The sequence below is a fragment of the Pseudomonas sp. Pseusp18 genome (assembly GCF_059506005.1).
The window spans coordinates 2175610-2286752 of the sequence record NZ_CP169240.1; the positions used below are offsets into that span (position 1 = coordinate 2175610).

Here is a 111143-nt window from a genome sequence, read left to right on the forward strand (position 1 = left end):
GCCGCAAGAGCGTGAAGCTGCGGGGATCCGTGACAGCCTGATTCGCATTGCGGTCGGTCTGGAAGACGTGGCAGACCTGCAAGCCGATCTGGCGCGCGGGTTGGCTGCCTTGTGATCGAGTTGTCGACGCCGACCACGGGCACCCATGGCCGCGTCGCGCTGGTCACCGGTGCCGCGCGCGGCATTGGCCTGGGCATTGCGGCCTGGCTGATCAGCGAAGGCTGGCAGGTGGTGCTGACCGATCTGGATCGCGATCGTGGTTCGAAAGTGGCGAAGGTGCTCGGCGAAAACGCCTGGTTCATCGCCATGGACGTCGCGAATGAAGCACAGGTGGCGCTGGGTGTGGCCGAGGTGCTGGGGCAGTTCGGGCGTCTGGATGCGCTGGTGTGCAATGCGGCAGTGGCCGATCCGCACAACATCACCCTGGAAAGCCTTGACCTGGCCTACTGGAACCGAGTGCTGGCGGTGAACCTCAGTGGGCCGATGCTGTTGGCCAAGCACTGTGCGCCGTACCTGCGCGCTCACAGCGGCGCCATCGTCAACCTGGCCTCGACCCGTGCTGCGCAGTCGGAGCCCGACACAGAGGCTTACGCGGCGAGCAAGGGCGGTCTGTTGGCCCTGACTCACGCCCTGGCTATCAGTCTTGGGCCAGAGATTCGCGTCAACGCGGTCAGCCCCGGCTGGATCGATGCACGAGATCCAGCGGCACGGCGCGCCGAACCGCTGACCGACGCCGATCATGCGCAGCATCCGGCGGGCAGGGTAGGGACCGTCGAAGACGTGGCGGCGATGGTGGCCTGGTTGCTGTCGAAGAACGCTGGTTTCGTCACGGGCCAGGAGTTTGTGGTCGATGGTGGCATGACCAAGAAGATGATTTACAGCGAGTAACAGGGCAGGGGCGCCGTCCCCGGCATTGATGTTGAATGTGTTGCCATCATCGTCGGCTCGCCGCCGAGAGTCGGGTCGCTCCCACATTAGAAAACCTGTTGTCTGAAGAGGCGCGGTCCACTGTGGGGGCGAGCGTGCTCGCGAAAGCGGTCTGACGGTTGTCGGCCTAGTCCGGAATGACACGATTTTGTCTTTTTTAGAAAAACTTCAAGCGGGGTATTGACTTAGCTTCGGTACCTGCGTAAATTTCGCGGCCTCAGAGATGCAAAGGGTGATTAGCTCAGCTGGGAGAGCGTCTGCCTTACAAGCAGAATGTCGGCGGTTCGATCCCGTCATCACCCACCAACTCTTGAGACTCTTGTGTAAACAAGAGGGAAGCTGAAAAGCCTCCACCGACGCGCAGCGGTAGTTCAGTCGGTTAGAATACCGGCCTGTCACGCCGGGGGTCGCGGGTTCGAGTCCCGTCCGCTGCGCCATATTTTCCGAGTCAGGTTTGCCCTGGTTCGAGATTGAAAAGCGAGATTGAAAAGTCTCGAAGCTTCAATCAGACGAGTTACTTGAGCGTCAGCTCAAAGCGATACGCAGCGGTAGTTCAGTCGGTTAGAATACCGGCCTGTCACGCCGGGGGTCGCGGGTTCGAGTCCCGTCCGCTGCGCCATATCTGCCTCAAGGCCCACTGAACGCCTTGGAGCTACGAAGAAGGCCGTTGGCAATCTTCGAGTCGATAGCAAAGACCCTGGTCGAAAGACCGGGGTTTTTTGTGTCTGCGATTTGGCTTTTTCTTCTTTCGCGCCTTTGCGCTCTGATCCTTCTGCATCCAGCCTCGGCGCTACAACGGCCGAGTCACTTTGCGCGCCACTGAAATCTGTTGGGCTTCGACGGCGACTTCGCTACAAGAAGTCGCCGCTCCTGAGTCGGTCGATCAGACCCCGAGCTTGTCCCGCAATCCGTAATACCAGGCGCCCAACGCCGCGAACGGCGTACGCAGCAACTGCCCGCCGGGGAACGGGTAGTGGGGCAGGTCGGCGAAGGCGTCGAAGCGTTCAGCCTGACCACGCAATGCTTCGGCCAGTACCTTGCCCGCCAGGTGCGTATACGTCACGCCGTGGCCACTGCAGCCCTGGGAGTAGTAGATGTTGTCGCCCAGGCGCCCGACCTGGGGAAGACGCGACAGGGTCAGCAGGAAGTTGCCGGTCCAGGCGTAATCGATTTTCACGTCCTTGAGTTGCGGGAAGGCCTTGAGCATCTTCGGTCGAATGATCGCCTCGATGTTCGCCGGGTCCCGCGCGCCATACACCACGCCGCCACCAAATATCAGGCGTTTGTCGGCGCTCAGGCGGTAGTAGTCGAGCAGGTAGTTACAGTCTTCGACGCAGTAGTCCTGAGGCAGCAGGCGCTTGGCCAATTCATCGCCCAAGGGTTCGGTGGTGATCACTTGAGTCCCGCAGGGCATCGACTTGGCCGCCAGCTCCGGCACCAGATTACCGATGTACGCGTTGCCGGCGACGATGATGAACCTGGCCCTTACCTTGCCCTGAGGCGTATGCACCACCGGGTTGGCACCGCGCTCGATGCGCACTGCCGGCGATTGCTCGTAAATAGTGCCGCCCAACGACTCCACGGCTGCTGCTTCGCCCAAGGCAAGATTGAGTGGATGAATATGCCCGCCACTCATATCGAGCATGCCGCCGACATATTGATCGCAAGCCACTACCTCGCGGATGCGACGCTGATCCAACAGCTCAAGCTGCGTGTGACCGAAACGCTCCCACAGGCGCTTCTGAGACTCCAGATGGCCCATCTGCTTGTCGGTAATGGCGGCGAACACACCGCCATCCTTCAGGTCGCACTGGATATTATATTTGGCCACTCGCTCACGAATGATCCGCCCACCTTCGAACGCCATCTGCCCTAGCAACTGAGCTTGCTTGGGGCCGACGCTGCGCTCAATCACATCGATATCACGGCTGTAGCTGTTAACGATCTGGCCACCGTTGCGTCCCGACGCACCGAAGCCGACCTTGGCGGCTTCCAGCACCGTAACCTTGAAACCGTTTTCCAGCAGGAACAGGGCAGAGGACAGGCCGGTGTAACCGGCGCCGATTACACAGACATCAGTCTCTACATCATCCTGCAAGGCCGGGCGCGCTGGCGCCGCATTGGCCGACGCGGCGTAATAGGACTCTGGGTAGGGAGTGTTCGCCATCCTGCAGCCTCTGTTTAATATATTTTACGAGTGCATTGATCCTACCCGAGTTAAAAATCGACCGCCAGCCACCGGAAAATCTTCTTTGCCACAGCGAAATTAAATATTTTGCATATTCATAGGGTTAGGTGAAAAAAAGGTGTTGACACCCCTCCGGAATTCCGTAGAATGCCGCCTCACAGCAGGCACGTAGCTCAGTTGGTTAGAGCACCACCTTGACATGGTGGGGGTCGTTGGTTCGAGTCCAATCGCGCCTACCAAACAAAATCCGCTCTGCTGGGCGGTCTGGAAGGGCCCACCGAAAGGTGGGCCCTTTTTTGTTGTCTGCGATTTACCTGGCTTTTGCAAAATCCTCAAAAACGCCAACTCGGCGCCTTACTTCCAGTAAATACTGTTGCTGAACTAATACCGCCATAGCCGTCTACATTCTTCAGGGGGCATCCCCTTTCGGAGAGAACGGATATGTTTAGATCTCGCTCGTTGATCGCCGCTATGACGTGTCTTGCCTTGGTGTCCGGTTCAGTGACTGCATTGGCCGACCCGGGAAACGGGAAAGGCCAGGGAGGTGGCAAGGGAAATCCACAATACAACCAGGACCATGGCAACTCCGGCCATGGAAACAAAGGGAAAGGTTCAGGGGGGGACGATTGGAGTCACGGCCCGAGCATCAACCACGGTAGCGTCCTTGGCATCGTGGGTGGTTATCGCGACTACTGGAGCCCCGGTCCCGCCTTGCCACCCGGTATTCAGAAAAACCTTGCGCGCGGTAAACCTCTGCCGCCGGGGATCGCCAAAAAGCTCGATGGCCGTCTGCTCGGCCAGCTTCCCCACTACGATGGCTATGAGTGGCAGCAGGCTGGCACTGACTTGATTTTGGTGGCCATCGCTACCGGGATCATCTACGAGGTGCTCAATGGCGCATTCGATTGATGTGAGGGCGATAAATTTCAATCGCGCCCTTGCCGCATAACGACCAGCAACATCGCGGGAAGCAGTGTGCCGGTTCGATCACTGCACATTGCTTGCCCGCTGGTCGCCGGCCTTTGAACTGTGTGGGGGGGAGACGGTCAATTATTCCGTGCAATATCAACCTCCACGGAACCTCACCATGCTATTAAAAAACAAGAGTTTTGTTGCCGTCATGTCCTGCGTGATGATGCTTGCAGCCGCCCCGTTATTGCCCGCTGAACTGTCCATCATGAGCTCCGCCTACGCGAAGGATGGTGGCAATGGAGGTGGTGGCGGCGGTGGTAACGGTGGTGGCAATGGCGGCGGTAACGGCGGTGGTCATGGTGGCAACGGCGGTTCCGGCCATTCCGGCGGCGTCAGTAGCAATGGCCGTGGCGCAGGCTTGAGTAGCGACCATGTCGGCCTTGGTGCAGGCTTGAGTGGCACCCATGTCGGCCGTGGCGCCGGCTTGAGCAGCGACCACGTCGGCCGTGGCGCAGGCTTGAGTGGCGCCCACGTCGGCCGTGGTGCAGGCTTGAGTAGCGCCCATGTCGGCCGTGGCGCAGGCTTGAGCAGCGATCACGCCGGCAAAGCCGTTCGAGATCATGGCGTCAATGGCAACCACTTTGGTAGCGAACGTAACAGTGACCGTGGCCATGGCGCAGTCACTTCGGGCATTGCGCATTCCAGGGACACGCGAGGAATTGCCAAGGCCTCTGCCATTTCGGCCACTACGCCTGGTGATCACAACACGAAAGGGTTGAGCAGCGCTCGCACTTCGATTTCAAAACGACTGGATTAAGTCCAGAACTCTCAAAAACCGGGTATCCATCAGGAACCCGGTTTTTTTTCGCCTGCAATTTGCCCGATGGCGAGGTGCGGGAGATCAGCCCAGCTACATGCGTGAGCAAATCCCACGCGATGGACTACTACTGTAAGGCTGATTCAACTTTGTCCTGATGGGAGTATGTCGATGCTGGCTCACTGGTTTCTGGCGGCGGTTCACCTCTTGGCCTTTGGTCTGGGTTTTTGGGCTGTACTGACCCGCGGTACGGCGTTACGTCGTCTGAGTGCCGGGGCAGGGGACGCTCGCCGTGTTTTGATTGCAGATAATCTGTGGGGGATCTCTGCAGTCACTCTGCTGATCACGGGTGGGCTACGAGCCTTTGGCGGGTACGAAAAAGGCACTGACTACTATCTTCACCAACCCCTGTTTCATCTCAAGATGACGCTCTTGGTGTTCATCCTGTTGCTTGAGATTGCACCGATGGTGACGCTGATCAAATGGCGGATTGCGCTGGGGCGCGGCGCGGCTATCGATACCGGGCGCGCAACGCTGTTTGCCCGTATCAGTCATATCGAGGCGCTGTTGCTGGTGCTGATGGTCGTGGCGGCTACGGGCATGGCGCGTGGTGTGACGTTTGGCTAACCGGGCAGGGGAGGAGCGCTCTTTCTCGCTGCAAATCCGAAACGTCTGACAGTCATGGCAGGAGCCAGGGCAGTAGTATCGGCTCCGTGTTGCGATGGCATCGCAAAGAGAGACGGAGCGCAGAACGATGCGGCACTTGAATCTTAGCCAGCCGTTACTCGAGGCAGAATGGGCTGGCTACTGACTGCAGCAGGATTCAGGGTGTTTGCGGCTTGTCCGGGGCGGTCAGGCCAGCCTGGATGCGTTGATAAATTTCTTCGCGATGCACCGCAACGTCTTTCGGGGCGTTGATGCCAATCCTGACTTGCTGGCCGCTAACGCCCAGAATGGTGATCGTAATGTCATCACCGATGTTTATGCTTTCACCGACTTTGCGGGTGAGTATCAGCATGGTTTTCTCCTTGATTGCTTTGTAGGGCACCTGGTTCGGACAGTGCAGAGGTCGGTATTAGATATAGATTAGTGCGAAGTTTCACGGTTTGGGTGCCTCTTTCTGACGCGCAGATGCTGCATTAATTCCCAAGGTGTAACTATACAGAGGCCGCCACCATCATTCTCGTTGTTTTGAGCCCATTTTGCGGCACTCGGGATGGATCCATGGATGTTAAAATCGCCGCTTTAAGCATTCGGAGGAAAGCGTTGTGCGCAAAATGGTCTTGGTAATCGCGGTACTGACGCTGGCCGGATGCGGTGAGGATAAAGGGGTTGACGCTCAAAAGCCGCAACCGGCAGTCGCCTCCGTCCCCGCGGCGGTAACGGGCCCGCAGTGGGACGTCGAAGTGCGTGGCGAGACACCCCAGGCGGTCAGTGACCTGAGTGGTTGGTTGATTGAGCACAGCTTCGTTCCCAACGTCGTGAAGGAAAATGGAAAGGTTCGTATTCTGGTCGGGCCGTTCGGTTCGCAAGCCGAGGCGCAGGCCAGGCAAGCTGAAATAACGGCGGCGCTGACCCGGGCGAAAAAGATGAACATCGAATCGCTGATCGTCGAACACCCGACGGCTCAGTAACCGTCCTTTTCGCAACGCGCAGATCCGCATGCCGGGCGATGTGCCAGGGAAGCGATCTGCGAGGTCGCTCCCCTGGTGATGTGTCGGCATAAACGTTACATCAAGGTATTTTGCGGCAACCCCAGCAGGCCGGTCAGGGTGTTAATGATCGCTTGTTGCCGGGCACGGTCTGTCTGGTGCACGGCTTCCGCGGCGGCAACATCGGCGTCGCAGTGGGGACACGTCACTTCGTGTGCATGGATGTACTGCAAGCATCCACGACACAGCGCCAGTTGTGGTGGAATACGTCCTTCGTCCGGCGATTTCTGGCCCTGGTTCGCCCAGGCCAGTTTGATCACCTGGCCGCTGTCGCTGACGCTGTTCACCTTCTCGCCGGTATCGATGCGCTCGGTAATCAGATCAAAACGTCCGACGGCGAAGGAGGTTTTTGCCGCGTCCTCGAGTTTGACGATGCGCTCGCGCAACCCGCGCTTTTGCAGGTCCAGCGCGCGGTAATGGCAGTAGGGATTGTTGCCGGGTTTGCCGAGCAGGGAATGCGAGGTCCAGGTGCAGCCGCCACGGCAGACGTCGTTGTAATAGCAGCTTCGGCAGTAGCCCCACAGGTCGTCGACCCCCCGCAGGCGACCAAAGTGCATGCCTTCGCTGTAGTGCCAGATATCGTGCAAGCTCATGTTGCGTACGTTGCCGCCCGAAAACCCCACCGTTGCCAATGACGGGCAACCCTTTACCGTGCCGTCGGCTTCCAGCGCCAGCACGGTCTGGCCGGCGGCGCAGCCACTCCAGTGCACGCGCTCGTCGCCGAAACCACGCCACATGTGCTCGTAAGGGCCGTAGTAACCAATATTGTTGCCCACGTTCATCAGCAGGCCGCGATCGACCCCTTCACGGTAGAGGCGCGCCAGCAGCGGCATCACTTCCAGCAGTTGATAGGGCTGCAACAGCAGCTCCGGGTGATCGACGGCATTGCCCATGGCGACTGTCAGCTGGATCTGCCAGTGAGTGGCGCCGAGGTCGATGATCAGGTCCATCAGCTCGGGCAGGTCGGGCAACGTGGCCGCGCCGATTTGTGTGTTGACGCTCACCGCAAGCCCGGACTGTTTGGCGCGTCGCAGGGTGTCCACCGCCTTGTCGAACGAGCCCGGAACATTGCGCACTGCGTCATGCAGTGGGGCCAGTCCATCCAGTGACACACCGACGCCATTGAGCCCGGCATCCACCGCTGCCTGCATTTTCGCGGGCGTCAGGTTGCGGCCACCGGTTTGTATGGCGCAATACATACCGTGATCGTGGATGGCCTGGATCAGTTGGGTCCAGTCTTTGCGCAAATACGCTTCGCCGCCGATCAGGGTGATCTCGCGGGTGCCGAGTGCTGCCAGGGAATCGATGACGTCCAGGCACTCCCGGGTGTTCAGTTCATCGGGGCGTCGATGGCCGGCGCGTGAGCCGCAATGCAGGCATTTGAGATCGCAAGCCAGAGTGATTTCCCAGACCACATGCACCGGCACGTAGCGTTTGAGGTCGGTTTCACTGAGGTAGCGGGCAGGGCGACTGTCTGACATGGGAAATCCTTGCGCACCAACGCGTGCGCGGCACGAATCCATCGAAGTGTTCGCGCCTTCCTTGAGTCAATGGCGCGACCGGATTTACCTTTTGTTGTTGGTCAATAGCGCGGACCATGTGGGAGCGAGCAAGCCCGCTTCCACATGGGTTTGCGCTTACCTGCCTGGGGTTAGCGGGCCTCCAGGCGGGCGATTTCAGCGTTCAGCTGCTCCAGCGCGCTGCGCAGGGCTCCACTGTTGGCCAATTGCTGTTCACCCTGGCTCACCACGGACTTCAGTTGCGCCAGGTCACCGCTGGTTTGCGCTTGCTGTACCGCGACGGCATAGAGCGGCACCGCATGGTGCGGATGCTCTGGGCGCTCAATCAAGGGGGCCTGGCTGACGGCGGCGTGTCTTACGGTAGTCCAGTGATCCTGATCGAAGTACTTGTAGTCGGCAAAACCGCTGGCCCAATCACCACCTAAAATGCCCCGTAGGTCGAAGGTCTGGGCGATCTGGCTGTAAGGGCCACTAGGGCTGCCATCCAAGGAGAGGAGGATATGGCTTTCCGCCTCGGGAATCAGTTTTGCCTCGGAGTAACTACCCCAGACACGGGCACGGAAGTTGAGTGGAGGGTAGGTACTTTGATAAATGCTGGCCATTCCGCTGACTTTCTTGTTGACGGTATCTACCAGCAGATCCAGGGTTAAAACCGGTGCGCCCAATAGGTGACTACTGACATTCAGGCGGGTATGAAAAAGTCCGATTGACATGGTGCTACTCCCTTATTTGTATTCTGGACAACTCGGGCATGTTTCGTGGGTAGGTCAGCGGCGCTCCTGCCGGCTGATTTCACCCTTGGCCGTTTCGAGCGCACTTTGCAGCTGGGGTTGCTGATCCAGTTGTTGTTGAGCCAAGCGCGCCAGGTTTTTCATCTGGGCCAGGTCACCGCTGGCAATGGCACTTTGAATCGGCGCGGCGTACAGCGGCATGATCGGTGGATACGGCAGAATGACCGGGCCGGGCTCCAAAGGCACTGATTTATAAGCGTTGGAGGGCACCGACTCGACGAGATGGGCGGGAGCATTGACCTGGACCCACCGCTGACCATTGAAGTACTCGTAATTGGCGACACCTTCTTTCCAGTCGCTACCGACTACCAGATGCAACTTGAAATTCACGATTGAGTTCGAGCCCGGGCCGCCATTATTGCCTTGAGCGGTAATCAAGATCTTGCTGACGCCAGGTTTCATAACCGTCAGGTAGGTGTATTCGCCCCAGACATCGGAGTGCACATCCAGCGGCGGGTTGGTGGCCTGAGTGATGGCGGCAGTGCCGTTTACTGTTTGGTCAGGGGTAAAGACCAGAAGATTAAGTGCCAGACTTTGTGCGCCCGCGGCCGAAGTACCAATTCGGTAGCAGAGTGGGAACAAGCCGACAGGTTGTTGATTGGAACCAGACATAATTATTGCCTCCATTGCAATAAGGGGCGTGGAAATAGCTATTAGTGCTTTTCCAGGCGTGCGATTTCCTTAACCAACTGCTCGTAAGCAGTTTTTAGCTCTTTATTTTCTGGTGTGGATGCATCGCGTTGTTTCAACAGCGTCTTCATTTGCGGCAGGTCGCCTGCCTTGATCGCGCCTTGGATGGCCACCCCATAGGGGGGCATGCTATGGCGAGTTGAAGTGCTCATAACGATTCCTTCCGTGGTGTTTGCGGGCACTGCTGTCATCAGCAGTTTTTGCAGTTAAGCAGGCGCCGATAAATATGCAATGGGCTGTGCAAGAGTAATTTTTAATATCGTTTTATTTATCGCGGCGGGTGAGCAGTCGAGATATTTGATATTAAGATTGGCGATAAGTTAGTGCGATTCCTCATGAGTCCTTATTGTTTTTATCGCCATTGATAAAGAGTGTTGGGGCGGTCTGTAACGCCCTGGACTGAGATCATTCAAACAGCGCTGACCTTGTGCCCGAACCGTTCCCGATACACCGAAGGCGGCACGCCGACCACGCTGCGAAATGCCGCCCGGAAACTCTCCACCGAGCGATAACCGCAGCGCTGGGCAATCTGGTCGGTGTTTTGATTCGTACTCTCCAGCAGCTCGCGGGCCCGGGCCAGGCGTTCATGCTGCAGCCACGCTTTGGGGGGCATACCGCTGGCTTCGGTGAACCGCCGCAGGAACGTGCGCTCACTCATGGCCGCCTCGCTGGCGAGGTCGCGAACCTCCAGCGGTTCATGCAGACGTTCCCGCGCCCACTGCATGACCCGCGACAGATCGCTGCGCGGCGTCGGGCTGACCGGTGACGGAATGAATTGCGCTTGGCCGCCGGTGCGTTGCGGCGACATTACCAACCGCCGCGCCACCGAGTTGGCCACCTGCGTGCCGAAATCCCGCGCGACCAGATGCAGGCAGGCATCGATGCCGGCGGCGCTGCCGGCCGAGGTAATCAACTGACCCGAATCGACATAGAGCACGTCCGGATCCACCAGAATGTTCGGGAAACGCTCGGCCAGTTCAGTGGTGTAGCGCCAATGGGTGGTGGCGCCGTGACCGTCCAGCAAACCGGTGGCCGCCAGTACGAATACCCCGGAACAGATCGACAGCAGCCGCGCGCCTCGGGCATGAGCCTGACGCAGGGCTGCGAGCAAGGGCTCCGGCACCGGCGCGCTGCGGTCGCGCCAGCCGGGGATGATGATGGTTCGGGCGCGCTCAAGCAGTTCCATCCCGCCGTCGGCCAGCACCTGAATGCCGCCCATGGCGCGCATCGGCCCTTGGTCGACGGCGACGATGCGGTGCTCGTACCAAGGGAAATCGAACTCTGGCCGCGCCAGGCCGAAGATCTCCACGGCAATGCCGAATTCGAAGGTACAGAGGCCGTCGTAGGCCAGAATCGCGACTAAACCTGGGGTGGGCTGCATTTGGCGGAAAATTCCCGGTGAGTGTCTTGTGCGCCACTGTAGCGGCAAGGCCGGAGCAGATAAAGTTTTCTCACACCCACTGAGACTTTGGAGTACAGCCCATGCCTAGCCTGGTTCGCGAGATTCCCGCAGCCCCGTCCGCCATCGCCCTGATGCACTTCAGCAATCGTCTGACCTTCGAAACCGATTGTTCCGACGTCTACAGCAGCCAAGAGGCCGGCGAGGTGGATTTTGTTCTGGTGGACGTGCGCGGACCGTTGGCGTTCGAACGCGGACATGTGCCAGGCGCGATCAACATCCCGAGTCGATTGATCACAGCGGATAGCCTGGCGGACTATCCGAAGTCCACGCTGTTTGTGGTCTATTGCGCCGGACCTCACTGCAACGGCGCCAACAAGGCCGCGGTGAAGCTGGCGGCACTGGGTTACCCGGTCAAGGAGATGATCGGCGGGGTGACCGGGTGGCTGGATGAAGGGTTTGAGTTGAGTGTTGCGGTGCAACCCGCCGTTGCGTTGACCATTAGCTGTGAATGCTGACTCAGTGTGGCGAGGGAGCTTGCTCCCGTTGGGGCGCGAAGCGGCCCCGAGAACTGCCAACCATGCCCCCTGAATAAACCGTGTTCTCAGTGTTTACGACTGCTTCGCAGCCGAGCGGGACGGTGCGGCGATCCGACAAGCTCCCTCGCCACAGATTCAGCGATTAGCTGATGAAGCGCTCCACCATGCATCCAGCGTCGCCTGCAGCCAGTCAAACACTGCTGCATAAGCGGCGCCGTCCTGTGGTTCCCGGGGCAACGGTGATTCCTCGCCAAAGTGCTCATTGAGGATCGCCACCGATTCAGCATTCCATTCCGGGTGGAACTGCAACCCCACCCGCGTCGGGCCAACGCGATACATCTGCTGCTCACAAACCTCGCTGCTGGCCAGCAACTGCGCAGCGGGCGGCAGATCGATCGCGTCTTCGTGCCATTCCAGCACCTTCAGCGTCTGGCCATCGGCAAAGGTCACGGTAGTCCAGCCGGTTTCGGTGTGAGCCATCCGCCGCACATTGCCACCCAGGCTCAGCGCCAGCAACTGCGCCCCCAGGCAAATCGCGAACACCGCCGCGCCCTGATCCAGGCTGCCCGCCAGCCACTGACGTTCTGTTTCCAGCCATGCCGGCCCGGCACCTGATTCATAAGGCCCACCCAATAGAATCAGCGGTGCCGCGCTCACCGGCGGCAACTGACCGAGGTCGGCGCGAAACACGTTCAGGGTGATGCCTCGGGATCGGGCCCATTCGGCAATGGCGCCGGGGCCTTCGGCAGGATGGTGCTGGATCAGATTCAGCGCGGGCATCACGTTTCTCTTGTGGGGGCAGTTGGCGGGTCAATGTGAGGCAAAAAAAGGTTCATCGCCAGTGCGACTCTTCGATCGGATCAGTACCCGAAAATGTGTAGGTTTTGTCTGAAGCAAAGGATTGTCCTACAGTCCTTGCACCACCTCGGAGCACACTTCAAGTGCGTCGAATCCCTCGGCTTCTTTTTTATAAGTATTTGTCGCCTAAACACAATTTGCCCTCCTGTAGCCGCTCTAGACTGCCGGCCACTTCGGTCTTCACTAGCCGAAAGTTGCCAATCGAAAGCTGCCAATAAAAGCCTCCGCACACAGGAGTTATAAATGAAGAAGCGAGTGATGTTCGGTGCCCTGGCACTGTCGATGTTGTCCCTGACCGCCGTGGCCGAAGACGCCAAACCGATTCGCCTCGGGATCGAAGCCGGTTACCCGCCATTCTCGATGAAAACCCCCGACGGCAAACTCACCGGTTTCGACGTGGACATCGGTGACGCGCTGTGTGAACAGATGAAAGTGAAGTGCACTTGGGTCGAGCAAGAGTTCGATGGCCTGATCCCGGCCCTGAAGGTCAAGAAAATCGACGCGATCCTGTCGTCCATGACCATCACCGACGACCGCAAGAAGAACGTCGATTTCACCATCAAGTACTACCACACCCCGGCGCGCTTCGTGATGAAGGAAGGCACCAACGTCAAGGATCCACTGACCGAGCTCAAGGGCAAGAAAGTGGGTGTACTGCGCGCCAGTACCCACGACCGCTTCGCCACCGAAGTGCTGGTGCCGGCCGGCATCGACCTGGTGCGTTATGGTTCCCAGCAGGAAGCCAACCTGGACATGGTTGCCGGTCGCCTTGACGCGATGCTGGCCGACTCGGTCAACCTGGACGACGGTTTCCTGAAAACCGACGCCGGTAAAGGCTTCGCGTTTGTCGGCCCGACCTACGAAGACGCCAAGTACTTCGGCGGCGGTGCCGGCATTGCCGTGCGCAAGGGCGATAAAGAGCTGGCAGACAAATTCAACACCGCCATCACTGAAATTCGCGCCAACGGCAAGTACAAGCAAGTGCAGGACAAGTACTTCAACTTCGATGTTTACGGCCATTAATACGCCGTAGAAAAAAAGTGGCTACCGTTGATGCGGTGGCCATTTTTTATTGCCCTGCAAAACACATTTCCTACAGAAACCCGGCAATTGTGAGCCCACAAAAGCCCCGCGATCCCGAGCCTACAGGAGTCCCCATGCAACGCATCGATCATTCACTGCCCTGGAGCCATCTGGGGACTGAACGCACGCTCAGCGTGTTTCGTTATGGCGCGGGTACTCGCAAGGTTTACATCCAGGCCAGCCTGCACGCGGACGAACTGCCGGGCATGCGCACCGCCTGGGAACTGAAGAAGCGTCTGGCCGAGCTCGAAACCCAGGGGCAACTTCAGGGCATCATCGAACTGGTGCCGGTGGCCAACCCCATCGGCCTCGATCAGCACCTGCAAGGCAGCCACATGGGTCGCTTCGAATTGGGTAGCGGCAAGAACTTCAACCGCTCGTTCGTTGAACTCAGCGCACCGGTGGCTGAGTTGATCGGCGATCAATTGGGGGGTGACGCCCAGGCCAACATCGTACTGATTCGCCAGACCATGGGGCAGGTGCTCGATGGATTGCCGGCACCGCTTTCGCAATTGGAAGCCATGCACCGCTTGCTGCTGCGCCACGCCTGCGAGGCCGACATCACCCTCGACTTGCATTGCGATTTCGACGCGGCGATTCACCTGTATGCCTTGCCGCAGCATTGGCCGCAATGGCGCTCCCTGGCGGCTCGCTTGAAGGCCGGGGTGGCGTTGTTGTGTGAGGATTCCGGCGGCAGCTCTTTCGATGAGTCGTGCTCTACGCCGTGGTTGCGCCTGGCGCGGGCCTTTCCCGAGGCAGCGATCCCGCCGGCCAACCTGGCGACCACGCTGGAGCTGGGCAGCATGGGCGATACCCGGGTCGATCAGGCCCAGGCCAATTGCGAGGCGATCATGGGGTTCCTCGCCGAACAGGGTTTCATCACCGGCACCTGGCCGGCAGCGCCGAGCGAATGCTGTGAGGGCCTGCCGTTCGAAGGCACCGAGTACCTGTTTGCACCGCATCACGGGGTGGTCAGTTTCCTGCGCAATTCAGGTGAATGGGTGGAGCGGGGCGACGCATTGTTTGAAGTAGTCGATCCGTTGAGCGACCGCACCACGACCGTGTGTGCCGGAACCAGCGGCGTGCTGTTTGCCATCGATCGCGGACGCTACACGCAACCGGGCACCTGGCAGGCGAAAGTCGCCGGACGTGAGCCGATCCGGGTCGGGAAACTGGTCAACGACTGACTAAAGGTCGGACCCGATCCAAATGTAGGAGCTGCCGAAGGCTGCGATCTTTTGATCTTGTTTTTTCAAAGCAAAATCAAAAGATCGCAGCCTTCGGCAGCTCCTACGGGGGCGCGGTACATCAGAGGGAAACGGTGCATCGGAGGGAGGCGATGTATCGGCGGGAAGAGATGTTAGGCTCTGCCCCGAATCCTGCGCGCTGTGAAGGAAGGTTTATGTTGAAGTTTCTCGCTCTGCTCACGCTCCTGGCGTCCACCGCCGTCCACGCTGAAATCCCGCTACACACCGATCTGCCACTCAAGTACCTGGAACAGGCCAACGTCGAATCCCGTAACCAGCCCTTGGTGATTTTCCTGCACGGTTACGGCAGCAACGAGCAGGATCTGTTCGGCATCAAGGATGAATTGCCACCGCAGTACAACTACCTGTCGGTGCGGGCGCCGATGACGTTGGAAGAGGGCAGTTACCAGTGGTTTCGCAAAAAGGGCGAGGGCGCCTACAACGGCGAGACGGACGACCTGAAGACCAGCAGCCAGGTGCTGCTGGATTTCGTCGCACAAGCGGCAAAGAAATATCACACCGAAACGGACAAGGTTTTCCTGGTGGGTTTCAGCCAGGGCGCGATCATGTCCTATGAAGTCGCTTTGCGTCATCCCGAGGCGGTGGGCGGCATTGCGGCGTTGAGCGGGCGCATCCTGCCGGTGCTCAAGTCCGAACTCAAACCGGATGAAAAACGCCAGTCGCTGGCGATTTTCATCGGTCATGGAACCGCCGACAAACGCCTGCCCTACAACGACGGCACCGAGGCCGACAGCCTGTTGCAACGGCTGTCACTCAAGCCCGAGTTTCATGCCTACGAAGGTGTCGGCCACAGCATCAGCGCCACCGAGATGCAGGATTTGAGCGCCTGGTTGCAGCGCCTCAATCCCTGAGCCGGTCGGGTTTATTGGCCGGTGATGATCTGGTTCACCAGCGTTTCGTGGCCGGTTTTGTCGTTGGGGCGGGAGATGACCTGAATGATGGCCATGCGAGTGCCAGAGGCGGCCATCAGCGAGGTGTCGAGGGTCATGCCGCCGCCCTGGGTGGCGGTGCTGTCGATCTGTCGCAGGCCCAGCCCCGTGCCTTTCTGGGTCAGGCTTTTTTCGCTCAGCTTGTTGAAGTCCGGCAAGGCGTTGCGTTGCTCGGTGGCGAAGGCGGACACGGTGGCGTCGAGGAACTCACCGTCGTTGTCCTTGACGTTGGCGCCGCCGGGAATGGTGTTTTCGGCGGCGATCACCACGGTTTTGCTGGTCTGGTTGGTGTACATCGTGCCCGTCGCCCCGGCGGTGCCGGTGGCCGCGTCGCCGGCCGGCAGCGGATTGGCAATGAAGCCCTTGGGCAGGGTGAAGGTGAACTTGCCGCCGAGCATCGAGACCTTCTGGGTCGGCGCTTTGTCGCTGGTAGTGGCCTTGGCCGCCTGCGCATTCAAGGCCCCCAGGCTGGCAGCCGCTGTCAGCAGCAGAACAACGGCTTTTTTACTCAACAATGACATTCAAACTCTCCGTGGGATGGTAGCGCTATGACGGCGATCATCCCACGGATCGCGATTTGCTACACCGGGTGCGTGGTGATCATCGTTGCCGTTCGTTGAAACGATAGGGCGCTGGGCGCAATGCCCGTTGTTTAGTCACCAACAGCATCCCGAGCGAGGCGCCTATCCCCAATGCAAATCCCGTCCAGCCGAACCTCGGCAACGCCAACGCCAGCACCAGACAAAACGCCGCGAACGAATACATCCCGGTAGCTGTAGCCCGCAGCAACGCCGCCGTAAACGCCGGCCCGCGAGTCTGCTGGGAAAATACCGCCATCACACTGCCCAGCACCGGGAATACTGCGAGCAATCCGCTCCAGCGTTCGCCGACGGTGCTGGCCAGCAGCGTCACTGCCAACGTGAGCAGGGCGCCAGCCATCATGCGCAGCAGCAGTTTGTCGGATTTGGGCGCCGGGCCTGAAACGACGGGTTGCACCGAGGGAAACAGGTACGGCGCGGCCAGCAACGCGGTGGCGGCGGCGATCACCGAGAGCGTCAGCGACGGCGGGATCAGCGACAGCACAACAGCCACCGACGCCCAGACCAGCAGCGCCATCGTCAGTGCCCACGACCAGCTCAAGCGTTGTGCGACCTGGGCATACGTCACGCAGAAGGCAATCATCGCGAACATGGCTGAAAGCGCCGCCGTTGCCGCCTGAGCGGCGAACACATGGCCTTGCTCGATGGCGAGGAACAACAGAATCGGCCCGACCACCACCGGCAACCCCGACAGCCAACCGGCCACGCTCGGTCCCCAGCGTTTACCGGCCAGGGAAATCAGCAACAGAAACCCCGGAATCACCAGCAGCTTGAGCATCAGCACGCACGCATCTCCATTTGTGTGTGCCGGTCACGTTAGCATTGCGGGCGATGGATTGCTTAAGGCGGTCTCTGCGCAAGCGTTGAGCGCCTACACCCGGGTGCGCGAAACGTCTAAGCTGCGCGCTCCCACCTGTTGACGGATGCTTGCGTGAAATTCAGTTTGCCCAAAGTCGGCACCGCGCCGTTTTGCCCACCGGAAGTGGCCGGCACGGTTGCCGTTGACCCTGGTGCTTCGTTCTACAAGCGCGTTCTGCGTTTTGCCGGCCCCGGTTTGCTGGTGTCCATCGGCTACATGGACCCGGGCAACTGGGCCACGGCCATCGAGGCCGGTTCGCGGTTTGGCTATAGCCTGTTGTTCGTGGTGTTGCTGGCGAGCATGGCGGGGATGGTGGTGCAGTGTTTGTGCTCGCGTCTGGGTATCGCCACCGGGCGCGACCTGGCGCAGTTGTGCCGGGAGCGCTACAGCACGCGGACCGCACGGACCCAGTGGCTGCTGGCGGAAATTTCGATCATCGCCACCGACCTTGCCGAAGTGCTTGGCTGCGCCTTGGCGTTCCACTTGCTGCTGGGTTGTTCGCTGACGTTTGGCATCGCGCTCACCGCGTTCGACACGTTGCTGGTATTGGCCCTGCAAAATCGCGGCTTTCGTCGGCTGGAGGCGATCATGCTGGTGCTGGTGGGCACTATTGGCGCGTGTTTCTTCGTCGAACTGCTGCTGATCAAACCCTATTGGCCGGATGTCGCTCGCGGTTTCACACCGTCACTTTCGGTGATCGGCGATGCGGCGCCGTTGTACCTGGCCATCGGTATTCTCGGGGCCACGGTGATGCCGCATAACTTGTTCCTGCATACCTCGATCGTGCAGACGCGGATGATCGGCAAAGACCTGGCCAGCAAGCAGGACGCGGTCAAACTGGCGCGCATCGACACCATCGGCTCCCTGGCCCTGGCACTGCTGGTCAACGCGGCGATCCTGATTCTTGCTTCCGCGGCCTTCCACAAGACCGGGCACACCGACGTGGTGGACATCCAGGATGCCTATCACTTGCTCGATCCATTGGTGGGCGGGGCGTTGGCCAGTGTGTTGTTTGGTGTGGCGTTGCTGGCGTCGGGGCAGAGCTCGACCTTCACCGGCACCATCGCGGGCCAAGTGATCATGGAGGGCTACCTGAACCTGCGCTTGCCCTGCTGGCAACGGCGCTTGATCACTCGCGGGCTGGCGCTGATCCCGGCGTTTATCGGCGTGTGGCTGATGGGCGACGGGGCAATCGGCAAACTGCTGGTGTTGAGTCAGGTGGTACTCAGCCTGCAACTGCCGTTCGCGTTGTACCCGTTGATTCGCATGACCAACGATCAGACGCTCATGGGGCCGTTTGTGAATCGGCTGCCAACTCGGGTGTTGGCGTGGGGATTGTTTACGGTAATCAGTGCGGCCAACAGCTGGTTGATTTTGCAGTTTGTGGGCTGAGTCATTCTTTTGATCTTCACCCCCGCTCAAACGCCTCAACCAGATAATCGATAAACACCCGGGTCTTGGCCGGCATCAACGTGCGGCTCGGGTAATACAGCGAGATCGATCCCGCGTCGGCATGCCAGTCCGGCAACAAGCGCAGCAGTTCGCCGTGCTGGATATGGGCGATGACATCGGGCGACACCAGCAGCGTCACACCAAGGCCGAGCAGGGCCGCTTCACGCATGGCGGCAGGGTCATTGAGCACGATGTTTTCACTCAGCTCGGCGCTGGCTTCATTGCCCACGCTATCCCGCATCACCCATTGGCGCACCCGCCCGGTGCGAATGCCGCGCATCACAATGCCGTTGTACTGAGCCAGGTCCGCCGGGCTGCTGGGCAGGGTGCGTCCGGCCATGTACGCCGGTGAGGCCACCGCCACCACATCCGCCGCTGCCAACGTCCGCGAGACGACCCCGGGTGTCAGCTCGAAACCGCCGCCGATGGCGGCGTCATACCCTTCGGCGATCAGATCGACCTGGCGGTTTTCAAAGTGCCATTCCAAGCGAATCAGCGGGTAGCGCGCCAGAAATTCCGGTAACAGCGGCAACACGTGGTCAATGCCGAACGTCGGCGCCAAGCTGACCTTGAGCACCCCCGCCGGCTCCCCGCGATCACTGGACACCGCACTGATCGCCGTCTGCAGCGCCTGCAGATTGTCGCCGATGCTGGCCAGAAAGCGTTCGCCGGCTTCGGTCAGTGACAGCTTGCGGGTCGAGCGCTGGAACAGCCGCACACCGATATTGCGTTCAAGCATCGCCACGTTGCGGCTGACGGCGGCGGGCGTCAGTGCGAGCAACCGTGCGGCGGCGGAGAAGCTGCCGGTTTCAGCGCTGCGCACGAAAGATTCGAGGTTGGCGAGTGTTTCCATCTCAGACACCTGATATTAATACTTGAAGATCATTCAACTAATTACCGTCTAATAAAGTAGTAATGGCAAGCGCAGTATTCACTCCACCAACCTACTACGGAGTGAACACCATGAGCACTATCGGAATCATCGGCGCCGGCGCCATCGGCACAGCCTTCGCCAAAGCATTGTCCCGTCAGGGCATTGAAGTCGTCATCGCCAACAGCCGCGGCCCGGAAACCCTGGCCTCACTGGTGGAAGAACTCGGGCCGACGGCGCGGGCCGGCACCCGTGAAGAAGCGGCCGCGCAGCCGATCGTTCTGGTCGCGGTGAACTGGTCGAAATTGCCAACGGCACTGGCCGGATTGCCGGATTTCGGCGGGCGGATTGTCATCGACGCGAACAATTCGATCGAGGCGCCATCGTTCAAAGCGGTGGATTTGCAGGGCCGTCCGTCCAGTGAAGTGTTTGCCGAATGGGTACCTGGCGCGCGGGTGGTCAAGGCCTTCAATCACCTTCAAGCGCATCTGCTTGAGAGTGATCCGGCGGCGGAGGGTGGGCGGCGAGTGTTGTTTCTTTCTGGTGACGATGCCGAGGCCAAGGCTCAAGTGGCAGCGCTGATCGAGCGATTGGGCTTCTTTGGAATCGATCTGGGCGAACTGAGTGTCGGGGCGCGGCTGGTGCAGTTCCCGGGCGGTCCGTTGCCGGTCTTGAACCTGGTGAAATTTGCCTGAGGGCCAGAGGTTTCCAGCCGTTGTGGTGAGGGGACTTGCCCGCGAAAGCGGTGTGTCAGGCGACATCAATGTTGACTGTGCCGCCGTCGTCGCGGGCAAGCCACGCTCACACAGGTAACCGAGTGCTCTCGGGAGAATGCGGTCACCTGTGGGAGCGAGCCTGCTCACGATGAACGACAACGCGGTCTCGGGCTAGCGCTCGATCGCCAATGCCACGCCCTGACCGCCACCGATGCACAGGGTGGCGAGGCCTTTCTTGGCGTCACGCTTGATCATCTCGTGCAACAAGGTCACCAGCACCCGGCAACCCGAGGCTCCAATCGGATGGCCCAGGGCGATGGCGCCACCGTTGACGTTGATCTTGTTCAGGTCCCATTCCAGGTCCTTGGCCACCGCCAGGGATTGCGCGGCGAAGGCTTCGTTGGCCTCGATCAGCTCCAGTTGATCGATGGACCAGCCGGCCTTGTCCAGGCAACGACGGGTGGCGCTGACCGGGCCGATGCCCATGATCGCCGGGTCGACGCCCGCGTTGGCGTACGCGGCGATTTTCGCCAGCACCGGCAGGCCGAGGGCCTTGGCTTTTGCGGCGCTCATCAGGATCACCGCGGCGGCGCCGTCGTTCAGCGACGAGGCGTTGCCGGCGGTCACCGAGCCGTCCTTCTTGAAGGCCGGTTTCAGCTTGCCCAGGGACTCGGCGGTGGTGCCGGCCCGCGGCTGTTCATCGGTGGCGAAGTCCAGTGGATCGCCCTTGCGCTGGGGGATCAGGATCGGGGTGATTTCATCGACGAAGCGCCCGGCTTCGATGGCGGCCACGGCTTTCTGTTGCGAGGCGGCAGCGAAGGCGTCCTGGGCTTCACGGCTGATGCCGTACTTGTCCACCAGGTTCTCGGCGGTGATGCCCATGTGGTAATCGTTGAACGCATCCCACAAACCGTCGCTGATCATCGTGTCGACGATCTGGCTGTGGCCCATGCGCAGACCGGTGCGGGCGCCCGGCAGCACGTAATTGGCCAGGCTCATGTTTTCCTGGCCACCGGCGATGATCACCTCGGCATCGCCGCAGCGAATCGCCTGCGCCGCCAGGTGCAGCGCTTTGAGGCCCGAGCCGCAGACCTTGTTCAGGGTCATGGCCGGTACGGCGTGAGGCAGGCCGGCCTTGATCGCAGCTTGGCGCGCAGGGTTTTGCCCGGCGCCGGCGGTCAATACCTGGCCCATGATCACTTCATCGACCTGCGCCGGGTCCAGATCGGTTTGCGCCAGCAACTGGCGGATCACCGCAGCACCGAGATCAACCGCGGACACATTGGCCAACGCGCCCTGGAAACTGCCGATGGCAGTGCGAGTGGCAGCAACAATCACAACGTCTTGCATGGACGGATTCCTCACTGGGCAGCGAACTGCATTTCCGGGACGTGGTCAGGCACGATCAGTTTGCCGGCGGTCTTGGCGACGATTTCCTCAACGCTCACGCCTGGTGCGCGTTCCTTGAGAATGAACGCGCCGTTGTGGATTTCCAAGTAGGCCAGGTCAGTCAGTACGCGTTTGATGCAACCGGCGCCGGTCAGCGGCAGGCTGCAGCGGGGCAGCAGTTTCGACTCACCGTCCTTGGAGGCGTGGGTCATGGTGACGATGATGTTGTCCGCACCGGCCACCAGGTCCATCGCGCCGCCCATGCCCTTGACCAGTTTGCCGGGGATCATCCAGGAGGCGATGTTGCCTTCGACGTCCACTTCGAACGCGCCGAGCACGGTCAGGTCAATGTGGCCGCCGCGGATCATCGCGAACGATTCGGCGGAGGAGAAAATCGACGCGCCGATACGCGCGGTCACGGTTTGCTTGCCGGCGTTGATCATGTCGGCGTCGACTTCGGCGTCGGTCGGAAAGGCGCCCATGCCGAGCAGGCCGTTTTCCGATTGCAGCATGACTTCCATGCCTTCGGGGATGTAGTTGGCGACCAGGGTCGGAATGCCGATGCCGAGGTTCACGTAGTAGCCGTCCTGCATTTCGCGGGCGACGCGCTGAGCCATTTGTTCGCGGGAAAGTGCCATTGTTGTTATTCCTTCATTCGGTCCGGGGGCAGGGGATCACTTACGCACGGTGCGCTGTTCGATGCGCTTTTCGAACGTGCCGCAAATGACCCGGTCGACGTAGATGCCAGGGGTGTGGATCTGCGACGGGTCCAGCTCGCCGGGTTCGACGATTTCTTCGACTTCGACCACGGTGATCTTGCCGGCAGTGGCGGCCAGCGGGTTGAAGTTCTGGGCGGTGTGGCGATAGACCACGTTACCGAAATGGTCGGCTTTCCAGCCTTTGACGATGGCGAAGTCACCGGTGATGGATTCTTCCATCAGGTACTGGCGGCCCTTGAACTCGCGCACTTCCTTGCCTTCAGCGACCGGAGTGCCGACGCCGGTGGCGGTGAAGAACGCCGGGATGCCGGCGCCGCCTGCGCGCATTTTCTCGGCGAGGGTGCCTTGAGGGGTCAGGACGACTTCGATTTCGCCTTTAAGCAGTTGGTCTTCGAACAGTTTGTTCTCGCCGACGTAGGAGGCCACCACTTTGCGGATCTGCCGGTCCACCAGCAGCACGCCGAGACCGAACCCATCGACGCCACAGTTGTTGGAGACCACGGTGAGGTCACGGGTGCCCCGGTGCTGGATCTCGGCGATGAGGTTTTCCGGAATCCCGCACAGGCCGAAGCCGCCGGAGATCACGGTCATGCCGTCTTCAAGACCGGCCATCGCTTCCTCATAGGAATACACGCGCTTGTCGAACCCTGCCATATGCACCTCTTTTATTCTTTGTGGGCGGCTGGCTAGCCGGATGGGGAGGGAGTGTCTCGCCACAGGATTTATTTGTTAAGTTGATTTTTAAGGTTGATTGATAGATAAAACTCACCAATGAGTGCGCGCTACGTTGGAGACAGTGGCCATGACCGTTAAACAGATCCGCGCCTTCCTGGCCGTGGCCCAGAGTTTGAGTTTTGCCGTGGCTTGCGAGCGGCTGCACCTGTCCCAGTCGGCGTTGAGCCTGACCATCAAGGCGCTGGAGGAGGGCCTGGGCGGGCGCCTGTTCACCCGCAATACCCGTAACGTTGCGCTGACCGCCGAGGGTGAATCGCTGCTGCCACTGGCCCGTCGGCTGATCGCGGACTGGGACAATGCCGAGGATGAGCTGCGCCAACGCTTCACCCTTCAGCGTGGCCGCGTGACGCTGGCGGCGATGCCGTCGTTTGCCGGCAACCTGCTGCCGCCGATCCTCAAGACTTTCCGCGCGCGTTATCCCAAGGTCAACGTCACGGTGAACGACGTGATCAACGAGCAGGTGTTGGAAATGGTCCGCGACCGCCAGGTGGAATTGGGCGTGGCGTTTGAGCCTACCCAGAGTTCGTCGCTGCAATTTACCCCGTTGTACATCGACCGGTTTGTGGCGGTGGTGCCGCTTGATTCAGCGCTGGCGGACCTGGGCGATATCGATTGGCAGACCCTGCTCAAGGAACCGTTCATTACCTTGCAGCGACCGTCCACGGTGCGGGTAATGCTCGAAGAGCATTTGCAGGCGCGGGGCATGAAATTGCCGGTGGAGTTTGAAAGTCATCAGTTGGCGACGGTCGGGCGGATGGTGGCCAGCGGACTGGGCGTGAGCGCGGTGCCGGCGTTGTGCGCCGGGCAGATGCGCGAGCTGGGCGCGCGTTGCATCACCCTGCGCGACCCGGTGGTGGAACGGGCGATCGGGGTGCTGACGACGGGGCAAGAACTGTCGGCGGCGGCGCAGGCGTTGTTCGATATTCTCAAGGCTGAAAACCTTGGCGAGCGTCTGAGCTGATCACGGTCACCTGTAGGAGCGGGCTCGTGTGGCGAGGGGGCTTGCCCCCGTTGGGGCGCGAAGCACCCCTAAAACCAATCACCGCGATCTTGGATTTAGAACGCGGTGACTGGTTTTACGACTGCTTCGCAGTCGAACGGGGCGATGCGGCGTTCCGACAAGCCCCCTCGCCACACGAGCTCGCTCCCACAGAGATTGGGGTTTCGCCAGTCTGGGTGATGATCCTGGTGTTACTTACGCGCCTCCAGAATCAGGTTGAACGGCGTTTCCGTGGCTCGCCGGAACTGGGTGAACCCCGCCTCGGTGAAGACCTTGCGCAACCGAGCCTCGCCCGCTTGGGCACCGAGCCCGAGGCCGACCTCCTGGGACAGCGAGTTAGGTGTGCAGATAAAGGTCGAGGCGGCGTAGAACAGCCGTCCCACCGGGTTGGTGTTCTCGTCTAGCGTGTCGTTGGCGAAGGGCTCAACCAACAGCACCGTACCGTCGGGTTTGAGCGATTCATAGGCATGCTTTGCGGCGCCGACCGGGTCACCCATGTCGTGCAGGCAGTCGAAATAGCAGATCAGGTCATAGTCGTCGCCCGGATAGCTCTTGGCGTTGCCCTGGAAGAACCGCGCCCGACCGGACACGCCACCTTCTTCGGCGCGCTGGGTGGCGACGGTGATTGAAGGCGCGTGGTAATCGAAACCGACGAACCGCGACTCGGGGAATGCCTGGGCCATGATCACGGTCGAGGCTCCGTGTCCGCAGCCGATGTCCGCCACTTTCGCGCCAGCCTCCAGTTTGGCCACTACCCCGTCGAGCGCCGGCAGCCACTCGCTGACCAGATGCGCTTTGTATCCTGGGCGGAAGAACCGCTCGGTGCCGCTGAACATGCACGGATGGTGATCGCCCCAGGGCAGGGCACCGTTGCCGCGCATGGCGTTGACCAGTTTGTCCTTGTCATGGAAAAACGACGCAACCACCGCCATACCGCCGGCTACATAAACCGGTGAATCTTCGATCGCCAGCGCCAGGGCTTGCTCTTCGGGCAGGCGGAACTGGCCGTCGCGGTGTTCCATGTAACCGGAGGCGGCGTGGGCGCTGAGCCATTCACGCAGCAGGCGGGTGTTGCAGCCGGTCTTCGCGGCGAGTGTTTCGGGGGTGACGGGCTGACTGTCGGCCATGGCCCGGTACAGGCCGAGTTCTTCGCCGAGGATGACGTTGGCGAGCATCGCCGCGCCACCCATGTCGCTCACCAGTTTGCCCATGAAATCATTGAGTCTGGCCTCGTCCATCTTGTGTGCTCCTTCAGCAGGATCACGGCCCGCAGGCATTGTTTGTCGAGGCATGCACCTGTGGGCGGTGATCGTGGGAATGAACAGGACGATAACCGCGTCCTGGCTCCCCCCTACGGGGGTAATCAACAAGTCTAGTTCGTGTATCCCTCTGTATCTGGCTGCCTGTCCGATACAGTGCGCTGAGAAGAGGGGCGTTTGCGCACACAGACCCGACACACCGCGTCGCTTAACTGGACCTGCCGGCCGGCACTGAGCATTCAGGCGCTGGAGACCGGATCCCAGGATGAGATCGACATCATGCAAATTCCCCTCACATCAGCGCCGGCGACCGTCGGGCTAGGCTTGCGCCGCGGTTTGATGAACGACCTGCAAGCGGCCCCGGCGGGCGCTTTTGACTTTCTGGAAGTCGCGCCGGAAAACTGGATCGGCATCGGCGGCGCGCATGGCGCGGCGTTTCGTGCCCTGGCCGAACGTTATCCGTTGTCCTGCCACGGCTTGTCCTTGTCGTTGGGCGGGCCGGCGCCGCTGGACGTAGGCTTTCTGCAAGAAGTGCGGGTTTTCCTCGATCGCTACAAAGTGCCGCTGTACAGCGAACACCTGAGCTACTGCAGCGATGACGGGCATCTTTACGATCTGCTGCCATTGCCGTTTACCGAAGAAGCGGTGCACCACGTCGCCACCCGAATTCGTCAGGCACAGGACATTCTCGGTCGGCGCCTGGCGGTGGAAAACGTCTCCTACTACGCCGCGCCGCAGCAGGACATGGACGAATTGACGTTCACCAACGCAGTGCTGCGCGAAGCCGATTGCGACCTGCTGCTGGACGTCAACAATGTCTACGTCAACTCGATCAATCACGGTTCTGATCCGCAGACGTTTCTGGCGGGCATCGACACGGGGCGGGTAGTCGCAATGCACGTGGCGGGGCATTTCGACGAATCCGACACTCTGAAAATCGACACCCACGGCGCCTCGGTCAAACCGGTGGTCTGGGCTTTGCTGGCCGAGGCGTATGCGCGGTTCGGCGTACAGCCGACGCTGCTTGAACGGGACTTCAATTACCCGGCGTTCTCTGAACTGGTGAGCGAGTTGCAGACCATTCGCCGACTGCAGGAGGAGGCGGACCGTGGATAAACCGACGCTGTATCAGCAGCAAGACACATTGACTCGCTACCTGCGCGACCCCGACCACTGTGCTCCTCCCGTCGGGATGGACGTGGCACGGGCGCAGGTTTATCGCAACCTGGTGTTCTCGAACCTGTCGTCGTTGCTCAGTGGCACCTTTCCGGTGTTGGTGAAGATATTGGGCGACAGTGACTGGCGTGCTCTGGTGCGGATCTTCCTGCGGGACCACCGCGCTCAAACACCAAAATTCGGCGAGATCGCCCAGGAGTTCGTCGAATTCCTCGCCGCTGAACCGCAAGTGTTGAGCGATGGACCGTGGCCGCCGTTCATGGTCGAGCTGGCGCATTACGAATGGGTCGAAATGGCCCTGCAACAATCCGACGCCGAGCCGCTACCCGCCGGTGATGCAGGGCTGCTGCTGGATCGGCCGTTGCAGGTTTCGCCACTGGCCTGGCCGTTGGCCTATGGCTGGCCGGTGCAAAAAGTGGGGCCGGATTATCGGCCGCAAGTGCTACCGACTCAGCCCACGTTACTGTTGGTGCGTCGGGCCGAGGACTGGAGTGTGAATTTTTCCGAACTGAGCCCGTTGGCGTGGCGGTTGTTGCAGCGGATCGGGGAATTTCCTGAGCTCGATGGCCGGGCGCAGTTGGAAGGGCTGGCGGTGGAGGCGGGGATGGCGGGGTCGCAGGCCTTTATCGATAGTGGATTGGCGTTGTTGCGGCAGATGCATGGGGAGGGGGTAATCGGCATAGCGGCCTTTAGTCGCTGCTAATCAGCGAATCGCCCTACATCCATTTCCACCTTTCCTGACTTCTTTCCTGATTGATCCCCCGCAAAGTCCCCGCGCCTAATTTTCTGCGCAAGGGATTGCTTATGTTCGACTCTTTTTCTCCAGTCGCTGCCTGCTTTTCGGTGAGTTGATGGAGCACATCGCCCGTATCGAGCAGGAGCTAGACCGTTTTCCGGACTCCCTGACGCTCTACCGCAAACAGCTTAAGCGTTGGTTCAACCAAACGGCGGACATGGCCAGCCGTGCCGCTGATTTGCCGTCGCTGATGGACATGGAACGCAAAATCAAACTGGGCGATACCAGTAAGTCCGTCAGCAGCAGCGATGACGATTTTTTCTCCAGCGTTGCGCAGTGTCCCGACGGCGGAATTCTGCAGATCGAGAGCAAGTTCGAATCGGTTTACGACATTCCGTTGGGGAATATTCAGGTCGATGTCATTGCGGTGGATGGCGGTAAGTCGACGCCTGTGACGCTCAATGAACGTGGCAAGGGAGAGTTCACCGGTACACCTGGCAAGTTCTACCGCGTTCATGTTCACAACGAAGTCACCCCGGATCAGGTAAATGAGCTGTTTTCCTCGTACGACGGCCTGACGAAGGAGCTCGACAGCTGGCTGCGTGATGAATGGCAGACGTTCAAGCCGAAGTGGTCGGAATCGTCTTCGGTTGCTGTAGGCAATGGAATGCTCGCGGGAAGTTGGGCGGCAATTGAAGGCGTGTGGGACAGCATCAGCCTGCTGTCGGACATTCTCAAGGATCCGGCGAAGTTCGCTGAGCGGTTGGGCAGCGGTGCTGATCAGCTGCGTGAACTGGCGGAAAAATCACCGCAAGTGATGCAAAAAATCCAGCTACTGGCCAGTGACGAAGCGGCGCTGTGCCTGTTGCTACGCAGCGCCAGCCTGTGGCTCGACATGCTGCCACCGAGCGAAATTGCCGGCAAAACCGCTGAAGCGGTGTCGGCGGGCGTGGTGCAGTTGCTGATCGACATCCTGATCGGGATTGTCCTGACGTTCGCCGGGGCGGGTGCCGGCATCGCCTATCTGACGATGCGTTTGGCTGATCGAGCTGCGCAGTTGCTCAGTGCTGTTGTGCGTCTCGTGAAGGCGATTTTCACGATCATCAATAACTTCATCGGCTACGTCGACCGCTACAAAAAAGTCGCCGCGCGCGGTGTTGCGGCGGGCCTGAAAAAAGGCCGGATGCAACTGCGCTGGGATGCCAAACGCAACACCACGCTCAAGCAAAACGAACACCACGACGACTCCCCGGATCAGGCGAAAAACCCCAACGGCGACAGCGCCACCTGTGCACCGTCGACCTGCAAAAATGGCTGCCCGGTATCGATGGTCACCGGCGAAGAACTGCTGACCCTCACCGACGGTGCGCTGGACGGCATCCTGCCGTTCGACTTCACCCGACTCTATCGCACCAGCGCCGCCGAGATCGATGTCGGCCTCGGTTTTGGCTGGAGTCATTCGCTCACCCATCGGCTGGAAATCGACGGCGACCAGGTCATCTGGATCGACCACGAAAACCGCCGCACCACGTTCCCGCTGCCGAGCAGCGAACGCCCGGCGATCCACAACAGCCTGTCACGGGCGGCGATTTACCTCGGCAATGACCCCGAAGAACTGATCCTCGCCCAGGCCGGCGACGACACGCGGTTCTACCACTTTCACCACGGCCGGCTGACCGCGATCAGCGACGCCTACGACAACCGCCTGCGCATCACCCGCGACCGCCAGGAGCGCATCCAGCGCCTCGACAACGGCGCCGGCCGCGCCTTGCTGTTGCGCTACGACCGCGCCCACCTGATCGCCGTCGACTACCAAAGTTTTCGCCCGGCCCAGACCCTTGCCGAGGCCTGGCACACCGAGCAGACGCTGGTCAGTTACCACTACGACGAACGCGATCAGCTGATCGAAGCGAGCAACGCCGCCGGCGAAGGCGAGCGTTACGACTACGACGACCGGCACGTGATTCTGCAGCGGCAACTGGCCGGTGGCGCGAGTTTCTTCTGGGAGTGGGAACGGTCTGGCAAGGCGGCCAGATGTATTCGCCACTGGGCGTCGTTTGCGCAGATGGACACGCGCTATGTCTGGGATGACCAGGGCAGCGTCACGGTCCGGAACATCGACGGCAGCGAAGAGGTTTACGTCCATGACGACCGGGCGCGACTGGTGCGCCGGGTCGAGCTGGACGGCGGCGAACAGCTCAAGGCCTACGACAAGCAGGGCCGGTTGATCGCCGAGCAGGATCCGCTGGGGGCTGTCACCGAATACCGTTATGACGAAGTCGGACGGTTGGTGGCGCTGATTCCGCCGGAAGACGAGCCGACGGCCTACGAGTACCGCCACGGCTTCCTGCATGCGCGCTGTCGCGGTCAGGCGGTGTGGACCTATCGGCGCAATGCTCAGGGTGATGTCACCGAGGCGACCGATCCCGACGGCCAGGTCACCCATTACCACTACGACGCACAAGGCCGCTTGCTGTCGATCCGCTATCCGGACACCAGTCGGCATGTGTTGGTCTGGAATGCCCTGGGGCAGTTGCTCCAAGAGACCTTGCCGGACGGTGGGCAGCGGCGGTTTTCCTACGATGCGCTGGGGCGGCAGATTACCCGTCAGGACGAACACGGTGCCGTTACCCAGTGCCAATGGGATGCCGTCGGCCGACTGGTCCAGACCACATTGCCTACCGGGGCCACGCGCGGGTTCAGCTACAACGCCTACGGCAAGATCACCGCCGAACGCGACGAACTGGGCCGTATCACCCGCTACGAATACGCCGACGATTTGCACCTGGTCAGCCGCCGGATCAATCCCGACGGCACGCAATTGCGCTATCGCTACGACAACGCGCAGCTGCTGCTGACGGAAATCGAGAACGAATCCGGCGAACACTATCGGCTGGACTACACGCCCAGCGGCCTGATCCGCCAGGAAACCGGTTTCGACGGCCGCCGCACTGCCTACGCCTACGACCTCAACGGCCATCTGCTGGAAAAAACCGAGTTCGGCGATGACGACTCGCGGCGGGTAACGGCCTATGAGCGGGATTCGGCCGGGCGCTTGCTGGTCAAAACGCTGCCCGACGGCACCCAGGTCGAATACCGCTACGACTCGTTGGGCCGGCTGACCAGCGTCGACGACGGCCACGATCATCCGCTGGAATTCGAGTACGACCAGCAGGACCGGCTGATCACCGAACATCAGGGCTGGGGCTCCTTGCGTTATGGCTACGACGCCTGCGGCCAGCTCAACCGCCTGCGCCTGCCGGACGGCAGCAAACTCGACTACCGCCACGCCAAGGGCGGTGCGCTGACGGCCATTGACCTCAATGGCGCACGACTGACCTCGCATACGTTCTTCGCCGGTCGCGAACAAAACCGCCAACAGGGCCTGCTACTCAGTGAATATGCCTACGACGACCAGGGCCGTCTGAAGGCCCACGCCGTCAGCCAACAGCAAAAAAGCCTGTACCGCCGCGACTATGCCTACAGCCTCAACGGCAATCTCGACCATATCGCCGACACCCGCCACGGTCAGCGCAGTTACCAGTACGACCCGCTCAACCGCCTGACCCGCGTCCGCCACACCCGCGACGACCCACCGGAAAGCTTCGCCCACGATCCGGCCGGCAACCTGCTGATGCAGGACCGTCCCGGCCCGACGACCGTCAAAGGCAATCGCCTGTTGATGCAAGGCGACCGCCATTACGACTACGACGCTTTCGGCAACCTGATCCGCGAACGCCGCGGCGCCGCACAGAAACTGGTCACCGAGTACCGCTACGACTGCCAGCACCGGCTGATCGGCGTCACCACGCCGGACGGTCGTAGTTCAACTTACCGCTACGACGCCTTCGGCCGCCGCATCGCCAAAACCGTCGACGGTAAAACCATCGAGTTCTTCTGGCAGGGCGACAACCTTGTCACCGAAAGCAGCCGCGAGCACTACCGCAGCTACGTCTACGAACCCGGCACCTTCCGCCCGCTGGCCATGCTCGATGGTAAAGGCCCGAAAACGGCTTGCCCCTTCTACTACCAGCTAGATCACCTCGGCACCCCACAAGAACTGACGGATTTTGGTGGCGAAATCATCTGGTCGGCGAAGTACAACGCCTACGGCAAGGTTACGCACCCGGCACTCGGTGGAGGCGAGCAGCTCGACCAACCATTGCGTTTCCAGGGGCAGTATTTCGACACCGAGAGCGGCCTGCACTACAACCGACATCGGTACTATGATCCGGACGTTGGCCGATACCTGACGCCGGACCCGATCAAGTTGGCGGGCGGGCTGAACCAGTACCAGTACACGCCGAATCCGACGGGGTGGGTTGATCCGTTGGGGTTGAGCGGGAATTGTCCGCCGCCCAATAAGTCAGGGTGTCAGGCGCCGGATGATACGACTGGCGTTAAGGTTGATGAGGGTGAGCCGCCGCTACCGAAGGCTTATACGCACTTTCCAAAGGATCCGAATGAGCTTACGGAAGCGCTAGGCGTTCAACCCAAAGTTTCGCAGACAAAGCATGGAAGCCAAAGAATGGAATGGCGACCTAATGCAGATACAAGCATAAGATTTGAAAGTCATCCTGGAGATGCTGGGCCCTTTAATGCCAGGCATCACGGGGAGCACTATCATCTTGAACTCAAACCTAGTCACTTAAGTTGGAGTCAAGCGGATAAGAAAAAAGCTGTAATAAAGGTCAAGCCTGAGGGCTATCAACTAGGACACGGAACCGGTTTCACTGCCGGTGAAAAACATCCAGGTACTTCAAAATGACAGAGTTTCCGGTTTCAGACGGCACAATCGAAAAGATAACCTGCGAGCACGACAGTTTGTGCATAGAGTTCCTGGATTGGCAGGAGGAACTTTGGGAAATTACCTTTGAACACGTTTTAGGGGTCAAGTCTCTTGGGGCGGTGGGTACAGAGGTTTCAGAGATGTTTCTGGAGAATGCTACTTCCCTGTCACAGGAGTTGATTTTGATTGATGCCTCGGAAATCGGGACTAGTTACTGCTTCACCTCTGCTCGTGACAATAATGTTGTTTTGACGATAGTAGCTAGTGGTTATGCGGCTAAGAAAATTATTTGAGCACATCAGACTAGGCGCTGTTTAAATCTCTCGGGATAACTGCGAAATTTCTGGGCAAGGTCTTCGGACGTTTCCTTCAAGTTGTAGCGGTTTTCGTGAACTGGTGGACGATGGGGTATAGGGATAGTCTTTCGCTGTCACCGCGGAAGTGGTGGCAGGGTGTAGGAGCCCTCTCTCATGGTGCAACAGCTTTGTCGTTTGATTGCGGCACTTAATGTGTGTCCGTAAGATCGTTCGCGGCGGCTGTGCGCGGGACACGCTTCGGCGTGGCCGAGGTTCATGAGTGCTCGGTACTCCTACTCCTGCGCATGGCTGCCACCCAAACCTGTAGGAGGGTGCGTTGGCAGCTCATATTCATACTCATGGAAATTACAAATGACGACGCTAACGCCAGATCTACCCTACGAAAAACCAATCCCCCACCCCAACAACCGCTTCATGGCCCTCACCGGCAACTGCACCGACATGCCCACCCTGTTCGTCGATACCCACGCGCCGATCGATGTTTTGTATGACACTGCCAGCTATCGAATTCGCGCAGTCACTCAGGTGCTTGAGAACATGTCGATGCGCGGTTCAGTCGAGTGCGAATCCTTCATTCTCAGTGATTTTGCTTTGCTCTGTGCCATTCCATTGCGCGATGGCTGCGATGTGCTGGATGTGGTGGGGCGGCGGTTGCGGGCCCGGCCTTCGGAATAACGTCGAGTGGCTTTTGTGGCGAGGGAGCTTGCTCCCGTTGGGCTGCGCAGCAGTCGTAAACCGAATTCTGCGGTGTGTCTGGCTAATCCGTGGTGTAGGTTTTGGGGCTGCTGCGCAGCCCAGCGGGAGCAAGCTCCCTCGCCACAAGGGCCTGACTGCACACAATCCCCCAAACACCACACCTACATTGGATGGGCGGTGCTTATTGGGGCTTCGGTAACTTGAGCTCCGCACACAACCCACCATCCACGCGATTGCTCAAGGTCAGCGCCCCGCCAATCGCCAGCGCCAATTGCTGGGCAATCGCCAACCCCAAGCCGGTCCCGCCGGTGCTGCGATTACGCGAATTCTCCACGCGGTAGAACGGCTGCATCACCTGGGCCAATTGCTCTTCGGCAATCCCCGGCCCTCGGTCCATGACCTTCACCGACAAGCTGCCGTCGGCCTTCGTTTCCACCCACAACTCAGCCGCGCCAGCGAATTTCAACGCGTTGTCTACCAGGTTAACCAGCACTCGCCGCAAGGCATGGGGCCGGGTGTCGATCACTGCGGCGCTTTTGCCGCCCAGCTGCACGTCTTTGCCCATGTCCTGATAGTCGAACACCAGGCTGTCGAGGAACGAATCCAGATCGGTGCGGCGACTTTCCTCGGTGGCGCCATGGATACTGCGGGCGTAGGCCACGCCTTCGCGCACCAGGTGTTCCATCTCGCCGAGGTCGTTCCACAGTTTGTCTTTTTCACTGGAGTCGTCCATGAATTCGGCACGCAGTTTCATGCGCGTGATCGGGGTCTGCAGGTCGTGGGAAATCGCCGCCAACAGTTGCATGCGTTCCTTGAGATACGCCGCGATACGCGCTTGCATGGCATTGAATGCCCTGGCGGCGTAGGCGACTTCGGTCGGGCCTTTTTCATCGAGGTGCACGGCATGAGCGTTGGGGTCGAGGGTTTCCACCGCTTGGGCCAGACGGGTGAGCGGGCGGATGGCGATTCTCACGGCCAGCCAGGTGCAGGCGATCAGCAGCGCCAGTTGCCCCAGCAATACCGCCGGCAACCACGGCGACAACGGTACCATCGCGGGTCGCACGTCGATCGTGACGGGGCTGCCGTCCTTCAATTTCAGGTGGGCCTGGAAGTGTTTCTTCGGACCGGGGATGTCGGTAAAAGTCAGCGGATACTCATGGCCGATGGCGTCCTGAATCGAGGGGACTGCAATCGGCACATCGCTGGGCGCCATCGGTGTGCCGGGTGAACCTTCATTCAGCAGATAACCATAGTTGGTGCGTTCCAGGCGCTGCAACCAATTCGCGCGCTCGTCGGCCGGCAAGCGGTCGAGGATGGCGAGGGACGTCGAGACGTCGGTTTCCAGATTGCCCAACATCGTATTTTTCGCACTTTCATAACGCTCGTAGTACTGCGCGCCAAAGGACAGCGCCTGGGCGAGGATCAGGCCGATCAGGAAAATCAGCGACAGCCGCGAGGCCAGCGTGCGGGGCCAGTGCAGCGCAAGGTTCATGACGGCGCACCGAGCACTTCCACCGGCAGGGAAAACACATAGCCTTCGCTGCGTACGGTCTTGATGTAGGCCGGTTCCCGGGCGTCGTCGAGCAGGCGCTGACGCAAGCGGCTGACCAGCAAATCGATGGAGCGGTCAAACAGATCGGCGTCGCGACCTTGAGTCAGGTTGAGCAACTGGTCGCGATTGAGCACCCGCTGAGGATGATCGAGGAACACCCGCAGCAAACGATATTCCGCGCCGCTGAGGGCGACCATGGTGCCGTCCTGGTCCAGCAGATGCCGGGCCGAGGTGTCCAGGCGCCAGCGACCGAACCCCAGCAGGCGACCGCTTTCGGTGATCACCAGATTCGGCGGCAGCATCCGCGTGCGGCGCAGCACGGCGTTGATCCGGGCGAGCAGTTCGCGGGCGGCGAACGGTTTGACCAGGTAGTCGTCGGCGCCCATTTCCAGGCCGATGATGCGGTCGGTTTCATCGTTGCGCGCGGTGAGCATCAGCACCGGCGTGGCCTTGTGTTTGCCGGCGCGCAGCTCACGGCAGAGCAGCAGGCCATCGTCGCCCGGCATCATGATGTCGAGCACGATCAGGTCCACCGGCGTGGTCTCCAGAAACGCGCGCATCTGCCGTCCATCTGCCACCACGGTGGTGCGCAGGCCGTTCTTCTTCAGGTAATTGCCTACCAGTTCCCGGATCTCGCGGTCATCGTCCACGATGAGAATGTGATCGACGTGTTCCATGGTCGCCATGCCTCTTGAGTAGGAGTTTTCGCGCAGTCTACCGAGTCAAGGCTCGCTCGCCCGCAGCGGTTTGTATTGCAGTGTATCTGGCCTGTCGGCGGATACACGGGGACGCAAAAACAGCCGGTTTCAGGGGGTTTGTATCGCTGTGTATCGCCGGCCGGTGCTGATACAAAGCAATTTACTCGCGCCTGTTCCAGACACAGACGGGATACCTCTCGGGCTTCTAATGGCTTCCATCGAGGCAAACCCAAACCGCCTCGGCCCCATCAACGATTTGGCAACGATTGACCCATTGAAGCCCCGAGGAAACCACCATGAATACCAAAGCCGTCTACGCCGCCTGCCTGTTTGCCGCCCTGAACATCTGCACCTTGTCGGCCCGGGCCGAAGCCAATGTCACCCCGCAAACCTACACCTATGGCACGCACCTGGACATCCAGAAAGTGCTGTCGATGAAAGAGGACGCCACGCCTTCCTGCGGGATTGTGAATGCGCGGATGACCTACCTGGATTCCCAAGGCAAAACCCAGGCCCTTGATTACCGCAAATTCGCTGACAACTGCAACGAAGACAACTGAGTCCTTTGCTCACCCGTTATCAATCCCTTTTTTGAAACAGGAATAACTCCATGAACAACGTCACCCGCTTTTTGACCGCCATCGTCTTTTCCGTAGCCGGCGTCGCCGCGCATGCCAACGCGGCTGTTGAACAGAGCAGCTGTGGCAGCAGCACCTGCTTCCAACTGACGCCGCTGGTGGCTGAGGATGGTTCCAGCCGCACACCGCAGGGGCAATTGCTTGCAGAGAACGGTTACAGCCGGACGCCACAGGGCCAGCAGTTGGAAAACCAGATGGCTTGAAGCCAGGCACTGTTCTGATGAACTCAATATTCCCAGTGTGGGAGCAGGCTCGCTCCCACATCGGACTCGTATATTCAAGGTGATCCCCATGTTTCTCATCGCATTCCTGGGCGGCATTTTGACCGTCCTCAGCCCCTGCATCCTCCCGGTCGTGCCGTTTCTGTTTGCCGGTGTTAAACGCACACGCACCTCGATCCTGCTCACCCTCGGTGGCATGGCCCTGACCTTCGCCCTGATCTCCAGCCTGGCCGTGGTCAGCAGCGATTGGGTGATACAAGCCAACAACACCGGCCGCCATGTGGCGCTGATCGTGATGGTGCTGTTTGCGCTGTCGCTGATCTCCGCGCGCATCGGCGGCTGGCTGGCGCGGCCGTTCGTGTTGCTGGGCAATCGCCTCGACCCCAACACTCGCAAAATGTCCGGCCCGCTGGGCTCGGTGATGATTGGCGTCGCCACCGGTCTGCTCTGGGCTCCGTGTGCCGGGCCGATCCTCGGGGTGATCCTCACCGGCGCCATGCTGCAAGGCGCCAACGCTCAGACCAGTCTGCTGCTGGTGGCGTATGGCCTGGGCAGCGCGTTGTCACTGGGCACCTTGATCTTCGCCGGTCGCGGCCTGGTCAATCGCTTGAAACCGTCGATTCCGGTCACCGGTTGGCTGCGTCGCGGCGCCGGTGCCGGGGTGTTGGTCGCGGCGGCGGTCATTGCCACCGGAACCGATAACAGACTGCTCGCCGGCACCTCCTCCGAAGGTGTTACCTCGGTGGAACAGCAGGTGCTGGAAACCGTGCCGAAAGTGGTCGATTACCTGGTCAGCAAGGTCAAGGCCGACCCGATGGACGCGGCCAAAGGTGCGATGCCGTCACTCTCCGGCGCGGTCGAATGGCTCAACTCGCCAGCGCTGAGCAACGACTCCCTGCGCGGCAAGGTGGTGCTGGTGGATTTCTGGACCTATGACTGCATCAACTGCCAGCACACCTTGCCCTACGTGAAGGACTGGGCGAAAAAATATGAAAAGGACGGCCTGGTGGTGATCGGCGTGCACACCCCGGAATACGGTTACGAACGCATCCTCGACAACGTTCGCGATCAGGTGAAAAAACTCGGTATCACCTACCCGGTGGCGATCGACAACAACTACGCGATCTGGCGCGCCTTCGACAACCAATACTGGCCGGCTCACTACCTGATCGATGCCAAGGGGCAGGTGCGTTACAGCCACTTCGGCGAGGGTCGCTACGAGACTCAGGAGCAGATGATCCGGCAGCTGTTGGAAGAGGCCAAGACGCCTGCTGCGTAACACGTTTCGGTAAAGCAAGCCGACCTGTTAATCCAGCGTTACAGATGCATGACCATGCATCGGAGATCGTTGCATTTCGTGAGTCTGCCGGACGACCGGGCAGGACGGATACCTGTCCGGCAGCTTTAGTTTGTGGACGGGGTCACTTGCGATCCTGCCATCACAATCATGAAAGGGAGAGGGTTATGCCTAAGTTCATTATTGAACGCGAGCTTCCGGGAGCCGGCGCACTGGCGCAACAGGAACTCAAAGCGATCTCGCAAAAATCCTGCGATGTGTTGCGCGGGTTGGGGCCGCAAGTGCAATGGCAGCAGAGTTACGTCACGGGCGACAAGATTTATTGCGTGTACATCGCGCCGAGCGAGGAGCTCATCAGGGAGCATGCCAAACAAGGTGGCTTTCCGATCAACAGCGTTTCCCGAGTCATGAGCATCATCGACCCCACCACGGCGGAGTAAGCCGAGACCCGTTCCAACCCGCAGCGGAGCAGACTTCATGAGCACACCCATTGATCTCACCGCCCTGAAAAACCGTCAGATGACTGCGTGGGCCAGCGGCGACTACGCCGTGATCGGCACCACTTTACAGATCGTCGGCGAACAACTGGCTGAAGCCTGCGACCTGCTCTGCGATGAGCTCGTGCTGGACGTCGCTGCGGGCAACGGTAATGCCACGCTTGCCGCTGCGCGCCGGGGTTGTAAGGTCACGTCCACCGACTATGTGGCCAAGCTGCTTGAGCGTGGCGAAGACCGGGCACGGGCGGAACACCTGAACGTGACCTTTCAGGTGGCCGACGCCGAGGCGCTACCTTTCGAGGACGCCAGTTTCGATGCCGTGCTCTCGACCTTTGGGGTGATGTTTACCCCGGATCAGCCAAAGGCTGCCGCGGAATTGGCGCGGGTGTGCCGCCCGGGAGGCCGGATAGGCCTTGCCAACTGGACGCCTGAAGGCTTCGTCGGGCAGATGTTCAAGGTGCTGGGGCGCCACATGCCGCCACCCGCCGGGGCTCAGCCGCCTTCCAACTGGGGCTCCGAAGCGTGGTTGCACTCACAGTTCGACCAGCGCGACTTTCTGCTCCAGGTCACACGGCGGTTGTTCAACTTCCGCTACCGCTCGGCCGCTCATTTCATCGACACCTTCCGCACCTGGTATGGCCCGGTTCACAAGGCCTTTGCGACCCTGCCGCCTGAAGGGGCCGCCGCCCTGGAAAACGACCTGACGGAACTGCTCAATCGCCTGAACCGAGCGGGGGAGAGGTCGCTGGTGGTGCCAAGCGAATACCTGGAGGTGGTGATCACCCGGCGCTGAGTCGAGAACACAAAATCCCCGTGTGCGCGACCCCTGTGGCGAGGGGGCGCGCCCACAAAGGTATGTGCACAATTTGGTATTCAGCCGTTGCAGTCACTCATCCAGTGACTCGGTGTACACCACCCACACGCTGCATGGCATTTTGTACAGCACATGCTCCACCGTGCTGCCGATCAACCGGCCCATGCCGCGATGGCCGATCCGGCCCATGACGATCACATCCACATCATGGGTCTCGGTGTAGTGGGTCAGTACCTTGGTGGGGTTGCCCATGATCATGTGCCGCTGCTCCGGCGCGATGCCGTTGCGCGCGGCCAGTTCGTTGAAGGCATTCTCCTGGAGGTCGAACAGGGTCTTGACCTGGTCCGAAGAGAAAAGCGCCGAACCGTTGTAGAAGTTGAACTCATCCGCGCTGATGGATGAAAGGTCATAGGCGTAGACCACATTGAGTTCGGCATTGCAGGCGCTCGCCAGTTTTGAGGCTTCGTGAAGGATCCGGTCGTTGAAACTGTTGTATTGATCATCGCGGTGAAACGGGTCGATCGCCGCGACGATCTTGCGCGGCAACGCGCGAGTGGCATGGCTGACGAAATGCAGCGGCACCGGGCATTCACGCAACAAATGCACGTCGAGGGGGGTAAACACCAGCCGCGACAGCCGCGATGGATGATCCAGCGCCTTGATCAGTACGTCCATCGGCTGCTCTTTGAGGTGAATCAGGATCTCCTCCAGCGGATTCTCGACCCAGGCCACCTCGGTGGTGACGTTCACACCTATCTTGCGCAAGGGGTGGGCCTGTTCTTCAAGCCACTGGCGGTGGCGCTCGACATAGCCCAAGCGCATCTGCTCCATGGCCTTTTCGTTGACCAGGCTGGCGGTCGCCAGGCCTTCCAGATAGTCGAAGGCCACGATGTGCAGGGCCGCCCCCTCGGCCTTGGCCAGCATCGCGGCCCGGTCGAAGGCGGGGCTGTGTTCCATCAGCGGTGAGGCGACCAGCATGAAGCGCGGTTGACCAGACATGACAAACCTCCCGTGGGTAAGCGAGCAGACGGTGGTCGTTCGATACATCTCAATCCTTTGATTATTGACCATGATCAGTCTAAGGGGCGTCTGGTCGCTCGAATGGGCCTGCTCGCGATGCGACTTCAAGCGTTTTCCAAAGGTCGCGCATCGTCGGGTTTTGATTGGCGATCGAACAATACGAACGTATCTCCAGCCGGGTCTTCCACTCATCGCCGCCGGCCAGCACCAATTGCCCTCGCTCCAGCTCATCGGTCACGGCGCTCAAGGGCAACCAGGCAACGCCGTAGCCCTCGATCGCCATTCTCATCAGCAACATGGCCATGTCCGCCTCAAAGCAACGATCAAGCACGCAAGCCGTCGGCGCATTCTTGATGACGATATCGGCCACGCGCCCCAAAAAGGTGGTCGCGGTATACGCCAGGTGCGGCACTGGCTTGGCGGCCGTCCCCGGTAGCCGATGCAAGGGTTTGCCGTTCTTGTCCGGCGCGCACAGCGGAACAAACGAATCGTGCCCCAGGGTCAAACTGCCGAACTTCTCGGGGGCGAGCTGGATCGGGGCGAGGGGATGGTGGTAGACGATCATCAAATCGCAGCTACCTTCCTCCAGCGCAATCACCGCATCGTGGATATTCGCCGCCACCACGCGAGCATTGAAGGGCTCATTCTGCTGTTGAAACTGGGTGAGCCACTTAGGCAGAAATGTCATTGAAAGACTGTGCCCGGCGGTGACCTGAATCGAGCGCCCCGGCATTCTTTCTCCTTCGCGAAGAGCCAGTCGCAATTGCAGCAACGCCGACAAAGCCTCGCGCCCCTCTTCACAAAAGCTGCGGCCCGCTTGAGTCAGTTGGACAGGATAGGTGCCGCGATCCACCAGTTCGGCTCCCACCCATTCCTCAAGTGAACGAATGCGCCGAGACAGCGCGGACTGCGTGACGCAACGCACTTCGGCGGCGCGAGAAAAGTTCTTCCATTCGGCAATTGCCAGAAGATCGTCCAACCATTTGGTTTGCATGCTGGCTCCTCATCGCGTCTCTGGCGAAGAGTTTACTGCGGTGCAATGGAGCCATTGAGGGTATTTCGCAAACTATTCCAAAAACGCATCACCCTATGGTGATTACTCATCATCCCGCGCCAATGGCGTCCTTAGAATCGGTGCTGTAGCCCCGCTGCCGCAAAGCATCGGGTCATTCCAGTCTTGTCTTCTGCCAAGTAAAAAAAGCTACAACATCACTTGAGGAAAGCACCGTGAAAAAAAGTAATTTACCCCGCCAGATCGCGATCGGCATCGCGATGGGCGTCATCGTAGGTTGGGCTTGCCATCATTTTTCAGCGGATGAGAAAGCCGCCAAAGAAATCGCCTCTTACTTCTCAATGGTGACGGACATTTTCCTGCGCTTGATCAAGATGATCATCGCACCTTTGGTTTTCGCCACATTGGTCGGCGGTATTGCCAGCATGGGCAATTCCCGATCGGTAGGACGGATCGGGGCGAGGGCGATGGCCTGGTTCGTTTCCGCTTCAGTGATTTCGTTGTTGATCGGCATGTTGCTGGTGAACCTTTTCCAGCCAGGCGCAGGCCTGGATCTTCAGGCGACTCAGGCCGGCGCGGCACCGATAGCGGTAAACACGGGGGACTTCAGCCTCAAGGTGTTCATCAGCCACGTATTCCCTCGCAGCATTGCTGAAGCCATGGCCAACAACGAGATTCTGCAAATTGTAGTGTTCTCGCTGTTCTTCGGTTTCGCGTTGGCAGGTGTCAAGCGCGCCGGCTACACAAAGATCACCGACAACATTGAAGAGCTGGCGAAGGTGATGTTCAAGATCACCGACTATGTCATGGCGCTTGCACCGATCGGTGTCTTTGCCGCCATCGCTTCGGCCATCACCACCCAAGGTCTCGGGTTGCTGGTCGATTACGGAAAACTGATTGCCGAGTTCTACCTGGGCATTGTGATTCTGTGGGGCGTGTTGTTCGCTGCTGGCTACCTGTTTCTGGGGCGTTCGGTATTTACGCTGGGCAAGTTGATCCGAGAACCCGTGCTGTTGGCATTCTCGACGGCCAGCAGTGAGTCCGCCTATCCAAAAACCATGGAGGCGCTGGAGAAGTTCGGCGCACCGAAGCGCGTATCCAGCTTCGTACTTCCACTGGGGTATTCATTCAATCTCGACGGTTCGATGATGTATCAAGCCTTCGCGATCATGTTCATTGCCCAGGCTTACAACGTTGACTTGAGCCTCACACAGCAACTTCTCATCTTGTTGACGCTGATGGTGACCAGCAAGGGCATGGCAGGTGTAGCCCGGGCTTCGGTGGTTGTCGTCGCGGCGACGTTGCCCATGTTCAATCTGCCGGAAGCGGGCATTTTGCTGATCCTCGGCATCGATCAATTCCTCGATATGGCCAGGACTGCCACCAACGTGGTGGGCAATAGCATCGCAACGGCAGTGGTCGCTAAATCGGAGCCTTGCGAGGAGTCGGACGACGTCCCTCAAACCGAGGCATCCCCACATCCTGTTCGCACTGTAGCCACTGCCTGAGAGTTATCACCATGAAAGCTGAATCGAAGCTGTCCCGTGAGTCGTCGTTTGTACGCAAACTGGGGATCGTTGGCGGGCTTGGCTCACTGGCCGGCGGCGATCTGTTCTACAAATTGGTGAAGTCCAGGGCGGTGCTCGAGGATCAAGGCCGCTATCACTTTCTGTTCGAACAGCACCCGTTCAAAGATGTCCTGATGCCATTGGACCGGGGCGCGAGCATGACCTCGAGAAAGTTCTATGTTTTCCAGGTCTGTCAGACCTTCGAGGCCAGCGGGGTCAGCGCGATCGTACTGCCGTGTTTTGCCAGCCACACCTTCCGCGAAGAGATCCAGGAGGAGATAGGCATACCGGTTCTGGACATGATGGCCGCATTGCGCAGGCACATAGATCATGTCGCTGAACCCGGCAGTGCATTGGGCATTCTCGCCTCAGACTATGTTCGCCACTGCGGCATGTTCGAGCGCTATTTCGGCAGCGACTTCAAGCTTGTTTATCCAGGTGCTGACGAACAATCGGGGTTGATGGAAGCGATGTATGGCGTTAACGGCATCAAGGATGGATACCTTGACGGTGTACCGCTGGAATGTGTGTATCAGGCCTGTCTGTCGCTTCAGGAGCAGGGGGCCACGATGGTCTTGCCGGGCATGACCGAGCTTTCGTTGGTCTGCGGCGACCTGCAGCGGCGGGGCATCACGGTGTTGGATATCAATGAGATTTATGCCGGCTTCGCGACCCAGCAGAAAGGTCAGTCGAATCGCCCACCCTTCAAGCTTGGGATCGTAGGCGGGGTGGGGCCTGCGGCAACGGTCGATTTCATGGGCAAGGTGGTTGCGCATACACCGGCCGGCCGTGACCAAGAGCACATCAAGATGGTGGTCGAACAAAACCCCCAGATTCCTGATCGCACCGCCAATTTGCTGAATGACGAAACCGATCCGACGATGGCGATGTATGCCACCTGCAAGCGGCTTGAAAGCGCCGGAGCCAATGCGATTGCGATCCCGTGCAACACCGCCCACGCATTCGTCGAGCGCATCCAGGCACACTTGCGCGTACCCATTGTGAACATGCTTGCCGAGACGGTAGAGGCCATCGTTCAGCAGTACGGCGCCGGGAAAACAGTCGGGCTGCTGGCGACGTCGGGCACGATCAAGAGACAGGTCTACCACGAGGCCGCCCGGCGGGCCGGGCTGCACATAATCGCCCCCGGTGTGGATTACCAGGCATTGGTCATGGATGCGATTTATGGGGCGCTCGGGATCAAGGCCGGGTTCACAGAGGGCCTTTGCAGGGACCAACTCCTGATCGCCGCCGAGCACCTGTGTGAACTGGGCGCCGATGTGCTCATCCTGGGATGTACGGAGTTGCCGCTGGTGCTGCAGCATAGCGAGGCCTTCATGATCAAGGGGCATCAAGTGGCATTGATCGACCCGACGACCATTCTGGCTATGAAGTGTATTCAGCTTGCCCGTGAACATTCGGGCGAGCGATCAAATCTGCATCTTGGCTAAACAACCTTTGCGCCCCGAGCCTCCAGCAACTCCCGTAATACGGAACGGTGGCAGTGTGCTTCGTCTTCGCAGTAACACCCCACGGCCAGTGAGGTTTGATGGGAGAGGGCGGCCAGCAGGTCCAGCAGCTGACTGGGCGCGGGATGGTTCATCTCGGCCTTGAACTTGCGCTTGAAGCTCTCCCAGGCTTTGGCATCTTCTGCCGCCTTGGCTTCGGCCACCAGTTCGGGGCTGGGGGACAGCAGCGGTTGCCACACATCATAGAAGTCGCGGCTGGCGAATTCGGCCTTCGGTACACCACGGGGCGGGCGGCGTACCGTGCCCAGGCGCAGGCCTTCATTCGTGGTGCGGGGTGCGCCGAGTCGCACGATATGGATGGGCATGATTGCAGTGCCTATTTGAGCCGCGAGCCGTCGAACCACTCCAGCGCCGTGCGCCAGATGCAGATCCCCAGGAAGTACGCCGACATCAGCAGCCACAGGCTCATCACCAATGGGTTGATGACCGGATGGTTGAGCACCAGCGACAAGCTGCACAGCAACCAGATGGCCGTCACGGCAATGTTGATCGGCATGAAGCGGCGCACGCGGAACGGGTGCAGGAATTTCATTCGGGTCACGGTCAACAGCGCCAGGCCGATCACGGTGAGCAACGTTATCCACGGCGACGGACCGATGATGTACAGGCACAACGCAACCACGTTCCATGCGGCGGGGAAGCCCTGGAAGTAGTTGTCCTTGCTCTTCATGTTGACGTTGCAGAAGCAGAACAGCGACGACACCAGAATCAGCGACACGGTCAGCAGCAGGGTGTAGTCCGGCAACGGGATGTAACGGTAGATGAATAGCGCCGGAATAAACACATAGGTCAGGTAGTCGATCACCAGATCGAGGATCGAGCCGTCGAAACTCGGCAGCACCGATTGCACGTTGACCTTGCGTGCCAGCGCGCCGTCCAGCCCGTCGACGATCAGCGCCACGCCCAGCCACAGCAGGCAATGGGTGGGCTGGTTCTCCAGCAGGGCGAGGGTCGCGAGGAAGGCAGTGACCACGCCGGTGGCGGTAAAACCATGGGCGCCCCATGCTTTGAGCCTGGCGATGTGTACGGTGGATATCACGGGGGCGTTCTCCAGAAAATGAAGCAAGCCAGTTATCACCCTGCTATTGAGGGCGTCGGCAAACCGGATCGGGTTGCAGGTATCGACCGGATTTTCGAGGATAAGGTTCACCACCCTTGAATCTTAGACGCCGCACAAAAAAATACCCCGGAAATATCCGGGGTACGTCATGAGCGTTGTCTGCCTGTGTTGTCAGCTTAATGAGGAAAGAACACCCGCAGCCGATGGTTATCCGGGTCAAGGGCGACGAAGGTGCGACCGAAGTCGAGCTCTGTCGGCGTTTGCAGCATGGTCAGCCCTAGAGCGCTCCACTTGGCAAACAGTGCATCGACCTGTTCGGCAGACTCCACCGGGAACGCCAGCTCGGTTCCGCCGCCCGTTACAGTCGTTGCAGGTTCGGCGGTATGCCGCGACCAGAGCCCCAGTTTATAGCCGTCGTCCAGGACAAACAGGGCGAAGGTCGGCGACTCTTCCACGGGCTTGCGCTCCAGCAGAAACTCATAAAACCGTGCACTGACGGCGGGGTTGTCCACGAAAAGCAAAATGAAACGGGGAGTGATCATGGGGTTGCTCCATTAGAAGGTGGACGCAGCATAAAAGGAGGCGCTGTCAGTTTCTGTCAGCAGTGTGAAGGGGCACCTTTTGACGTCAGCCAGACGGAGTTGGCGGAATGTCCGGCGAGGACTATCGTTGCCTGACTGAGTTTCTGCCCATCAATGAGGACGTCGTCATGAACACCAGCGATTTGCTTGAGCAATTACTGCGAGCCGGCCAGGGCTCGTTGTCGCAACAAGGTGGTGGTGCGACGTCGACTCAAGGCGGCTTGGGCGGCTTGGGCGATTTGGGTGGCTTGCTCGGTGGCCTGTTGGGTGGCAGCGCGGGTGGCGGTGCTGGGGGCGGAGGTTTGGGAGGTTTGCTCGGTGGTCTGTTGGGCGGCGGTTCCCCTTTGGGCGGTTCAAGCCAGATGCGCTCGGGCGGCACCAACTATGCGGCGTTGGCTTCTTTGGGGATGATGGCGTTCCAGGCCTATCAGGCATGGCAACGCAACCAGGCCTCGGCACCACAACAGGCGCCGCGTACCGTTGATCTGTTATCCGGTCCGGAAATCGAAGACCACAGTCACGCCATCCTTCGCGCCTTGATCGCCGCCGCCAAGGCCGACGGCCGTATCGACGACGCCGAGAAACAAATGATCAGCACCGAAATCGGCCGCCATACCGACGACCCGCAATTGCAACAATGGCTCGATGACGAAGTCGCTCGGCCGCTGGACGCCGCCGATGTGGCGCAGTCCGCCCAGGATCCGGGCATGGCCGCCGAGATGTACCTGGCCAGCGTGATGCTGGTGGACGATCAGCAGGACGCCGAGCGCAATTATCTGGATGAACTGGCTGCTGCGCTGAAGATCGATCCAGAGCTGCAACTGCACCTGGAGCAACAGGCCAAGGGCGGTGCGGCTTAAAAGGTCGAAAACGTGCCGTGCCTGCAACGACGCGACGAACGACGGGGCGGCCCCTCCTGCATGAAATACGTATTCCTGCAGGAGCTGCCGCAGGGCTGCGATCTTTTCGCGGCCATAACGCCTAATCGGTAACCTTCAAACCCAATGCTGCAAAACACTCTTCGATCGATCGCCGCTGCGTCTCGGCATACAAGCCCAACTCATCAATCGTCGACCGCCCCAACGCCTTTTCGAACGCCTGTTGGTTCGAATGCACACCATAGTGGGTTTGCGCCGCGTCCCCCAGGTTCGACTGAAAAATCCCCGCCGCACTGACCGGCAGGAAATCTTCGTACACCAGCGGTTCTACCCGCACATACCCGTCGTGGAGCAAATCTTCCAGCGACGCGCCGTTCAGATCATCCGCCGCCAGGCCTTTTTCCGTCACGAAGTAGCGAAAGTACGCCAGTTCCTGTTGGCGCATGTCCTCAACGGTGTCAGGGAATTCGCCAAAGTGCTGGGTCATTAGCGCGTTGTAGCGTGCGGCATTGGCTTCGTTGGGGAATTCCTTGAGTTCATCCCGGGCAGCATTGAGCAAGCGGTCGTAAAGCGCCCGACCCTTGGGCGTGAGCGCTGCGCCGCGTTGTTCTATTTCACCGAAGCGGGCGCTGTGGCTGCCACGCATCTCGGCTTGATCGGTAAAAGCAATCGGCTCGTCCAGCGCCTTGAAGCTGGTTTGACGCAGCAGAATCGGGCATTGGCGGCGGGGTGGGCCTTCGATCACCGCTTTGGGGGTAATGCCGTGGGCGGGCATTTGTGCCTGGACGATGTCGATGTCCAGGGTGCGCGGCGTCAGGTGGTTAATGTGCGGGCCTTTGAACGCCACCACGTCGGCGATCAGTCGATGCTGGGCGCTGAGTTGTTGGTACTGTTCGGCGGTGACGGTGGCGCTGTGGTGCCAGCGGAAGGTTTCCAGGGCTTGGGCGACGAAGTCCTGCGCCTCGTATTCGGTCAAGCCGCCCTGGGTTTCGGCGCGTTCGATGAGCGTCAGCGCTGCCGGGGTGAAGATTGAACGCTGGTCCAGTACCGACTGGGCAAAGGCCCGCAGTTCGGTGTCTTCGATCAGTTCCAGGCGCAGCAGCGAGGTGAACACCCGGAAGGGGCTGACCTGCAACGCCGCCTCATGCACGGCACGGAATGCAGTGGAATGCACCGGCACGCCGGCCGGGGTCAGGTCGTAATAGCCCACCGGTTGCATGCCCATCACCGCGAACAGGCGGGCGAGGGTCGCCAGTTCAGTGGCGGTGCCGACGCGGATTGCACCGTGGCGCTCCAGGTCCAGCCGCTGGATTTCCCCGGTGCTGTGCAGCTGTCGGGCGATTTGCGGGTCGCTGTCCAGCACGCGGCGGTTGGTCTGTTCCACCAGTTCCATCAGCGCGCCGTACAGCGGCACTTCTTCGCGGTACATGTCGGACATCGCTTTGGAGAAGCGTTGGCGGATCAGGTCAGGGCTGACGAAATTCGGGTGGCTCATGAAAAAAATTCCTGGCGCAGTGACGTAACGGATGCTGGAAAAGATCGCAGCCTTCGGCGGCGCCGACAAACGAAGTTTCTGACGAACTTCATTCTGCCAAGGACTGTTCTTGCCACTCAGGCTGCTCGGTCAACGCAGCACTTGGTCCACCAATTCGATCCAGTGCCTGACTGGGGTGCGCCCGGCGCTGTTGAGGTGGCTCTGGCAGCCGATGTTGGCGGTGGCGATGACTTCTGGGTGGCCGCTTTCCAGGGCGTTGAGTTTGTTGTCGCGCAGTTGCCGGGCCAGCTCCGGCTGGGTGATCGAATAAGTGCCGGCTGAGCCGCAGCACAAATGACTGTCGGGCACAGCTGTGAGATTGAAGCCCAACCGCGTCAGCACGGCCTCGACCGCGCCGCCGAGTTTCTGTGCGTGCTGCAAGGTGCAGGGGCAGTGAAAGGCGATCCGTCGGTCGGTGGCGGCGCAGACTCGCTCCAACGGCTCATCGGCCAGCACTTGCACCAGGTCCAGCGCCAGTTCGCTGACCCGCCGGGCCTTCGCCGCATAAACCGGGTCGCGCTCCAGCAGATGCCCGTAATCCTTGATGAATGCGCCGCAGCCGCTGGCGGTTTGCACGATGGCTTCGGCGCCGCTTTCCAGGTGCGGCCACCAAGCGTCGATGTTGCGTCGGGCGCGGTCCAGGCCCGCAGCTTGGGCGTCGAGGTGATAGTCCAGCGCGCCGCAGCAGCCGGCTTCCGGCACCGCAATCACGCTGATTCCCAGCCGATCCAGCACCCGCGCCGTCGCGGCGTTGGTGTTCGGTGACAGACCGGGTTGTACGCAGCCTTCGAGCATCAACACCCGGCGTGCATGCCGAGGGACAGGGCGTTCGCCCGGAGCAGGGAGGTCGCGGGGTAACTTCGCCTCAACACCCCGTGGCAGCAACGGCCGGAAAGTGGCGCCGATCTGCAGCAGGGTCTTGAACAGGTTCGGGTTCGGCGCCAATGCCCGCAGGCCCTGACGCAACAGTCGTTGACTGGCCGGGCGTGGCACCGCTTGATCGATTACGGCGCGGCCAATGTCCAGCAGGTTGTGATAATCCACCCCGGACGGGCAGGTGGTTTCGCAGTTGCGGCAGGTCAGGCAGCGGTCCAGGTGCAATTGTGCCTGTGCCGTGGCGGGGGCGCCTTCGAGCACTTGCTTGATCAGGTAGATGCGCCCGCGTGGCCCGTCCAGTTCGTCGCCGAGCAGTTGATAGGTCGGGCATGTAGCGTTGCAAAATCCGCAGTGCACGCAGGTGCGCAGGATCTTGTCCGCTTCTTCGGCGCGGGGCAGTTGTCGGGCCTCTTCGCTGAGATTGGTTTGCATCTTACAGCTCCGCGTACATCCGACCGGGGTTGAACAACCCTTGCGGGTCCAGTTGCGCCTTGAGTTGCCGGTGATAGCGCAGCAGCGCCGGGGCCAGGGGCTGGAAAGGCATTTCTGTGACGCCATGGCTGAAACAGGTGGCATGGCCGCCGTGCTGCTGAGCCAGTGATTGAATGTTATCGGCTGCTGATTTCAACCAGCGTTGCGCGCCACCCCAGTCGATCAACTGCTCGCCGGGCAAGTCCAGTGGCCCGAGGTTGTTGGGCAATGACAAGCGCCACAGCGGCAGGCCTTCATTGAAAAAGTCTAGTCGTTGTTCGTTCAGGTCGGACCAATAAGCGGAGTCCATCGGTTCGCCGCCGAGCCGTTGATGGGCCGCCGTGACCGAGCCTTCGCCGCCTTCCAGACGCAGGTACAAACGCTGGCCGTCGTGGCTGGCGGCGCTGATGGGCAGCGGTTGCTGGCCCCATTGCGCCAGATTGGCCAAGGCGCGGGCGCAGTCGATGTCCAGGCTGATGCTCAGGCATTGCCGGGGTTTGGGCAGCACCTTGAGCGAGACTTCAGTCAGCACGCCGAGGCAACCGTAACTGCCGACCATCAGGCGCGACAGGTCATAACCGGCGACGTTTTTCATCACTTCGCCGCCAAAGCGCAGGTGAGTGCCCAGGCCGCTGATCACCCGCGTACCGAGGACAAAGTCCCGCACTGAGCCGGCCCATGGGCGCCGCGGCCCGGACAGCCCCGCGGCGATCATCCCGCCGACCGTGGCGCCTTCGCCGAACGACGGCGGCTCGCAGGGCAACATTTGCCCCGCGGCATCCAGCGCGGCAAACAGTTCGCTCAGCGGTGTGCCGGCGCGAACGCTGATCACCAGTTCCGTCGGGTCATAGCTGACGATGCCGCAGTGGGCGCGGGTGTCGAGCACTTCGCCGGCCACTTCACGGCCGAGAAACGCCTTGGTGTTACCTCCCTGAATACGCAGCGGTGTGGCGTTTTCCAGCGCCTGCCTGACCTGATCGAGCAGGGCTTCACTGGCATCGAAATCCGCCATCAGAAACGCTCCAGCTCAGGGAACGGCAGCTGCCCGGCATGGATGTGCATCGCGCCGAATTCCGCGCAGCGGTGCAGGGTCGGGATGTTCTTGCCGGGGTTGAGCAGCCCCTGCGGGTCAAACGCGGCTTTCACCGCGTGAAACAAGGTCAACTCGTCACTGTTGAACTGCGCGCACATTTGATTGATTTTCTCCCGGCCCACGCCGTGCTCGCCGGTGATGCTGCCGCCGACTTTCACGCACAGTTCGAGGATCTTGCCGCCGAAGGCTTCGGCCCGTTCCAGTTCGCCGGGCTGGTTGGCGTCGAACAGGATCAGCGGGTGCATGTTGCCGTCGCCGGCGTGAAACACGTTGGCCACCCGCAAGCCATATTCTTGCGCCAGACTGGCGATGCCCTTGAGCACGCCGGGCAGTTCGCGGCGGGGGATGGTGCCGTCCATGCAGTAGTAATCAGGCGAAAGTCGGCCGATGGCCGGGAAGGCGTTTTTGCGCCCGGCCCAGAACCGCACGCGCTCGGCCTCGTCCCGCGCCTGGCGCACCTCGCTGGCGCCGGCCTGTTGCAGCACCTCGCGGACTCGCTCGCAGTCGTCATGGACATCGGCTTCGACGCCGTCCAGTTCGCACAGCAGGATCGCTTCGGCGTCCACCGGGTAACCGGCGTGGATGAAGTCTTCAGCGGCGCGGATCGCCAGGTTGTCCATCATTTCCAGGCCGCCGGGTATGATCCCGGCCGCGATGATCTCGGCCACCGCGCGACCGGCCTTTTCCACGGAATCGAAACTGGCCAGCAGGACTTTGGCGACCTGGGGTTTGGGTAGCAGTTTGACCGTGACTTCGGTGATGATCCCCAGCAAGCCTTCGGAGCCGGTGAACAGCGCCAGCAGGTCAAACCCCGGTGCGTCCAGCGAGTCGGCGCCGAGGGTCAGGTGTTCGCCTTCAAGGGTCAGGATTTCGAGTTTCAGCAGGTTGTGCACGGTCAGGCCGTACTTGAGGCAATGCACGCCACCGGCGTTTTCCGCGACGTTGCCGCCGATGGAACAGGCGATTTGCGAGGACGGGTCCGGTGCGTAATACAAACCGAAGGGCGCCGCTGCCTGGGAAATCGCCAGGTTGCGCACCCCTGGCTGGACCCGTGCGGTGCGGGCGGCGGGGTCGATGTGCAAGATGTTGTTGAATCGCACCATCACCAGCAACACGCCTTTGTCCAGCGGCAGCGCACCGCCGGACAACCCGGTGCCGGCCCCACGTGCCACCACCGGCACATTCCGGGCATGGCAGAGCTTGAGCAGTGCCTGCACCTGTTCAAGATGTCGGGGCAGGGCCACCAGCATCGGCGTGGTGCGATAGGCCGAGAGACCGTCGCATTCGTAGGGCTTGAGTTCTTCCTCGCGCCAGAGGATGTCCAGGTCCGGCACCTCCTGTTGCAAGGCCTTGAGCAACACGGCCTTGTCGACATTGGGCAGGGCGCCGTCGATGCGTTCGTCGTAAAGAATGTTCATCAATCGCGCCTCGTATGAATCGCCGAGCATCTCCCCCCAATTATCCGCCAACCCTCCGTAGCAGCTGCCGAGCCTGCGAGGCTGCGTTCGGCTGCGTAGCAGTCGTAAATCCGGCTGACGCGGTTTGCCTGATGCACTGCAAGCTCTGGTTTGACGACTGCTACGCAGCCGAACGCAGCCTCGCCAGGGCTCGACAGCTGCTACGAGGCGGTGGGGGTCATGTGATGCGCCCGCAAAAACTCCCGGTACAAGCGTGCGGTTTTGGTCGGCTGCTCAACCATCGGCATGTGGCCGACTCCGTCCCAGATTTCCACCCGCAGATCGGCGATGCCCTTGCTCCAGACGGGCACGCTGCTAACGTCGATCAAGCGGTCCTTGCGCCCCCAAAGCAGCAGCGCCGGGCATTTGATATCGGGCAGTTTTGGCTCCATCGGCGGGCTGGCCCGGAAGTCCCTGAAGATTTCTTCCAGCTCATCGCGCTGCTGTTCATAGCGCTGGGCGACAGCGTCCAGCACGATCCCCGGTACCCATGGCGGCGAAGCCATGGTCATGGCGTAGAAATGCTGAAACTCTTCACGGGAATGAATCAGGAACGGGTTATGGCCGCGAGCCAGGTGGCGCTCCATGTCGCTGGGTTCCGGGGCAGTGACGCCGGCCGGATCGAGCAGCGCCAGTGAAACGATACGCTCGGGGTAATTGACCGCCAGCCATGCCGCGATGTAGCCGCCCATGGAATTGCCGATCACATGCACCTTCTCGACCCCGCAGACATCGAGCAACTGGATCAACCGCTTGGCCTGGACCGGAATGTCATAACCGCCACCGGCCTTGAAGCCAGTTTCGCCATGGCCGGCGAGGTCGGGGATGATCACCCGGTAGTCGTTGACGAAATGCCGGGCGAAGCGCAGCCAGATATTCTTGTCGGCGCTGTAGCCGTGCAGCATCAGTATGTTGCTGGAGGCTTCGTAGGGGCCGCCTTGCCAGGTCGAGACGGTCATTTCGGTGATCGGCACGATAAGCTTGTGCAACCGATACAGCCGGGCCTCCAGCGCCATGTTCAAGTCATAGAGCCAGTAACCGATGGCCGGGTAGCTCAACCAGCTCCAGGCCGCGAAAACGGCGATAGCGACAACCAACAAAAGCATCGGGCTATTCCTTTTGCAGTGATCAGGACGGAGGGTGGTTGGCGGAGCCTCTGCAGCGGCCTCCTGTTTATCGTGGTTTATCGATCCCTTACTTCATGTATAGACAAACATTGGGCACTCGCCTCATCGCGATGCCACACTATTGGAGCTACCAGCTGTCAGACCGTCATCCGGTGATGGCTATTCGCCGTTCCCCTGATAGACTTCAATCACTTTCACCCATGTGATGTCAGGCTCGGTTCAGTAGTACAGAGGCCTCTATGGAAAAAAAGGGAGGAAAGGGACTTTCATTGGCCAGGAGGCTTTATGGGTCGCGCATCCTGGGTCTGGCCCTTGGACTATTGTGTGTCGGTGCAGGGATGTATCCACTCGACCCCGCGCCCTGGGTCTGGGTGGTGATGCTGTTCAACGGCGTCATCTGGCCGCATGTGGCCTATCAATGGGCGCGTCGGGCGAAAATTCCTTATCACGCTGAACACCGCAACATTCTGGTGGACGCGTTTCTTGGCGGTTTCTGGGTTGCCGCCATGCAGTTCAATCCGCTGCCCAGCGCAGCTACGCTGTCGATGATGGCGATGCACAACGTGGCCATCGGTGGCTTGCGTTTTCTGTTGGTGGGCGCCGTTGTGCAGGTGCTCGGGATCGGCCTCGGGCTGCTGGTGTTCATGCCGGCTTTTGTCCCGCAAACCAGTCCATTTCAGCTATACGCCTGTTTACCTTTACTGTCGATTTATCCGATGTCCCTGGGCTGGATCTGCTTCCGTCAGGCCCACACTCTCGGCCGACACAAGCGCGAGTTGCTAGCCCTGAGCCGCACCGACAGCCTGACTGGCCTGCTGAATCACGGCGCCTGGAAAGACCAGCTGGAAATCGAGTTTCAGCGTTGCCGGCGCCAGCAGAAGGGCGGGGCGATTGCGTTGATCGACATCGATCATTTCAAGACCATCAACGACACCTACGGCCATGTCGCCGGGGACATCGTCTTGCGTCAGTTGAGCAAAATCCTCAAGCAGAACCTGCGGGCTGCCGATGTCGCCGGCCGCTATGGTGGCGACGAATTCTGCGTGCTGCTGCCGGACCTGCCGCTGGAGCGCGCCGCCGTGGCGATGGATGCGCTGCGTGCTCGTTTCGCCACGTTGGGTTACGAGCAGAACCCGGCGCTGAAGGTCAGCTTGAGCATCGGCCTGGCGGCCTTCAACCCGGCCCACGACGAAGCGACCCTGTGGCTCAACGACGCCGACCAGGCGCTCTACGAAGCCAAGAGCACCGGCCGTAACCGCGTCATTTGCCATGGCGACGGCAAGCCGCGTAAAGAGTTGCTTGATTCTGTGTAACCCAATATGCACACATCACCCGTGGGAGCGGACCTGTGGCGAGGGGGCTTGCCCCCGTTCGGCTGCGAAGCAGTCGTAAAACCGGTCACCGCTTTCTAATTCAAGATCGCGGTGACTGGTTTCAGGGGCGCTTCGCTCCCCAACGGGGGCAAGCCCCCTCGCCACAGGTCCGCTCCCACAGGGAATGTGTGGTCATGCAGGTTTGTATGTGTCGCATCCGGTGTAGAGCCTTGTGTCGTAGTCAGGTAGGGTTTCAGGACCCCCGACACGAAACAAGGATCGATTCATGACGTTCAAGCTCCCGCGCTCCCTCCTGGCCACCAGCCTTGGCCTGACCCTCGCCCTAGGCACCTTCACCCCGGCAGCCTTCGCCGAACCCCACAAACAAGTCCTCGCCGATGCTGAACAGTACAAGGCTGAAGCCTTGAAACTGCTGGAACGGTTGGTGAACATCGACTCCGGCTCCGGCTATGAACCGGGCCTGACCCAGGTGAGTGACATCGCCATCGAAGAGTTGAAGAAGCTCGGTGCCACCATCGAACTGGTGCCCAACACCCCGGACGAGAGCAACCATGTGCTGGCTACCCTCAAAGGCACCGGCAAGGCGAAGATCCTGCTGATGGCGCACATGGACACCGTGTTCAAGGAAGGCTCCGCCACCGAGCGCCCGTTCCACATCAAGGACGGCCGCGCCTATGGGCCAGGCGTGATGGATGACAAGGGCGGCATCGTCGCCGGGATCTACGCGCTGAAAATCCTCAAGAACCTCGACTTCAAGGACTACGCGCAGATCACCTTCCTGCTAGATGCCAGTGAAGAAACCGGCTCGGACGTCGCCACCGACCTGATCAAGAAAACCGCCAAGGCCCACGACGTGACCCTCAACCTCGAACCCGGCCGCCCGGCCGATGGCCTGGTGGTCTGGCGCAAAGGCAGTGCTACCGCCGTGGTCGAGGTCAAAGGCAAGGCTGCGCATGCGGGCGTTGCCCCGGAATTGGGGCGTAACGCTGCCATGGAAGCCGCGCACCAGATTTTGCAACTCGGCAAACTGGGCGATGAAGCGAAGAAAACCACCATCAACTTCACCGTGCTCAAGGCCGGCGACCGCACCAACGTGATTCCGGATCAGGCCACGGCCAAGGCTGACGTGCGGGCGGCGGTGCCGGAGGAATTCGACCGGATCGAAAAGGACCTGGCGCGGGTGTCGAAGGACAAACTGATTGCCGATACGCAAGTCACCACCAGCCTCAAGCGCGGCTTGCCACCGATGCCGCAAACGGCGGAATCGGATCGCTTGATGGCTATGGCTCAAGGCATTTACGGCGAAATTGGCCGCAAGTTGACGGAAGAAGGCAGCGGCGGGGCGGCAGATGCGAGTTTGTCCGCGGGTGTTGGTACGCCGACGCTGGACGGGTTTGGGATTGTCGGCGGCAATATCCACACGCCTGAGGAGTACGCCGAGGTCGAAAGCGTGGCGCCGCGGATTTATTTGCTGTCGCGGATGATTATGGAGTTGGCCAAGCGGTAATCGGCCAGATCACCTCCACAATCGGGTGCAGGCACCTGTGGCGAGGGAGCTTGTCGGATCGCCGCACCGTCCCGCTCGACTGCGCAGCAGTCGCAAAGCTTTGGGGCCGCTTCGCGACCCAGCGGGAGCAAGCTCCCTCGCCACACAAGCCCGCTCCCACAGGGATTTTCAGTGATTAGGCTACTCGATCGGTGTATCGACAAACACCTCAAGCCTTTCGGCATAAGCCGTAAACGCGTTGATCAGTGGAAACTGCACGGCCTCCACCTGATCCGGCACCACCAGGTTGGTAAAACTCCAGGCCACCGCCAGGCTAATCCCATCCTGTGCAATCGAGCCGTCGGTCTTCAGCGGCTGTTTTTCCAGCTCCCGCTCCAGCGCCGAATACGCCGCCGCCAATTGCCCTTCAACCCGTTCCACCCACGGCGCGTACTGAATTTCCGCTGGCCGCAGGTTGCGTTCGTAGTAAAGCTGCACCGACTTCTCGCACGCCGCCAACGCCAGGCCGATCAGGCGCAGCGAGCGCAAGCGTTGAGCCGGATTGTCGGATATCAGGCTTTTACCCGGCGCGGCCAGGGCTTCGAGGTAATCGATGATCAGCGTTGAATCCATCAACACCTCACCGTCATCCAGCACCAGCGTCGGTGCCTTCACCACCGGGTTGATCTGCTGGAACTGCTCGAAGTGTCTGAACACCGAAACCGACGCGTGCTCCAGCGGGATGCCCAGGCATTTGGCGGAAATGGCGACACGCCGCACGTAGGGCGAATCCAGCATGCCGATCAGTTTCATTGAGCCTCTCCTTACAGACGGTCCTTGGGGATGGACAACCTTAGCCGAGGTTCAGCGACCTGCAAGCGGTTTCGCGCTAATCCTCAGGCCTATTGTTCATCCTCGAAGGCTAATCCTCAAAGCCTGCCTGCTCATGAATCTCATCGACCTTCAATTCCAGTCGATAAGCCACGGCGATGAACAGCGCCTGGCACAGGCACAAGGTGGCACTCAATGAACGGAAGGCAAACGAGCTGCCCTCGTTGACCAGCAGCACGGTGTTGGCGCGCTTGGCCAATGGCGAGAGGTTGCTGTCGGTGATGATCAGGGTTTTCGCCTGATGGTGCTGGGCGATGCGCAGGCAGTGCTGGGTTTCCTTGCCATAGGGCGTGAAGCTGATGGCGATCACCAGGTCGTTGGCGCGCACGCTGCGCATCTGCTCGCGGTAACTGCCGCCAAGGCCTGACACCAGGTGGATGCGCTTGTTGGTGTGTTGCAGGTTGTAGACCAGGTAATCGGCCACCGCGAACGAGCGGCGCACCCCGACCACGTAGATGTTGTCGGCATTCACCACCAGGTCAACGGCCTTGTCGAAAGCCTGGTCATCGAGTTCCAGCCCCAATCGCTCGATGCCCGACAGGGTGGCGTTGATGCACTCGCGCGCCAGGTCGCCGCCGCTGGCCTTCTGCGACTTGTTGGCGATCATGCTGCGGATGCGTTGCTGGTAATTCTGCACCGGTGTGGTCTTGTGGGTGTAGGCCTCGCGAAACAGCGCCTGCATTTCACTGAACCCGCTGAAGCCGAAGCGCTGGGAAAAGCGCACGATGGCCGACGGGTGCACTTCGCATTCGCGGGCGATGTCGCTGATGCGGTCGACCATGATCCGGTCGCTCTGCTGGCTCATGTAGCTGGCGATGCGTTTGAGCTGGCGCGGCAGGCTTTCGTACTCCTCGGTGATCAGCTGCAACAGACGCTCGGCATTGATCGGAGGGCTGGCGAGATCGCTGTCGGGCGAGCTCTCGGTCGTAGCCGGCTGATCGGTGCGGGACATAAGAAATCCTTCTGGCTTGTTCTTATAGGGATGACGGTTCTCGTCATCCCCTGACAATAGGTTGGCTGTGCGCAGTCTACAGGGTAGGCCGGAATAAAATCTTGAGCTTGCAATCGGCCTGGGGCCTGCTGAAACGATGCACGCTGTCTGGAACGCTTGTATCAAAGTTTATTGGAAAAAATATTCCACGTAAAAAATATATAGAATAAATATTGATTGTTCGGCCCCGGTCGTTTTAGTCTGCATCCACCAAGAGTGTTCGGCGCCTTCATCGCCCCGAACGCAGGCTGATAAAAATAACAGGAGCCAGCATGGGCCAGACTCGTTTTGCCAGTGGGCGTCAATTGGATCTGATTTGCCTCGGACGCCTTGGCGTCGATCTTTATGCGCAACAAGTCGGGGCGCGGCTGGAGGATGTGAGCAGCTTCGCCAAGTACCTGGGCGGTTCGTCCGCCAACATTGCCTTCGGCACCGCGCGACTGGGGCTGAAGTCGGCGATGTTGAGCCGGGTAGGGGACGACCACATGGGCCGTTTCCTCGTTGAATCCCTGGTCCGTGAAGGCTGCGACGTCAGCGGCATCAAGGTCGATCCGGAACGCCTGACCGCCATGGTTCTGCTGGGCCTCAAGGATCGCGAAACCTTTCCGCTGGTGTTCTACCGCGAAAACTGCGCCGACATGGCGTTGCGCGCCGAAGACATCAGCGAAGCCTTTATCGCTTCCAGCAAAGCCCTGCTGATCACCGGCACCCATTTCTCCACCGACGGTGTCTACAAGGCGAGCATTCAGGCGCTGGACTACGCCGAAAAGCACAACGTCAAACGGGTGCTGGACATCGACTACCGCCCGGTGCTCTGGGGCCTGGCCGGCAAGGCGGACGGCGAAACCCGTTTCGTCGCCAGCCAGAACGTCAGCCAGCATGTGCAGAAAATCCTCCCGCGTTTCGACCTGATCGTCGGCACTGAAGAAGAATTCCTGATCGCCGGCGGCGCCGAGGATCTGCTCACCGCGCTGCGCAATGTCCGGCGCCTGAGCGCGGCGACGTTGGTGGTCAAGCTCGGCCCGCAAGGTTGCACGGTGATCCACGGGGCGATCCCGGCGCGTCTCGAAGACGGCGCGATCTATCCCGGTGTGCGCGTCGAAGTGCTGAATGTGCTGGGGGCCGGCGATGCCTTCATGTCGGGTTTCCTCAGTGGCTGGCTGGAGGATGCCAGCGACGAGCGCTGCTGCCAGTTGGCCAATGCCTGCGGCGGTCTGGTGGTGTCGCGCCATGCCTGCGCCCCGGCGATGCCGACCCGCGCCGAACTCGATTACCTGTTCAACAGCCCGGTGCCGATCACCCGGCCGGATCAGGACGTGACATTGCAGCGTCTGCATCAGGTCAGCGTGCCGCGCAAACAGTGGAAGCAGCTGTTCATCTTTGCCTTCGATCATCGCGGGCAACTGGTGGAGCTGGCCCACAAGGGCGGGCGCGACCTGAACGCTATCTGCGAACTCAAACAACTCTTTATCAAAGCCGTGGAACGGGTCGAGGCGGATTTGCGTGAGCAGGGTGTCGACGCCGATGTCGGCTTGCTGGCCGATCAACGTTTCGGCCAGGACTCGCTGAACGCCGCCACCGGTCGCGGCTGGTGGGTGGCGCGGCCAGTGGAAGTGCAGGGTTCGCGGCCATTGGCGTTCGAACACGGGCGCTCGATCGGCAGCAACCTGATCGGCTGGCCGCAAGAACAGATCATCAAATGCCTGGTGCAATTCCATCCCGACGACGAGCCTCTGCTGCGTCTGGAGCAGGAGGCGCAGATCAAGGGCCTGTACCAGGCCTCGCAAGTCAGCGGGCACGAGTTGCTGCTGGAGATCATTCCGCCCAAGGATCACCCGTCACCGCATCCGGACGTGCTCTATCGCGCCCTCAAACGCCTCTACAACCTAGGCATCTACCCGGCGTGGTGGAAGATCGAAGCGCAAAGCGCCGAGGAGTGGAAACAACTCGACGAGCTGATTCAGGAACGCGACCCGTATTGCCGTGGCGTGGTGCTGCTGGGCCTGAATGCCCCGGCGGCGACCTTGGCCGAAGGGTTTCAACAGGCCAGCCAGAGCCAGACCTGCCGTGGTTTCGCCGTGGGTCGGACGATCTTCCAGGAACCGAGCCGCGCGTGGCTGGCCGGTGAAATCGACGACGAAGCGCTGATTCGCCAGGTGCAGGGCACCTTCGTCGAACTGATCGATGCCTGGCGCACGGCCCGAGCCTGAAAAAATTAGCTGATTGATGAGGCTTTTGTGGCGAGGGAGCTTGCTCCCGCTCGGCTGCGAAGCAGTCGCAAACCTGTGAATGCGGTTTACCTGATACACCGGGCTGGTTGATTCGGGACTGCTTCGCAGTCCAGCGGGAGCAAGCTCCCTCGCCACAGGTGATCGGTTGAACATTTTTGAGAAAACAATAAAAGGTGCAGCCATGCCCGCTATCCGAATTGGCATCAACCCGATCTCCTGGAGCAACGACGACCTGCCGTCCCTCGGTGGTGAAACGCCGTTGAGCACCGCCCTCAGCGAAGGCAAGGACATTGGCTACGAAGGCTTCGAACTCAACGGCAAGTTCCCCAAGGACGCCAAGGGCGTCGGCGATGTGCTGCGGCCTTACGACCTGGCGCTGGTCTCCGGCTGGTATTCCAGCCGTCTGGCCCGCCGTTCCGTGGCCGAGGAAATCGACGCCATCGGCAGCCATGTCGAGCTGCTGGCGAAGAACGGCGCCAAAGTGCTGGTCTACGGCGAAGTCGCCGACTCCATTCAAGGTCAGCGCATTCCACTGGTCGAGCGCCCGCGTTTCCACACCGAACAGGCCTGGCAAGAATACGCCGACAAACTCACTGAACTGGCGCGTTTCACCCTGTCCCAGGGCGTGCGTCTGGCGTATCACCACCATATGGGCGCCTACGTCGAATCCCCGGCCGACATCGACAAACTGATGGCATTGACCGGCAGCGAAGTCGGCCTGCTGTTCGATTCGGGCCACTGCTACATGGGCGGCGGCGAGCCGTTGCAGGTATTGCGCAAACACATCGAACGGGTCTGCCACGTGCATTTCAAGGATGTGCGCAAACCGGTGGTGCAACTGGCGCGCAACAATCTTTGGAGCTTCCCGGACTGCATCATCAACGGCACCTTCACCGTGCCCGGCGATGGCGACATTGACTTCAGCGCATTGCTCGACGTATTGCTGGGCGCCGACTACCACGGCTGGCTGGTGGTGGAAGCCGAGCAAGATCCGGCGGTGGCACCAAGTTACGTCTACGCCAAAAAAGGCTACGACACCTTGCGTGCCTTGCTCGACGAGAGGACCGCGCGATGAGCCTGTTGGTCAAGAGCAATGCCCGCGGACGGACCATGGTCGAGCTGGGGCAGGGGGAGCTGGAATATGTCGGCTTCGCGGCTTACCGCCTGAGTCTCGGCGAAACCTTGCCGGTCAGCGCGGGTGACAAGGAGCTGTGCCTGGTGCTGCTCAGCGGTCGGGTCGGCATCAAGGGCGAAGCGCCAGAGCAGGGCGCGTTCGACTGGGACAACATCGGCGATCGTCAGTCGGTGTTCGAAGACAAATCACCGTTCGCCGTGTATTTGCCGCCCGGCAGCCAAGCCCAGGTGGTGGCGCTGAGCGACGTGCAAATCGCCGTTTGCGCGGCGCCCGGTTCGACCGCCGAAAACCTCGGCGCACGGCTGATCAAACCCGACAGCATGAAACGCAGCGTGCGCGGCAAGGGGGCCAACACCCGTTATGTCTGCGACATCTTGCCGGACACCGAGCCCGCCCATTCGCTGCTGGTGGTGGAAGTGCGTACGCCGTCCGGTCACTCGTCGAGCTACCCGCCGCACAAGCACGACACCGACGATCTGCCGCACCAGAGTTTTCTCGAAGAAACCTATTACCACCAGATCAACCCGCCCCAGGGTTTCGTGTTCCAGCGGGTCTACACCGACGATCGCAGTATCGATCAGGCCATGGCGGTGGAAAACAGCGACCTGGTGGTGGTGCCCAAGGGTTATCACCCGGTCAGCGTGCCCTACGGCTATGAGTCGTATTACCTGAACGTGATGGCCGGCCCGAAACGCGTCTGGCAGTTCCATAACGATCCGCAGCACAGCTGGCTACTGGATCTCTAAATTCCAACATTCAAAGGGAGAACAAGAATAATGAGCGACGCCCCGGTCATAGGCCATTACATCGACGGTCAGCTGCAGGACAGCGGTAGCGAGCGGTTCAGCAATGTCTTCAATCCGGCCACCGGCAGCGTTCAGGCGCGGGTCGGGCTGGCCAGCCAGAAGACCGTGGACGAGGCCGTCGCTTCGGCCATGAAGGCGTTCCCGGCCTGGTCCGAGCAATCGTCCCTGCGCCGTTCGCGGGTGATGTTCAAGTTCAAGGAATTGCTCGACCGCCATCACAACGAACTGGCCGAAATCATCAGCCGCGAACACGGCAAGGTGTTCTCCGACGCCAAGGGCGAAGTGACCCGTGGCATCGAAATCGTCGAATACGCCTGCGGTGCGCCGAACCTGCTGAAAACCGATTTCAGCGACAACATCGGCGGTGGCATCGACAACTGGAACCTGCGTCAGCCATTGGGCGTCTGCGCCGGGGTCACACCGTTCAACTTCCCGGTAATGGTGCCGCTGTGGATGATCCCGCTGGCACTGGTCACCGGCAACTGCTTCATCCTCAAACCGTCTGAACGTGATCCATCCGCCAGTTTGTTGATGGCTCGTTTGCTCACCGAAGCCGGGTTGCCGGACGGTGTGTTCAACGTGGTCCAGGGCGACAAGAGTGCGGTCGATGCCTTGCTGCAACACCCGGACGTCGAGGCGATTTCCTTTGTCGGCTCGACGCCGATTGCCGAGTACATCCACCAGCAAGCCACCTCGCGCGGCAAGCGTGTACAGGCGCTGGGCGGGGCGAAGAACCACATGATCGTCATGCCCGATGCCGATCTGGATCAGGCGGCGGATGCGCTGATCGGCGCGGCTTACGGCTCGGCCGGTGAGCGCTGCATGGCGATTTCGATTGCCGTGGCCGTGGGCGATGTCGGCGACCAGTTGATTGCCAAACTGCTGCCGCGCATCGATCAATTGAAGGTCGGCAACGGCATGCAGGGCGACAGCGACATGGGGCCGCTGGTGACCGCCGAACACAAGGCAAAGGTCGAGGGCTTTATCGGCGAAGGCGTGGCCCAGGGCGCGCAGCTGATTGTCGATGGGCGCAACTTCAAGGTGCCGGGCGCCGAGAACGGCTTCTTCGTCGGCGCCACGTTGTTCGACAAGGTCACGACCGAGATGAGCATTTACCAGCAAGAGATCTTTGGACCGGTGCTGGGCATTGTGCGTGTGCCGGACTTCGCCAGCGCCGTGGCGCTGATCAACGCCCATGAATTCGGCAACGGCGTGTCCTGTTTCACCAGCGATGGCGGCATTGCCCGTTCGTTTGCCCGCAGCATCAAGGTCGGCATGGTCGGCATCAACGTACCGATTCCGGTGCCCATGGCCTGGCACTCGTTCGGCGGCTGGAAGCGCTCGCTGTTCGGTGATCACCACGCTTATGGCGAAGAAGGCATTCGCTTCTACAGCCGCTACAAAAGCGTGATGCAGCGCTGGCCCGACAGCATCGCCAAGGGCCCTGAATTCAGCATGCCGACAGCCAAATAATTCACGTGAGCGGAGAACAACAAAAAATGAGCAAACCCCTGCGTTTCGCCTTGAACCGTATGGTCGCCCCACGTTTGTCCCTGCCGGCGTTCATCGAGTTGGCGGTGACCCTCAAGGCCGACGCCATCGAGATTCGCAACGACCTCAAAGGCGTCGAGATCGAGGATGGCACCGCACCCGAACACGTCCGTGAGCTGTGCGCGGCCAAAGGCATCACTGTGCTGTCGATCAACGCGCTGTATCCGTTCGATGTCTGGAATGACGAGCGCCGCGCACACGCCCTGAAGCTTGCCGCTTATGCCCGTGCCTGTGGCGCACGGGGCTTGGTGATGTGCCCATTGAACGACCGCGCCGATCCACGAACCGAAGCGCAGCGTGCGTCTGGCCTGCGCACGGCGCTGAGTGAACTGGCACCGATCCTGCGCGATCACGGCATTCTCGGCTTCATCGAACCGCTGGGTTTCGAAGAATGCTCGCTGCGGCGCAAACGCACGGCAGTCGATGCGATCAAGGCCATCGGTGGGCTGGATGTGTTCCGTCTGGTGCATGACACCTTCCACCATCACCTGGCCAGCGAGCATGAATTCTTCCCTGAGCTGACCGGGCTGGTGCACATCTCTGGCGTCGAAGATGCCGAGGCGCCACTGGCGACCATTCGTGACGGCCATCGGGTGCTGGTGGGCGAGGGCGACATCCTCGGCAATGCGGCGCAGATCGACACCTTGCTCAGTAGCGGCTATAGCGGCTACCTGTCGTTCGAACCGTTTGCCGACAGCGTCCATGGCCTGGCGGATATCCAGACGGCGATCGGCGCGAGCATGGATCACCTGCAGAAATCCCTGAGCTGACATCGGATTTGCATACGGAAAAGGTGCAAGCATGACCACAACAAGACTGACCATGGCCCAGGCCCTGGTGAAATTCCTCGATAACCAGTACATCGAGGTCGATGGGGTCCAGAGCAAATTCGTCGCCGGGATCTTTACCATTTTTGGCCACGGCAATGTGCTGGGTCTGGGGCAAGCCCTGGAACAGGACAGCGGCGACCTGATCGTCCATCAGGGCCGCAACGAGCAAGGCATGGCCCACGCGGCCATTGGTTTTGCCAAGCAACACCTGCGGCGCAAGATCTACGCCTGCTCTTCATCGGTGGGCCCGGGCGCGGCGAACATGCTGACTGCTGCCGCGACGGCCACCGCCAACCGTATTCCCTTGCTGCTGTTGCCCGGCGACGTCTACGCCTGCCGCCAACCAGACCCGGTGTTGCAACAGATCGAGCAGTTCCACGACCTGAGCATCAGCACCAATGATGCGTTCAAGGCCGTGAGCAAATACTGGGACCGGATCAACCGTCCCGAGCAACTGATGACCGCGGCGATCCACGCCATGCGCGTGCTCACCGACCCCGCCGAAACCGGCGCCGTCACCCTGGCCCTGCCGCAAGACGTGCAGGCCGAGGCGTACGACTATCCCGATTACTTCCTGCAAAAACGCGTGCACCGCATCGAGCGCCGTCCGGCCACCGAAGCGATGCTCGGCGATGCCGTGGCGCTGTTCAAAGGCAAGCGCAAACCGCTGATCATCTGCGGCGGCGGGGTCAAGTATTCCGGTGCCAATGCAGCGTTGCAGGCCTTTGCCGAGCGCTTTGATATTCCTTTCGCCGAAACCCAGGCCGGCAAGAGCGCGGTGGTGTCGAGCCATCCACTGAACGTCGGAGGGATCGGCGAAACCGGTTGCCTGGCGGCGAATCTGTTGGCCACGGACGCTGACTTGATCATCGGCGTCGGCACCCGCTACAGCGATTTCACCACCGCGTCGAAATCCTTGTTCAAACACCCGGACGTGCAATTTCTCAACCTCAACATCAGCCCTTGCGACGCCCTGAAACTCGATGGCGTGCAACTGCTGGCGGACGCCAGAACCGGCTTGAACGCCTTGGCCGCTGTGTTGGGCGACTATCGCTCCGGCTGGGGCGATCAACCCCGACAGGCCCGGGCGCAGCTGGACGAGGAAGTCGACCGCCTCTATCAGGTCGAGTACCAGACTCAGGACTTCGTCCCGGAAATCAACGATCACCTGGACCCGGCGGTGCTGCGCGAATTCATCGAGCTGACCGGTTCCTGCCTGACCCAGAGCCGGGTGCTCGGTGTGCTCAATGAAACCCTGGCCGATGATGCGGTGATCGTCGCCGCCGCCGGCAGCCTGCCCGGCGACTTGCAGCGCAGTTGGCGCAGCAAGGGTGTGAACACCTACCACGTCGAGTACGGTTATTCGTGCATGGGTTATGAGGTGAACGCCGCACTGGGGGTGAAGCTCGCCGAGCCTGAGCGCGAGGTCTATGCGCTGGTGGGCGACGGCTCCTACATGATGCTGCACTCGGAGTTGGCGACCTCGATCCAGGAGCGCCGCAAGATCAACGTGGTGCTGCTGGACAACATGACCTTCGGCTGCATCAACAACCTGCAAATGGAACACGGCATGGACAGCTTCGGCACCGAGTTCCGGTTCCGCAATCCTGAAACCGGCAAGCTCGATGGCGGTTTCGTGCCGGTGGATTTCGCCATGAGCGCGGCGGCTTACGGCTGCAAGACCTACAAGGTCAACACCGTCGAGGAGCTGCAAGCCGCGTTGGCCGATGCGCGGTTGCAGACGGTGTCGACGCTGATCGACATCAAGGTCCTGCCCAAAACCATGATTCACAAATACCTGTCGTGGTGGCGGGTCGGCGTGGCGCAAGTCTCCACCAGCGCACGCACTGACGCAGTGGCCAAGACCCTCAACGAACGATTGGCCAAGGCCCGTCAATACTGATTGCCCTGAAACGAACAACAGGAGTGTTTATATGTCTTCGCTTTCCAATTCGTTGCGCATTGGCGTCATCGGCACCGGGGCCATCGGCCAGGACCATATCCGTCGTTGCAGCCAGACCTTGCTCAACAGTCAGGTTGTCGCGGTCACCGACATCAATTTGCAGCAAGCGGCCAAGGTCGTCTCCGATCTGAAGCTGACCGCCGAGGTCTATCCTGATGGCCTCGCGCTGATCAAGGCACCGGACGTCGACGCAATCCTCGTCACCTCCTGGGGCCCGAGCCACGAAGAGTTCGTGCTGGCGGCGATTGCGGCGGGCAAACCGGTGTTCTGCGAGAAACCGCTGGCGGTCACCGCCGAAGGCTGCCGCAAGATTGTCGAGGCCGAAGTGGCCCACGGCAAGCGACTGGTGCAGGTTGGTTTCATGCGCCCATACGATGAAGGTTATCGGGCATTGAAATCGGTGATCGACAGTGGCCAGATCGGCGAGCCGCTGATGCTGCACTGCGCACACCGCAACCCGACCGTGGGTGAAAACTATAAGACCGACATGGCGATCACCGACACGCTGATCCATGAGCTGGACGTGTTGCGCTGGTTGCTCGACGACGACTATGTGTCGGTGCAAGTGGTGTTCCCGCGCAAGACCAGCAAGGCCCACGCCCATTTGAAAGACCCGCAGATCGTGTTGCTGGAAACCGCCAAGGGCACGCGCATCGACGTGGAAGTATTCGTCAACTGCCAGTACGGCTACGACATCCAGTGCGAAGTGGTAGGGGAGACAGGCATCGCCAAACTGCCGGAGCCGTCGCAGGTTCAGCTGCGCAGCGGAGCGAAACTGTCCAATGCGATTCTGATGGACTGGAAGGACCGGTTCATCGCCGCGTACGACGTCGAGTTGCAGGCGTTCATCGATGGCGTGCGCGCCGGGCAGGTCGGCGGGCCGTCGGCGTGGGACGGTTTCGCCGCCGCCGTCGCTGCGGATGCCTGCATCGAGGCGCAGAACAGCGGCCAGATCGTCAAAGTCGGCCTACCGGATCGCCCACGCTTCTACGGCTAAAACCAACCCCGGCCCCGCTGACACTCACCCTGAAATCGGTGTCAGCGATTATGTAGGAGCTGCCGAAGGCTGCGATCTTTTGACTTTGCTTTTTAGAATCAAGATCAAAAGATCGCAGCCTTCGGCAGCTCCTACAGGGGACGTCGTCGACTCTGGTTAAGGAGAAAAAATGCGCATCGCACTAGACCCCTACATGTACCGCAACCTGTCCCTGGGCAAAATGGTCGACAAGGTCGCCGAGCTCGGTTACGAACATATCGAGCTGTCGCCCCGGGAAGATTTTCTGCCGTTCTACAAAGCCCCGCGGGTCGACAAGGCGCGGATCAAGGAATTTCGCAAAGCCCTGAGCGACACCGGGGTCAAACTCTCTTCTTTATTACCGATGTACCACTGGGCCGCCGCCGATGAAGGTTTGCGCGTGGCCGCCGTGCGCAACTGGAAGCGGGCGATCCAGATTGCCGTGGAGATGGACTGCGAGCTGGTCAACACCGAGTTCACCGGCCAGTCGGACAACCCATTGGTCTGCGAGAACCAGTTCATGCGTTCTATGGACGAACTGATCCCCGAGTTCGAACGCGAAGGCATCAAGCTCGATATCCAGGCCCATCCTTATGATTTCTGCGAGCGCAACAACGAGTCGGTGGACATCATTCGCGGTCTGGACCGCGACTGGATCAACTATCTCTACGCCGCGCCGCACACGTTTTTCTATGACGATGGCGTGGGTGACATCGCCTCGATGCTCAAATACGCCGGCTCGAAACTGAGTCATTTGATCATCGCCGACACCTACAACCACAAGGCATCCTCAGGCTTGCGCTACATCGTCAACCCGCCGGGCGTCACCGCCACCGTGCATCAGCACCTGGACATCGGCCAGGGCGAGGTGGACTGGGAAGCGTTTTTCGGCACCTTGCGCGAGATCAAGTTCGATGGCATCGCCACCGTCTCGGTATTCGCCTGGGAAGACCGGCCGGACGAGTCCAACCGAATGATGCTCGAACGCGTGACCCGCGAACTCTGCCAATAACCGCGGCATACACAAAAAACCTGTGGGAGCGGGCTTGTGTGGCGAGGGGGCTTGCCCCCGTTCGACTGCGAAGCAGTCGTAAACCAGTCACTGCTTTCTAAATTCAATAACGCGGTGATTGGTTTTAGGGGTGCTTCGCGCCCCAACGGGGGCAAGCCCCCTCGCCACACAAGCCCGCTCCCACAGGGGCCGCGTTCTATAAGGAGAATACTTTCATGCGTATCGGACTTGTCGGTTACGGCCATGGCGGCCGGTTTTTCCATGCTCCGCTGATCAGCAGTTTGCCGGCGGCGACGTTTGTGGGCGTGGTCACCCGTTCCACCGAACGCCGACAACTGCTGGCCACGGAACATCCCGGTGTGCCGGCCTTCGACAGCATTGGCCAACTGGTCGAAGCCGGGATTGATGTGCTGGTGGTGTCCACGCCGCTCAAAGGTCGTCCGGCGTTGGTGCTCGACGCCATCGAACATGGGGTGGCGGTGGTCAGCGACAAGCCGTTCGCCGCCGATACGCAACAGGCGCAAACCCTGATCACCATGGCCGAGCGTCAGGGCGTGCATTTGAGCGTCTACCAAAACCGACGCTGGGACTCGGATTTCCTCACCGTGCGCAAACTCATCGAGTCCGGTGCCCTGGGCCAGGTCACCCGTTTCGAGTCACGGATCGAACGCTACTCGCCACAGTCGGTGAACAATGGCAGCGGCGGCGGTTTCCTGCGTGATCTGGGCAGCCATCTGGTGGATCAGGCGCTGCTGTTATTCGGCCCCGTCACCCGGGTTTACGCCGAACTGGATTACCTCGAAAAAGGCCAGACCTTCGACAACGGCTTCTTTATGTCCCTGACTCATGCCAGTGGCGTGATCTCGCATCTGAGTGGCAGTTGCCTGCAAAACACCCCCGGCCCGCGTTTTCGCGTGACCGGCACCCAGGGCTGCTACAGCGTCGACGGTCTGGACGGGCAAGAGGCATCGACTCTGGCCGGGCTCACGCCCAAATCCGAGGGTGAGCGCTGGGGTGTCGAAGAGCATCGTCGCTGGGGCTGGTTCGAGCAAGGCGAGGTGCGCGAGCGGGTGCCGTCCGAACGAGGCTGCTGGAACCAGTTCTATTTGCAGCTACAAACCGCGTTACAGAGCGGTGGCCCACTGCCGGTCGAGCCCCGTGATGCACTGGCGACTACCCGCGTGCTAGACGCTGCGCGGCTCAGTTTCGAGCGCCATCAAGTGGTGGCGTTGAGCCCATTTGAAAGCCATGGAACAAAATCAGAATAAAATTCTAAAATGAGTTGATATAGAAATTATTTTCCAATAAAGTCGTTTCCAGGTTGCCGACTATCAACGTCCGATCACGCTCAAGCAGGCCTTGAACGAGTGAAGGGCGCACCAAAAACAAGAAACAAAGCCAGGTACCGTCGATGAAAACCTTCAACTCTGCTCTGCAGGCTTTACGTTCCGCGCTGCACCTCTCTCGCGACCTGCCTCGCGTCTCGTTTCATTCCATCTCTCGCTTGCTTTGCGTCGAACGCAAGGGCGCCCTGGTCTGCTGCATTCCGGGTGCGCCGATTGTCCGCTTGCCCGCTCACTGAAATCGTCACGCCTTATCCATAAAAACCAACAAGAATGTGGAGAAAGACCTTTCATGAAGACCAAGACCCGTTTCGCCTCACTCGCCTTGTCCCTGATGCTCGCCAGCGGTGCCGCACTCGCTGACATGAAGATCGGCGTCAGCATGGCGCAGTTCGACGACACCTGGCTGACCTACCTGCGCGAATCCATGGACACCAAAGCCAAGTCCTATCCTGATGGCGTCAAGCTGCAGTTCGAAGATGCGCGCAGCGACGTAGTCAGGCAGTTGAGCCAGGTAGAAAGCTTCATCAGCCAGAAAGTCGATGCCATTGTGGTCAACCCGGTGGATACCGCCGCCACCAAGAAAATTACCGAAGCGGCGGTCAAGGCCGGCATTCCGCTGGTGTACGTCAATCGCCGTCCCGATGACCTGAACCTGCCCAAAGGCGTGGTCACTGTTGCCTCCAACGATCTGGAGGCCGGCCAGATGCAGATGCAGTACCTGGCCGAAAAAATGGGCGGCAAGGGCGACATCGTGATTCTGCTCGGTGATTTGGCCAACAACTCCACCACTAACCGCACCAAGGGCGTAAAAGAGGTGCTGACCAAGTACCCGAACATCAAGATCGAGCAAGAGCAGAGCGGCATCTGGTCGCGAGACAAGGGCATGACCCTGGTCAACGACTGGCTGACCCAGGGCCGCAAGTTCGACGCGGTCGTCTCCAACAACGACGAGATGGCGATTGGCGCGGCCATGGCCCTGCAACAGGCGGGTGTCGCCAAAGGCAGTGTGCTGATCGCCGGTGTCGACGGTACGCCCGACGGCTTGAACGCGGTGAAGAAGGGCTCTCTGCTGGTTTCGGTGTTCCAGGACGCCAAGGGTCAGGCCGACGGCTCGATCGACACGGCGGTGAAAATGGCCAGGAACGAGCCGGTCGAACAGGCCGTGTGGGTGCCGTATCGCTTGATCACTTTGCAAAACGTTGACCAGTTCAAATAGTCCGTCCGTTCGATAACAACAATAAGCACGCAAGGTTGCGACGCGACCTTGCTGATGGAGTACCTGATCATGTTCGCTTCAGCGACTGCTTCGAGCACCCCGTTGGTGGGTATCCAGCCAACCGCAACACCTGTCGATGAGCCGTACCTGCTGGAGATCATCAACGTCAGCAAGGGTTTTCCCGGTGTGGTGGCCTTGTCCGACGTACAGCTGCGGGTGCGTCCCGGCTCCGTGCTGGCGCTGATGGGCGAAAACGGCGCCGGCAAATCCACCCTGATGAAAATCATTGCCGGCATCTACCAGCCGGATGCCGGCGAGTTGCGCCTGCGGGGTAAGCCGGTGGTCTTCGAAACGCCACTGGCTGCGCTCCAGGCCGGGATCGCGATGATCCACCAGGAACTCAACCTGATGCCGCACATGAGCATCGCCGAGAACATCTGGATCGGTCGCGAGCAGCTCAACGGCCTGCACATGATCGATCACCGCGAAATGCACCGCTGCACCGCCAAGCTGCTGGAGCGTCTGCGGATCAATCTCGACCCTGAAGAGCAGGTGGGCAACCTGAGCATCGCCGAACGGCAGATGGTCGAGATCGCCAAGGCGGTGTCCTACGACTCCGACATCCTGATCATGGACGAACCGACTTCGGCCATCACCGATAAGGAAGTCGCCCACCTGTTCTCGATCATTGCCGACCTCAAGAGCCAGGGCAAAGGCATCATCTACATCACTCACAAAATGAACGAAGTGTTCAGCATCGCCGATGAAGTGGCGGTGTTCCGCGACGGCGCCTACATCGGCCTGCAACGGGCCGACAGCATGGATGGCGACAGCCTGATCTCGATGATGGTCGGCCGCGAGCTGAGCCAGTTGTTCCCGGTGCGCGAGAAGCCGATCGGCGATCTGTTGCTGTCGGTACGCGACCTCAAGCTGGACGGCAGCTTCAAGGATGTCTCCTTCGACCTGCATGCCGGCGAGATCCTGGGCATTGCCGGGTTGATGGGCTCGGGGCGGACCAATGTCGCCGAGGCGATTTTCGGCATCACACCGAGTGACGGTGGCGAGATCCGGCTCGACGGCGAAGTGGTGCGCATCACTGATCCGCACATGGCCATCGAGAAGGGCTTCGCGTTGTTGACCGAAGATCGCAAGCTCAGCGGCCTGTTCCCGTGCCTGTCGGTGCTGGAAAACATGGAAATGGCGGTATTGCCCCATTACGTCGGCAACGGCTTCATCCAGCAGAAAGCCCTGCGCGCGTTGTGTGAAGACATGTGCAAGAAGCTGCGGGTGAAAACGCCGTCGCTGGAGCAGTGCATCGATACCTTGTCCGGCGGTAATCAGCAGAAGGCGTTGCTGGCGCGCTGGCTGATGACCAACCCGCGAATCCTGATTCTCGACGAGCCGACCCGGGGCATCGATGTCGGCGCCAAGGCCGAGATCTACCGGCTGATCTCGTACCTGGCCAGCGAAGGCATGGCGGTGATCATGATTTCCTCGGAGCTGCCGGAAGTGCTGGGCATGAGCGACCGGGTCATGGTCATGCACGAGGGCGACCTGATGGGCACCCTCGACCGCAGCGAAGCGACCCAGGAACGAGTGATGCAACTGGCCTCGGGCATGTCCGCGGTTCACTAATGGATGCCGGCGGTGGCCATGGCTGTCGCCGATGACGCAATAGAAGGGTGAGTGGTTATGAACGCGATACTGGAAAACAAGCCTGCAATGGCACCGGTGAAGAGTCGCCGGCGCTTTCCGACCGAGTTGAGTATCTTCCTGGTGCTGATCGGCATCGGCCTGGTCTTCGAGTTGTTCGGCTGGATCGTGCGGGACCAGAGCTTCCTGATGAACTCTCAGCGTCTGGTGCTGATGATTCTGCAAGTGTCGATCATCGGCCTGCTGGCGATCGGGGTGACCCAGGTCATCATCACCACCGGTATCGACCTGTCCTCCGGTTCGGTGCTGGCGCTGTCGGCGATGATTGCCGCCAGCCTGGCCCAGACCTCGGACTTTGCCCGGGCGGTGTTTCCGTCCCTGACCGACTTGCCGGTGTGGATTCCAGTGATCACTGGGCTGGGGGTGGGATTGCTGGCGGGGGCGATCAACGGCAGCATCATTGCGATCACCGGGATTCCACCGTTCATTGCCACCCTCGGCATGATGGTCTCGGCGCGTGGCCTGGCGCGCTACTACACCGAAGGTCAGCCGGTGAGCATGCTCTCGGATTCCTACACGGCCATTGGACATGGCGCGATGCCGGTGATCATCTTTCTGGTGGTGGCAGTGATCTTTCACATTGCCCTGCGCTACACCAAGTACGGCAAATACACCTACGCCATTGGCGGCAACATGCAGGCGGCGCGTACCTCCGGGATCAACGTCAAGCGGCATCTGGTGATCGTCTACAGCATCGCCGGGTTGCTTGCCGGCCTGGCCGGGGTGGTGGCGTCGGCACGGGCCGCGACCGGGCAGGCCGGGATGGGCATGTCTTATGAACTGGACGCGATTGCCGCGGCGGTCATCGGCGGCACCAGTCTGGCCGGTGGCGTAGGGCGCATCACCGGCACCGTGATCGGCGCATTGATTCTCGGGGTCATGGCCAGCGGCTTTACCTTTGTCGGTGTTGATGCTTATATTCAAGACATCATCAAGGGGCTGATTATTGTGGTGGCGGTGGTCATCGACCAGTACCGCAACAAGCGCAAACTCAAGCGCTAAGCCACACGAAAGACGAAACTGCGCCACGCCTGACCCGCGTGGCGCAGCCGTTTGTCTTCTATATACAGCCGCTGGACTGAATTTCTTGCTATAAACGCACTCCGATAAGCGCCTCAAAGCTCGCCATAGAGCACTTTCAAGGCTTTGTCGGACAGATTTGCTGTCTTTTCAGTTGCTGAGGCCTCAAGTCGGCCTTAGACTGCCGCCCCTCGTAAATTGAGTGCCGGGTGGCGCTTGGAATAAACGGCGCCGTTCCAATGACCGCACAAGGCTCAACGGAACGCTCCCTAATTCGCCTTAATGCACGTTTTTTTATAGAGATATCAATGACAAAGGACAAGTTGCTGGCCATGCCGGCGGATGACTACATGAATGCCGAGCAACATGCTTTTTTCTCTGAGCTGTTGCAGAACATGAAAGTCGAAACCCATGAGCGCATCGAACAGAATCGCATCGCCATCGAGAGCCTGGACACCCCGGCCGATCCGGCTGACGCGGCTTCTGTCGAAGAAGAGCGCACCTGGCTGGTGAACGCGATCGATCGCGACCAGCGCATGCTGCCTCAGTTGGAACAGGCCCTGGAACGCATCAAGGAAGACAGCTTCGGCTGGTGCGATGACAGCGGCGAGCCAATTGGCCTCAAGCGTCTGCTGATCAGCCCGACCACCAAGTACTGCATCGAAGCTCAAGAACGTCACGAGCAGATCGACAAGCACCAGCGTCAGGCCTGATTCTGTGAGGCAGCCAGTTAATAGCTGGCTGCCTTGAAAAGATCGCAGCCTTCGGCAGCTCCTACAGGTTTATGTGAACCCGTGCAGGAGCTGCCGAAGGCTGCGATCTTTGCTTTTCGACGTCTGCGAAAACACCCATGCACTTCTATTGATCTGCTGCAACCCCCCACTACTAACGGACCATAGATAATGGCCTTGTGGTGGCGTTTAATGCGGATACAACAATTAGAAGATGCCTGGGGTGACAAACGATGACGCGAGACGGGTCTCTGGCTGGGGCAGTGCCCGCAGCCGTACTTTTGCCTAAAAACCAGTGGCTCACGCCGACCCTGCAAAGCATCGCCCTGATGCTCTTGCTGTGTGGCATGGCATTGGCTGGCTGGTCGCTTTACCTTGGCCTGCCATTGACTGTGCTGATTATCTGGCTGCCACGCCTGCGTTCGCGCACGCTGCCGCAGGCAACCCCGGCTGACAACGCCAGCGCTATCGCCGGTTTGACTCGCGATCTTTCCTACACCACCAGCCATAACGCTTTGTCCGCCGCCGGCGTGGCCTTTTCGGTCAAGCAACTGGCCGACAAACTGCAATCGCAACTCGGCGCCGCAGCACAGATTGTCAGCAGCGCTGAAGTGATGATCGCCACCGAACAGGCTACCTCGACACTCAGCCGGGAAGCCTTGAGCGCGGCGAGCGAAGCCCATCAGAGCAGCGCGGCAGGGCGTACGGAACTGATCGAGTCCATCGCGCGCATGCATCAACTCAGTCAGCGTGCCAGCAGCAGCCGCGAGCTGATCGAAGCCCTGAGCCTGCGCAGTGACGATATCCAGCGGGTCACGCTGGTGATCCAGTCCATCGCCAGTCAGACCAATCTGTTGGCGTTGAACGCAGCCATCGAAGCGGCGCGGGCCGGGGAACACGGTCGCGGGTTTGCGGTGGTGGCCGATGAGGTTCGTGGCCTGGCTGCGCGCACGGCGACGGCGACCGGCGAAGTCGGGGAGATGGTCGCTGACATTCAACAACGCACGGCGCAAGTGGTGGAGCAGATTCGTCAGCTGGCCAGCGATCTGAATACTGGCGTTGCGCAGGTCGAGCACACGGGGCAGCACCTGGAAAACATCGCGCGCCTGGCCGCCGGCGTCGAAAGGCAGGTCGGGGAAATCGCTCAGGGCGCGGACACCAATCGCGAACAACTCGACAGCCTGTTTCACGCCATCGAACAAATGCGCAGCGACCTGGCGATCAGTGACCAGCAAACCCAGCGCCTGGCCCAGGCGGCGGTGCAAATGGAAGGGCAGGCCGAAACCATCAGCGAACGTCTCGCCGAAGTCGGGCTGGATGACTATCACCAGCGGATTTACGACTTGGCCCGCGAAGGGGCGAGTCAGATTGCGGCGCGTTTCGAGGCGGATATCGACCAGGGCCGGATCAGCCTCGACGACCTGTTTGATCGCAATTACCAGACGATCCCCAACACCAGCCCGGTCAAATACCAGACCCGCTTCGACCGTTACACCGATCAGGTCTTGCCGGCGATTCAGGAACCGTTGCTGCCGCGTCACGAAGGCCTGGTGTTCGCCATTGCCTGCACGCCGCAGGGGTACGTGCCGACCCACAACACCGTGTTCAGCCAGCCACTGACCGGCGACGTGCAAGTCGATACCCTGCAAAACCGCACCAAGCGCAAGTTCGCCGACCGCACCGGAATTCGCTGTGGCAGCCACCAGCAGGCCGTACTGTTGCAGACCTACACCCGCGACACCGGTGAACTGATGCACGACCTCTCGGTGCCGATCATGCTCAAGGGCCGGCATTGGGGTGGTTTGCGCCTGGGTTACAAACCGCAAAAACCTCGCTGAGGCCGCTCTCCTACAGAGGAATGCGGGCTAGTGGATCTGGTGCATGCGCAGGTTCAGGTCGTCGACCACGTGCGCCCAATCGGCGTCTTCACGCAGTTGTTCCTTGAGGAAGCCGGCTTGTTGCGGGGTCCAGAACTCGGCATCGATGAGTTTCTGGTTATTGAGCAACGGTGAATGCAGGGCAATGAAATCGTCGATGGCCTTTTCGCTGGAGTCCAGGCCGAGCTGGTCGAACAAGCCTTTCAAGTCATGTGTGGGTGAATCCATCTTCATCTCCTTGCAGATAATCAATCGCCTCGGGCGTGAGGTCTGAGGTGCGGCTTCATTGCATCCGAGGGGCCCGCGCGCCAAGAGTTCGATAAGGGTTTAGCAGCTTCCTCCAGATTCGCCACCAATGATGGCAATAAGCTATTGCCTGCCTCTGTTCCAGCGATTACGATGCCGTCGCGTTTTTTTGGCGTCATCAAGTCGCCATTCAAAGAGTCCGTACATGGATGTCGTCGTCACTCGCTCCCCAGGTTTAGCGCCTTGCGGTGCTGATCTGCCCATCCCTTGCGCGATTTCTTTCAAGCCGACGCGCCCCCCGATTCCGCATGAAAAGGATGTAAGCAGTGAAGCGTCTTGTTTATCTGATGGTCATCGCACTTGGCCTGTCGTTGACCGGCTGTGTGTCTTTCACGCCGCTAGGCCCTATCGGCGAACCTCTGAGCCCCGCACCGACCACTCTCGATCGCAGCGCCGAGATCCGCGACGTGGTGATTTCCGCCCCCGAGCTGGACGACAAGGTGCGCGTCGACGGCAGCCGGCAACTGACCGAGCAGGTCAGCGCCTATATCGATAAAAGCGATTACTTCAAGCGAGTTGTGGTGTTCCCGGCCAAGGCGGGCGAAGACGACGTGGTGCTCAAGTTCAACCTGACCTCACTGGCAGGCAAGCGCACCATGCACCCGGCTTACATTCCTGGCGCGCTGGTGACGTTGACTATCTGGATCTGGGTCGACGGACCAATTTACGTCGACAAATACGACCTCGCCGGCGAACTGATCATCGAAGACCGCCAAGGCAAGCAACTGGCCAGATCGGTCGAGCAGGTCAAGCTCGACAAGAATGTCGGTATGTGGAACGCCGACTACCTCAATCCGCGTCTGGGCGGTTCGCAGTTGCGCGATCTGATCGCTCAACTGTTAGCCAGTGCCACCCCTCAACTGCGTACACCGTCAAAGGAACTGGCTGCACATGAATAAGTATCTTCTGGTTTTACTGCTTTTGGTCGGCAGCACCCTGACCGGCTGCATTTCCTATTCCCAGCATGAGTTGGCCCAAGTGGACCAGTGGCCGCCAGCGCAGGCCAGGCAAGACAAGCCCAGTGCTTATCTGCACGTGACCACTCAGCAGCAGTTCAACGGTGAGCTGTCGGGTGGCGTCGGCAATGCGGCGTTGGTGGAACAGCACATGCTGGGAACCTTCAAGGAATCCGGACAGTTCAAAAGCGTGACCACAGACAAGGTCGACTCGAACCTGTACGTGACGAGTACGTTGACCAATAACGAGCAGGGCAATATCGCGAGCGCCTGGCTCACAGGCTTCACGTTCTTCGTGATCCCGACTACGTACAGCAACACCTTCACGCTGGAAACCGTGTTCAAGGACCGGGAAGGCAACATGCTGGGCAAAATCGTCAAGCAGGAAAGCACTCGCACCTGGATGCAGATTCTGCTGATTGTCGGCTTGCCGTTCAATGAACGTGGGGATGCGGTACTCAAACACCTGACCCAGAGCACGCTGGATGAAGCGGTCAAGCGCAAGCTGATCTGACCGGTTGTCGAGACAAAGGCGTGCTATCTGTACAAGGCTGGCACGCCGCAAAACACTCTCAGGCCTGACCCTGCTCAGTCACTCCCATCTCAGGTCTTCAACGCACCCTCATCGACGGCAAGCTTCAGGGCTTTGGCGGATTCCTGGGCGGCAATCGTCGCGACTTCCGCCGTCTTGAACCAGCGATCCTTTTCAACCTGGTGATACGACACCGTGGTCAACGGCGGTTTGGCGCGCATGATAATGACTGCCTGGAATTCGCCGTCGACCTCTCTGGCTTCGCCCCGGATAAAAAATTCACCGATATCAAATTCCGTCACGTAGCAGTCTTCCCTTTGAAATATTATGTTGTAGTGAGCGCCGTCCGCCCTGGGGACGGGTTTCATGGGGCGGGCAGTATGGCAGCAGTTGCCTGCCGGCGGCTGAGTTAAGTCGCCGGCGTGACGAAACGTCTACAGAAGTGAATGCCGCAGGGTGCGTCAGTTGCGCGACTCGAGTGAGCGGGCAAGGGCGCAGGCTTCGTTATGGTCGGCGCGGAAACCTCTGACACGTCCGGTGGATATTTCCCTGATATGGAAAAAGGCGTTGCCGGCCAATACCACCTGAAAACGCGGGAGTGGATGCGCCTCAGGGTGGAAATCCTGCTGACGGAGTATTATCGATTGCAGAAGTGACGAGCCGTTTGTGTGGTGTGTGTGAGGCTGGGCGAAGTGAGTCAGTGTGCACATATGAAGTCCTTTTCGTGGTTTTACCGACGTGCGTACGTTGTTTTGGGTAGTCTCGGTGAGCATGGCTGCTCTAGAATCGCTATCACTGGTTGGCGATTGCTGCCCATCTAAAGCAATTTTTTACTGGCGATATGTCGGAAAAGTGCTTTTTTTAAAGAGATTTTTCCCTAAAGTTGGTGGTCCGGTTTTTCTGGCCGTCAGAAGGGCGTTTTCCTTCAACCTCTGACGACCGCCAGGCAAGACGAAGCGGGGGATGTTCCAGTAATCTTCCCAAACCTCGCGATGAATGAGCCCTCTGCTCGTTCCAGGATTACGACCCGGGTCATTTGGTTAAACCTCGGCATTGCCGCTTTTTTCTGCTGTGCGCGTTTCCTGCGTGCGGCATCATTTTCAGATGTGGGGATGTTTCCTTGGCAGTAAGTAATCTCGATATGCATGCTTTGTTCGTACTGGGTGATTTGCGCGCAAAGCTGGTTAAACAGTTTCAGTCACGTTTCGTCTACATCACCGAACAGAACGCTGAAGGCATTTACATTGCCGAGATCGACACCGAATCGGCACTGGTGGTGGACGACAAGCCCGGGCTGAAACTCAAGGTCGGCGATCATTTCAGCGCTTCCGTATTGCCCAGCCGCGAAGGCGGAAAACTGGACATCAAGTTCCGCGAAATCAAATTGACGGTATACGGGCTGGGGGATTACGCGTTCGTGACCACCGCGGACGGCCACGGCATTGTGTTCAAGGAAGGTCATAGCGTGGTGATGGTGTTTGCGGCCCACCAACAATTGCAGGAAGGCCTGACCAAGACACTGAAAGCCGTGACTGCCAAGGCCGCCAAGTGGCGCAAAGGCGAACTGGTGACCTTCAAGGCCAGCGAGTAATGACCCAGACCCGCGCCGATTTCCATGAGCAGAACCAGGCCAGTGCACACGCCGAGGCCCAGCGCCTGTTGGCTGAAAAGGCCGTTCTGCAGGGAGCCTGGCTGAGTTGGGTAGCGTCACAGATTTATATGTTGCGCCCGGCGGCGTACGCCAGCATGGTCAGAAGAGAGCTTGCGCGCTTGCAGGAACCTTCCGAAAAATAATCCTCGCCCCTCGAAAGCAGAAACCTCTACTACAGTCAGTTGACTGAGTATTCAGAGGCTTGCGGTCTTCATTTGTCAGGCCATCCTGCTATTGCTGTGAACAGCACGAGGTGCAAGAGCATGAAGGGATTACGACGGTTACTGGCCGCTACCCTGGCCACGTTCGGCTTGTTGGTTTCACCCGTTCCGGTATTCGCTGCCCAGGCACCGATTCACTTTGCCGACCTGAATTGGGAAAGTGGCAGCCTGATCACCGAGATTCTGCGGATCATCGTCGAGCAGGGCTACGGCTTGCCGACCGATACCTTGCCCGGAACGACCATTACCCTGGAAACCGCCTTGGCCAACAATGACATTCAGGTCATTGGCGAAGAGTGGGCGGGCCGCAGTCCGGTCTGGGTCAAGGCTGAGGCCGAGGGCAAAGTCGCGAGCCTGGGCGATACGGTCAAGGGCGCGACCGAGGGCTGGTGGGTGCCGGAATACGTGATCAAGGGCGACCCGGCCAAGGGCATCAAGCCGCTGGCGCCGGGGCTGCGCAGTGTCAGTGATCTGCCGCGCTACAAGGATGTGTTCAAAGACCCGGAAACCCCGAGCAAGGGGCGCTTCCTGAACAGCCCGATCGGCTGGACGTCGGAGGTGGTCAACAAGCAGAAGCTCAAGGCCTATGGGCTGAACGACAGCTACGTGAACTTTCGCAGTGGTTCGGGGGCGGCGCTGGACGCAGAGATCAGTTCGTCGATTCGTCGCGGCAAACCAGTCCTGTTCTATTACTGGTCACCGACGCCATTGCTCGGCCGTTTCAAGCTGATTCAACTGCAAGAACCGCCATTCGACGCTGAAGCCTGGAAAACCCTGACCGAGGCCGACAATCCTAATCCGAAGCCGACTCGCTCACTGCCCTCGAAGCTGTCCATCGGCGTGTCCGCGCCGTTCCAGAAACAGTACCCGCAGCTCACCGAGTTCTTCAGCAAGGTCGATTTACCGATCGAAGCGTTGAACAAGGCCTTGGCGCAGATGAGTGAAAAACACACTCCGCCACGTCAAGCGGCCGAGGCGTTCATGAAGGCGAACCCGCAGGTGTGGCAGGCCTGGGTGCCCAAGGATGTGGCGGATAAAGTCGCTGCCCAGCTGAAATAAACTGCTCGGGTGTACATAGATCTCGTAGAAGCCTGCGATCTTTTGATTTTGCCGTTGGAAGCAAAATCAAAAGATCGCAGGCTTCGCCAGCTCCTACGGGGCGCTTTTAAAATCGCACAAGGAAGTTCATTCTGCTGCAACATTTCACACGGGACGTCTGAATATGAGTCTTTTGGTCGCGCAATGGATTGCTGCAATCTTTCTGGTCATCAGCTTGATCCACTTGTATTGGGCGGCGGGTGGCCAGTGGGGTAGCGAGGCGGTGATACCGAGAGTACCCGGGGAGGGTGGTGAGGCATCAAGGCCGGCGTTCAAGCCATCGGGCTTTGGCACGCTGCTGGTGGCGGTGGGTTTGCTGCTGATTGCGATGCTGGTGTGCCTGCGGGTCGGACTGTATCTGCCCACGGTGCATCACTGGTCGTTGCAATGGGTGATTAGCGCGATTGCGCTGCTGATGTTCGCTCGGGCGATCGGTGATTCGAATCTGGTGGGGTTCTTCAAGCAGGTCAAGGATTCGAAGTTTGCCCGGCTCGACACTTGGGCGTATTCGCCGTTGTGCGTGGTGTTGGGGGCCGGGTTGCTGGCAGTGGCCTGGATTTGATTCGGGCAAGCAAGATCTTTTGCGTTTAACTCCCGGGTTCCGTGCGCCGACTACTCACTTCCGCCGGCACATCATCCCCCGCCATGCGCTTGCGGAACAGCGCTGCCCGGGCCAGCAGCAGCGTGGTCACCGGCATCGTGATCGATAACAGAATCGGAATCAGCCAGGCATGCAACACCGGCCCCGACTTGAGCGCCGAAAAGTAAATGATCGAAGCCAGTGCCACGCACCACGCGCCCAATGTCGAGGCCAGCGCCGGCGGGTGCATGCGCTGGAAGTAATCCTTCATCCGCAGCAGCCCGACCGCGCCGATCAGCGCAAACAGACTGCTGAGCACCAGCAGAATCGCCACCGGAATTTCCACCCACAAAGACAGTTCAGCGCTCATTCGATCACCTCGCCACGCAACAGGAATTTGGCCAGGGCAAACGAGCCGACAAAGCCGAACAGGGCGATTAGCAGCGCCGCCTCGAAGTAGGTGTCACTGGCATAACGAATGCCCAGCGCGAGCATCATCAGCATGGCGATGATGTACAGGTAATCCAGGGCCAGAACCCGATCCTGGGCCGACGGGCCCTTGAACAGGCGGATCAGGGTCAGAATCATCGCCAACGAAAAGATGAACAGGCTCAGCAGGATTGCGTTCGACAGCAATTCGCTCATTCGAAGATCTCCATCAAGGGGCGCTCGTAAGTCGCCTTGAAGTGCTGGATGAATTGGCTTTCGTCATCCAGATCGAAGACGTGCAGCAACAGAATGCTGCGATCCAGCGCCAGTTCCGACCAGACCGTGCCGGGAATCACCGTGCAGATGATCGACAGCGCCGCCAGACCGTTGGCATCGCGCAAGTCCAGCGGCACCTTGATGAACCGCGAGCGAGGCGCGCGCCGCCCGGCATTGAGCACGCCCCAGGCCACGGCAAGGTTGGACACCAGCACATCGCGCCCGACCAGCAAGAACAAATGCAGGATTACCCCAGGGCGACGAATGCGGATCGGCAACGGCCGCAACTTGCGCATCATCAGTGGGGCACAGAGGCCCAATACCGCGCCCAACAGCACATTGCCGGGGCTCATCGACAGGTTCAACAGCAGCCACAGCAGCCACAAGGACAGTGACAACCACGGCGCAGGAAACAGACGCTTCATGGTTGCACCTCCACCAGTGCTGCCCTGGCTTCAGGGCTCGGCACCGCACGGGTGCCGAGCACCGCCATCACGTATTGCTGAGGGTTATTCAATGCTTGAGCGGCGGCCTGGGTGTAGCGCAGCAGCGGTTCAGCCTTGAACGTCAGCGCGATGCTCAGCCCCAGCAGCACGATGATCGGCACGCATTCCAGGCGGCGCAGCAAAGGCGACGGTCGCTCTTGTGGGGTCCAGAAACGCTGGATGCCCAAACGCGAGAAAGCGATCAACGAGGCCAATCCGGACAGGATCAACAACGTCAGCAACCCCCACGCGCCGTTCGATACCGGCTCGTCGCTGCCATTACCCAGGCCCAGCGGGTTGAGCAGGGCGCTGAGCAGGCTGAGTTTGCCGATAAATCCGGAGAGCGGCGGCATGCCGATAATCAATAAAGCGCAAGCGATGAAGCTCAGGCCGAGGAAGGCCATGGTCCAGGGAATCACCTGACCAACCACGGCTTTCTGGTCGTCATCGAGGTTGAAGCCTTTGGGCGGCTGCAAGGATTCCAGGGGCCGTGGCAGCAGCTCGCCGTCATCGTCCAGTGGCATTTCGTTGGCCGAACGCGAACGCTCGATCAACTCCGCCAGCAGGAACAGCGCGCTCAAGGCCAAGGTCGAGCTGACCAGGTAAAACAGCGCCGCGCCGATCAGGTTCGGCTGGGCGAAACCGATGGCCGACAACAAAATGCCTGCCGACACCAGAATGCTCAGGCTGGCCATGCGCTCCAGGCGTTGCGCGGCGAGGATCGCCACGGCGGCGCAGACGATGGTCGCCATGCCGCCGTAGATCAGCCAGTCGCCACCGAAGTACGCGGAGGCCCCGGCCTGGCCGGAGAACAGCAGCGTCCACAGGCGCAGCAAGGTGTAGACGCCGACCTTGGTCATGATCGCGAACATCGCCGCCACCGGCGCGCTGGCCGCTGAGTAGGCCGGCACCAGCCAGAAGTTCAGTGGCCACATCCCGGCCTTGGCCAGGAACGCCACCGCCAGAATCGCCGCGCCGGCATGCAGCAGGCCGCGATCGGCTTCCGGCACCAGCGGGATTTTCAGCGCCAGGTCGGCCATGTTCAGCGTGCCGGTAACGCCGTAGATCAACGCTGCGCCGATCAGGAACAGTGACGAGGCCAGCAAGTTGATCGAGATGTAATGCAACCCCGACGACACCCGCGCCCGGCCCGAACCGTGCAGCATCAACCCGTAAGAGGCGGCGAGCAGCACTTCGAAAAACACGAACAGGTTGAACAGGTCCGCCGTTAGGAAGGCGCCGTACAGGCCCATCAACTGAATCTGGAACAGTGCGTGGAAACTCGAACCGGCGCCGTCCCAGCGGGCCATGGCGAACAGCAGGGCGCTGACGCCGATGATCCCGGTCAGCACCAGCATCAGCGCCGACAGACGATCGACCACCAGCACGATGCCGAACGGCGCCTGCCAATTGCCCGGCAGGTACACGCCGATGGAGCCGGGCACGCCGGTGGTTTGCGTCCATTGCAGCAGCATTACGGCAATGCCCAGTCCCAGCAGGCTGGAGAACAGGTTGATCTTGGCCTTTAGCGGGCGGTGTTTCTCGCCCAGCATCAGCATCACGGCGGCGGTCAGCAGCGGCAGCAGAATCGGTGCAACGATCAGGTGAGTCATCGCCATCATTCTTTAGGCTCCCGGCCATCCACATGGTCGGTACCGGTCAGGCCCCGGGAGGCGAGCAGCACCACCAGGAACAGCGCGGTCATGGCGAAACTGATGACGATTGCGGTCAGCACCAGCGCCTGCGGCAGCGGGTCGGTGTAGTGCAGCAAATCCTGAGGCACGCCGTCCTTGATGCTCGGCTCCTTGCCGATGAACAGGCTGCCCATGCTGAAGATGAACAGGTTGACGCCATAGGACAGCAGGCACAGGCCCATGACCACCTGGAACGTCCGTGGCCGCAGTATCAGCCATACGCCGGACGCGGCCAGCACACCGATGGCGATTGCGATGACTTCTTCCATCAGATGGTTCCTTGGGTGACAACGGCTTTGGCCGCGGGCCTGATTTGCGCGCTGGTTTTATGACCGCGTACCGATTGGTGGGCGAGGGCGGTGAGGATCAATAGCGTCGAACCGACCACCACGGCGTACACGCCAATATCGAAGAACAGCGCGCTGGCGATATGAATGTCACCCAGCAGCGGCAGCTCGAAATGCCAGGTGTGGGTGGTCAGGAACGGATACCCGACCGCCATTGCCCCGAGCCCGGTAACGGTGGCGAACAACAGCCCGGTGCCCATCCAGCGCAGCGGCCGCAGGCTCATTTGCGCCTCGACCCACTGGGTGCCGGCGACCATGTATTGCAGGATGAACGCCACCGACATCACCAGCCCGGCGACGAAACCGCCGCCCGGTTGGTTGTGCCCGCGCAGGAACAGATAGAAGGAGATCACCAGGGCGATTGGCAACAGCAGGCGCACCAGCACCGCCGGCACCATCATGAAACCGAGCGCGGTGTCGCTGGCGTGACGCGGGTTGACCAGATCGGTGACCACATCGGGCGCCAGCAGACGCTGTTGGGCCGGCAGTTGCAGGCTTTCTTTCGGAGGACGGAAGCGTCGCAGCAGGGCGAACACCGCCAGGGCCACTGCCACCAGCACGGTGATTTCACCGAGGGTGTCGAAGCCACGGAAATCCACCAACATTACGTTGACGACGTTGCTGCCGCCGCCTTCGGGCAGGGCGCGACTTAGGTAGAACGAGGAAATGTCGTTGGGCGTCTGGCGGGTCAGCATCGCGTAGGACAGCAACGCCATGCCGCCACCGACCGCTGTCGATAGCAGCAAGTCACGAACCCGCCGTACCCGCGCCTTGCGCAGGCTGCTCGGCAACGGTGACACCTCTTCGATCCGTCGCGGCAACCAGCGCAGGCCGAGCAGGATCAGCACCATGGTCACCACTTCGACCACCAGTTGCGTCAGGGCCAGGTCCGGCGCCGAGAACCAGACGAAGGTCACGCAGGTCATCAGGCCGCAGACACTGACCATGGTCAGGGCCGCGAGCCGGTGATACTTGGCTTGCCACGCCGCGCCGAGTGCACAGGCAATCGCCAGCAGCCAGAGGATCACGAACACGATCGAGCCCGGAATTTTCGCCCGGTCGCCCCAACTCAGGCTGCTGTGCAGCATCGGGATCAACCCGGCCAGTACGGCGGCGAGCACCACCAGAAACAGTTGGGTTTGCAGGCGCCGGGTGCTGATCCGCCGCTCCAGGCGACGGGCCAGACGCATCATGACCACCAGGCTGCGCTCGAACAGCCGCTTGCCATTGAAACGGCTGATCACCGGCGGGTGCGTGAAGCGCCCTTGCTTGAGTTGATTACGCAGCAACAGGTAAAGCACGATGCCGCCGGACATGGCGATCAGGCTCATGATCATCGGTGCGTTCCAGCCGTGCCAGATCGCCAGGCTGTACTCGGGCAGCGTGCCGCCCACTACCGGTAATGCCGCCGCCGCGAGCAGCGAGCCGACCACTTGCGCCGGGAAAATCCCCACGACAAGGCAGGTAAACACCAGCAACTCCACCGGCGCGCGCATCCAGCGCGGCGGCTCGTGCGGGGTGTGCGGCAGATCGGTGGCGGTCGGGCCGAAGAACACGTCGACGGTGAAGCGCAGGGAGTAGGCGACGCTGAACGTCCCGGCGATGGTCGCGACGATCGGCAGGGTCATCTCGACCCAGGCCGTGGCGTTGATGAACACGGTTTCGGCGAAGAACATCTCTTTCGACAGGAAGCCGTTGAGCAGCGGCACGCCGGCCATGGAGGCGCTGGCGACCATGGCCAGGGTGGCGGTGAACGGGATCAGTTTGACCAGGCCGCTGAGTTTGCGAATGTCCCGGGTGCCGCTTTCGTGATCGATGATCCCGGCGGCCATGAACAGCGAGGCCTTGAACGTGGCGTGGTTGAGAATGTGGAACACCGCGGCCACGGCGGCCAACGGACTGTTCAGGCCCAGCAGCAGGGTGATCAGACCCAGGTGGCTGATGGTCGAGTAGGCCAGCAGGCCCTTGAGATCGTTCTGGAACATCGCGCAATAAGCGCCGAGCAACAGGGTGCAGGCGCCGGCCCCGCTGACGATGTAGAACCATTCTTCACTGCCGGACAGCGACGGCCACAGGCGCGCGAGCAGGAACACCCCGGCCTTGACCATGGTTGCCGAGTGCAGATAAGCCGAGACCGGCGTCGGTGCCGCCATCGCGTGGGGCAACCAGAAGTGGAAGGGAAATTGCGCACTTTTGCTCAGGGCGCCAATCAGGATCAGGGGCAGCAGAATAGGGTAGAGGGCATGCGCGCGAATCAGCTCGCCGGCGGCCAGGACCTTGTCCAGGTCATAGCTGCCGACCACATGGCCGAGCAGCATGACCCCCGCCAGCAAACACAAACCGCCCGCGCCGGTGACCATCAGTGCCATATAAGCACCCCGTCGCGCATCGGCGCGGTGGTGCCAGTAGCCGATCAACAGGAACGAGAAGAGGCTGGTCAGCTCCCAGAAAAACACGATCTGGATCAGGTTGCCGGAGATCACCAACCCCAGCATGGCGCCCATGAACGCCAGGAAAAACGCAAAGAAGCGCGGTACCGGATCGTCCGGTGACATGTAATAGCGGGCGTACAACGAAACCAGCGTACCGATGCCCAGCACCAGCATCGAGAACAGCCAGGCGAAACCGTCCATGCGCAGCACGAAGTTCAGGCCCAGGCTGGGTAGCCAGAAGAACTCTTCGCGGATCACGCCGCCATGGGCGATTTGCGGGTACAAGAGGGCGACCTGGACGGTGCCGATCAAGGCAACCAGGCCAGCCAACAGCGATTCGGTATTACGCGCGTTGTGCGGCAGCAAGGCTGCCAGACAGCTGCCGATAAAAGGCAGAAGCAGTAGAACTATCAGGGACATAGGCTTCTAATCTGCGGAAGTTTGTGAAGCATCATACGTGCCAGCTCCCCGATCACCAAACGTCAAGCTGTCGCAGAATCCTACAAGGTAGACGGAAAAACCCTGTTTATCATTGTTTCAATGGAGATGGGGGAGCCCCGAAAAGATCTTGCTGTTAATTGCCGCTTTCGCTCTCCAAGGCTTCATCAACCTCGGCAGCCGCCTTACCCTTGGTCTTCAACTCACTGACAATCACCGCCGCCACAATCAACCCCGCACCCATCAACGCAATCGCCGGCAAGCGTTCCCCGGCGAGCCGCCCGGCAATCCCGGCCCATACCGGCTCCCCGGCATAGATCAACGTCGCCCGGGTCGGCGAAACACTCTTCTGCGCCCAGTTCATCGCCACCTGGATCGCCGCACTCGCCGCGCCCAAGCCTAAAGCGCTGCACAACAGCAACCATGAGAAATCCGGAATCACTTCCTGAGTCGGCACCACCATCAGGAACGACAGCACCGACGTCACCGCCAATTGCACCACCGTCACCCGCCGCACGTCGACCTGGCCGGCATAGGTGCTGATCAGAATGATTTCCGCGGCAATCGCCACGGCGCTGATCAATGTGGCGATTTCACCGGGGCTGAAATTGAGCGACGCGCCGGAAGGCCCCGACAGCAACATCAACCCGGTAAAGGCCAGCATGATCCCGATGCTCGGCATCAACCCCGGACGACGCCCCAGCACCAGCCATTGCAGCAGCGGCACGAACGGCACATACAGCGCGGTAATAAACGCCGACTGACTGCTGGGAATGCTCTGCAAACCCACGGTCTGCAAGCCGTAACCAAGCATGATCGCCACGCCGATAAACGCCCCGGCCTTGAGTTCGAACAGCGTCAGTTCACGCAGATGGCGCCAGGAGAACAGCGCCACAAGGCTCGCCGCCGCGGCAAAACGCAGCCCGACGAAGAACATCGGCCCGCTGACGGTCATCGCATGCTGCACCAGCAAAAAGGTCCCGCCCCAGACCATGGTGATCAGCACCAGCACGCACTCGGCCTTGCTGAACCGGGAGAAACGGGGGGATGTATGAGAAGCGTTCATTGACGTCATGACCTTGCGCGCCATCTGAGGGAGACGCACAATGCGCCCGAAGTTGGGCAGTATACTGCGCAACGCCACCCAGTGAGCAATATAGTGCACAAAGATTCCACCCAACGGGCTTCGGTCCTCCAGCACGTCAGCCTGAACGTGCGACGTCTGCGCCACGCCGCCGACATGAGCCAGAGCGCCCTGGCCGAAAAGTCCGGGGTCAGCCGCCGGATGTTGGTGGCCATCGAGGCCGGCGAGAAGAACGTCAGCCTGACCACGCTCGACCGCGTGGCCGAAGCGCTGGACGTGGCCTTCAGCGACCTGATCCAGGCCCCCGACGCCCGCGACCCGAGCCGCATCAACGAACTGGCCTGGGCCGGTACGATCCCGGGCAGTAAAGCGGTGCTGCTGGCCAAAGCCACCGCCACCCGCGAAGTAGAACTCTGGGAATGGCGCCTGGAACCGGGCGAGCATTACCCCTCGGAGCCGGATGCCGAAGGCTACAGCGAACAGCTTTATGTGTTCGAAGGTTGCCTGACCCTGATGCTTGGCGGTCAGCCGCAGAAAATTGCGGCTGGCGAGTTCTTTATGTTTGCCAGTCATCAACCGCATTCTTATCGCAATGATGGGGACGTGGCGGCGCGGTTTGTGCGTAATGTGGTGATTTGACTGTTTACCGGCTAACACTGGATAAACGCTTTGCTGTTTTAAAGCTGCAAGTATTTCTTGAATAACTCTTCAACCTGTTGAAATAAAAGAAAATTATATTCAGGTGCGGCTCCTGAAAAACAGTGGGGATGGCATCGAGACGAGCAGGTGAGCTTCCTGATGGCCGAGCAAAATATTAACGTGGCACTCAAGTACGCTTCACAGGCTAGCGTCCGGTGAGTGACTGGCACGGGGCGATCAGCACGACTTCTATTCAGGTAAACATTGATCAGTGAGTACGCCATGACTGACACCCCACGCGGACAGGCGACCGACGCCATCCGCCACGCGGACATCCTGATCATCGGCGGCGGCCTGAGCGGCGCGATGCTGGCGGCGCAGTTGTTGCGTTTGCCGGGCAAGCGTCAGGTGCTGGTGATCGAACCCCGGGCCGAACTTGGTCGGGGCGAAGCGTATAGCGCGGTCGAACTGGGCCATACGCTCAACGGCAACGCGGCGCGGATGAGCGTTGACCCCGACAACGCTGATGATTTGACTCAATGGCTGACCGAGTACATTGCGGCCGGCGGCTGGCCGGAGTCGGATCAGCAGCATGTGCCGATCAGCGAATTGTTTCCGCCGCGCGGGCTGTTTGGCGTTTATATGCAGCAGCGTTTGGCCGAGGCGCAGGCGGTGGGCGCATTGAATGGTTCGAGTGTCGAGCATGTGCGGGCCGAGGTGGTCGACCTGCAAACCCGGGACAACGCTGTATTGCTGACCTTGAGTGACGGGCAACGTTTGCAAGGCGCCTATGCGGTGCTGGCCACTGGTATGTTCCCCGCCGCGCGCACACCGCAAACCGAATCCAGCGGCTTGAACGCAGCGGCGCTCGACCCGTGGGATGTGGCCGCCATGCGTCAGCTCGATCCGCAGTCGACGGTGCTGATCATCGGCTCGGGCCTGACTATGGTCGACGCCGTGGTGTCGCTGGAGCAGGCCGGGCATCGCGGGCCAATCGAAGTGTTCTCCCGTCATGGTCTGCTACCGCATGTGCGCCGACAACCGTCGGCGTGGGTGGATTTTTTAGCCGCGGACCACAGTATTCGCACACCGCGTCAGCTGGTGCGGGAACTGCGTCGGCATTGTCGCGATGCCATCGCTCAAGGCATTGACTGGCAAGCGCCGCTGGACACGGTGCGGGCGCACATCGGGCGGTTGTGGAGTCAGGCGACGGATCGGCAACGCCGGCAATTTGTGCGGCATGTACGGCCATGGTGGGAAAGCCATCACCATCGCTCGCCGCCGTTGAGTGCCGAGTTGGTGGCGCGGCTGCACGGGGAAGGGCGGTTGCGGATTCAGGCCGCATCGTTCAAGGGGCTCGAGCCTGCGTCGGACGGCGAGGTCAGTATCCGCATTCGTCGTCGTGGCGAGACGCAAACTTGCGTGGTGCATGGCGCGGCGCTGATCAACTCCAGCGGCATCGAATACGACTGGCGTCGGGTGGCGCGGCCGTTGCCCCAGCAGTTGCTCGCTCGCGGGCTGGTGCGTCCGGGGCCATTGGCGCTGGGCATTGCCGCGGCGGTGGATGGCGCGGTACTGGGTGCCGACGGGCAGGTCGCCAGCCGTTTGTTCGCCATGGGGCCGCCGTTGCGCGGCATGTGGTGGGAGAGTACGGCGGTGACTGACGTGGCGAGCCAGGCCAAGTTTCTTGCGGCGCGATTAGTAAGCGATCTGTTGTAGCAGCTGCCGAGCCCGCGAGGCAGCTGCTACGGGCAGGCCAAGTCTCTTGCTCGCGAAGAGGCCAGCCCATCCACCGCAAAATCCACAGTAAGACCAATAAACAGTCGATGTTTAATCGACATCTCCAGATACTCACCCAGGCTACACAGCCTTGCGCCGTTGCCTACGACTACGCCAGAATCCGCCGGCTTGTGCGCCTTGAGGCCGGGCTCTATCGTTTCCGGGTCGCTGACGAATCAGCGATCGGGTTTAGCAGCTCGATGAATATCAAGGCACGTCAGTGTCGCCATTCGCGTTATGGCGGCTATGCGTGGGGCACTTCGGTGCGCCGGGTTCCTTGATCCCTGGTCTGCTAACCCGCGTACAGCCGCCACCTTCTTCGTTTAGCAGCGATAGATGTCGGCTCCACTGATCAAGGAGCTTCATTTATGTTCAAACCAACACCAAATCCTCCGGAAACCGACGACGTTTCCCCCTACGAATCCCTCGATTCCAAAAAACTCCACGAAGCCGCCGACCGCGCCCTCGACCACTACCTCAAACCACCCATCCCCAAAGCCACCAAGCGCAAACCCAGTACCATTTACCATGTGGGTGCGAAGGTCGATAACGAAACCCTGCTGGTCAACGCCTGCGAATCCCTGGCGTCAGCGAGCATGATGCTCAGTGAGTTCGCCGGACTGATGGACATGCCACATCGCAATGTGATGTTGGGGATTCAATCGGTGGTCATGCTTGGGGAGTTGGCGGTGAACCGGGTGCTGGATAATTTCGATCCACAAGACTAGCTAGGATCTTTGGCAAAAGGGGCTTGTTGTGGCGAGGGGGCTTGCCCCCGTTCGGCGGCGCAGCCGTCGCAAAACCGGTATATGCGGTGTATCTGAAAACATGCAGTTGCAGGTTTTGGGGTCGCTTCGCAACCCAACGGGGCGGTGCGGCGTTCCGACAAGCCCCCTCGCCACAATGGGTTCCTGACTGAGCGCCTTAAATGCAAGAAACCCCGCATCACGCGGGGTTTCTTGTTTCCGGTGGTTTAAACGGCAACTCAAGCCCGCTTCCACAGGGTTTTGCGTATCAAGCCACCACTTGGTAGCACGGCACATACGCCGCGCCACCCGGCAGTTTCATCCGGTGCTGGGCGACGAAGGCTTTGAGCAAGTGGTCCAGCGGCTGCAAGACCTCGGCATCACCGCGAATCTGGTACGGCCCGTGTTCTTCGATCAGGCGGATGCCCTTGTCCTTGACGTTGCCGGCGACGATGCCGGAGAACGCGCGGCGCAGGTTGGCGGCCAGTTCGTGGGGCGGCAGGTTGCGGCTCAGTTGCAGGTTGGCCATGTTGGCGTGGGTCGGGTCGAACGGGCGCTGGAAGCCTTCGTCGATCTTCAGCAGCCAGTTGAAATGGAACGCGTCGTTGCGCTCGCGGCGGAACTGTTTGACCGCTTTGAGGCCCTGAGTCATCTGCCGCGCCACTTCGGCCGGGTCGTCGATGATGATCTCGTAGTGCTGCTGCGCTTCTTCACCGAGGGTTGCGCCGACGAAGGCGTGCAGTTGCTCCAGATACGGCGCGGCGCTTTTCGGCCCGGTAAGGACCACCGGGAACGGCAGGTCCTGGTTGTCCGGGTGCATCAGGATGCCGAGCAGGTACAGGAACTCTTCGGCCGTGCCCGCGCCACCCGGGAAAATGATGATGCCGTGGCCAACCCGCACGAACGCTTCCAGGCGTTTCTCGATGTCCGGCAGGATCACCAGTTCGTTGACGATCGGGTTTGGCGCTTCGGCGGCGATGATCCCAGGTTCGGTCAAGCCGAGGTAGCGACCGCCGTGGATGCGTTGCTTGGCATGGGCGATGGTTGCGCCTTTCATCGGGCCTTTCATCACGCCAGGGCCGCAACCGGTGCAGATGTCCAGGCTGCGCAGGCCGAGTTCGTGGCCGACTTTCTTGGTGTATTTGTATTCTTCGGTGTTGATCGAGTGGCCGCCCCAGCACACCACGATTTTCGGCTCGACGCCGGGGCGCAGGGTGCGGGCGTTGCGCAGCAGGTGGAAGACGTAGTCGCTGATGCCCTGGGAGGTGCTCAGGTCGATGCTCAAGGCGTCGAGTTCGTTTTCGGTGTAGACGATGTCGCGCAGGGCGCTGAAGAGCATTTCGCGGGTGCTGGCAATCATTTCGCCATCGACGAAAGCGTCGGCCGGGGCGTTCAGCAGTTCCAGGCGTACGCCACGGTCTTGCTGGTGAATGCGGATTTCGAAGTCTTTGTAGGCTTCCAGAATGGTCTTGGCGTTATCAACGTGGGCGCCGGTATTGAGGATGGCCAGGGCGCACTGGCGGAAGAGGGTGTAGGTGATACCGGATGAGGCTTCGCTCAGTTGCTGTACTTCACGCTGGGAGAGCGTTTCCAGGCTGCCTTTAGGGCTGACCGAGGCGTTGATTACATGTCGTTGGGTCATTCAATGATCCTTAAAACGATGTCACCCGCCAGCAACGGCGCATGGCATCCGAATAGTGTGTATCCATGATGAAGATGGCACGAACTGCGCTGTATCGCCATGCTCCCGTTTGACGATGAAAAGATGAAAAGGAGCTCCAGCATAGCTAAATCCTTCGGGGAGGCGATAATGCCTCGCAGTCTTTTTGTCACAGCGCCTTTTACCATCGATGCAAGGAACCCCGTCGCGATGTTCGAAATCCAGCCAATGAATGCCGAAACCTATCGACGCCAGACGCGGCGCAGCACGGTGATCATCGCCCTGATGTTCCTGGCGCTGGCGATGGTGCTGTCGACGGCGGCGGTGACGTTGTTCGGTGAACCCGGCGGCGATAATCTGCGCTTCAATGTGGGCGGGGTGTTTGCCGCGTTGTTGCTGACAGTGGCGTTGATGCGCGGCAGGTTCTGGAGTCAGGAATGGATGGCGCCAGCGGTTTACGGTTGGCAGCTCAAGCGCAGCCTGATGAGCGTCACCAACGTCATGCACCAGGTGACGGCGGCGGTGGAGCAGGGCGATCCGGGCGCCATGAAGCTGCTGCGCTTCTATCACTTGGGATTGAGCCAGATGCACCAATTGGACGGCAACTCCAGCGACCAGGGGCAACTGACCCGTGAGATGGATCAACACGCGGCGCGGATGCAAGCACTGGGCATCGATACTGAGCAGACGCAATTGAATCCGGCCTGGCTTGAGGCATTGAAACAGGCGCGCGCCTGATCCCTCTCAAACCCGCAGGTGCAGCGTTTCAAAGAGTTGTCGGTCTTCCTTTTTGGCCGAGCGGGCGTGACGCCGAATGACCTGCAACAGGCAATCGGTGAAGCACAGTGCCGGATTGCTCAGCGCACCATTGCGGCGTGTCACGATGCTCAACTGCCTGGGTTCGAATTGTTCGGTCAGCCCCAGGGAAACCACTCGGCCGAGAAAGGGCGGGGCGATACTCACGATGGATGGCCCCCAGGTGCACATGTCGGCCCGTTCGACCATCATCTGCAAGATCGCCAGTGAATGGGCGCGGACGATTCGGCTCTCATCAATTTGTGCACCGTGTTTCCAGAATAACTCCTGCATCAGCCCATCGTGACCGTCCGGTGCATAGTTCAAGGTCCAGTTCTGCTCCAGCAGCTCATGGATCGATCGAGCATTCTGTTGTGCATGGCCCTGGCGGACCAACACCGACGTTTGGTAATCGAGCAGGGTTTCGCAGGCAAATTCCTGGGTTGATTGCGCCGGGTGAAGTTGGCCGATCGCAAAATCCATGCTGCCATCGCGCAGCAGCGGTTGGGCCACGGCCATCAGGCTTTCGAACAACTCCAACCGGATTTCCGGCATTCGTTCCCGAAAGGCCAGTACCACTTCGGGCAAGAAGGTCAAGGCAATCCATGGCGTGATCCCCACACAGAGCCGCCCCTGAGCCTTGCCTCGCAGGTGATCGAGCTCTGTCTGCGCATGTTCGAGTTGCTTGATCACGAGCCGGGCGTGAGTCAGCAGCACTTTGCCGTACTCGGTGAAGTTCAGGCCGTTGGGCGTTCGGGTGAACAGCGGTAACTGCTGGCTGGTTTCCAGCTCGCGAAGTGCTTTGGTCACGGCGGCCTGGGACATATCCAGCGAACGCGCGGCTGCGCGGATGCTGCCGGTTTCGGCGCTGGCGATCAGCGCTTGTAGTTGATGCAGTTTCATATGCTCACCGTGACGACAACCAATGGTTGTCATCATAACCAAACTGCGTCTCCCCAGCCTGTATTCCGTTCCCTAAGATCAACCCCAACAGCCGCCCAGACCTATCGAGGGAATACAACAATGAACGCCGGCCCCGTCTTGCCTGGTATCGCAGCGATCCAGGATGAAATGATCGCCTTGCGGCACAGCATTCACGCGCACCCCGAGTTGGGCTTTGAGGAATTCGCCACCAGTGAGCGGGTTGCACAGTGTTTGACGCAGTGGGGGTTTGAGGTCAGCACCGGTGTGGGCCGGACCGGAGTTGTCGCCACCCTGAAAAATGGTGAGGGGCGGTCCGTTGGCTTGCGCGCCGACATGGATGCACTGCCGATTCAGGAAACCACCGGCTTGCCGTATGCCAGCCGGATTGACGGTGTGATGCATGCCTGCGGCCACGATGGGCATACCGCAACCTTGTTGGCGGCCGCTCGATACCTGGCGCAAACCCGGGCGTTCAACGGCACATTGCATCTGATTTTCCAGCCGGCCGAAGAGGGGCTGGGCGGTGCCAGGAAAATGCTTGAAGACGGCCTGCTCGAACGGTTCCCGTGTGATGCGGTGTTTGCCATGCACAACGTGCCGGGTTATCCCGCCGGGCATCTGGGGTTTTACAGCGGCCCGTTCATGGCGTCTGCCGATACGGTGACGATCAAAATCATCGGTCACGGCGGCCACGGCGCTGTGCCGCACAAGGCCATCGACCCGGTGGTGGTGTGCGCCTCGATCGTGATTGCCTTGCAAAGCATCGTGTCGCGCAACGTCAATCCGCAGGACATGGCAATTATCACGGTGGGTTCCATACATGCCGGAAGCGCTTCGAATGTCATTCCCGTGTTCGCCGAAATGAGTCTGAGCGTGCGAGCGTTGACCCCTGAGGTTCGCCGGCTGCTCGAACTCAGAATTACCGAGCTGGTCGAGGGCCAGGCCGCCAGTTTCGGCGCACAGGCCCATATCGACTATCAGCATTGTCATCCGGTGTTGATCAATGATCCCGAGCAGACAGCGTTCGCCCGTCAGGTCGCGCAGGACTGGCTGGGCGAAGGACAAATGATTGACGACCTGCGCCCCTTCACCGCCAGCGAGGACTTCGCTTTCATCCTGGAAAAGTGCCCGGGCAGCTATCTGGTGATCGGCAATGGCCAGGGCGACAGCGGCTGTCTGCTGCACAACCCCGGCTATGACTTCAATGATGCCTGCCTGCCGATCGGGGCGAGTTATTGGGTGAAGCTGGTCGAGGGTTTTCTGCGTTGAGCGGCGGCGCTTTCAAGCGCTGCGGCTGTACAAAAAGCTGTCGGTAACCTGGCTCGGCGAGCCTATAGAGGAAAAATAACAATGAAAAAAATGATCGCGGCTGTATCACTGGTGTTATTCACGGCATCCGGCCTGGCCGGGGCGGCCGACTGGTCCGGCAAAGTGTTGAAGCTGGGCGTCGACCCGACCTACCCACCGCTGGAATACAAGAACCAGGATGGCACGCTGACCGGCTTCGGGGTCGACATCGCCGAGGCGCTTTGCGCCGAGTTGCATGCTCGCTGTGTCTGGGTTGAAAGCAGCTGGGACGGCATGATCCCGGCCCTGCTGGCGCGCAAGTTCGACGCGGTGGCTTCGTCGATGACCATTACGCCCAAGCGCCTGGAGCAGATTGCGTTTACCGACAAGGTGTCCAATGCGCCGGCGCGTTTGGTGGTCAGGCGTGGATCGGGCTTGCTGCCCTCCCTGGAGTCGCTCAAGGGCAAGCGTATTGGCGTGGAGCAGGGGTCGACCCAGGAGGCTTATGCCAAAGCTGTCTGGGGTTCGAAGGGCGTAGACATTCTCTCCTATCAGAATCAGGACCAGGTGTACGCCGACCTGGTAGTGGGGCGACTCGATGCCTCGCTGCAGGGCGCGATCCAGGCCAGTTACGGGTTTCTGAACACTGCGCGGGGCAAGGATTATGAATTTGCGGGTGCCAACCTGGATGCCCCCGGTTTTTTTGGCGTCGGTGATGGCATTGGCTTGCGCAAGAGCGATGTCGAACTGCGCGAAGACTTGAACAAAGCGCTGGCGACGATTCTGGCCAACGGCACTTACGAGCGGATCAACAAGAAGTACTTCGATTTCGACGTCTACGGCGCGAAATGATGCCTCTCGATACCTGAAACAGGGCGGCCGTCCGGGCCGCTCTGTTTGACCATCCTCTTCACTAATAAAAACAAGGAGAGCGAAATGCTTCTGGAAGGCTTTGGCCCGCAAATCCTGCTGGGCACCCTGGCCACCCTCAAACTGGCCTTGGGATCACTGCTGATCGCCGTTCTGGCAGGGCTGCTCGGCGCCAGCTCCAAGTTGTCCTCCAGTCGTTTGTTGCGAGCGCTGGCCACGGGTTATACGACGGTGATTCGCAGCATGCCGGACCTGGTCATCATGCTCCTGTTGTTCTTCAGCTTGCAGATGCTGCTCAACCGGATGACGGATTGGCTAGGCATCAACCAGATCGATATCGACCCGTTCCTGGCCGGTGTCGCCACCCTGTCATTCATCTACGGGGCATATTTCACCGAGACTTTTCGCGGTGCCTTCCAGGCAGTCCCGGCTGGCCAGATCGAAGCCGCGAGGGCCTACGGCATGAGCCGCGGGAAAACCTTTCGCAAAATCCTCTTCCCGCAAATGCTGCGCCATGCCTTGCCGGGCATTGGCAATAACTGGCAGGTGCTGATCAAGTCGACTGCCCTGGTATCGATCATCGGCCTGACCGATGTGGTCAAGGCCACGCAGGATGCGGGCAAGGGCTCGTTGCAGTTCTTTTATTTCACGCTGGTCGGCGGCCTGATCTACCTGGCCATTACCACCGTTTCCAACGTTGTCTTGATGTGGCTCGAGCACCGCTACTCGGTGGGTGTCAGGAAGGTTGCACCATGACCGGCATTCTCGATGACTACTGGCAGGCTTACCTGTGGAGCGACGGGCCGCACTTTTCCGGGTTGGCGGTGACCTTGTGGCTGCTCATTCTTTCGGTGGTGAGCGGTTTCCTGCTCGCGGTTCCCTTGTCGATCGCCCGCGTCAGCCGTAATCCGCTGATCCGCCTGCCGGTGTGGTGCTACACCTACGTGTTTCGCGGCACCCCGTTGTACATCCAGCTGCTGTTCTTCTACACCGGTGTGTACAGCTTGCATGTGGTGCGGTCCCAGGATTTTCTCAACGCGTTTTTCCGTGACGGGTTCAACTGCACGGTGCTGGCGTTCGGGCTCAATACCTGTGCCTACATGACCGAAATTTTCGCCGGTTCCATCAGGGCGACCGCCCATGGCGAAATCGAGGCCGCCCGAGCCTACGGGATGAGCCGTTTCACCCTCTATCGCCGGATCGTTCTGCCGTCGGCGTTGCGCCGGGCCCTGCCGTTCTTCAGCAATGAAGTGATTTTGATGCTGCATTCCACCTCGGTGGCGTTTACCGCCACGGTTCCCGATTTGCTGAAAATTGCCCGCGACGTCAACTCGGCGACTTACGCCTCCTTCACCGCATTCGGCATTGCCGGATTGTTGTATGCCGGCAGCGCGTTTTTGCTGATCTGGCTGTTCCGTCGCGGTGAATTGCATTGGCTTGCCTACCTCAAACCCCGGACGCACTGACTCCTGACGGGACATGCTCGAATGTATAAATTGATCGTTGAAGACGTACACAAGAACTACGGCAGCCATGAAGTGTTGAAGGGCGTCTCGCTCAAGGCCAGGGCTGGCGATGTGATCAGCATCATCGGCTCCTCGGGGTCGGGAAAAAGTACCTTTTTGCGCTGTATCAACCACCTCGAACAACCGTCAGCCGGGCGCATCATTGTCAACGCCGAAGAGCTGCTGACCCGCAAGAACTCGAGGGGCGAATTGTGCGTGGTCGACCCCCGGCAGTTGCAGGTCATGCGCAGCAAGCTGTCGATGGTGTTTCAGCATTTCAACCTGTGGAGTCACATGACGGTGCTGGAAAACCTCATTGAGTGCCCGATGAGCGTGCTGGGTGTCGGGCGCCTGGAAGCCCTGGAGCGGGCGCGGCATTACCTCTTCAAGGTCGGCTTGCCGGCAAAGGTCGAGGGCCAGTATCCGGTCCAGTTGTCCGGCGGCCAGCAGCAGCGCGTTGCCATTGCTCGCGCGCTGGCCATGGAGCCGCAAGTGATGCTGTTCGATGAGCCGACTTCCGCGCTGGACCCCGAACTGGTGGGCGAGGTGCTCAGAGTCATGCAGCAGCTTGCAGAGGAAGGGAGGACGATGGTGGTGGTCACCCATGAAATGGCATTTGCCAGGCAGGTGTCGAATCAGGTCATCTTTTTGCATCAGGGACGAGTGGAGGAACAGGGAGCACCGAGCTGTGTGCTGGAGCAGCCTCGGAGCGAGCGGTTGAAGCAGTTTCTGGCGGGAAGCCTTAAGTAACGGGTGCTATCATCCTCGCTGATCCGGCGGATGATTTCGATGAGCGTTTTCGTGCAAATCACCTATCGTATCGGGTTGTAAAGGTTTGAGCGCCGGTCACGGCTGGCTGGCGCTAAAAGGGCGAACGGGAAAATTCGCCATGTCATAAGGGATTCAGGGAGCGTCATGGGGCATCCGTCCGTCAAAGATCGTATTGAACACACCCCGCTCGCCACGCCTTGGGTGCCCGAGCCGGTTGAGTCAACGCTCAAGGTTCGATACGCGGTTTCTCTGCTCATTGCGGTGTGCCTGTCCTTGATGGCCATTGTGATCGGGGAAAGCTGGAACTCGCGCCAGTACCATCTGCGTGAGAGCGAAGTGGCGATGTCCAACCTGGCGCAAACCCTGGCTTCGCAGGCGCAGGCATCGATCAAACAGGCCGACACGCTGCTGTTTTCCCTGGTGGACCGCCTCGAAATCGACGGTATGCAACCGGATAAATTTCCCCGGCTGCAACGTTTACTCCAGGCCCAGCGCAGTGAACTGGCGCAGATCCATGGGCTGTTCGTGTTCGACGAAGAAGGACGCTGGCTCGCCAACGCCATTAACGTCATACCGCCCAATGCCAATAATTCCGATCGTGAATATTTCATCTACCACCGTGATCATCCCGACCGCGGTCCTCATATCGGTCCGTCGATAAAAAGTCGCTCGACCGGTGAGTGGATCATGACCGTGTCACGCCGGATCAATCACCCTGATGGCCGGTTTGCCGGCGTGGTGGTGGCTTCGATCTACCTCAAGCATTTTCTGGATTTGTATAACAGTATCGATATGGGCAATAACGGGGTGATCAACCTGATCGCCGATGACGCCACCATCGTCGTTCGGCGCCCGTTCAACGAAGCCGATATCGGCACCAGCGTCGCCAAGGGGCCGCTGTTTACCCAACTGTTGCCCAAGGGCGATTCCGGTACGGCAACGGTGAGGTCTTATGTGGATGGGGTGGTGCGGGTGGTGGGGTTTCGACGGGTCGAGGGGTATCCGCTTGTCGTCTTTGCCGCGCTCGACAAGAATGAAGTCCTGGCCAGTTGGCGGCAGGAGTCGATATTCAGTGCGGGCATCGTCCTGTTGCTGCTGGGGTTTCTGGGGGCTCTCGGTTATCGCCTGATCCGCCTCATGAAGCAGCAGAATCATATTCAGAACAATCTGCTGGAGACTCAGGACAAACTCATTGAGGTCAACCGCAGCCTGGAGTTGCTGGCGCTGGAAGATGCACTGACCGGGCTTTCCAACCGGCGTCAATTCGACCTGTTCATTCTCGCGGAAATGGGCCGTGCCAGGCGTAGCCAGACCCATCTTGCGCTGCTGATGATCGATGTCGACCACTTCAAGAGCTTCAATGACCACTACGGTCATTTGGCGGGCGATGAGTGTTTGCGCAAAATCAGCGCGATCATCACCGAAAACATCAAGCGTCCCGGCGATCTCGCAGCCCGCTTCGGTGGTGAGGAGTTTACGGTGGTGTTGCCCGCCACCGATTATGTGGGGGCATTTCTGGTGGCGGAAAAAATCCGCCGTGCGGTTCAGCAGGCCGGCATCGAGCACGTTGGGGGCGTGGAAGGCGTGGTCACGGTCAGCCTGGGTGTCTGCGCCTACGACCCGGCCTCGCAAGCCCAACCCGACGACATTGTCGGCGCCGCGGACAAGGCGCTGTATGTGGCCAAGGCCAGTGGCCGGAACATGAGTGTTATCGCCAACTGAGTTCAACCGGAGCGGTGGTTACTGCCTGAACGGGTCGGATGCTTCCATTGCCGGAACAGCCGTGCGTAGATCAACACGTTGAGCGCCAGCACCACGCTGCCCAGCCCCAGCTGAATCGTGGGCGTCAGCCCGGCCGGATAAATGATCGGCCACACGTAATGTTCGATAAAACCGCCGCCGTAACCGGTTTGCCCGGCCGCGTGGCGCATGCGGTTTTCCCATTCGGTGAGCGGGCACGTCAGGTGGAAGACTTCCACGGTCACGCCCCATGCAGCGGCGGGCAGGTGCCACCAGATCAGGTGGCGCCATTTGAGCACCAGCAGCCCGCCGAACAGCACGAACAGAATGAACAACAAGTGAGACAGCACCAGCCCGTCGGCGGCGATTCGGTAAAGCATGTCGATTCCCTGGCGCGTTATATGAATCGCTCCATGGTACTCGGGCTGGACGCTTGTGCTCTATCGATTGCCGCCTTCGAGCGCTGCCAGTACTTCTTTCAAACGTACGACGGTGGCTTCACTGCTGCGTTGCATTGGCGCTCGCAGCTCGTCGTGGATCAATCCTCCAAGGGCCAGGGCAGTTTTCACCGGAGCGGGATTGGGCTCGATGAACAGGCTGTGGATCAGCGGCAGCAACTGGAAGAAGGTCGTTCGGCCGGCCGCTAAGCGGTTGTCGCGAATCTGTTGATACAGCGTCACGAACAGCTCGGGATGAACATGGGCCGAGGCGGCAATCGCGCCTTTGGCGCCCAGGCATAGCGCGCCGAAGATCTGATTATCTTCGCCGCACAGCACGTCGACGTTACCGCTGGAGAGCAGCGCGAAGGTGTTGGCCGGGTTGCCGCCGCAGTCCTTGATCGCGACGATCCGCTCATGGGCGACGATCCGGAGCAGGGTCGTCTGCTCGAAGGCTATGCCGGTGCGATAGGGGATGTCGTAGAGAATAATCGGGGCGCTGGACGCATCGGCGACTGTCTTGAAAAAGGCTTCGAGGCCGGACTGGGAAGGGCGGATGTAGTAGGGCGGCGGCACCAGCAAGCCCGCCAGGGGACGCTTCAGGATTTCGCTTTGAAATTGCAGCAACTCGGTGAGGTTGTTGCCGGCCAGGCCCATGACCACGCGTTCTGGTGGAACCTGTTCCAGCACCGCATCGAGCACCGCCAGTTGCTCGTGTTTACCCAGCGCCGCGGCTTCCCCGGTGGTGCCGCAGACCACTATGCCATCGACGCCTTTTTCCAGCAGATGACTGACCAGCCGTCGCAGCCCGGCGAAGTCGATCGCACCATTGTGAAACGGCGTAACGATGGGAACCCAGATACCTTGAAACGATGACATGCACTTTCTCCTGAAGGTTGACCGATTTCGTCACCGTCAGAAGCGTAGAAGGAAGTCAGCAAGAGGAGGGGTGTCCGCCGCGCTCAATGTCCTGTCAGCTCATCTGACGGGACAGCGCGCCCCGGTCACATGAGCGACTGTTTCTTCGATTTAGGGGCGTGCGCAACGCAACCTTGCGCCTTGGCATTCAAGCCAATGACGACAGTGTTGAGGTTGAAAGTTGCGGACATGGTTGCTTACACCCTGAATGAGGCGCCCAGTTTTAAAAGCCGACGGGGTATTTGTCAATCGTGAAGTCGTTGCAAGTGCGCAAGATTGTTCAAGCCATCGGCCATGACTGCTGGCACAGTCTGAAGTCTTTTCCTGGTTGTAGAGCGTTATGTCCAACTCATTCATGCCGCGTACTGCATTCCTTCGTGGCGCCGCGGCCATCATGCCGTTGTCCCTGGCGACCGCGCCCTGGGGATTGCTGGCCGGCTCCATGGCCATCGAGGCCAACCTCACGCCCCTGCAAGGCCAGGGGCTGTCGAGCATCGTGTTTGCCGGCGCGGCGCAATTGGTCGCCATTGGCATGCTCAAGGGCGGTGCTGGGGTCTTTTCGATTCTGTTGACCACGTTGCTGCTGACCTCCCAGCATTTGCTGTACGGGATGAGCATGCGTTCGGTGATTTCCCCGTTGCCGGGCTGCTGGCGTATCGGGCTGGGCTTTTTGCTCACCGACGAGTTGTTCGCCCTGACCAGCCAGCATGACAAACAGCAGTTCAATCGCTGGTACGCCCTCGGTGTGGGCCTGACGTTTTACATCGCCTGGAACCTCTTCACCCTGGCGGGCATTGTGCTGGGCAGCAGCATTCCGGGCCTTGAACACTTGGGACTGGACTTCTCCATCGCGGCGACGTTTATCGCCTTGATCACGCCGGTGGTGCGCAACGTTCCGACAGTGGTTTGCGTGGCAGTCTCGCTGTTCTGTTCGGTGCTGTTCAGCTATTGGCAATGGGGCTCGGCGCTGGTGCTGTCGGGATTGGCGGGCATGACCGCAGGGTTCATCTGCAACAAACTCTACGTGGGGCGCACATGATGGTCTGGGCTGTGATTATCGGGATGGGCCTGCTGGTGTTCCTGAACCGCTACGTATTTCTTGAACCTCGGCTGCCGGTGCGCTTGAGCAGCAATGCCCGGCAGTTCCTCGGTTTCGCGGTCCCGGGCATGCTCACCGCGATCTGCGGGCCGATTGTGTTCATGCCCGACAAACAGTTGAACCTGCAGTGGGACAACCCCTATCTGATCAGTTCGCTGGTGGCCGTGGGCCTGGTGCTTTACACCCGCAATACTCTGCTCAGCATGTTGTTGAGCATGGGCTTTTTCTTTTTGCTGCGCTGGTGGCTCTGAGTCGTCCGGCGTGAAACTGTTCTACGCTTAACGGATGATCCCTTGAGGACGGGAGGTGGACATGGCCACTGAACCAAAGCGTCCGGACCTGGATGAAGACACAGATGAACCGACGGAAGAAGAAATCGAGCGGCAGAAGCGTTCGATGCCGGACTGGAAACACCCCGACGATGGTAAAGAACTGTCGGACCGCGACCAGGAGCGTCCGCTGAAGCCCTGATCCGCTTGCACATAGCCAAAAGCCCCGCCAATTGATGGCGGGGCTTTTTAGTTTTTGTAGTTTGAAATGCAATCACCTGGGGAGCAGGCGCTGGAACCAAACACTGTGTACCCTTATCCAACCTCGGCTCGCAGCGATTGGCGGGTCGATCGAAGGGATGAATGGGCGAGGGGTTTTTGCCATTAAACGTGACGGTCGCAAGGTCTGGCCCAAGGCAAAACATGAAGCAGTTGATCAAGGTTCTATCCGTATTCGCCATCGCCGTCGGCCTGTTTGGCTGTATCGCCGCCCCCATTGAAATGACGCCGCAGACGCAACAGCGCCTGCGCGCGCAAGCGCCGATCCGCTTTCTGCTGACCTTCGACGACGGGCCCAGCGCGTCCGGTTTCTACAACCCGACCGCCACTGTACTCGACAGCCTGGCGCACAATCCGCTGCAACCGGACATCAAAGCCGTGTTCTTCGTGCAGACCCGAGCCTCGGGCGCCGGCGGCAGTGACGTGGGCCGCCAACTCATGCAGCGCGAAAAGACCGAAGGTCACTTGCTGGGTTTCCACACGGCCACTCCCCACCACACCAACCATCGCTCCCTGGAGCCGGAGCAACTGGAGCAATCGCTGACCAACGGCAGCGCAGACATCGCCGCGATCACTGGCACTCCACCAAACCTGGTGCGTCCGCCGTTCTGGAACTACGACAAACGCACTTTCGCCGCCTACCAACAGCATGGCATGCACGTACTGCTGACCGACCTGAGCGCCAATGACGGCAAGATCTGGGGCTTCAACGCCAGCCCTCGGCGGCGGGCCAATATGCTGCGGCAGCTGTCCGAAGTCCGCGAGCGCATCGCCCTTGGCGAGTTGCCGACGGTGGATGGGGTGATTCCGGTGGTGGTGACCTTTCACGACCTCAACCGCTACACCGCCCGGCATGCCCGCGAATACCTGCAAATCCTCCTCGACAGTGCCAACGCCACCGGTCTGGCCACGGCGCAGAAACCGTTTTACGACGACACGGCAGCGCTACAGCGGGCGGCCATGGCGCGCACCGTCAAGCAGAGTTCCGAGCCTGTTCGTTTGCCGGGGATCTGGAATTGGATATGGGATGGGGATGCTCACTGAACCCGCTGGCGCATTGCGCAAGCTGGACTAATCTCAGTGGATCCAATCGGGAGGCCGTCCAGGGAGGGCGTCTGTCATGGTTTCAATTGAGCAGCTTTGCCAGATTGTCGAGTCCGGTTTCAAGCCGCTCTCCTGCGAATGCACCTTGAACCAGAATGAAACCTTGCGGATCAAGGTTTTCGATCAGAGCTCCGGGCGGATTGAGTTGTTGATCACCGGCGTATCCCCCGACAAACTGATCAGTGTTCGCGATATTTCCAACCTGATCGGCGAACTTCGCACAGAAATGCGTGCCGGTCGCCGAGCGTTCGCCGGTGTCGTGGCCTAACGCACTCCCTGTAGGAGCTGGCGAAGCCTGCGATCTTTTGATCTTCGGCATGTTCGGAACCGCTGAAAATCAAAAGATCGCAGCCTGCGGCAGCTCCTACGCCGAACGCAGCCTCGCTGGGGCTCGACAGCTGCTACAGATTGCCTAACGGCTGGTTTCAAGCTTTTCGCGCGGCAGCAGTTCATCGATCATCTGCAAGCAATGATTCAACCCTGGCGATACATCGCCCACGCGCCTGCTGAGAATGATCGGCGAGATCGCGTTGTCTTCCAGCACCGGAGTGAAGCCAATGTCGTCGCGGTGCAGTAACTGCACCGAGGCCGGTACCAGCGTCACCCCGATTCCCGCCCCCACCAGACCAATCGCCGTTTGCAGCTCGTTGGTCCATTGCGCCACCTTGATGTGCACGCCACTGGCTTCGAACAACGCGATCACGTGGTCGGCGTAACTCGGGCGCGGATTGCCGGGGTAGAGCACAAAAGGTTCTTTCGCCAGTTCCCGAAGGCTGATGGGCCTGGCGAGGAGCGGGTGGCCGGCGGGCAGGGCGGCCACCAGTCGGTCTTCGGTGAGCACGGTCTGCAGGATGGCCGGGTCGTCGATGCGGATGCGCCCGAAGCCGATATCGATACGCCCGGCCTTGAGCGCCTGCACCTGTTGCAACGTGGTCATTTCCGAGAGCCCCAACTCCAGCGCCAGAGGCTCACCGCTGCGCAACCGGCGAATCAGTTCCGGCAGCACGCCATAGAGTGTCGAGGGCGCAAAGCCGATGCCCAGCCAGGTTTTTTCGCCCAGGCCGATCCGCCGCGTGTTGTCGCAAACCTTGCCCAGTTGTTCGAGCAGGGCGGTGGAGTGTTCATGGAAAAAACGCCCGGCGTCGGTCAACTTCAACGGTCGGCCGCGCTCCAGCAGCAGTACCCCGAGTTCGTCTTCCAGCTGCTGGATCTGCCGGCTCAGCGGCGGTTGGGCGATGTGCAGCAGTTCGGCGGCGCGGGTGAAGTTGAGGGTTTGAGCCAACACCTGAAAATACCGCAGGTGACGCAGTTCCATGGGGCCTCCGGATGTCGATCTGTTAAATACCTTTAAGGTATCGAGTCAGACCAATTCTATATTGGCTTCCCGAAAAAAGCCGTACCAGAATCGGTTCCAGAACTTTAAGAACCTGACGGGTATCGCGACATGCTTGCAACAGCCATTGAATCGATCGAGACGATCATCGTCGATCTGCCGACCATTCGCCCACACAAGCTGGCGATGCACACCATGCAGAACCAGACCCTGGTGATCATTCGGGTGCGCTGTGCCGATGGCATTGAGGGTATCGGTGAGTCGACCACCATCGGCGGCCTGGCCTACGGCAACGAAAGCCCGGACAGCATCAAGACCAACATCGACAAACACGTCGCGCCACTGCTGATCGGCCAGGACAGCGGCAATGTGAATGCCGCGATGTTGCGCCTGGAGCGCAGCATTCGTGGCAACACCTTCGCCAAATCGGGTATCGAAAGCGCCTTGCTCGACGCCCAGGGCAAGCGCCTTGGCCTGCCGGTCAGTGAACTGCTGGGAGGACGGGTTCGCGATGCGTTGCCGGTGGCCTGGACCCTGGCCAGCGGCGACACGGCCAAGGACATCGCTGAAGCGGAAAAAATGCTCGACCTGCGCCGCCACCGGATCTTCAAGCTGAAAATCGGCGCTGGCGAGGTCAACCGCGACCTGGCTCACGTCATTGCGATCAAAAAAGCCTTGGGTGATCGCGCCAGCGTGCGGGTCGATGTCAATCAGGCCTGGGATGAAGCAGTCGCTCTGCGGGCCTGCCGGATCCTCGGCACCAACGGCATCGACCTGATCGAACAACCGATCTCGCGCAATAACCGCGCCGGCATGGTGCGCCTGAATGCCATGAGCCCGGCGCCGATCATGGCCGATGAATCCATCGAATGCGTGGAAGATGCCTTTAACCTGGCACGGGAAGGCGCCGCTTCGGTGTTCGCTCTGAAAATCGCCAAGAACGGCGGCCCGCGCGCGGTGCTGCGAACCGCCGCGATTGCCGAGGCGGCCGGTATCGGCCTGTACGGTGGCACCATGCTCGAAGGCGGAATCGGCACGCTGGCCTCGGCCCATGCCTTCGTCACGCTGAACACATTGAGCTGGGATACCGAGCTGTTCGGCCCGCTGCTGCTGACCGAAGACATCCTCAGCGAGCCCTTGGTCTACCGCGATTTCCAACTGCACGTCCCGTCAACACCGGGGTTGGGCCTGGTTCTGGATGAAGAACGCCTGGCGTTTTTCCGTCGAGACAAAATATCCACTGCCGTTCATCAAGCCTGAGGAGGGCATCATGCTGTTTCACGTAAAAATGACCGTGAATTTACCGGTCGACATGAACCCGGAGCGCGCCGCTCAGCTCAAGGCCGACGAGAAAGCCCTGGCCCAGCGCCTGCAAGAGCAAGGCAAGTGGCGTCATCTGTGGCGCATCGCCGGGCTCTATGCCAATTACAGCGTGTTCGATGTCGACAGCGTTCAGGAACTGCACGACTTGCTGATGCAATTGCCGCTGTACCCGTACATGGCCATCGAGGTCAACGCGCTGTGCCGGCATCCTTCTTCCATTCGCGAGGATGACCGCTGAACCCAGCCTGTTCAGTTCGCTACGCTAATAATTACAAGATGAGGATCCACCATGAACGTCAAGATTTCCCACAACGCCAGTGTCCAGAAGTTTCTCGAAGAGGCCAGCGGCCTGCTCAACGAGGCCGGCGATCCGCGGGTCAAAGCGCTGGTTTACCGCATCCTGCGCGATTCGGTGAACATCATCGAAGACCTGGCCGTGACCCCGGAAGAATTCTGGAAAGCCGTCAATTACCTCAACGTGCTGGGCGCGCGGCAGGAGGCCGGTCTGTTGGTGGCCGGGCTCGGTCTTGAGCATTACCTCGACCTGTTGATGGATGCCGAAGACGAGCAGGCCGGCAAATCCGGCGGCACCCCGCGGACCATCGAGGGGCCGCTGTATGTGGCGGGTGCACCGCTGTCGCAAGGCGAAGCGCGTCTCGATGACGGCGTCGATCCGGGTGTGACTCTGTTCATGCAGGGCCGGGTGTTCAACACCGCTGGCGAACCGCTGGCCGGCGCGGTGGTGGATGTCTGGCACGCCAACACCGGCGGCACCTATTCGTACTTCGACACCACCCAGTCCGAGTTCAACCTGCGTCGCCGGATCGTCACCGATGCCGAGGGCCGTTATCGCTTCCGTAGCATCGTGCCGTCGGGCTACGGCTGCCCGCCGGATGGTCCGACCCAGCAACTGCTCAATCAACTGGGCCGTCATGGCCAGCGGCCGGCGCACATTCACTTCTTCATTTCGGCGCCGGATCATCGTCACCTGACCACCCAGATCAACCTCGATGGTGATCAGTACCTGCATGACGATTTCGCCTACGCCACCCGTGACGAACTGATCGCCAAGATCACTTTCAGTGACGATCAGCAGCGTGCGGCGGCCCATGGCGTCAGCGGGCGTTTTGCCGAAATCAATTTTGACTTCACCTTGCAGTCGTCCGCCCAGCCTGAAGAGCAACAACGCCACGAGCGGGTGCGTGCGCTCGAGGACTGATACCCCTCGACCAGCCGAACCGGGCCACGAGATAACCGACCGTTTATCTCGTGGCCTTCTGTGTTTCGGCCCTAGAATGGCGGCGCCACTGATAACAACAATGAGAGTGAACCGATGATGCAAGCGCAATTGTTGAGTCATCGCAGCAGAGTCTTCGACCATGCAGACCCGTATGCGGTGTCGGGCTATGTCAATCAGCATGTCGGCAACCATTGCCTGCAGATGCCCAGGGCCGGCCGGCCGCTGGCCAGCCTCGATCATCGCAAGTTTGCCAGCCTTGATCTGTGCCGCATCAGTTATGGCGCCAGCGTGCGGGTTACCTCTGGCGCGCTGGACAGCATCTATCACTTGCAAGTGCTGTTGCGCGGCAATTGTCTGTGGCGTGGCCATGGTCAGGAACATTACTTCGCGCCCGGCGAGTTGCTGCTGATCAATCCGGACGATCCGGTGGATCTGACCTATTCCAGTGATTGCGAAAAATTCATCCTGAAAGTCCCCACCCGGCTGCTGGAATCGGTGTGCGAGGAGCAGCGTTGGCGGTATCCGGGGCAGGGCGTGCGGTTTCTGGAGAACCGTTATCAGCTCAATCAACTGGAAGGCTTCGTCGGCCTGCTGGCGATGATTTGCCAGGAAGCCGAGGCTTCCGAGCCGATTCCTCGCGTGCAGGAGCACTATGCGCAAATCGTGGTCAGCAAGATGCTCGGCCTGATGAAAACCAACGTCATGCGCACCGATCCCGGCTCAGCCTCGGCCACGTTCGAGGCGCTGGTCGATTACATCGCCTGCAACCTCAAGCAAGACATCGACAGCGAAGAACTGGCGCGCCAGGCGCGGATGAGCTTGCGTTCGCTGTATGGGCTGTTCGAACGCAATGCGGGGGACACGCCGAAAAACTACATCCGGCAGAAGAAGCTCGAACGCATTCACGCCAACCTGAGCGACCCGACCTGCAACGTGCGCAACGTCACGGAAGTGGCCATGGATTACGGCTTCCTGCACCTGGGCCGGTTCTCCGACAGCTACCGTAAACAGTTCGGCGAATTGCCTTCTGACACCCTCAAGCGCCGTCACTGATTGCCAGGGAGGTTTGACGCATAACCTGTGGCGAGGGAGCTTGCTTGTGGCGAGGGGGCTTGCCCCCGTTCGGCTGCGCAGCAGTCGTAAATCCTGCCGACGCGGTGTGCCTGACAGAATGCCGGGGGCCGCTTCGCAGCCCAGCGGGAGCAAGCTCCCTCGCCACATTGGCAACCATCAACCACCGACCGCCCTTTGCACAAAACGGATACAGGTCTGCACCCCGCGGATAGTCCGCCCCATCCCCACGTCCTAGCATGGCCCTGCCTGAATAAAAACAATGGAGGCGGCGGCCATGTCCCTGCGACCCGAATACCTTCACTCCCTGCTTGAAGAAAACCCTGAACAGGGTATCTATCGCTGCAAGCGGGAGATGTTCACTGACCCGCGGCTGTTCGACCTCGAGATGGAACACATCTTCGAAGGCAACTGGCTGTACCTGGCGCACGAAAGCCAGATCCCCAACAACAACGACTTCTACACCACCACCATGGGGCGCCAGTCGATCTTCATCGCGCGCAACAAGGATGGCGTGTTGAACGCCTTTATCAATGCGTGCAGCCACCGCGGGGCGATGCTCTGCCGGCACAAGACCGGCAACAAGAGTTCGTACACTTGCCCGTTCCACGGCTGGACGTTCAACAACTCCGGCAAGCTGCTCAAGGTCAAGGACCCGGCGGCGGCCGGCTACCCGGCGAGCTTCAATTGCGAAGGCTCCCACGACCTGACCAAAGTCGCGCGTTTCGAGTCCTATCGCGGTTTCCTGTTCGGCAGCCTCAAGGCCGACGTGGTGCCGTTGGTGGAGCACCTGGGCGAGTCGGCGAAG

112 protein-coding genes, 4 tRNA genes and 1 pseudogene (2 of these 117 only partly in view) are annotated in these 111143 nt (G+C 60.2%); 73 read left to right on the plus strand and 44 right to left on the minus strand.

What is annotated here, in order from left to right:
• The 5 genes from ACEN9A_RS09705 to ACEN9A_RS09725 all read left to right on the plus strand — a co-directional run.
• On the plus strand, positions 1-115 hold the 3' end of the coding sequence (locus tag ACEN9A_RS09705) for an O-succinylhomoserine sulfhydrylase (RefSeq protein ID WP_018928087.1). The gene continues 1097 nt to the left of window position 1, outside the view; 115 of the gene's 1212 nt are visible here — the last part of the coding sequence; its start codon lies beyond the left edge, outside the window; the stop codon is at positions 113-115.
• Complete coding sequence (locus ACEN9A_RS09710) at positions 112-888, plus strand: SDR family oxidoreductase (protein WP_258673295.1); 777 nt, start codon at positions 112-114, stop codon at positions 886-888. The genes ACEN9A_RS09705 and ACEN9A_RS09710 overlap by 4 nt, the downstream gene beginning before the upstream one ends.
• A 269-nt stretch (positions 889-1157) precedes the next feature.
• Positions 1158-1233, plus strand: a tRNA-Val gene (locus tag ACEN9A_RS09715).
• Between the two features lie 54 nt (positions 1234-1287).
• Positions 1288-1364: transfer RNA gene (locus ACEN9A_RS09720), tRNA-Asp, on the plus strand.
• 105 nt (positions 1365-1469) lie between these two features.
• A tRNA-Asp gene (locus ACEN9A_RS09725) sits at positions 1470-1546 on the plus strand.
• A gap of 264 nt (positions 1547-1810) precedes the next feature.
• Here ACEN9A_RS09725 and ACEN9A_RS09730 read toward each other — a convergent pair.
• Positions 1811-3094 (minus strand): NAD(P)/FAD-dependent oxidoreductase, encoded by a 1284-nt coding sequence (locus ACEN9A_RS09730; protein WP_258673296.1) that lies wholly within the window; start codon positions 3092-3094, stop codon positions 1811-1813.
• A gap of 183 nt (positions 3095-3277) precedes the next feature.
• Between ACEN9A_RS09730 and ACEN9A_RS09735 the strand changes: the two genes are divergently transcribed.
• The 4 genes from ACEN9A_RS09735 to ACEN9A_RS09750 all read left to right on the plus strand — a co-directional run bounded on the left by ACEN9A_RS09735 (position 3278) and on the right by ACEN9A_RS09750 (position 5471).
• Positions 3278-3354 (plus strand) — tRNA-Val (locus ACEN9A_RS09735).
• A 202-nt stretch (positions 3355-3556) separates the two neighbouring features.
• Positions 3557-4024 (plus strand): anti-virulence regulator CigR family protein, encoded by a 468-nt coding sequence (locus ACEN9A_RS09740; RefSeq protein WP_007935023.1) that lies wholly within the window; start codon positions 3557-3559, stop codon positions 4022-4024.
• Positions 4025-4202: 178 nt separating this feature from the next.
• Positions 4203-4844, plus strand: a complete 642-nt coding sequence (locus tag ACEN9A_RS09745) for a hypothetical protein (protein WP_258673303.1) — start codon at positions 4203-4205, stop codon at positions 4842-4844.
• A 171-nt stretch (positions 4845-5015) separates the two neighbouring features.
• Positions 5016-5471: a DUF2214 family protein gene (locus ACEN9A_RS09750; protein ID WP_018928082.1), complete on the plus strand. Its 456-nt coding sequence runs from the start codon at positions 5016-5018 to the stop codon at positions 5469-5471.
• Positions 5472-5667: 196 nt separating this feature from the next.
• On the opposite strand, the gene csrA is transcribed toward ACEN9A_RS09750, so the two are convergent.
• The gene (gene csrA / locus ACEN9A_RS09755) at positions 5668-5862 is read right to left on the minus strand and encodes a carbon storage regulator CsrA (protein WP_007938114.1); all 195 of its coding nucleotides are present in this window, start codon (positions 5860-5862) and stop codon (positions 5668-5670) included.
• 250 nt (positions 5863-6112) lie between these two features.
• Between csrA and ACEN9A_RS09760 the strand changes: the two genes are divergently transcribed.
• On the plus strand, positions 6113-6478 hold the full coding sequence (locus ACEN9A_RS09760; protein ID WP_007938113.1) for an SPOR domain-containing protein: 366 nt from the start codon (positions 6113-6115) through the stop codon (positions 6476-6478).
• 95 nt (positions 6479-6573) lie between these two features.
• Here the strand turns inward: ACEN9A_RS09760 and ACEN9A_RS09765 are convergent, their stop codons facing one another.
• The 5 genes from ACEN9A_RS09765 to ftrA all read right to left on the minus strand — a co-directional run bounded on the left by ACEN9A_RS09765 (position 6574) and on the right by ftrA (position 10938).
• Complete coding sequence (locus ACEN9A_RS09765; protein ID WP_258673305.1) at positions 6574-8037, minus strand: GDL motif peptide-associated radical SAM/SPASM maturase; 1464 nt, start codon at positions 8035-8037, stop codon at positions 6574-6576.
• A 170-nt stretch (positions 8038-8207) separates the two neighbouring features.
• The gene (locus ACEN9A_RS09770; RefSeq protein WP_258673309.1) at positions 8208-8789 is read right to left on the minus strand and encodes a DUF1842 domain-containing protein; all 582 of its coding nucleotides are present in this window, start codon (positions 8787-8789) and stop codon (positions 8208-8210) included.
• A gap of 54 nt (positions 8790-8843) precedes the next feature.
• The gene (locus tag ACEN9A_RS09775) at positions 8844-9479 is read right to left on the minus strand and encodes a DUF1842 domain-containing protein (RefSeq protein WP_258673312.1); all 636 of its coding nucleotides are present in this window, start codon (positions 9477-9479) and stop codon (positions 8844-8846) included.
• 41 nt (positions 9480-9520) lie between these two features.
• A complete protein-coding gene (locus ACEN9A_RS09780) occupies positions 9521-9709 on the minus strand; it encodes a DUF1843 domain-containing protein (protein WP_018928077.1) in 189 nt (62 codons plus the stop codon).
• 257 nt (positions 9710-9966) lie between these two features.
• Positions 9967-10938: a transcriptional regulator FtrA gene (gene ftrA / locus ACEN9A_RS09785; protein WP_258673315.1), complete on the minus strand. Its 972-nt coding sequence runs from the start codon at positions 10936-10938 to the stop codon at positions 9967-9969.
• A 101-nt stretch (positions 10939-11039) separates the two neighbouring features.
• Between ftrA and ACEN9A_RS09790 the strand changes: the two genes are divergently transcribed.
• Entirely contained in the window at positions 11040-11474 is a 435-nt protein-coding gene (locus tag ACEN9A_RS09790; RefSeq protein ID WP_258673317.1) for a rhodanese-like domain-containing protein, read from the plus strand.
• 156 nt (positions 11475-11630) lie between these two features.
• Here ACEN9A_RS09790 and ACEN9A_RS09795 read toward each other — a convergent pair whose 3' ends face one another.
• Positions 11631-12275, minus strand: coding sequence for a type 1 glutamine amidotransferase (locus ACEN9A_RS09795; RefSeq protein ID WP_258673318.1), 645 nt, complete (start codon positions 12273-12275; stop codon positions 11631-11633).
• 321 nt (positions 12276-12596) lie between these two features.
• On the opposite strand from ACEN9A_RS09795, the gene ACEN9A_RS09800 reads away from it, so the two are divergent.
• From ACEN9A_RS09800 to ACEN9A_RS09810, 3 genes are all read left to right on the plus strand, one after another.
• Positions 12597-13376, plus strand: coding sequence for an ABC transporter substrate-binding protein (locus ACEN9A_RS09800; protein ID WP_018928073.1), 780 nt, complete (start codon positions 12597-12599; stop codon positions 13374-13376).
• 134 nt (positions 13377-13510) lie between these two features.
• The gene (locus ACEN9A_RS09805) at positions 13511-14623 is read left to right on the plus strand and encodes a succinylglutamate desuccinylase/aspartoacylase family protein (protein WP_258673320.1); all 1113 of its coding nucleotides are present in this window, start codon (positions 13511-13513) and stop codon (positions 14621-14623) included.
• Positions 14624-14838: 215 nt separating this feature from the next.
• Positions 14839-15555, plus strand: coding sequence for an alpha/beta hydrolase (locus ACEN9A_RS09810; protein WP_258673321.1), 717 nt, complete (start codon positions 14839-14841; stop codon positions 15553-15555).
• 11 nt (positions 15556-15566) lie between these two features.
• Here ACEN9A_RS09810 and ACEN9A_RS09815 read toward each other — a convergent pair whose 3' ends face one another.
• Together ACEN9A_RS09815 and ACEN9A_RS09820 are read right to left on the minus strand one after the other, a co-directional pair.
• Positions 15567-16154, minus strand: coding sequence for a DcrB/PsbP domain-containing protein (locus ACEN9A_RS09815; protein WP_258673323.1), 588 nt, complete (start codon positions 16152-16154; stop codon positions 15567-15569).
• Between the two features lie 79 nt (positions 16155-16233).
• Positions 16234-17016, minus strand: coding sequence for a hypothetical protein (locus ACEN9A_RS09820; RefSeq protein ID WP_258673325.1), 783 nt, complete (start codon positions 17014-17016; stop codon positions 16234-16236).
• A gap of 147 nt (positions 17017-17163) precedes the next feature.
• Here ACEN9A_RS09820 and ACEN9A_RS09825 point away from each other — a divergent pair, with 147 nt between their 5' ends.
• Entirely contained in the window at positions 17164-18483 is a 1320-nt protein-coding gene (locus ACEN9A_RS09825; RefSeq protein ID WP_086945471.1) for an Nramp family divalent metal transporter, read from the plus strand.
• 16 nt (positions 18484-18499) lie between these two features.
• On the opposite strand, the gene ACEN9A_RS09830 is transcribed toward ACEN9A_RS09825, so the two are convergent.
• Positions 18500-19396, minus strand: a complete 897-nt coding sequence (locus ACEN9A_RS09830) for a LysR family transcriptional regulator (RefSeq protein WP_258673326.1) — start codon at positions 19394-19396, stop codon at positions 18500-18502.
• Between the two features lie 110 nt (positions 19397-19506).
• Here ACEN9A_RS09830 and ACEN9A_RS09835 point away from each other — a divergent pair, with 110 nt between their 5' ends.
• Positions 19507-20109, plus strand: coding sequence for an NADPH-dependent F420 reductase (locus ACEN9A_RS09835; RefSeq protein ID WP_018928066.1), 603 nt, complete (start codon positions 19507-19509; stop codon positions 20107-20109).
• Positions 20110-20301: 192 nt separating this feature from the next.
• Here ACEN9A_RS09835 and ACEN9A_RS09840 read toward each other — a convergent pair whose 3' ends face one another.
• Genes ACEN9A_RS09840 through ACEN9A_RS09850 form a run of 3 tightly spaced genes read right to left on the minus strand, consistent with a single transcriptional unit; the run spans position 20302 to position 22892 of the window.
• Entirely contained in the window at positions 20302-21480 is a 1179-nt protein-coding gene (locus ACEN9A_RS09840; protein ID WP_258673329.1) for an acetyl-CoA C-acetyltransferase, read from the minus strand.
• A gap of 11 nt (positions 21481-21491) precedes the next feature.
• A complete protein-coding gene (locus tag ACEN9A_RS09845) occupies positions 21492-22157 on the minus strand; it encodes a CoA transferase subunit B (RefSeq protein ID WP_018928064.1) in 666 nt (221 codons plus the stop codon).
• Between the two features lie 36 nt (positions 22158-22193).
• Complete coding sequence (locus ACEN9A_RS09850; protein ID WP_018928063.1) at positions 22194-22892, minus strand: CoA transferase subunit A; 699 nt, start codon at positions 22890-22892, stop codon at positions 22194-22196.
• 148 nt (positions 22893-23040) lie between these two features.
• On the opposite strand from ACEN9A_RS09850, the gene ACEN9A_RS09855 reads away from it, so the two are divergent.
• Complete coding sequence (locus ACEN9A_RS09855; RefSeq protein ID WP_258673331.1) at positions 23041-23934, plus strand: LysR family transcriptional regulator; 894 nt, start codon at positions 23041-23043, stop codon at positions 23932-23934.
• Between the two features lie 230 nt (positions 23935-24164).
• On the opposite strand, the gene ACEN9A_RS09860 is transcribed toward ACEN9A_RS09855, so the two are convergent.
• Positions 24165-25211: a class I SAM-dependent methyltransferase gene (locus tag ACEN9A_RS09860; RefSeq protein ID WP_064617006.1), complete on the minus strand. Its 1047-nt coding sequence runs from the start codon at positions 25209-25211 to the stop codon at positions 24165-24167.
• 300 nt (positions 25212-25511) lie between these two features.
• Between ACEN9A_RS09860 and ACEN9A_RS09865 the strand changes: the two genes are divergently transcribed.
• The 5 genes from ACEN9A_RS09865 to ACEN9A_RS09885 all read left to right on the plus strand — a co-directional run bounded on the left by ACEN9A_RS09865 (position 25512) and on the right by ACEN9A_RS09885 (position 32925).
• Entirely contained in the window at positions 25512-26348 is an 837-nt protein-coding gene (locus tag ACEN9A_RS09865) for an HvfB family MNIO-type RiPP peptide maturase (protein ID WP_258674164.1), read from the plus strand.
• Complete coding sequence (locus tag ACEN9A_RS09870) at positions 26341-27111, plus strand: HvfC family RiPP maturation protein (RefSeq protein WP_258673333.1); 771 nt, start codon at positions 26341-26343, stop codon at positions 27109-27111. Before ACEN9A_RS09865 ends, ACEN9A_RS09870 begins: the two co-directional genes overlap by 8 nt.
• A 148-nt stretch (positions 27112-27259) precedes the next feature.
• Positions 27260-31912, plus strand: coding sequence for an RHS repeat protein (locus ACEN9A_RS09875; protein ID WP_258673335.1), 4653 nt, complete (start codon positions 27260-27262; stop codon positions 31910-31912).
• On the plus strand, positions 31909-32226 hold the full coding sequence (locus tag ACEN9A_RS09880; protein WP_019649308.1) for a hypothetical protein: 318 nt from the start codon (positions 31909-31911) through the stop codon (positions 32224-32226). Before ACEN9A_RS09875 ends, ACEN9A_RS09880 begins: the two co-directional genes overlap by 4 nt.
• Before the next feature lie 375 nt (positions 32227-32601).
• Positions 32602-32925 carry a hypothetical protein gene (locus ACEN9A_RS09885; protein ID WP_258673338.1) on the plus strand — a complete coding sequence of 108 codons (324 nt, stop codon included), beginning with the start codon at positions 32602-32604 and terminating at the stop codon, positions 32923-32925.
• 202 nt (positions 32926-33127) lie between these two features.
• Here the strand turns inward: ACEN9A_RS09885 and ACEN9A_RS09890 are convergent, their stop codons facing one another.
• Together ACEN9A_RS09890 and ACEN9A_RS09895 are read right to left on the minus strand one after the other, a co-directional pair.
• Positions 33128-34438, minus strand: coding sequence for an ATP-binding protein (locus ACEN9A_RS09890; RefSeq protein WP_258673342.1), 1311 nt, complete (start codon positions 34436-34438; stop codon positions 33128-33130).
• Positions 34435-35175 carry a response regulator gene (locus ACEN9A_RS09895; RefSeq protein ID WP_026345826.1) on the minus strand — a complete coding sequence of 247 codons (741 nt, stop codon included), beginning with the start codon at positions 35173-35175 and terminating at the stop codon, positions 34435-34437. Before ACEN9A_RS09895 ends, ACEN9A_RS09890 begins: the two co-directional genes overlap by 4 nt.
• A gap of 317 nt (positions 35176-35492) precedes the next feature.
• On the opposite strand from ACEN9A_RS09895, the gene ACEN9A_RS09900 reads away from it, so the two are divergent.
• The 5 genes from ACEN9A_RS09900 (at position 35493) to ACEN9A_RS09920 (ending at position 38642) form a co-directional block, all read left to right on the plus strand.
• Positions 35493-35756, plus strand: a complete 264-nt coding sequence (locus ACEN9A_RS09900; RefSeq protein WP_019649304.1) for a DUF2790 domain-containing protein — start codon at positions 35493-35495, stop codon at positions 35754-35756.
• Positions 35757-35806: 50 nt separating this feature from the next.
• Entirely contained in the window at positions 35807-36037 is a 231-nt protein-coding gene (locus tag ACEN9A_RS09905; RefSeq protein WP_086945476.1) for a hypothetical protein, read from the plus strand.
• Positions 36038-36125: 88 nt separating this feature from the next.
• Entirely contained in the window at positions 36126-37334 is a 1209-nt protein-coding gene (locus ACEN9A_RS09910; protein WP_258673348.1) for a cytochrome c biogenesis protein DipZ, read from the plus strand.
• 185 nt (positions 37335-37519) lie between these two features.
• Positions 37520-37792, plus strand: a complete 273-nt coding sequence (locus ACEN9A_RS09915; RefSeq protein WP_258673350.1) for a DUF4242 domain-containing protein — start codon at positions 37520-37522, stop codon at positions 37790-37792.
• A 37-nt stretch (positions 37793-37829) separates the two neighbouring features.
• Entirely contained in the window at positions 37830-38642 is an 813-nt protein-coding gene (locus ACEN9A_RS09920; protein WP_019649300.1) for a class I SAM-dependent methyltransferase, read from the plus strand.
• A gap of 93 nt (positions 38643-38735) precedes the next feature.
• On the opposite strand, the gene ACEN9A_RS09925 is transcribed toward ACEN9A_RS09920, so the two are convergent.
• Positions 38736-39662 carry a universal stress protein gene (locus ACEN9A_RS09925; RefSeq protein ID WP_019649299.1) on the minus strand — a complete coding sequence of 309 codons (927 nt, stop codon included), beginning with the start codon at positions 39660-39662 and terminating at the stop codon, positions 38736-38738.
• A gap of 79 nt (positions 39663-39741) precedes the next feature.
• Entirely contained in the window at positions 39742-40677 is a 936-nt protein-coding gene (locus ACEN9A_RS09930) for a LysR substrate-binding domain-containing protein (protein WP_258673354.1), read from the minus strand.
• Between the two features lie 233 nt (positions 40678-40910).
• On the opposite strand from ACEN9A_RS09930, the gene ACEN9A_RS09935 reads away from it, so the two are divergent.
• The gene (locus ACEN9A_RS09935; RefSeq protein ID WP_019649297.1) at positions 40911-42203 is read left to right on the plus strand and encodes a dicarboxylate/amino acid:cation symporter; all 1293 of its coding nucleotides are present in this window, start codon (positions 40911-40913) and stop codon (positions 42201-42203) included.
• A gap of 11 nt (positions 42204-42214) precedes the next feature.
• On the plus strand, positions 42215-43714 hold the full coding sequence (gene cuyB, locus ACEN9A_RS09940) for a cysteate racemase (protein WP_258673357.1): 1500 nt from the start codon (positions 42215-42217) through the stop codon (positions 43712-43714).
• Here cuyB and ACEN9A_RS09945 read toward each other — a convergent pair.
• From ACEN9A_RS09945 to ACEN9A_RS09955, 3 genes are all read right to left on the minus strand, one after another.
• Positions 43711-44097 carry a DUF488 domain-containing protein gene (locus ACEN9A_RS09945; RefSeq protein WP_258673359.1) on the minus strand — a complete coding sequence of 129 codons (387 nt, stop codon included), beginning with the start codon at positions 44095-44097 and terminating at the stop codon, positions 43711-43713. The genes cuyB and ACEN9A_RS09945 overlap by 4 nt on opposite strands.
• Positions 44098-44108: 11 nt before the next feature.
• Positions 44109-44831 (minus strand): phosphatidylcholine synthase, encoded by a 723-nt coding sequence (gene pcsA / locus ACEN9A_RS09950; protein WP_026345825.1) that lies wholly within the window; start codon positions 44829-44831, stop codon positions 44109-44111.
• A 197-nt stretch (positions 44832-45028) separates the two neighbouring features.
• Positions 45029-45394 carry a VOC family protein gene (locus ACEN9A_RS09955; protein WP_064617017.1) on the minus strand — a complete coding sequence of 122 codons (366 nt, stop codon included), beginning with the start codon at positions 45392-45394 and terminating at the stop codon, positions 45029-45031.
• Positions 45395-45501: 107 nt separating this feature from the next.
• On the opposite strand from ACEN9A_RS09955, the gene ACEN9A_RS09960 reads away from it, so the two are divergent.
• Positions 45502-46293, plus strand: a complete 792-nt coding sequence (locus ACEN9A_RS09960; RefSeq protein WP_258673361.1) for a tellurite resistance TerB family protein — start codon at positions 45502-45504, stop codon at positions 46291-46293.
• Positions 46294-46414: 121 nt separating this feature from the next.
• Here ACEN9A_RS09960 and hglS read toward each other — a convergent pair whose 3' ends face one another.
• The 5 genes from hglS to ACEN9A_RS09985 form a co-directional block, all read right to left on the minus strand.
• On the minus strand, positions 46415-47806 hold the full coding sequence (gene hglS, locus ACEN9A_RS09965; protein ID WP_258673364.1) for a 2-oxoadipate dioxygenase/decarboxylase HglS: 1392 nt from the start codon (positions 47804-47806) through the stop codon (positions 46415-46417).
• A gap of 129 nt (positions 47807-47935) precedes the next feature.
• Positions 47936-49153, minus strand: a complete 1218-nt coding sequence (glcF, locus tag ACEN9A_RS09970; protein WP_258673366.1) for a glycolate oxidase subunit GlcF — start codon at positions 49151-49153, stop codon at positions 47936-47938.
• Between the two features lies 1 nt (position 49154).
• Positions 49155-50204, minus strand: coding sequence for a glycolate oxidase subunit GlcE (gene glcE, locus ACEN9A_RS09975; RefSeq protein WP_258673368.1), 1050 nt, complete (start codon positions 50202-50204; stop codon positions 49155-49157).
• Entirely contained in the window at positions 50204-51703 is a 1500-nt protein-coding gene (gene glcD, locus ACEN9A_RS09980) for a glycolate oxidase subunit GlcD (RefSeq protein WP_258673370.1), read from the minus strand. The genes glcE and glcD overlap by 1 nt, the downstream gene beginning before the upstream one ends.
• A gap of 200 nt (positions 51704-51903) precedes the next feature.
• Complete coding sequence (locus ACEN9A_RS09985) at positions 51904-52848, minus strand: alpha/beta fold hydrolase (protein ID WP_018928038.1); 945 nt, start codon at positions 52846-52848, stop codon at positions 51904-51906.
• Positions 52849-53108: 260 nt separating this feature from the next.
• Between ACEN9A_RS09985 and ACEN9A_RS09990 the strand changes: the two genes are divergently transcribed.
• Both ACEN9A_RS09990 and ACEN9A_RS09995 read left to right on the plus strand, forming a co-directional pair.
• Complete coding sequence (locus ACEN9A_RS09990) at positions 53109-54182, plus strand: diguanylate cyclase (protein ID WP_258673373.1); 1074 nt, start codon at positions 53109-53111, stop codon at positions 54180-54182.
• Between the two features lie 286 nt (positions 54183-54468).
• Entirely contained in the window at positions 54469-55710 is a 1242-nt protein-coding gene (locus ACEN9A_RS09995; protein ID WP_019649286.1) for a M20/M25/M40 family metallo-hydrolase, read from the plus strand.
• 180 nt (positions 55711-55890) lie between these two features.
• Here ACEN9A_RS09995 and ACEN9A_RS10000 read toward each other — a convergent pair whose 3' ends face one another.
• Positions 55891-56502, minus strand: a complete 612-nt coding sequence (locus ACEN9A_RS10000; RefSeq protein WP_258673375.1) for a glutathione S-transferase — start codon at positions 56500-56502, stop codon at positions 55891-55893.
• 109 nt (positions 56503-56611) lie between these two features.
• On the minus strand, positions 56612-57532 hold the full coding sequence (locus ACEN9A_RS10005; protein WP_007939390.1) for a MurR/RpiR family transcriptional regulator: 921 nt from the start codon (positions 57530-57532) through the stop codon (positions 56612-56614).
• A gap of 311 nt (positions 57533-57843) precedes the next feature.
• Between ACEN9A_RS10005 and ACEN9A_RS10010 the strand changes: the two genes are divergently transcribed.
• The 14 genes from ACEN9A_RS10010 to ACEN9A_RS10075 all read left to right on the plus strand — a co-directional run bounded on the left by ACEN9A_RS10010 (position 57844) and on the right by ACEN9A_RS10075 (position 75978).
• Entirely contained in the window at positions 57844-59781 is a 1938-nt protein-coding gene (locus ACEN9A_RS10010) for a bifunctional 5-dehydro-2-deoxygluconokinase/5-dehydro-2-deoxyphosphogluconate aldolase (RefSeq protein ID WP_258673378.1), read from the plus strand.
• Positions 59782-59983: 202 nt separating this feature from the next.
• The gene (gene iolE, locus ACEN9A_RS10015; RefSeq protein ID WP_258673380.1) at positions 59984-60877 is read left to right on the plus strand and encodes a myo-inosose-2 dehydratase; all 894 of its coding nucleotides are present in this window, start codon (positions 59984-59986) and stop codon (positions 60875-60877) included.
• The gene (iolB, locus tag ACEN9A_RS10020) at positions 60874-61683 is read left to right on the plus strand and encodes a 5-deoxy-glucuronate isomerase (RefSeq protein WP_258673382.1); all 810 of its coding nucleotides are present in this window, start codon (positions 60874-60876) and stop codon (positions 61681-61683) included. The genes iolE and iolB overlap by 4 nt, the downstream gene beginning before the upstream one ends.
• A gap of 30 nt (positions 61684-61713) precedes the next feature.
• Positions 61714-63216, plus strand: a complete 1503-nt coding sequence (locus ACEN9A_RS10025; RefSeq protein ID WP_258673384.1) for a CoA-acylating methylmalonate-semialdehyde dehydrogenase — start codon at positions 61714-61716, stop codon at positions 63214-63216.
• Positions 63217-63242: 26 nt separating this feature from the next.
• Positions 63243-64064, plus strand: coding sequence for a TIM barrel protein (locus ACEN9A_RS10030; protein WP_258673386.1), 822 nt, complete (start codon positions 63243-63245; stop codon positions 64062-64064).
• 31 nt (positions 64065-64095) lie between these two features.
• Positions 64096-66027: a 3D-(3,5/4)-trihydroxycyclohexane-1,2-dione acylhydrolase (decyclizing) gene (gene iolD / locus ACEN9A_RS10035; RefSeq protein WP_258673388.1), complete on the plus strand. Its 1932-nt coding sequence runs from the start codon at positions 64096-64098 to the stop codon at positions 66025-66027.
• Between the two features lie 31 nt (positions 66028-66058).
• Complete coding sequence (iolG, locus tag ACEN9A_RS10040) at positions 66059-67084, plus strand: bifunctional inositol 2-dehydrogenase/D-chiro-inositol 1-dehydrogenase (protein ID WP_019649278.1); 1026 nt, start codon at positions 66059-66061, stop codon at positions 67082-67084.
• A gap of 169 nt (positions 67085-67253) precedes the next feature.
• Positions 67254-68114, plus strand: coding sequence for a sugar phosphate isomerase/epimerase family protein (locus tag ACEN9A_RS10045; RefSeq protein ID WP_007939382.1), 861 nt, complete (start codon positions 67254-67256; stop codon positions 68112-68114).
• Positions 68115-68329: 215 nt separating this feature from the next.
• Positions 68330-69382, plus strand: a complete 1053-nt coding sequence (locus tag ACEN9A_RS10050) for a Gfo/Idh/MocA family protein (protein ID WP_258673391.1) — start codon at positions 68330-68332, stop codon at positions 69380-69382.
• Positions 69383-69749: 367 nt separating this feature from the next.
• Complete coding sequence (locus ACEN9A_RS10055) at positions 69750-70676, plus strand: sugar ABC transporter substrate-binding protein (RefSeq protein ID WP_019649275.1); 927 nt, start codon at positions 69750-69752, stop codon at positions 70674-70676.
• 69 nt (positions 70677-70745) lie between these two features.
• On the plus strand, positions 70746-72311 hold the full coding sequence (locus tag ACEN9A_RS10060) for a sugar ABC transporter ATP-binding protein (RefSeq protein WP_258673394.1): 1566 nt from the start codon (positions 70746-70748) through the stop codon (positions 72309-72311).
• Positions 72312-72368: 57 nt separating this feature from the next.
• A complete protein-coding gene (locus tag ACEN9A_RS10065; protein WP_018928024.1) occupies positions 72369-73391 on the plus strand; it encodes an ABC transporter permease in 1023 nt (340 codons plus the stop codon).
• A 326-nt stretch (positions 73392-73717) separates the two neighbouring features.
• On the plus strand, positions 73718-74122 hold the full coding sequence (locus ACEN9A_RS10070) for a TraR/DksA family transcriptional regulator (RefSeq protein WP_007935965.1): 405 nt from the start codon (positions 73718-73720) through the stop codon (positions 74120-74122).
• A 632-nt stretch (positions 74123-74754) separates the two neighbouring features.
• A complete protein-coding gene (locus tag ACEN9A_RS10075; protein ID WP_408981119.1) occupies positions 74755-75978 on the plus strand; it encodes a methyl-accepting chemotaxis protein in 1224 nt (407 codons plus the stop codon).
• Between the two features lie 27 nt (positions 75979-76005).
• On the opposite strand, the gene ACEN9A_RS10080 is transcribed toward ACEN9A_RS10075, so the two are convergent.
• Complete coding sequence (locus ACEN9A_RS10080; protein ID WP_019649273.1) at positions 76006-76245, minus strand: DUF2789 domain-containing protein; 240 nt, start codon at positions 76243-76245, stop codon at positions 76006-76008.
• Positions 76246-76589: 344 nt separating this feature from the next.
• Here ACEN9A_RS10080 and ACEN9A_RS10085 point away from each other — a divergent pair, with 344 nt between their 5' ends.
• Both ACEN9A_RS10085 and ACEN9A_RS10090 read left to right on the plus strand, forming a co-directional pair.
• Positions 76590-77222 (plus strand): hypothetical protein, encoded by a 633-nt coding sequence (locus ACEN9A_RS10085; protein WP_258673400.1) that lies wholly within the window; start codon positions 76590-76592, stop codon positions 77220-77222.
• Positions 77215-77793 (plus strand): hypothetical protein, encoded by a 579-nt coding sequence (locus ACEN9A_RS10090; RefSeq protein ID WP_258673403.1) that lies wholly within the window; start codon positions 77215-77217, stop codon positions 77791-77793. The genes ACEN9A_RS10085 and ACEN9A_RS10090 overlap by 8 nt, the downstream gene beginning before the upstream one ends.
• A gap of 89 nt (positions 77794-77882) precedes the next feature.
• Here ACEN9A_RS10090 and ACEN9A_RS10095 read toward each other — a convergent pair whose 3' ends face one another.
• Positions 77883-78113: a hypothetical protein gene (locus ACEN9A_RS10095; protein ID WP_019649270.1), complete on the minus strand. Its 231-nt coding sequence runs from the start codon at positions 78111-78113 to the stop codon at positions 77883-77885.
• Positions 78114-78272: 159 nt separating this feature from the next.
• Positions 78273-78521 carry a hypothetical protein gene (locus ACEN9A_RS10100; protein WP_081628227.1) on the minus strand — a complete coding sequence of 83 codons (249 nt, stop codon included), beginning with the start codon at positions 78519-78521 and terminating at the stop codon, positions 78273-78275.
• 410 nt (positions 78522-78931) lie between these two features.
• On the opposite strand from ACEN9A_RS10100, the gene ACEN9A_RS10105 reads away from it, so the two are divergent.
• The 4 genes from ACEN9A_RS10105 (at position 78932) to ACEN9A_RS10120 (ending at position 81343) form a co-directional block, all read left to right on the plus strand.
• Entirely contained in the window at positions 78932-79402 is a 471-nt protein-coding gene (locus ACEN9A_RS10105) for a hypothetical protein (RefSeq protein WP_008035847.1), read from the plus strand.
• Positions 79402-79605: a hypothetical protein gene (locus ACEN9A_RS10110; RefSeq protein WP_007935975.1), complete on the plus strand. Its 204-nt coding sequence runs from the start codon at positions 79402-79404 to the stop codon at positions 79603-79605. Before ACEN9A_RS10105 ends, ACEN9A_RS10110 begins: the two co-directional genes overlap by 1 nt.
• 120 nt (positions 79606-79725) lie before the next feature.
• Positions 79726-80742: an ABC transporter substrate-binding protein gene (locus ACEN9A_RS10115; protein ID WP_258673407.1), complete on the plus strand. Its 1017-nt coding sequence runs from the start codon at positions 79726-79728 to the stop codon at positions 80740-80742.
• 163 nt (positions 80743-80905) lie between these two features.
• Positions 80906-81343, plus strand: coding sequence for a DUF3995 domain-containing protein (locus ACEN9A_RS10120; RefSeq protein ID WP_258673410.1), 438 nt, complete (start codon positions 80906-80908; stop codon positions 81341-81343).
• 25 nt (positions 81344-81368) lie between these two features.
• Here ACEN9A_RS10120 and ACEN9A_RS10125 read toward each other — a convergent pair whose 3' ends face one another.
• From ACEN9A_RS10125 to ACEN9A_RS10155, 7 genes are all read right to left on the minus strand, one after another.
• Positions 81369-81731 carry a Na+/H+ antiporter subunit G gene (locus ACEN9A_RS10125; RefSeq protein WP_258673413.1) on the minus strand — a complete coding sequence of 121 codons (363 nt, stop codon included), beginning with the start codon at positions 81729-81731 and terminating at the stop codon, positions 81369-81371.
• Complete coding sequence (locus ACEN9A_RS10130) at positions 81728-82006, minus strand: K+/H+ antiporter subunit F (RefSeq protein WP_007935991.1); 279 nt, start codon at positions 82004-82006, stop codon at positions 81728-81730. The genes ACEN9A_RS10125 and ACEN9A_RS10130 overlap by 4 nt, the downstream gene beginning before the upstream one ends.
• Positions 82003-82491, minus strand: a complete 489-nt coding sequence (locus ACEN9A_RS10135) for a Na+/H+ antiporter subunit E (protein WP_019649264.1) — start codon at positions 82489-82491, stop codon at positions 82003-82005. The genes ACEN9A_RS10130 and ACEN9A_RS10135 overlap by 4 nt, the downstream gene beginning before the upstream one ends.
• Positions 82488-84173, minus strand: a complete 1686-nt coding sequence (locus tag ACEN9A_RS10140) for a monovalent cation/H+ antiporter subunit D (protein WP_258673416.1) — start codon at positions 84171-84173, stop codon at positions 82488-82490. Before ACEN9A_RS10140 ends, ACEN9A_RS10135 begins: the two co-directional genes overlap by 4 nt.
• Entirely contained in the window at positions 84170-84514 is a 345-nt protein-coding gene (locus ACEN9A_RS10145) for a Na+/H+ antiporter subunit C (protein ID WP_019649262.1), read from the minus strand. Before ACEN9A_RS10145 ends, ACEN9A_RS10140 begins: the two co-directional genes overlap by 4 nt.
• A complete protein-coding gene (locus ACEN9A_RS10150; protein WP_258673419.1) occupies positions 84514-87444 on the minus strand; it encodes a monovalent cation/H+ antiporter subunit A in 2931 nt (976 codons plus the stop codon). The genes ACEN9A_RS10145 and ACEN9A_RS10150 overlap by 1 nt, the downstream gene beginning before the upstream one ends.
• Before the next feature lie 154 nt (positions 87445-87598).
• On the minus strand, positions 87599-88627 hold the full coding sequence (locus tag ACEN9A_RS10155; RefSeq protein WP_258673421.1) for a DMT family transporter: 1029 nt from the start codon (positions 88625-88627) through the stop codon (positions 87599-87601).
• On the opposite strand from ACEN9A_RS10155, the gene ACEN9A_RS10160 reads away from it, so the two are divergent.
• The 4 genes and pseudogenes from ACEN9A_RS10160 (at position 88622) to ACEN9A_RS10175 (ending at position 91692) form a co-directional block, all read left to right on the plus strand.
• Positions 88622-89185, plus strand: a complete 564-nt coding sequence (locus ACEN9A_RS10160; protein ID WP_018928010.1) for a helix-turn-helix domain-containing protein — start codon at positions 88622-88624, stop codon at positions 89183-89185. The two genes, ACEN9A_RS10155 and ACEN9A_RS10160, sit on opposite strands and share 6 nt — an antisense overlap.
• Positions 89186-89317: 132 nt before the next feature.
• Positions 89318-89408, plus strand: a pseudogene (locus ACEN9A_RS10165) (ABC transporter ATP-binding protein); the annotation flags it as partial.
• A 59-nt stretch (positions 89409-89467) separates the two neighbouring features.
• A complete protein-coding gene (locus tag ACEN9A_RS10170; protein WP_258673423.1) occupies positions 89468-90904 on the plus strand; it encodes an FAD/NAD(P)-binding protein in 1437 nt (478 codons plus the stop codon).
• Between the two features lie 428 nt (positions 90905-91332).
• Positions 91333-91692, plus strand: a complete 360-nt coding sequence (locus tag ACEN9A_RS10175; protein ID WP_258673426.1) for a DUF6124 family protein — start codon at positions 91333-91335, stop codon at positions 91690-91692.
• 286 nt (positions 91693-91978) lie between these two features.
• Here ACEN9A_RS10175 and ppnN read toward each other — a convergent pair whose 3' ends face one another.
• Positions 91979-93352: a nucleotide 5'-monophosphate nucleosidase PpnN gene (gene ppnN / locus ACEN9A_RS10180; RefSeq protein WP_018928007.1), complete on the minus strand. Its 1374-nt coding sequence runs from the start codon at positions 93350-93352 to the stop codon at positions 91979-91981.
• A 228-nt stretch (positions 93353-93580) separates the two neighbouring features.
• Here ppnN and ACEN9A_RS10185 point away from each other — a divergent pair, with 228 nt between their 5' ends.
• A complete protein-coding gene (locus tag ACEN9A_RS10185; RefSeq protein WP_258673437.1) occupies positions 93581-94108 on the plus strand; it encodes a DUF3087 domain-containing protein in 528 nt (175 codons plus the stop codon).
• A 6-nt stretch (positions 94109-94114) separates the two neighbouring features.
• On the opposite strand, the gene ACEN9A_RS10190 is transcribed toward ACEN9A_RS10185, so the two are convergent.
• Positions 94115-95104, minus strand: coding sequence for a LysR family transcriptional regulator (locus ACEN9A_RS10190; protein WP_196808882.1), 990 nt, complete (start codon positions 95102-95104; stop codon positions 94115-94117).
• An 84-nt stretch (positions 95105-95188) separates the two neighbouring features.
• Here ACEN9A_RS10190 and ACEN9A_RS10195 point away from each other — a divergent pair, with 84 nt between their 5' ends.
• The 6 genes from ACEN9A_RS10195 (at position 95189) to ACEN9A_RS10220 (ending at position 101244) form a co-directional block, all read left to right on the plus strand.
• Complete coding sequence (locus ACEN9A_RS10195) at positions 95189-96358, plus strand: M20 aminoacylase family protein (protein ID WP_258673440.1); 1170 nt, start codon at positions 95189-95191, stop codon at positions 96356-96358.
• Positions 96359-96448: 90 nt separating this feature from the next.
• On the plus strand, positions 96449-97228 hold the full coding sequence (locus tag ACEN9A_RS10200) for an ABC transporter substrate-binding protein (RefSeq protein WP_408981120.1): 780 nt from the start codon (positions 96449-96451) through the stop codon (positions 97226-97228).
• Between the two features lie 84 nt (positions 97229-97312).
• The gene (locus ACEN9A_RS10205) at positions 97313-98002 is read left to right on the plus strand and encodes an ABC transporter permease (protein WP_019649253.1); all 690 of its coding nucleotides are present in this window, start codon (positions 97313-97315) and stop codon (positions 98000-98002) included.
• Positions 97999-98712, plus strand: a complete 714-nt coding sequence (locus tag ACEN9A_RS10210) for an ABC transporter permease (RefSeq protein WP_258673445.1) — start codon at positions 97999-98001, stop codon at positions 98710-98712. The genes ACEN9A_RS10205 and ACEN9A_RS10210 overlap by 4 nt, the downstream gene beginning before the upstream one ends.
• A 21-nt stretch (positions 98713-98733) precedes the next feature.
• A complete protein-coding gene (locus tag ACEN9A_RS10215; RefSeq protein WP_258673447.1) occupies positions 98734-99501 on the plus strand; it encodes an ABC transporter ATP-binding protein in 768 nt (255 codons plus the stop codon).
• A 165-nt stretch (positions 99502-99666) separates the two neighbouring features.
• Positions 99667-101244, plus strand: a complete 1578-nt coding sequence (locus ACEN9A_RS10220) for a sensor domain-containing diguanylate cyclase (RefSeq protein ID WP_258673449.1) — start codon at positions 99667-99669, stop codon at positions 101242-101244.
• Between the two features lie 2 nt (positions 101245-101246).
• Here ACEN9A_RS10220 and ACEN9A_RS10225 read toward each other — a convergent pair whose 3' ends face one another.
• Positions 101247-101642 (minus strand): DUF2784 domain-containing protein, encoded by a 396-nt coding sequence (locus ACEN9A_RS10225; protein ID WP_258673451.1) that lies wholly within the window; start codon positions 101640-101642, stop codon positions 101247-101249.
• A gap of 60 nt (positions 101643-101702) precedes the next feature.
• On the minus strand, positions 101703-102578 hold the full coding sequence (dapA, locus tag ACEN9A_RS10230; protein ID WP_258673453.1) for a 4-hydroxy-tetrahydrodipicolinate synthase: 876 nt from the start codon (positions 102576-102578) through the stop codon (positions 101703-101705).
• 379 nt (positions 102579-102957) lie between these two features.
• Here dapA and ACEN9A_RS10235 point away from each other — a divergent pair, with 379 nt between their 5' ends.
• From ACEN9A_RS10235 to ACEN9A_RS10255, 5 genes are all read left to right on the plus strand, one after another.
• Complete coding sequence (locus ACEN9A_RS10235) at positions 102958-103656, plus strand: AzlC family ABC transporter permease (protein WP_258673455.1); 699 nt, start codon at positions 102958-102960, stop codon at positions 103654-103656.
• Positions 103656-103967: an AzlD domain-containing protein gene (locus ACEN9A_RS10240; RefSeq protein WP_162830927.1), complete on the plus strand. Its 312-nt coding sequence runs from the start codon at positions 103656-103658 to the stop codon at positions 103965-103967. Before ACEN9A_RS10235 ends, ACEN9A_RS10240 begins: the two co-directional genes overlap by 1 nt.
• Positions 103968-104028: 61 nt before the next feature.
• Entirely contained in the window at positions 104029-104187 is a 159-nt protein-coding gene (locus ACEN9A_RS10245) for a hypothetical protein (protein ID WP_019649247.1), read from the plus strand.
• Between the two features lie 221 nt (positions 104188-104408).
• Positions 104409-105308: a polysaccharide deacetylase family protein gene (locus ACEN9A_RS10250; protein ID WP_019649246.1), complete on the plus strand. Its 900-nt coding sequence runs from the start codon at positions 104409-104411 to the stop codon at positions 105306-105308.
• Positions 105309-105384: 76 nt separating this feature from the next.
• Positions 105385-105636: a DUF1652 domain-containing protein gene (locus ACEN9A_RS10255; RefSeq protein ID WP_258673457.1), complete on the plus strand. Its 252-nt coding sequence runs from the start codon at positions 105385-105387 to the stop codon at positions 105634-105636.
• Between the two features lie 144 nt (positions 105637-105780).
• On the opposite strand, the gene ACEN9A_RS10260 is transcribed toward ACEN9A_RS10255, so the two are convergent.
• Positions 105781-106683: a LysR family transcriptional regulator gene (locus ACEN9A_RS10260; protein WP_258673459.1), complete on the minus strand. Its 903-nt coding sequence runs from the start codon at positions 106681-106683 to the stop codon at positions 105781-105783.
• 129 nt (positions 106684-106812) lie between these two features.
• Here ACEN9A_RS10260 and ACEN9A_RS10265 point away from each other — a divergent pair, with 129 nt between their 5' ends.
• From ACEN9A_RS10265 to benA, 5 genes are all read left to right on the plus strand, one after another.
• A complete protein-coding gene (locus ACEN9A_RS10265; RefSeq protein ID WP_258673460.1) occupies positions 106813-107961 on the plus strand; it encodes a muconate cycloisomerase family protein in 1149 nt (382 codons plus the stop codon).
• 10 nt (positions 107962-107971) lie between these two features.
• Complete coding sequence (catC, locus tag ACEN9A_RS10270; RefSeq protein ID WP_007936026.1) at positions 107972-108262, plus strand: muconolactone Delta-isomerase; 291 nt, start codon at positions 107972-107974, stop codon at positions 108260-108262.
• Between the two features lie 51 nt (positions 108263-108313).
• Positions 108314-109243 (plus strand): catechol 1,2-dioxygenase, encoded by a 930-nt coding sequence (catA, locus tag ACEN9A_RS10275; protein WP_258673461.1) that lies wholly within the window; start codon positions 108314-108316, stop codon positions 109241-109243.
• A gap of 114 nt (positions 109244-109357) precedes the next feature.
• Positions 109358-110317, plus strand: coding sequence for an AraC family transcriptional regulator (locus tag ACEN9A_RS10280; protein ID WP_019649242.1), 960 nt, complete (start codon positions 109358-109360; stop codon positions 110315-110317).
• A 295-nt stretch (positions 110318-110612) separates the two neighbouring features.
• A protein-coding gene (benA, locus tag ACEN9A_RS10285) for a benzoate 1,2-dioxygenase large subunit (RefSeq protein WP_258673463.1) crosses the window boundary here: on the plus strand, positions 110613-111143 show its beginning. It continues 834 nt past the right edge of the window; the window shows 531 of its 1365 coding nt (coding positions 1-531); the start codon lies at positions 110613-110615; its stop codon lies beyond the right edge, outside the window.

Bases quoted from the DNA above. Each gene is read 5' to 3' on its own strand.
- ftrA (WP_258673315.1), bottom strand. From the start codon at position 10,938: ATGCAGCCCACCCCAGGTTTAGTCGCGATTCTGGCCTACGACGGCCTC.
- ACEN9A_RS09800 (WP_018928073.1), top strand. From the start codon at position 12,597: ATGAAGAAGCGAGTGATGTTCGGTGCCCTGGCACTGTCGATGTTGTCC.
- ACEN9A_RS10195 (WP_258673440.1), top strand. From the start codon at position 95,189: ATGAACGCCGGCCCCGTCTTGCCTGGTATCGCAGCGATCCAGGATGAA.
- ACEN9A_RS10090 (WP_258673403.1), top strand. From the start codon at position 77,215: ATGAATAAGTATCTTCTGGTTTTACTGCTTTTGGTCGGCAGCACCCTG.
- ACEN9A_RS09890 (WP_258673342.1), bottom strand. From the start codon at position 34,438: ATGAACCTTGCGCTGCACTGGCCCCGCACGCTGGCCTCGCGGCTGTCG.
- ACEN9A_RS09780 (WP_018928077.1), bottom strand. From the start codon at position 9,709: ATGAGCACTTCAACTCGCCATAGCATGCCCCCCTATGGGGTGGCCATC.
- ACEN9A_RS09795 (WP_258673318.1), bottom strand. From the start codon at position 12,275: ATGCCCGCGCTGAATCTGATCCAGCACCATCCTGCCGAAGGCCCCGGC.
- ACEN9A_RS10235 (WP_258673455.1), top strand. From the start codon at position 102,958: ATGTCCAACTCATTCATGCCGCGTACTGCATTCCTTCGTGGCGCCGCG.
- csrA (WP_007938114.1), bottom strand. From the start codon at position 5,862: ATGCTGATACTCACCCGCAAAGTCGGTGAAAGCATAAACATCGGTGAT.
- ACEN9A_RS10190 (WP_196808882.1), bottom strand. From the start codon at position 95,104: ATGATGACAACCATTGGTTGTCGTCACGGTGAGCATATGAAACTGCAT.
- ACEN9A_RS10265 (WP_258673460.1), top strand. From the start codon at position 106,813: ATGCTTGCAACAGCCATTGAATCGATCGAGACGATCATCGTCGATCTG.
- ACEN9A_RS09895 (WP_026345826.1), bottom strand. From the start codon at position 35,175: ATGGAACACGTCGATCACATTCTCATCGTGGACGATGACCGCGAGATC.
- ACEN9A_RS10125 (WP_258673413.1), bottom strand. From the start codon at position 81,731: ATGAGCGCTGAACTGTCTTTGTGGGTGGAAATTCCGGTGGCGATTCTG.
- ACEN9A_RS10260 (WP_258673459.1), bottom strand. From the start codon at position 106,683: ATGGAACTGCGTCACCTGCGGTATTTTCAGGTGTTGGCTCAAACCCTC.
- ACEN9A_RS10150 (WP_258673419.1), bottom strand. From the start codon at position 87,444: ATGTCCCTGATAGTTCTACTGCTTCTGCCTTTTATCGGCAGCTGTCTG.
- ACEN9A_RS09745 (WP_258673303.1), top strand. From the start codon at position 4,203: ATGCTATTAAAAAACAAGAGTTTTGTTGCCGTCATGTCCTGCGTGATG.
- ACEN9A_RS09830 (WP_258673326.1), bottom strand. From the start codon at position 19,396: ATGGAAACACTCGCCAACCTCGAATCTTTCGTGCGCAGCGCTGAAACC.
- ACEN9A_RS10240 (WP_162830927.1), top strand. From the start codon at position 103,656: ATGGTCTGGGCTGTGATTATCGGGATGGGCCTGCTGGTGTTCCTGAAC.
- ACEN9A_RS10000 (WP_258673375.1), bottom strand. From the start codon at position 56,502: ATGAAACTGATCGGCATGCTGGATTCGCCCTACGTGCGGCGTGTCGCC.
- ACEN9A_RS09850 (WP_018928063.1), bottom strand. From the start codon at position 22,892: ATGGCAGGGTTCGACAAGCGCGTGTATTCCTATGAGGAAGCGATGGCC.
- ACEN9A_RS10075 (WP_408981119.1), top strand. From the start codon at position 74,755: ATGATCGCCACCGAACAGGCTACCTCGACACTCAGCCGGGAAGCCTTG.
- ACEN9A_RS09915 (WP_258673350.1), top strand. From the start codon at position 37,520: ATGCCTAAGTTCATTATTGAACGCGAGCTTCCGGGAGCCGGCGCACTG.
- ACEN9A_RS09855 (WP_258673331.1), top strand. From the start codon at position 23,041: ATGACCGTTAAACAGATCCGCGCCTTCCTGGCCGTGGCCCAGAGTTTG.
- ACEN9A_RS10200 (WP_408981120.1), top strand. From the start codon at position 96,449: ATGATCGCGGCTGTATCACTGGTGTTATTCACGGCATCCGGCCTGGCC.
- ACEN9A_RS09995 (WP_019649286.1), top strand. From the start codon at position 54,469: ATGACGTTCAAGCTCCCGCGCTCCCTCCTGGCCACCAGCCTTGGCCTG.
- ACEN9A_RS09750 (WP_018928082.1), top strand. From the start codon at position 5,016: ATGCTGGCTCACTGGTTTCTGGCGGCGGTTCACCTCTTGGCCTTTGGT.
- ACEN9A_RS10225 (WP_258673451.1), bottom strand. From the start codon at position 101,642: ATGCTTTACCGAATCGCCGCCGACGGGCTGGTGCTGTCTCACTTGTTG.
- ACEN9A_RS10145 (WP_019649262.1), bottom strand. From the start codon at position 84,514: ATGGAAGAAGTCATCGCAATCGCCATCGGTGTGCTGGCCGCGTCCGGC.
- ACEN9A_RS10080 (WP_019649273.1), bottom strand. From the start codon at position 76,245: ATGGATTCACCCACACATGACTTGAAAGGCTTGTTCGACCAGCTCGGC.
- ACEN9A_RS09810 (WP_258673321.1), top strand. From the start codon at position 14,839: ATGTTGAAGTTTCTCGCTCTGCTCACGCTCCTGGCGTCCACCGCCGTC.
- ACEN9A_RS09805 (WP_258673320.1), top strand. From the start codon at position 13,511: ATGCAACGCATCGATCATTCACTGCCCTGGAGCCATCTGGGGACTGAA.
- ACEN9A_RS10115 (WP_258673407.1), top strand. From the start codon at position 79,726: ATGAAGGGATTACGACGGTTACTGGCCGCTACCCTGGCCACGTTCGGC.
- ACEN9A_RS10140 (WP_258673416.1), bottom strand. From the start codon at position 84,173: ATGATGGCGATGACTCACCTGATCGTTGCACCGATTCTGCTGCCGCTG.
- ACEN9A_RS09990 (WP_258673373.1), top strand. From the start codon at position 53,109: ATGGAAAAAAAGGGAGGAAAGGGACTTTCATTGGCCAGGAGGCTTTAT.
- ACEN9A_RS10280 (WP_019649242.1), top strand. From the start codon at position 109,358: ATGATGCAAGCGCAATTGTTGAGTCATCGCAGCAGAGTCTTCGACCAT.
- iolD (WP_258673388.1), top strand. From the start codon at position 64,096: ATGACCACAACAAGACTGACCATGGCCCAGGCCCTGGTGAAATTCCTC.
- ACEN9A_RS09730 (WP_258673296.1), bottom strand. From the start codon at position 3,094: ATGGCGAACACTCCCTACCCAGAGTCCTATTACGCCGCGTCGGCCAAT.
- ACEN9A_RS09960 (WP_258673361.1), top strand. From the start codon at position 45,502: ATGTCCGGCGAGGACTATCGTTGCCTGACTGAGTTTCTGCCCATCAAT.
- ACEN9A_RS09955 (WP_064617017.1), bottom strand. From the start codon at position 45,394: ATGATCACTCCCCGTTTCATTTTGCTTTTCGTGGACAACCCCGCCGTC.
- glcE (WP_258673368.1), bottom strand. From the start codon at position 50,204: ATGGCGGATTTCGATGCCAGTGAAGCCCTGCTCGATCAGGTCAGGCAG.
- ACEN9A_RS10135 (WP_019649264.1), bottom strand. From the start codon at position 82,491: ATGAAGCGTCTGTTTCCTGCGCCGTGGTTGTCACTGTCCTTGTGGCTG.
- ACEN9A_RS10025 (WP_258673384.1), top strand. From the start codon at position 61,714: ATGAGCGACGCCCCGGTCATAGGCCATTACATCGACGGTCAGCTGCAG.
- ACEN9A_RS09880 (WP_019649308.1), top strand. From the start codon at position 31,909: ATGACAGAGTTTCCGGTTTCAGACGGCACAATCGAAAAGATAACCTGC.
- ACEN9A_RS10220 (WP_258673449.1), top strand. From the start codon at position 99,667: ATGGGGCATCCGTCCGTCAAAGATCGTATTGAACACACCCCGCTCGCC.
- ACEN9A_RS10010 (WP_258673378.1), top strand. From the start codon at position 57,844: ATGGGCCAGACTCGTTTTGCCAGTGGGCGTCAATTGGATCTGATTTGC.
- ACEN9A_RS09865 (WP_258674164.1), top strand. From the start codon at position 25,512: ATGCAAATTCCCCTCACATCAGCGCCGGCGACCGTCGGGCTAGGCTTG.
- cuyB (WP_258673357.1), top strand. From the start codon at position 42,215: ATGAAAGCTGAATCGAAGCTGTCCCGTGAGTCGTCGTTTGTACGCAAA.
- ACEN9A_RS09925 (WP_019649299.1), bottom strand. From the start codon at position 39,662: ATGTCTGGTCAACCGCGCTTCATGCTGGTCGCCTCACCGCTGATGGAA.
- ACEN9A_RS10005 (WP_007939390.1), bottom strand. From the start codon at position 57,532: ATGTCCCGCACCGATCAGCCGGCTACGACCGAGAGCTCGCCCGACAGC.
- ACEN9A_RS10050 (WP_258673391.1), top strand. From the start codon at position 68,330: ATGCGTATCGGACTTGTCGGTTACGGCCATGGCGGCCGGTTTTTCCAT.
- ACEN9A_RS09885 (WP_258673338.1), top strand. From the start codon at position 32,602: ATGACGACGCTAACGCCAGATCTACCCTACGAAAAACCAATCCCCCAC.
- ACEN9A_RS10030 (WP_258673386.1), top strand. From the start codon at position 63,243: ATGAGCAAACCCCTGCGTTTCGCCTTGAACCGTATGGTCGCCCCACGT.
- ACEN9A_RS09775 (WP_258673312.1), bottom strand. From the start codon at position 9,479: ATGTCTGGTTCCAATCAACAACCTGTCGGCTTGTTCCCACTCTGCTAC.
- ACEN9A_RS10205 (WP_019649253.1), top strand. From the start codon at position 97,313: ATGCTTCTGGAAGGCTTTGGCCCGCAAATCCTGCTGGGCACCCTGGCC.
- glcD (WP_258673370.1), bottom strand. From the start codon at position 51,703: ATGAACATTCTTTACGACGAACGCATCGACGGCGCCCTGCCCAATGTC.
- ACEN9A_RS10120 (WP_258673410.1), top strand. From the start codon at position 80,906: ATGAGTCTTTTGGTCGCGCAATGGATTGCTGCAATCTTTCTGGTCATC.
- ACEN9A_RS10070 (WP_007935965.1), top strand. From the start codon at position 73,718: ATGACAAAGGACAAGTTGCTGGCCATGCCGGCGGATGACTACATGAAT.
- ACEN9A_RS10255 (WP_258673457.1), top strand. From the start codon at position 105,385: ATGGTTTCAATTGAGCAGCTTTGCCAGATTGTCGAGTCCGGTTTCAAG.
- ACEN9A_RS09875 (WP_258673335.1), top strand. From the start codon at position 27,260: ATGGAGCACATCGCCCGTATCGAGCAGGAGCTAGACCGTTTTCCGGAC.
- ACEN9A_RS09740 (WP_007935023.1), top strand. From the start codon at position 3,557: ATGTTTAGATCTCGCTCGTTGATCGCCGCTATGACGTGTCTTGCCTTG.
- ACEN9A_RS10045 (WP_007939382.1), top strand. From the start codon at position 67,254: ATGCGCATCGCACTAGACCCCTACATGTACCGCAACCTGTCCCTGGGC.
- ACEN9A_RS09840 (WP_258673329.1), bottom strand. From the start codon at position 21,480: ATGCAAGACGTTGTGATTGTTGCTGCCACTCGCACTGCCATCGGCAGT.
- ACEN9A_RS09835 (WP_018928066.1), top strand. From the start codon at position 19,507: ATGAGCACTATCGGAATCATCGGCGCCGGCGCCATCGGCACAGCCTTC.
- ACEN9A_RS10185 (WP_258673437.1), top strand. From the start codon at position 93,581: ATGTTCGAAATCCAGCCAATGAATGCCGAAACCTATCGACGCCAGACG.
- ACEN9A_RS09765 (WP_258673305.1), bottom strand. From the start codon at position 8,037: ATGTCAGACAGTCGCCCTGCCCGCTACCTCAGTGAAACCGACCTCAAA.
- ACEN9A_RS09790 (WP_258673317.1), top strand. From the start codon at position 11,040: ATGCCTAGCCTGGTTCGCGAGATTCCCGCAGCCCCGTCCGCCATCGCC.
- ACEN9A_RS10060 (WP_258673394.1), top strand. From the start codon at position 70,746: ATGTTCGCTTCAGCGACTGCTTCGAGCACCCCGTTGGTGGGTATCCAG.
- ACEN9A_RS09920 (WP_019649300.1), top strand. From the start codon at position 37,830: ATGAGCACACCCATTGATCTCACCGCCCTGAAAAACCGTCAGATGACT.
- ACEN9A_RS10170 (WP_258673423.1), top strand. From the start codon at position 89,468: ATGACTGACACCCCACGCGGACAGGCGACCGACGCCATCCGCCACGCG.
- ACEN9A_RS09900 (WP_019649304.1), top strand. From the start codon at position 35,493: ATGAATACCAAAGCCGTCTACGCCGCCTGCCTGTTTGCCGCCCTGAAC.
- glcF (WP_258673366.1), bottom strand. From the start codon at position 49,153: ATGCAAACCAATCTCAGCGAAGAGGCCCGACAACTGCCCCGCGCCGAA.
- ACEN9A_RS09930 (WP_258673354.1), bottom strand. From the start codon at position 40,677: ATGCAAACCAAATGGTTGGACGATCTTCTGGCAATTGCCGAATGGAAG.
- catC (WP_007936026.1), top strand. From the start codon at position 107,972: ATGCTGTTTCACGTAAAAATGACCGTGAATTTACCGGTCGACATGAAC.
- ACEN9A_RS10110 (WP_007935975.1), top strand. From the start codon at position 79,402: ATGACCCAGACCCGCGCCGATTTCCATGAGCAGAACCAGGCCAGTGCA.
- ACEN9A_RS09815 (WP_258673323.1), bottom strand. From the start codon at position 16,154: ATGTCATTGTTGAGTAAAAAAGCCGTTGTTCTGCTGCTGACAGCGGCT.
- ACEN9A_RS09845 (WP_018928064.1), bottom strand. From the start codon at position 22,157: ATGGCACTTTCCCGCGAACAAATGGCTCAGCGCGTCGCCCGCGAAATG.
- ACEN9A_RS09945 (WP_258673359.1), bottom strand. From the start codon at position 44,097: ATGCCCATCCATATCGTGCGACTCGGCGCACCCCGCACCACGAATGAA.
- hglS (WP_258673364.1), bottom strand. From the start codon at position 47,806: ATGAGCCACCCGAATTTCGTCAGCCCTGACCTGATCCGCCAACGCTTC.
- ACEN9A_RS10175 (WP_258673426.1), top strand. From the start codon at position 91,333: ATGTTCAAACCAACACCAAATCCTCCGGAAACCGACGACGTTTCCCCC.
- ACEN9A_RS10245 (WP_019649247.1), top strand. From the start codon at position 104,029: ATGGCCACTGAACCAAAGCGTCCGGACCTGGATGAAGACACAGATGAA.
- ACEN9A_RS09910 (WP_258673348.1), top strand. From the start codon at position 36,126: ATGTTTCTCATCGCATTCCTGGGCGGCATTTTGACCGTCCTCAGCCCC.
- ACEN9A_RS10055 (WP_019649275.1), top strand. From the start codon at position 69,750: ATGAAGACCAAGACCCGTTTCGCCTCACTCGCCTTGTCCCTGATGCTC.
- ACEN9A_RS10100 (WP_081628227.1), bottom strand. From the start codon at position 78,521: ATGTGCACACTGACTCACTTCGCCCAGCCTCACACACACCACACAAAC.
- ACEN9A_RS09985 (WP_018928038.1), bottom strand. From the start codon at position 52,848: ATGCTTTTGTTGGTTGTCGCTATCGCCGTTTTCGCGGCCTGGAGCTGG.
- ACEN9A_RS10215 (WP_258673447.1), top strand. From the start codon at position 98,734: ATGTATAAATTGATCGTTGAAGACGTACACAAGAACTACGGCAGCCAT.
- ACEN9A_RS10130 (WP_007935991.1), bottom strand. From the start codon at position 82,006: ATGAGCGAATTGCTGTCGAACGCAATCCTGCTGAGCCTGTTCATCTTT.
- ACEN9A_RS09860 (WP_064617006.1), bottom strand. From the start codon at position 25,211: ATGGACGAGGCCAGACTCAATGATTTCATGGGCAAACTGGTGAGCGAC.
- iolG (WP_019649278.1), top strand. From the start codon at position 66,059: ATGTCTTCGCTTTCCAATTCGTTGCGCATTGGCGTCATCGGCACCGGG.
- iolB (WP_258673382.1), top strand. From the start codon at position 60,874: ATGAGCCTGTTGGTCAAGAGCAATGCCCGCGGACGGACCATGGTCGAG.
- ACEN9A_RS09770 (WP_258673309.1), bottom strand. From the start codon at position 8,789: ATGTCAATCGGACTTTTTCATACCCGCCTGAATGTCAGTAGTCACCTA.
- dapA (WP_258673453.1), bottom strand. From the start codon at position 102,578: ATGTCATCGTTTCAAGGTATCTGGGTTCCCATCGTTACGCCGTTTCAC.
- ACEN9A_RS10250 (WP_019649246.1), top strand. From the start codon at position 104,409: ATGAAGCAGTTGATCAAGGTTCTATCCGTATTCGCCATCGCCGTCGGC.
- iolE (WP_258673380.1), top strand. From the start codon at position 59,984: ATGCCCGCTATCCGAATTGGCATCAACCCGATCTCCTGGAGCAACGAC.
- ppnN (WP_018928007.1), bottom strand. From the start codon at position 93,352: ATGACCCAACGACATGTAATCAACGCCTCGGTCAGCCCTAAAGGCAGC.
- catA (WP_258673461.1), top strand. From the start codon at position 108,314: ATGAACGTCAAGATTTCCCACAACGCCAGTGTCCAGAAGTTTCTCGAA.
- ACEN9A_RS09905 (WP_086945476.1), top strand. From the start codon at position 35,807: ATGAACAACGTCACCCGCTTTTTGACCGCCATCGTCTTTTCCGTAGCC.
- ACEN9A_RS10065 (WP_018928024.1), top strand. From the start codon at position 72,369: ATGAACGCGATACTGGAAAACAAGCCTGCAATGGCACCGGTGAAGAGT.
- ACEN9A_RS10210 (WP_258673445.1), top strand. From the start codon at position 97,999: ATGACCGGCATTCTCGATGACTACTGGCAGGCTTACCTGTGGAGCGAC.